The sequence below is a fragment of the Micrococcoides hystricis genome, assembly GCF_042434215.1.
GTDB lineage: Bacteria > Actinomycetota > Actinomycetes > Actinomycetales > Micrococcaceae > Micrococcoides > Micrococcoides hystricis.
Genome location: NZ_JBHLUB010000030.1, coordinates 1 through 113,843 on the forward strand (window position 1 = coordinate 1; position 113,843 = coordinate 113,843).

The 113,843-nt window shown below is 62.1% G+C and carries 108 protein-coding genes, 1 tRNA gene and 2 pseudogenes (1 of these 111 running past the window's edge); 52 read left to right on the forward strand and 59 right to left on the reverse strand.

Translation table 11 applies throughout. From position 1 onward, the window contains the following. Window positions 1–227 precede the first annotated feature (227 nt). The gene (gene merA / locus ACFFFR_RS07980) at window positions 228–1,652 is read right to left on the reverse strand and encodes a mercury(II) reductase (RefSeq protein ID WP_377459392.1); all 1,425 of its coding nucleotides are present in this window, start codon (window positions 1,650–1,652) and stop codon (window positions 228–230) included. A gap of 104 nt (window positions 1,653–1,756) precedes the next feature. Here merA and ACFFFR_RS07985 point away from each other — a divergent pair, with 104 nt between their 5' ends. Further along, on the forward strand, window positions 1,757–2,146 hold the full coding sequence (locus tag ACFFFR_RS07985) for a heavy metal-responsive transcriptional regulator (protein WP_377459393.1): 390 nt from the start codon (window positions 1,757–1,759) through the stop codon (window positions 2,144–2,146). A 156-nt stretch (window positions 2,147–2,302) separates the two neighbouring features. Continuing rightward, a complete protein-coding gene (locus tag ACFFFR_RS07990) occupies window positions 2,303–2,569 on the forward strand; it encodes a DUF6112 family protein (protein ID WP_377459395.1) in 267 nt (88 codons plus the stop codon). A 10-nt stretch (window positions 2,570–2,579) separates the two neighbouring features. Here ACFFFR_RS07990 and ACFFFR_RS07995 read toward each other — a convergent pair whose 3' ends face one another. Then, entirely contained in the window at window positions 2,580–2,990 is a 411-nt protein-coding gene (locus ACFFFR_RS07995) for an NUDIX hydrolase (protein WP_377459397.1), read from the reverse strand. 149 nt (window positions 2,991–3,139) lie between these two features. Between ACFFFR_RS07995 and ACFFFR_RS08000 the strand changes: the two genes are divergently transcribed. Genes ACFFFR_RS08000 through ACFFFR_RS08010 form a run of 3 tightly spaced genes read left to right on the forward strand, consistent with a single transcriptional unit; the run spans window position 3,140 to window position 6,358 of the window. After that, complete coding sequence (locus ACFFFR_RS08000; protein WP_049862703.1) at window positions 3,140–3,412, forward strand: DUF6112 family protein; 273 nt, start codon at window positions 3,140–3,142, stop codon at window positions 3,410–3,412. Window positions 3,413–3,454: 42 nt separating this feature from the next. Then, a complete protein-coding gene (locus tag ACFFFR_RS08005; RefSeq protein ID WP_377459399.1) occupies window positions 3,455–4,876 on the forward strand; it encodes a TrbL/VirB6 family protein in 1,422 nt (473 codons plus the stop codon). A 6-nt stretch (window positions 4,877–4,882) separates the two neighbouring features. Continuing rightward, entirely contained in the window at window positions 4,883–6,358 is a 1,476-nt protein-coding gene (locus tag ACFFFR_RS08010; protein WP_377459401.1) for an SCO6880 family protein, read from the forward strand. Between the two features lie 10 nt (window positions 6,359–6,368). Here the strand turns inward: ACFFFR_RS08010 and ACFFFR_RS08015 are convergent, their stop codons facing one another. Beyond that, window positions 6,369–7,430, reverse strand: coding sequence for a CHAT domain-containing protein (locus ACFFFR_RS08015; protein ID WP_377459403.1), 1,062 nt, complete (start codon window positions 7,428–7,430; stop codon window positions 6,369–6,371). A gap of 117 nt (window positions 7,431–7,547) precedes the next feature. Between ACFFFR_RS08015 and ACFFFR_RS08020 the strand changes: the two genes are divergently transcribed. The 7 genes and pseudogenes from ACFFFR_RS08020 to ACFFFR_RS08050 all read left to right on the forward strand — a co-directional run. Next, window positions 7,548–8,363 carry a hypothetical protein gene (locus ACFFFR_RS08020; RefSeq protein ID WP_377459404.1) on the forward strand — a complete coding sequence of 272 codons (816 nt, stop codon included), beginning with the start codon at window positions 7,548–7,550 and terminating at the stop codon, window positions 8,361–8,363. Beyond that, entirely contained in the window at window positions 8,360–9,916 is a 1,557-nt protein-coding gene (locus ACFFFR_RS08025; protein WP_377459406.1) for a putative type IV secretion/conjugal transfer ATPase, read from the forward strand. The genes ACFFFR_RS08020 and ACFFFR_RS08025 overlap by 4 nt, the downstream gene beginning before the upstream one ends. Then, a complete protein-coding gene (locus ACFFFR_RS08030; protein WP_377459408.1) occupies window positions 9,913–10,452 on the forward strand; it encodes a hypothetical protein in 540 nt (179 codons plus the stop codon). Before ACFFFR_RS08025 ends, ACFFFR_RS08030 begins: the two co-directional genes overlap by 4 nt. Window positions 10,453–10,469: 17 nt before the next feature. Continuing rightward, on the forward strand, window positions 10,470–12,215 hold the full coding sequence (locus ACFFFR_RS08035; RefSeq protein WP_377459410.1) for a type IV secretory system conjugative DNA transfer family protein: 1,746 nt from the start codon (window positions 10,470–10,472) through the stop codon (window positions 12,213–12,215). A 95-nt stretch (window positions 12,216–12,310) separates the two neighbouring features. After that, a complete protein-coding gene (locus ACFFFR_RS08040; protein ID WP_377459412.1) occupies window positions 12,311–12,772 on the forward strand; it encodes a single-stranded DNA-binding protein in 462 nt (153 codons plus the stop codon). A gap of 10 nt (window positions 12,773–12,782) precedes the next feature. Beyond that, window positions 12,783–13,346, forward strand: a complete 564-nt coding sequence (locus tag ACFFFR_RS08045) for a hypothetical protein (protein WP_377459413.1) — start codon at window positions 12,783–12,785, stop codon at window positions 13,344–13,346. Between the two features lie 384 nt (window positions 13,347–13,730). Then, a pseudogene (locus tag ACFFFR_RS08050) lies at window positions 13,731–14,777 on the forward strand (recombinase family protein); the annotation flags it as partial. A gap of 598 nt (window positions 14,778–15,375) precedes the next feature. Here the strand turns inward: ACFFFR_RS08050 and ACFFFR_RS08055 are convergent. Next, window positions 15,376–15,451: transfer RNA gene (locus ACFFFR_RS08055), tRNA-Lys, on the reverse strand. 144 nt (window positions 15,452–15,595) lie between these two features. Between ACFFFR_RS08055 and ACFFFR_RS08060 the strand changes: the two genes are divergently transcribed. The 4 genes from ACFFFR_RS08060 to ACFFFR_RS08075 all read left to right on the forward strand — a co-directional run bounded on the left by ACFFFR_RS08060 (window position 15,596) and on the right by ACFFFR_RS08075 (window position 19,170). Beyond that, the gene (locus tag ACFFFR_RS08060; RefSeq protein ID WP_377459415.1) at window positions 15,596–16,255 is read left to right on the forward strand and encodes a hypothetical protein; all 660 of its coding nucleotides are present in this window, start codon (window positions 15,596–15,598) and stop codon (window positions 16,253–16,255) included. A gap of 72 nt (window positions 16,256–16,327) precedes the next feature. After that, complete coding sequence (locus ACFFFR_RS08065; RefSeq protein WP_377459416.1) at window positions 16,328–17,368, forward strand: YeiH family protein; 1,041 nt, start codon at window positions 16,328–16,330, stop codon at window positions 17,366–17,368. A 140-nt stretch (window positions 17,369–17,508) separates the two neighbouring features. Then, a complete protein-coding gene (locus ACFFFR_RS08070; protein WP_377459418.1) occupies window positions 17,509–18,126 on the forward strand; it encodes a DUF47 domain-containing protein in 618 nt (205 codons plus the stop codon). An 18-nt stretch (window positions 18,127–18,144) separates the two neighbouring features. After that, entirely contained in the window at window positions 18,145–19,170 is a 1,026-nt protein-coding gene (locus ACFFFR_RS08075) for an inorganic phosphate transporter (RefSeq protein ID WP_377459420.1), read from the forward strand. Between the two features lie 77 nt (window positions 19,171–19,247). On the opposite strand, the gene pstB is transcribed toward ACFFFR_RS08075, so the two are convergent. From pstB to ACFFFR_RS08095, 4 genes are all read right to left on the reverse strand, one after another. Continuing rightward, entirely contained in the window at window positions 19,248–20,027 is a 780-nt protein-coding gene (gene pstB, locus ACFFFR_RS08080) for a phosphate ABC transporter ATP-binding protein PstB (protein ID WP_377459422.1), read from the reverse strand. A 44-nt stretch (window positions 20,028–20,071) separates the two neighbouring features. Further along, window positions 20,072–21,175, reverse strand: a complete 1,104-nt coding sequence (gene pstA / locus ACFFFR_RS08085; RefSeq protein WP_377459423.1) for a phosphate ABC transporter permease PstA — start codon at window positions 21,173–21,175, stop codon at window positions 20,072–20,074. After that, complete coding sequence (gene pstC, locus ACFFFR_RS08090; RefSeq protein ID WP_377459425.1) at window positions 21,175–22,134, reverse strand: phosphate ABC transporter permease subunit PstC; 960 nt, start codon at window positions 22,132–22,134, stop codon at window positions 21,175–21,177. The genes pstA and pstC overlap by 1 nt, the downstream gene beginning before the upstream one ends. Window positions 22,135–22,262: 128 nt before the next feature. Then, window positions 22,263–23,390, reverse strand: a complete 1,128-nt coding sequence (locus ACFFFR_RS08095) for a phosphate ABC transporter substrate-binding protein PstS (RefSeq protein WP_377459426.1) — start codon at window positions 23,388–23,390, stop codon at window positions 22,263–22,265. A gap of 159 nt (window positions 23,391–23,549) precedes the next feature. Between ACFFFR_RS08095 and ACFFFR_RS08100 the strand changes: the two genes are divergently transcribed. From ACFFFR_RS08100 to radA, 3 genes are read left to right on the forward strand one after another with little or no spacing between them, the layout of a single operon-like run. Next, on the forward strand, window positions 23,550–24,659 hold the full coding sequence (locus tag ACFFFR_RS08100) for an FUSC family protein (RefSeq protein WP_377459428.1): 1,110 nt from the start codon (window positions 23,550–23,552) through the stop codon (window positions 24,657–24,659). A 23-nt stretch (window positions 24,660–24,682) separates the two neighbouring features. Next, on the forward strand, window positions 24,683–25,276 hold the full coding sequence (locus ACFFFR_RS08105) for a GNAT family N-acetyltransferase (RefSeq protein WP_377459430.1): 594 nt from the start codon (window positions 24,683–24,685) through the stop codon (window positions 25,274–25,276). Between the two features lie 56 nt (window positions 25,277–25,332). Further along, window positions 25,333–26,739 carry a DNA repair protein RadA gene (gene radA / locus ACFFFR_RS08110; RefSeq protein WP_377459432.1) on the forward strand — a complete coding sequence of 469 codons (1,407 nt, stop codon included), beginning with the start codon at window positions 25,333–25,335 and terminating at the stop codon, window positions 26,737–26,739. Here radA and ACFFFR_RS08115 read toward each other — a convergent pair. Then, window positions 26,705–27,304: a hypothetical protein gene (locus ACFFFR_RS08115; protein WP_377459433.1), complete on the reverse strand. Its 600-nt coding sequence runs from the start codon at window positions 27,302–27,304 to the stop codon at window positions 26,705–26,707. The genes radA and ACFFFR_RS08115 overlap by 35 nt on opposite strands. 151 nt (window positions 27,305–27,455) lie before the next feature. Between ACFFFR_RS08115 and ACFFFR_RS08120 the strand changes: the two genes are divergently transcribed. From ACFFFR_RS08120 to ACFFFR_RS08155, 8 genes and pseudogenes are all read left to right on the forward strand, one after another. Further along, the gene (locus ACFFFR_RS08120; protein WP_377459435.1) at window positions 27,456–27,764 is read left to right on the forward strand and encodes a hypothetical protein; all 309 of its coding nucleotides are present in this window, start codon (window positions 27,456–27,458) and stop codon (window positions 27,762–27,764) included. Window positions 27,765–28,631: 867 nt separating this feature from the next. After that, a complete protein-coding gene (locus ACFFFR_RS08125) occupies window positions 28,632–29,540 on the forward strand; it encodes an iron-sulfur binding domain-containing protein (protein ID WP_377459437.1) in 909 nt (302 codons plus the stop codon). A gap of 186 nt (window positions 29,541–29,726) precedes the next feature. Further along, on the forward strand, window positions 29,727–30,842 hold the full coding sequence (locus ACFFFR_RS08130; RefSeq protein ID WP_377459438.1) for an ABC transporter ATP-binding protein: 1,116 nt from the start codon (window positions 29,727–29,729) through the stop codon (window positions 30,840–30,842). Further along, window positions 30,835–31,482 (forward strand): ABC transporter permease, encoded by a 648-nt coding sequence (locus ACFFFR_RS08135; protein ID WP_377459439.1) that lies wholly within the window; start codon window positions 30,835–30,837, stop codon window positions 31,480–31,482. The genes ACFFFR_RS08130 and ACFFFR_RS08135 overlap by 8 nt, the downstream gene beginning before the upstream one ends. Then, complete coding sequence (locus tag ACFFFR_RS08140; RefSeq protein WP_377459441.1) at window positions 31,479–32,198, forward strand: ABC transporter permease; 720 nt, start codon at window positions 31,479–31,481, stop codon at window positions 32,196–32,198. The genes ACFFFR_RS08135 and ACFFFR_RS08140 overlap by 4 nt, the downstream gene beginning before the upstream one ends. Then, a complete protein-coding gene (locus tag ACFFFR_RS08145) occupies window positions 32,195–32,746 on the forward strand; it encodes a glycine betaine ABC transporter substrate-binding protein (protein ID WP_377459443.1) in 552 nt (183 codons plus the stop codon). Before ACFFFR_RS08140 ends, ACFFFR_RS08145 begins: the two co-directional genes overlap by 4 nt. A gap of 17 nt (window positions 32,747–32,763) precedes the next feature. Beyond that, window positions 32,764–33,111 (forward strand): annotated as a pseudogene (locus ACFFFR_RS08150) (glycine betaine ABC transporter substrate-binding protein); the annotation flags it as partial. Further along, window positions 33,108–34,223, forward strand: a complete 1,116-nt coding sequence (locus ACFFFR_RS08155; RefSeq protein ID WP_377459445.1) for a flavin reductase — start codon at window positions 33,108–33,110, stop codon at window positions 34,221–34,223. The pseudogene ACFFFR_RS08150 and the gene ACFFFR_RS08155, both read left to right, overlap by 4 nt. Window positions 34,224–34,314: 91 nt before the next feature. Here ACFFFR_RS08155 and ACFFFR_RS08160 read toward each other — a convergent pair whose 3' ends face one another. Next, complete coding sequence (locus ACFFFR_RS08160) at window positions 34,315–34,506, reverse strand: CsbD family protein (protein WP_377459446.1); 192 nt, start codon at window positions 34,504–34,506, stop codon at window positions 34,315–34,317. Window positions 34,507–34,639: 133 nt separating this feature from the next. Here ACFFFR_RS08160 and ACFFFR_RS08165 point away from each other — a divergent pair, with 133 nt between their 5' ends. Continuing rightward, window positions 34,640–36,088, forward strand: a complete 1,449-nt coding sequence (locus ACFFFR_RS08165; protein ID WP_377459447.1) for an L-lactate permease — start codon at window positions 34,640–34,642, stop codon at window positions 36,086–36,088. 4 nt (window positions 36,089–36,092) lie between these two features. On the opposite strand, the gene ACFFFR_RS08170 is transcribed toward ACFFFR_RS08165, so the two are convergent. The 6 genes from ACFFFR_RS08170 to lysS form a co-directional block, all read right to left on the reverse strand. Further along, entirely contained in the window at window positions 36,093–36,614 is a 522-nt protein-coding gene (locus ACFFFR_RS08170) for an amino-acid N-acetyltransferase (protein ID WP_377459449.1), read from the reverse strand. Between the two features lie 85 nt (window positions 36,615–36,699). Beyond that, window positions 36,700–38,871, reverse strand: a complete 2,172-nt coding sequence (locus ACFFFR_RS08175) for a S9 family peptidase (RefSeq protein WP_377459450.1) — start codon at window positions 38,869–38,871, stop codon at window positions 36,700–36,702. Between the two features lie 95 nt (window positions 38,872–38,966). Continuing rightward, window positions 38,967–41,498, reverse strand: a complete 2,532-nt coding sequence (locus ACFFFR_RS08180; protein ID WP_377459452.1) for an ATP-dependent Clp protease ATP-binding subunit — start codon at window positions 41,496–41,498, stop codon at window positions 38,967–38,969. A 113-nt stretch (window positions 41,499–41,611) separates the two neighbouring features. Beyond that, on the reverse strand, window positions 41,612–41,914 hold the full coding sequence (locus tag ACFFFR_RS08185) for a histone-like nucleoid-structuring protein Lsr2 (RefSeq protein ID WP_377459454.1): 303 nt from the start codon (window positions 41,912–41,914) through the stop codon (window positions 41,612–41,614). A 145-nt stretch (window positions 41,915–42,059) separates the two neighbouring features. Beyond that, window positions 42,060–42,290 (reverse strand): hypothetical protein, encoded by a 231-nt coding sequence (locus tag ACFFFR_RS08190; protein ID WP_377459456.1) that lies wholly within the window; start codon window positions 42,288–42,290, stop codon window positions 42,060–42,062. 12 nt (window positions 42,291–42,302) lie between these two features. Then, window positions 42,303–43,823: a lysine--tRNA ligase gene (lysS, locus tag ACFFFR_RS08195; protein WP_377459777.1), complete on the reverse strand. Its 1,521-nt coding sequence runs from the start codon at window positions 43,821–43,823 to the stop codon at window positions 42,303–42,305. A 101-nt stretch (window positions 43,824–43,924) separates the two neighbouring features. Here lysS and ACFFFR_RS08200 point away from each other — a divergent pair, with 101 nt between their 5' ends. Both ACFFFR_RS08200 and ACFFFR_RS08205 read left to right on the forward strand, forming a co-directional pair. Further along, complete coding sequence (locus ACFFFR_RS08200) at window positions 43,925–44,833, forward strand: alpha/beta fold hydrolase (RefSeq protein WP_377459458.1); 909 nt, start codon at window positions 43,925–43,927, stop codon at window positions 44,831–44,833. Between the two features lie 51 nt (window positions 44,834–44,884). Continuing rightward, window positions 44,885–45,832 carry an alpha/beta hydrolase gene (locus tag ACFFFR_RS08205; RefSeq protein WP_377459460.1) on the forward strand — a complete coding sequence of 316 codons (948 nt, stop codon included), beginning with the start codon at window positions 44,885–44,887 and terminating at the stop codon, window positions 45,830–45,832. Between the two features lie 3 nt (window positions 45,833–45,835). Here the strand turns inward: ACFFFR_RS08205 and ACFFFR_RS08210 are convergent, their stop codons facing one another. From ACFFFR_RS08210 to ACFFFR_RS08275, 14 genes are all read right to left on the reverse strand, one after another. Beyond that, window positions 45,836–47,791: a M13 family metallopeptidase gene (locus ACFFFR_RS08210; RefSeq protein WP_377459461.1), complete on the reverse strand. Its 1,956-nt coding sequence runs from the start codon at window positions 47,789–47,791 to the stop codon at window positions 45,836–45,838. A gap of 4 nt (window positions 47,792–47,795) precedes the next feature. Then, the gene (gene panC / locus ACFFFR_RS08215; protein ID WP_377459463.1) at window positions 47,796–48,722 is read right to left on the reverse strand and encodes a pantoate--beta-alanine ligase; all 927 of its coding nucleotides are present in this window, start codon (window positions 48,720–48,722) and stop codon (window positions 47,796–47,798) included. After that, window positions 48,719–49,633, reverse strand: a complete 915-nt coding sequence (locus tag ACFFFR_RS08220) for a Rossmann-like and DUF2520 domain-containing protein (protein WP_377459464.1) — start codon at window positions 49,631–49,633, stop codon at window positions 48,719–48,721. The genes panC and ACFFFR_RS08220 overlap by 4 nt, the downstream gene beginning before the upstream one ends. Beyond that, the gene (locus ACFFFR_RS08225; protein ID WP_377459466.1) at window positions 49,630–51,207 is read right to left on the reverse strand and encodes a PH domain-containing protein; all 1,578 of its coding nucleotides are present in this window, start codon (window positions 51,205–51,207) and stop codon (window positions 49,630–49,632) included. Before ACFFFR_RS08225 ends, ACFFFR_RS08220 begins: the two co-directional genes overlap by 4 nt. Before the next feature lie 2 nt (window positions 51,208–51,209). Continuing rightward, window positions 51,210–51,773, reverse strand: coding sequence for a PH domain-containing protein (locus ACFFFR_RS08230; protein ID WP_377459468.1), 564 nt, complete (start codon window positions 51,771–51,773; stop codon window positions 51,210–51,212). Next, window positions 51,748–52,284, reverse strand: a complete 537-nt coding sequence (locus ACFFFR_RS08235; protein WP_377459470.1) for a DUF3180 domain-containing protein — start codon at window positions 52,282–52,284, stop codon at window positions 51,748–51,750. The genes ACFFFR_RS08230 and ACFFFR_RS08235 overlap by 26 nt, the downstream gene beginning before the upstream one ends. Next, window positions 52,277–53,146, reverse strand: a complete 870-nt coding sequence (gene folK / locus ACFFFR_RS08240; protein ID WP_377459472.1) for a 2-amino-4-hydroxy-6-hydroxymethyldihydropteridine diphosphokinase — start codon at window positions 53,144–53,146, stop codon at window positions 52,277–52,279. The genes ACFFFR_RS08235 and folK overlap by 8 nt, the downstream gene beginning before the upstream one ends. Continuing rightward, entirely contained in the window at window positions 53,128–54,036 is a 909-nt protein-coding gene (gene folP / locus ACFFFR_RS08245) for a dihydropteroate synthase (RefSeq protein WP_377459473.1), read from the reverse strand. The genes folK and folP overlap by 19 nt, the downstream gene beginning before the upstream one ends. 38 nt (window positions 54,037–54,074) lie before the next feature. Further along, a complete protein-coding gene (gene folE / locus ACFFFR_RS08250; RefSeq protein ID WP_377459475.1) occupies window positions 54,075–54,701 on the reverse strand; it encodes a GTP cyclohydrolase I FolE in 627 nt (208 codons plus the stop codon). Window positions 54,702–54,724: 23 nt separating this feature from the next. Beyond that, complete coding sequence (gene ftsH / locus ACFFFR_RS08255) at window positions 54,725–56,785, reverse strand: ATP-dependent zinc metalloprotease FtsH (protein WP_377459477.1); 2,061 nt, start codon at window positions 56,783–56,785, stop codon at window positions 54,725–54,727. A 167-nt stretch (window positions 56,786–56,952) separates the two neighbouring features. Next, window positions 56,953–57,504, reverse strand: coding sequence for a hypoxanthine phosphoribosyltransferase (gene hpt / locus ACFFFR_RS08260; protein ID WP_377459479.1), 552 nt, complete (start codon window positions 57,502–57,504; stop codon window positions 56,953–56,955). Between the two features lie 11 nt (window positions 57,505–57,515). Then, window positions 57,516–58,568, reverse strand: a complete 1,053-nt coding sequence (tilS, locus tag ACFFFR_RS08265) for a tRNA lysidine(34) synthetase TilS (protein WP_377459481.1) — start codon at window positions 58,566–58,568, stop codon at window positions 57,516–57,518. A 7-nt stretch (window positions 58,569–58,575) separates the two neighbouring features. Next, window positions 58,576–59,682 carry an Rv3626c family coenzyme F420 biosynthesis-associated protein gene (locus ACFFFR_RS08270; RefSeq protein WP_377459483.1) on the reverse strand — a complete coding sequence of 369 codons (1,107 nt, stop codon included), beginning with the start codon at window positions 59,680–59,682 and terminating at the stop codon, window positions 58,576–58,578. Window positions 59,683–59,743: 61 nt separating this feature from the next. Next, a complete protein-coding gene (locus ACFFFR_RS08275; protein WP_377459485.1) occupies window positions 59,744–61,309 on the reverse strand; it encodes a D-alanyl-D-alanine carboxypeptidase in 1,566 nt (521 codons plus the stop codon). A gap of 110 nt (window positions 61,310–61,419) precedes the next feature. Here ACFFFR_RS08275 and ACFFFR_RS08280 point away from each other — a divergent pair, with 110 nt between their 5' ends. Together ACFFFR_RS08280 and ACFFFR_RS08285 are read left to right on the forward strand one after the other, a co-directional pair. After that, complete coding sequence (locus ACFFFR_RS08280) at window positions 61,420–61,905, forward strand: inorganic diphosphatase (protein ID WP_377459487.1); 486 nt, start codon at window positions 61,420–61,422, stop codon at window positions 61,903–61,905. A gap of 20 nt (window positions 61,906–61,925) precedes the next feature. Continuing rightward, on the forward strand, window positions 61,926–62,540 hold the full coding sequence (locus tag ACFFFR_RS08285; protein ID WP_377459489.1) for a hypothetical protein: 615 nt from the start codon (window positions 61,926–61,928) through the stop codon (window positions 62,538–62,540). On the opposite strand, the gene ACFFFR_RS08290 is transcribed toward ACFFFR_RS08285, so the two are convergent. Continuing rightward, the gene (locus ACFFFR_RS08290; RefSeq protein WP_377459778.1) at window positions 62,496–63,356 is read right to left on the reverse strand and encodes an HAD family hydrolase; all 861 of its coding nucleotides are present in this window, start codon (window positions 63,354–63,356) and stop codon (window positions 62,496–62,498) included. The genes ACFFFR_RS08285 and ACFFFR_RS08290 overlap by 45 nt on opposite strands. A gap of 140 nt (window positions 63,357–63,496) precedes the next feature. Further along, on the reverse strand, window positions 63,497–64,780 hold the full coding sequence (gene serS, locus ACFFFR_RS08295) for a serine--tRNA ligase (protein WP_377459490.1): 1,284 nt from the start codon (window positions 64,778–64,780) through the stop codon (window positions 63,497–63,499). 75 nt (window positions 64,781–64,855) lie between these two features. On the opposite strand from serS, the gene ACFFFR_RS08300 reads away from it, so the two are divergent. Next, window positions 64,856–65,977: a diacylglycerol/lipid kinase family protein gene (locus ACFFFR_RS08300; RefSeq protein ID WP_377459492.1), complete on the forward strand. Its 1,122-nt coding sequence runs from the start codon at window positions 64,856–64,858 to the stop codon at window positions 65,975–65,977. A gap of 1 nt (window position 65,978) precedes the next feature. Here ACFFFR_RS08300 and pheA read toward each other — a convergent pair whose 3' ends face one another. Genes pheA through ACFFFR_RS08320 form a run of 4 tightly spaced genes read right to left on the reverse strand, consistent with a single transcriptional unit; the run spans window position 65,979 to window position 69,567 of the window. After that, window positions 65,979–66,941 carry a prephenate dehydratase gene (gene pheA / locus ACFFFR_RS08305; protein WP_377459494.1) on the reverse strand — a complete coding sequence of 321 codons (963 nt, stop codon included), beginning with the start codon at window positions 66,939–66,941 and terminating at the stop codon, window positions 65,979–65,981. A gap of 52 nt (window positions 66,942–66,993) precedes the next feature. Further along, window positions 66,994–67,320, reverse strand: coding sequence for a rhodanese-like domain-containing protein (locus tag ACFFFR_RS08310; RefSeq protein ID WP_377459496.1), 327 nt, complete (start codon window positions 67,318–67,320; stop codon window positions 66,994–66,996). A 52-nt stretch (window positions 67,321–67,372) separates the two neighbouring features. After that, a complete protein-coding gene (locus tag ACFFFR_RS08315) occupies window positions 67,373–68,128 on the reverse strand; it encodes a hypothetical protein (protein ID WP_377459498.1) in 756 nt (251 codons plus the stop codon). A gap of 2 nt (window positions 68,129–68,130) precedes the next feature. Next, a complete protein-coding gene (locus tag ACFFFR_RS08320; protein WP_377459499.1) occupies window positions 68,131–69,567 on the reverse strand; it encodes a hypothetical protein in 1,437 nt (478 codons plus the stop codon). 82 nt (window positions 69,568–69,649) lie between these two features. Here ACFFFR_RS08320 and ACFFFR_RS08325 point away from each other — a divergent pair, with 82 nt between their 5' ends. Then, window positions 69,650–71,038 (forward strand): amidase, encoded by a 1,389-nt coding sequence (locus ACFFFR_RS08325; protein WP_377459501.1) that lies wholly within the window; start codon window positions 69,650–69,652, stop codon window positions 71,036–71,038. A 101-nt stretch (window positions 71,039–71,139) separates the two neighbouring features. Here the strand turns inward: ACFFFR_RS08325 and ACFFFR_RS08330 are convergent, their stop codons facing one another. The 3 genes from ACFFFR_RS08330 to ACFFFR_RS08340 form a co-directional block, all read right to left on the reverse strand. Next, window positions 71,140–71,349: a hypothetical protein gene (locus ACFFFR_RS08330; RefSeq protein ID WP_377459503.1), complete on the reverse strand. Its 210-nt coding sequence runs from the start codon at window positions 71,347–71,349 to the stop codon at window positions 71,140–71,142. Then, on the reverse strand, window positions 71,346–71,687 hold the full coding sequence (locus ACFFFR_RS08335) for an ATP-binding cassette domain-containing protein (protein ID WP_377459505.1): 342 nt from the start codon (window positions 71,685–71,687) through the stop codon (window positions 71,346–71,348). The genes ACFFFR_RS08330 and ACFFFR_RS08335 overlap by 4 nt, the downstream gene beginning before the upstream one ends. Before the next feature lie 149 nt (window positions 71,688–71,836). Beyond that, window positions 71,837–72,262: a hypothetical protein gene (locus tag ACFFFR_RS08340; RefSeq protein ID WP_377459507.1), complete on the reverse strand. Its 426-nt coding sequence runs from the start codon at window positions 72,260–72,262 to the stop codon at window positions 71,837–71,839. A 175-nt stretch (window positions 72,263–72,437) separates the two neighbouring features. Between ACFFFR_RS08340 and pgm the strand changes: the two genes are divergently transcribed. Continuing rightward, window positions 72,438–74,123, forward strand: a complete 1,686-nt coding sequence (gene pgm, locus ACFFFR_RS08345; RefSeq protein WP_377459508.1) for a phosphoglucomutase (alpha-D-glucose-1,6-bisphosphate-dependent) — start codon at window positions 72,438–72,440, stop codon at window positions 74,121–74,123. Between the two features lie 5 nt (window positions 74,124–74,128). Next, a complete protein-coding gene (locus ACFFFR_RS08350) occupies window positions 74,129–74,401 on the forward strand; it encodes a YdeI/OmpD-associated family protein (protein WP_377459509.1) in 273 nt (90 codons plus the stop codon). A gap of 11 nt (window positions 74,402–74,412) precedes the next feature. Here the strand turns inward: ACFFFR_RS08350 and ACFFFR_RS08355 are convergent, their stop codons facing one another. Next, window positions 74,413–75,858 (reverse strand): aldehyde dehydrogenase family protein, encoded by a 1,446-nt coding sequence (locus tag ACFFFR_RS08355; RefSeq protein ID WP_377459511.1) that lies wholly within the window; start codon window positions 75,856–75,858, stop codon window positions 74,413–74,415. A 100-nt stretch (window positions 75,859–75,958) separates the two neighbouring features. On the opposite strand from ACFFFR_RS08355, the gene ACFFFR_RS08360 reads away from it, so the two are divergent. The 3 genes from ACFFFR_RS08360 to ACFFFR_RS08370 are packed head-to-tail and all read left to right on the forward strand — an operon-like array spanning window position 75,959 to window position 79,116. Further along, window positions 75,959–76,975, forward strand: coding sequence for a hypothetical protein (locus ACFFFR_RS08360; RefSeq protein ID WP_377459512.1), 1,017 nt, complete (start codon window positions 75,959–75,961; stop codon window positions 76,973–76,975). Between the two features lie 21 nt (window positions 76,976–76,996). After that, entirely contained in the window at window positions 76,997–77,908 is a 912-nt protein-coding gene (gene thiD, locus ACFFFR_RS08365) for a bifunctional hydroxymethylpyrimidine kinase/phosphomethylpyrimidine kinase (RefSeq protein WP_377459514.1), read from the forward strand. 2 nt (window positions 77,909–77,910) lie between these two features. Beyond that, window positions 77,911–79,116, forward strand: coding sequence for a hypothetical protein (locus ACFFFR_RS08370; protein WP_377459516.1), 1,206 nt, complete (start codon window positions 77,911–77,913; stop codon window positions 79,114–79,116). 10 nt (window positions 79,117–79,126) lie between these two features. On the opposite strand, the gene ACFFFR_RS08375 is transcribed toward ACFFFR_RS08370, so the two are convergent. Then, window positions 79,127–79,978, reverse strand: a complete 852-nt coding sequence (locus ACFFFR_RS08375) for an HAD family hydrolase (protein ID WP_377459518.1) — start codon at window positions 79,976–79,978, stop codon at window positions 79,127–79,129. Window positions 79,979–80,108: 130 nt separating this feature from the next. On the opposite strand from ACFFFR_RS08375, the gene ACFFFR_RS08380 reads away from it, so the two are divergent. Then, a complete protein-coding gene (locus ACFFFR_RS08380; protein ID WP_377459520.1) occupies window positions 80,109–80,975 on the forward strand; it encodes an IclR family transcriptional regulator in 867 nt (288 codons plus the stop codon). A gap of 170 nt (window positions 80,976–81,145) precedes the next feature. Further along, the gene (locus tag ACFFFR_RS08385) at window positions 81,146–81,781 is read left to right on the forward strand and encodes a polymer-forming cytoskeletal protein (protein ID WP_377459522.1); all 636 of its coding nucleotides are present in this window, start codon (window positions 81,146–81,148) and stop codon (window positions 81,779–81,781) included. Window positions 81,782–81,893: 112 nt separating this feature from the next. Here ACFFFR_RS08385 and ACFFFR_RS08390 read toward each other — a convergent pair whose 3' ends face one another. The 8 genes from ACFFFR_RS08390 to ACFFFR_RS08425 form a co-directional block, all read right to left on the reverse strand. Continuing rightward, window positions 81,894–82,265: a hypothetical protein gene (locus tag ACFFFR_RS08390; RefSeq protein WP_377459524.1), complete on the reverse strand. Its 372-nt coding sequence runs from the start codon at window positions 82,263–82,265 to the stop codon at window positions 81,894–81,896. A 265-nt stretch (window positions 82,266–82,530) separates the two neighbouring features. Next, window positions 82,531–83,025 carry a hypothetical protein gene (locus ACFFFR_RS08395; RefSeq protein WP_377459525.1) on the reverse strand — a complete coding sequence of 165 codons (495 nt, stop codon included), beginning with the start codon at window positions 83,023–83,025 and terminating at the stop codon, window positions 82,531–82,533. A gap of 14 nt (window positions 83,026–83,039) precedes the next feature. Continuing rightward, window positions 83,040–84,668, reverse strand: a complete 1,629-nt coding sequence (locus ACFFFR_RS08400; RefSeq protein ID WP_377459527.1) for an AMP-binding protein — start codon at window positions 84,666–84,668, stop codon at window positions 83,040–83,042. Then, entirely contained in the window at window positions 84,665–85,546 is an 882-nt protein-coding gene (locus ACFFFR_RS08405; protein ID WP_377459528.1) for an SDR family NAD(P)-dependent oxidoreductase, read from the reverse strand. The genes ACFFFR_RS08400 and ACFFFR_RS08405 overlap by 4 nt, the downstream gene beginning before the upstream one ends. Window positions 85,547–85,672: 126 nt before the next feature. Continuing rightward, complete coding sequence (locus tag ACFFFR_RS08410; RefSeq protein WP_377459530.1) at window positions 85,673–86,221, reverse strand: aromatic-ring-hydroxylating dioxygenase subunit beta; 549 nt, start codon at window positions 86,219–86,221, stop codon at window positions 85,673–85,675. A 96-nt stretch (window positions 86,222–86,317) separates the two neighbouring features. Next, a complete protein-coding gene (locus ACFFFR_RS08415; RefSeq protein WP_377459532.1) occupies window positions 86,318–87,556 on the reverse strand; it encodes an NAD(P)/FAD-dependent oxidoreductase in 1,239 nt (412 codons plus the stop codon). Window positions 87,557–87,597: 41 nt separating this feature from the next. Then, window positions 87,598–87,942: a bifunctional 3-phenylpropionate/cinnamic acid dioxygenase ferredoxin subunit gene (locus ACFFFR_RS08420; protein ID WP_377459534.1), complete on the reverse strand. Its 345-nt coding sequence runs from the start codon at window positions 87,940–87,942 to the stop codon at window positions 87,598–87,600. 3 nt (window positions 87,943–87,945) lie between these two features. Further along, on the reverse strand, window positions 87,946–89,331 hold the full coding sequence (locus ACFFFR_RS08425; RefSeq protein ID WP_377459536.1) for an aromatic ring-hydroxylating oxygenase subunit alpha: 1,386 nt from the start codon (window positions 89,329–89,331) through the stop codon (window positions 87,946–87,948). Between the two features lie 352 nt (window positions 89,332–89,683). Between ACFFFR_RS08425 and ACFFFR_RS08430 the strand changes: the two genes are divergently transcribed. Beyond that, entirely contained in the window at window positions 89,684–91,042 is a 1,359-nt protein-coding gene (locus ACFFFR_RS08430) for an MFS transporter (RefSeq protein ID WP_377459538.1), read from the forward strand. A gap of 202 nt (window positions 91,043–91,244) precedes the next feature. Continuing rightward, window positions 91,245–91,697: a PaaI family thioesterase gene (locus ACFFFR_RS08435; RefSeq protein WP_377459540.1), complete on the forward strand. Its 453-nt coding sequence runs from the start codon at window positions 91,245–91,247 to the stop codon at window positions 91,695–91,697. A gap of 118 nt (window positions 91,698–91,815) precedes the next feature. Here the strand turns inward: ACFFFR_RS08435 and ACFFFR_RS08440 are convergent, their stop codons facing one another. Then, window positions 91,816–92,844, reverse strand: coding sequence for a zinc-binding dehydrogenase (locus ACFFFR_RS08440; protein ID WP_446686100.1), 1,029 nt, complete (start codon window positions 92,842–92,844; stop codon window positions 91,816–91,818). A gap of 163 nt (window positions 92,845–93,007) precedes the next feature. Here ACFFFR_RS08440 and ACFFFR_RS08445 point away from each other — a divergent pair, with 163 nt between their 5' ends. The 5 genes from ACFFFR_RS08445 (at window position 93,008) to dmpG (ending at window position 97,816) form a co-directional block, all read left to right on the forward strand. Beyond that, complete coding sequence (locus ACFFFR_RS08445) at window positions 93,008–93,862, forward strand: alpha/beta fold hydrolase (protein ID WP_377459541.1); 855 nt, start codon at window positions 93,008–93,010, stop codon at window positions 93,860–93,862. A gap of 150 nt (window positions 93,863–94,012) precedes the next feature. After that, window positions 94,013–94,954: a 3-carboxyethylcatechol 2,3-dioxygenase gene (locus ACFFFR_RS08450; protein ID WP_377459543.1), complete on the forward strand. Its 942-nt coding sequence runs from the start codon at window positions 94,013–94,015 to the stop codon at window positions 94,952–94,954. A gap of 23 nt (window positions 94,955–94,977) precedes the next feature. Continuing rightward, entirely contained in the window at window positions 94,978–95,820 is an 843-nt protein-coding gene (locus ACFFFR_RS08455) for a 2-keto-4-pentenoate hydratase (RefSeq protein ID WP_377459544.1), read from the forward strand. 29 nt (window positions 95,821–95,849) lie between these two features. Further along, window positions 95,850–96,791: an acetaldehyde dehydrogenase (acetylating) gene (locus tag ACFFFR_RS08460; RefSeq protein WP_377459546.1), complete on the forward strand. Its 942-nt coding sequence runs from the start codon at window positions 95,850–95,852 to the stop codon at window positions 96,789–96,791. After that, window positions 96,788–97,816 (forward strand): 4-hydroxy-2-oxovalerate aldolase, encoded by a 1,029-nt coding sequence (gene dmpG, locus ACFFFR_RS08465; RefSeq protein WP_377459547.1) that lies wholly within the window; start codon window positions 96,788–96,790, stop codon window positions 97,814–97,816. Before ACFFFR_RS08460 ends, dmpG begins: the two co-directional genes overlap by 4 nt. A gap of 110 nt (window positions 97,817–97,926) precedes the next feature. On the opposite strand, the gene ACFFFR_RS08470 is transcribed toward dmpG, so the two are convergent. Further along, window positions 97,927–98,235 (reverse strand): hypothetical protein, encoded by a 309-nt coding sequence (locus ACFFFR_RS08470; protein ID WP_377459549.1) that lies wholly within the window; start codon window positions 98,233–98,235, stop codon window positions 97,927–97,929. Window positions 98,236–98,432: 197 nt separating this feature from the next. Continuing rightward, window positions 98,433–98,837 carry a bifunctional 3-phenylpropionate/cinnamic acid dioxygenase ferredoxin subunit gene (locus ACFFFR_RS08475; protein ID WP_377459551.1) on the reverse strand — a complete coding sequence of 135 codons (405 nt, stop codon included), beginning with the start codon at window positions 98,835–98,837 and terminating at the stop codon, window positions 98,433–98,435. Window positions 98,838–99,019: 182 nt separating this feature from the next. Between ACFFFR_RS08475 and ACFFFR_RS08480 the strand changes: the two genes are divergently transcribed. Next, window positions 99,020–99,745: an aspartate/glutamate racemase family protein gene (locus ACFFFR_RS08480; protein WP_377459553.1), complete on the forward strand. Its 726-nt coding sequence runs from the start codon at window positions 99,020–99,022 to the stop codon at window positions 99,743–99,745. Here ACFFFR_RS08480 and ACFFFR_RS08485 read toward each other — a convergent pair. After that, complete coding sequence (locus tag ACFFFR_RS08485) at window positions 99,690–101,657, reverse strand: ABC transporter ATP-binding protein (protein ID WP_377459555.1); 1,968 nt, start codon at window positions 101,655–101,657, stop codon at window positions 99,690–99,692. The two genes, ACFFFR_RS08480 and ACFFFR_RS08485, sit on opposite strands and share 56 nt — an antisense overlap. Then, window positions 101,654–103,594 (reverse strand): ABC transporter ATP-binding protein, encoded by a 1,941-nt coding sequence (locus tag ACFFFR_RS08490; protein ID WP_377459557.1) that lies wholly within the window; start codon window positions 103,592–103,594, stop codon window positions 101,654–101,656. Before ACFFFR_RS08490 ends, ACFFFR_RS08485 begins: the two co-directional genes overlap by 4 nt. A gap of 29 nt (window positions 103,595–103,623) precedes the next feature. Here ACFFFR_RS08490 and ACFFFR_RS08495 point away from each other — a divergent pair, with 29 nt between their 5' ends. The 3 genes from ACFFFR_RS08495 (at window position 103,624) to ACFFFR_RS08505 (ending at window position 108,492) form a co-directional block, all read left to right on the forward strand. Next, window positions 103,624–106,851, forward strand: a complete 3,228-nt coding sequence (locus ACFFFR_RS08495; protein ID WP_377459559.1) for a beta-phosphoglucomutase family hydrolase — start codon at window positions 103,624–103,626, stop codon at window positions 106,849–106,851. A 36-nt stretch (window positions 106,852–106,887) separates the two neighbouring features. Further along, window positions 106,888–107,862, forward strand: a complete 975-nt coding sequence (locus ACFFFR_RS08500; RefSeq protein ID WP_377459561.1) for an acyl-CoA thioesterase — start codon at window positions 106,888–106,890, stop codon at window positions 107,860–107,862. A gap of 81 nt (window positions 107,863–107,943) precedes the next feature. Beyond that, entirely contained in the window at window positions 107,944–108,492 is a 549-nt protein-coding gene (locus ACFFFR_RS08505) for a methylated-DNA--[protein]-cysteine S-methyltransferase (RefSeq protein ID WP_377459562.1), read from the forward strand. A 39-nt stretch (window positions 108,493–108,531) separates the two neighbouring features. On the opposite strand, the gene ACFFFR_RS08510 is transcribed toward ACFFFR_RS08505, so the two are convergent. From ACFFFR_RS08510 to ACFFFR_RS08530, 5 genes are all read right to left on the reverse strand, one after another. After that, window positions 108,532–110,520, reverse strand: coding sequence for an HNH endonuclease signature motif containing protein (locus ACFFFR_RS08510; protein ID WP_377459564.1), 1,989 nt, complete (start codon window positions 110,518–110,520; stop codon window positions 108,532–108,534). Window positions 110,521–110,688: 168 nt separating this feature from the next. Beyond that, window positions 110,689–111,018 carry a branched-chain amino acid transport AzlD family protein gene (locus tag ACFFFR_RS08515; protein WP_377459566.1) on the reverse strand — a complete coding sequence of 110 codons (330 nt, stop codon included), beginning with the start codon at window positions 111,016–111,018 and terminating at the stop codon, window positions 110,689–110,691. Further along, complete coding sequence (locus tag ACFFFR_RS08520) at window positions 111,015–111,755, reverse strand: AzlC family ABC transporter permease (RefSeq protein ID WP_377459568.1); 741 nt, start codon at window positions 111,753–111,755, stop codon at window positions 111,015–111,017. Before ACFFFR_RS08520 ends, ACFFFR_RS08515 begins: the two co-directional genes overlap by 4 nt. Before the next feature lie 3 nt (window positions 111,756–111,758). Next, window positions 111,759–113,147, reverse strand: coding sequence for a replicative DNA helicase (dnaB, locus tag ACFFFR_RS08525; RefSeq protein ID WP_377459569.1), 1,389 nt, complete (start codon window positions 113,145–113,147; stop codon window positions 111,759–111,761). A 515-nt stretch (window positions 113,148–113,662) separates the two neighbouring features. Beyond that, window positions 113,663–113,843, reverse strand: partial view of an MBL fold metallo-hydrolase gene (locus tag ACFFFR_RS08530; protein ID WP_377459570.1) — the end only. Its footprint extends 836 nt past the window's final position; 181 of the gene's 1,017 nt are visible here — the last part of the coding sequence; the start codon falls outside the window, past its right edge; the stop codon is at window positions 113,663–113,665.

The following is a 113,843-nucleotide window of genomic DNA, read 5'->3' on the forward strand; positions in this document are numbered from 1 at the left end:
ATGTGTTGTTTCAGCACTTCCATCTTCGAAAGACCTCGACACTTTTTATGCCTTCAACACACCCCGATCACAAAACCGATCTACACCCAAAATTCCGAAGAGCCGCGAAAGGTCCAGATCCGCCGCGACGGATGGCCCGACTACTCCCACCTCCTTGCGGTGCTGGTTCGAGCTCCTTGTCTGCCCCCGCCCTCCGACGGAGATATCCGCACTGCCCGCGGCACTGTTCACGCGCAGCACGACAGGAGCGACGGGTCGGTGGTGAAGGCCTTGGCGGCGATCCGGATGCCCTCGGCCATGGTCAGGTAGGGGGCCCAGGCGTCAGCGACCTCGGCGACCGTCTTGCCGAGCACGTGGACTCCGGCGGCGGCGAGCTCGCCGGCCTCCTTGGCAACGGCGGTGATGCCGAGGATCTTCCCGGTGTCGGCGTCCACGACGATCTTGATGAAGCCGCGGGTGTCGCGGTTGACCAGTGCGCGGGGCACGTGGTGCAGCGGCAGGACGCGACAGTCGCAGCGGATCCCGGCGGCGACGACGTCCTTCTCGGTCATCCCGACCGCGCCAATCGCCGGGCCGGTGAATGTGACCCTCGGCAGTCGGGCGTAGTCCACGGCCCGGTCGGCGTCGGCGAACGCGTTCTCGGCGACGAGGGTGCCGTGGTGGGCGGCGACGTAGACGAACTCGGGGTGGCCGGTCACGTCGCCCGCCGCCCAGATCCGCGGGTGGGAGGACTGCATCCGGTCGGAGACGACCACCTCGCCGAGGTCCCCGGTCTCGACCCCGACCCTGTCGAGGCCGAGCCCGTCGGTGACTGGTCGTCGTCCGAGGGCGACGAGCACCTGGTCGGCGCGGAACTCCTCCCGCCCCCCGGCCACATCCGCGGTGACGACGGCCTGCCCGGTCGCGGCGTCGCGGGACACCCGCGTCGGCAGCGCGCGGCGGACCACCCGGATGCCCTCGTCGGCGAACACCTCCTGCAGCGTCCTGGACACCTCCGGCTCCTCCTTCGACGCGAGCCGGGACCGGACCAGCACGGTGACCTGGGAGCCGAGCCGGGCGAACAGCTGCGCCTGCTCCAGGGCGACGTAGCCGCCGCCGAGCACGAGCAGGGACTCAGGGAGTTCGGTCAGCTCCATCGCCGTGGTCGAGGTCAGGTACCCGGTCTCGTCCAGGCCGTCGATCGGCGGGGCCCACGGCCGAGAGCCGGTCGCGACCATGTAGTGCCCGGCCTCGATCGTCTCGGTGCTCCCGTCGTCCCCGGCGACCTGGAGGACCGGAGCGTCAGGGGTGCCGGCGAACGCGGCGTCGCCGCGGCGGACGGCCCACCCGTAGGAGTCGGCGACGTCGGCGTACTTCTCGCCCCGCAGCGACTCGACCAGCGCCTGCTTCCCGGCGATCAGGGCGGGCATGTCCACTGGCCCCGCCGTCGTCGCGATCCCCGGGAACCGGTCGGCGGCGTCGGCCGCGGAGTGCCGTGCGTCGGCCGCGGCGATCAGGGCCTTCGACGGCACGCAGCCGGTGTTCACGCAGGTGCCGCCGAGCGTCCCGCGCTCGATCATCACCACCGACTTGCCGAGCGTGGTCGCGCGGATCGCGGCGGCGAACGCACCACCGCCCGATCCGATGATGGCGAGGTCGTACTTCGTGGGCATCGCAGCTCCCGTCACTTGGGTTTCTCTTCTTTCTCGGCCATACTGGACCTTCCAGTGCAGGGGAAGGTCAAGAGGGATTCTGCCGAAAGAAAAGGGGGCCTGCGATGCGCATCGGGGAACTCGCCGAGCGGGCGGGAACGACGGCGAAGACGCTGCGGTTCTACGAGGAGCAGGGCCTGCTGCCCCCGGCCGAGCGCACGCCGTCCGGATACCGCGACTACGCGCCCGAGACGGCCGCCCGGATCGAATTCGTCCACCGCGGCCAGGCCGCGGGCCTCACCCTCGCCCAGATCCGCCAGATCCTCGACATCCGCGACGACGGCGCTGCTCCCTGCGAGCACGTGCGCGACCTCCTCGACGCGCGCCTCGCCGAGATCGAGCAGCAGATCGCCCAGCTCGCCGCGCTGCGCGACACCATCACCGAGCTCAGACGCGACGCCGCGCACCCGGAACCGGCGACGTGTAGCCCGGACCAGGTCTGCCGCTACCTATAGCTCTCCGGAACTAGGAGACAGTTCGCGGCAGGTCACTCGGTCGCTATACCAGCACGCCCCCCATGTGATGCGTACACACCTGAGTCGTATGAGCATGCAATCAAGGGCACTACTCCGTCATTTTGATCATCTGACCCTGCCGGTCGGAGCCTGACCATGGACGTGTTTCCCGATTTCGGTGGCGTCGGAGGTGCAGGCGACCTCAAAGCAGTGATCGGTGCGCTGCTGACGTTCGTGCTCATCATCGCCGTGCTCATGCTCATCATCTGCGCCATCACCTGGGCGATCGCCACGGCGAACGGCCACCATGGCGCAGCATCGAAAGCCCGTATCGGTGCCTGGACCTCGCTGGGTGCTGCGATCCTCGCCGGTGGCGCAGTCACCTGGGTGAATTGGCTCATCAACCTCGGCTCCACCTTGTAGCCAAGTTCGGTCATGCGGATGATCCGAGAAGACCTGAATTTCGCAGGTAGTCTGCCAGATTCTCGGTTAGAGGTAACGAGTCTAATTCGTCCACGCTGACCCACCTGGCGTCATCCGCATCGTCACCAGCACAGAGGGAACCACTGATCACGGTGGCGGCAAAGTCGTGATTCTCATAGACCCGACCATCATCTGTCGGAACTCGTACGTGCCACAATTCACGACCGATGTGAACATGGAGACCTGTTTCCTCGTGGGCTTCGCGAGCAGCCGCATCGGCGAATGATTCCCCACTCTCGACGCAACCCCCAGGAACGGACCAGAGGCCACGATCGGGTTCGGTTCCTCGTTTGATCAGCGCCACACGGCCCGCCGAGTCGATGATCACTGCGCTGGCAGCAAAGACCACTGTCTCGTCCATAGCTCATCAATCTATCAGCGGCCTGCAGGTGACCGGGGCGTACCTGTTCTGGGAGAAGCACTGTGCTTCCCCTGATTGAAGGAGCCTGAATCGTGAACACCCTCACCGTCCTGGCAGAAGCCACCCCCGTCCTCTCGGCGTTGTTGCCGATGCAGATCGATATCGACCCCAACAGTTCCGGACTACCGGGCATTAACCAGTTGCGCACCATTGTCGGTGCGGTCATGACCGTCGGCCTCATCCTCAGCGTGTTGGCGCTCATTGTGTCGGCGATCGTATGGGGATTCGGCGCAAACAGCAGCAACCCGCACCTGGCGGGCCGCGGGAAGATCGGCGTCCTCGTCTCCTGCGGGGCGGCGATCATCTGCGGCGCATCGGTGACGCTGATCAATTTCTTCTGGAACGTCGGCCAGTCCGTCTAACCCCAACACGAGCAACTGTTTTTAGGAAGGGTGTGATGTGCGGTGGCGATCTGCGACATCCCCGTCATCTCCAACGTGTGCGACGTGGCCGGTGAAGCTGCCGCCACCCTCGTCTCTGCCCCATTTTACTGGCTCGCCCAAGCCATGGGCCAAGCCGCCGGATGGCTCTTCGAGGCCGTCTGGAGCGTGTTTGACACCACCACCCTGGTGGACTTGTCTGACCCTGGCTATATCGGGGTGTACAACGTGCTCTTCGGTGTGGCGGTGTTCATTATGCTCATTTTCTTCTGTCTGCAACTGATCACCGGACTCATCCGCCGCGACCCCACCGCACTCAGCCGCGCCGCCCTCGGACTCGCGAAAGCCGTCCTCGGATCGTTTGTCGCGATCAGCATCACCGGGCTGCTTTTGGAGGTCACCGACCAGCTCACGATCGGGATCGTGCAGGCCACCGGCAACACGATGGAAGGTATGGGCGACCGTATCGCTCTGCTTGCCGCGGGGCTTGTCGGTATCAATATCGCTGCCCCAGGGGTGGGGGCGATCATCACGATCTTCCTCGCAGGGCTTGCGATCAGTGCCGCGGCGATCGTCTGGTTCAGCCTTCTCATTCGCAAGGCGCTCCTATTGGTGGCGATCGTATTCGCCCCCATTGCCCTGTCCGGAGCATCCTGGGATGCCACCAAGGGGTGGTTTACCAAATGGGCAGCGTTTGTCATCGCTCTGATTGCTTCGAAGCTTGTGCTGGTGGTGATCTTCCTTGTCGCTGTCACCCAAGTCTCAGCCCCTATCGACCTCGACTTGGCGTCGATTGCGGACCCGATAGCGGGGATCGTGCTCATGCTGATTGCCGCGTTCGCACCCTATATGGCGTACAAGTTCATCTCGTTCGTCGGGTTCGACATGTACCACGCGATGTCGAGTGAGCAGGAAGCAAAATCGGCGATGAACCGTCCCGTCCCAACCGTCGCGAAACCCGCCGGTGACGGGCCGAAGAAAGTCCTCGACGACGTCGGAACCTCCGGTGGGAAAACCGGGGGCGGATCATCGGCACCCGCAAGGACCGGTGGTGGTGGCTCGTCTTCGGGTACGGCCGCTGGTGCGGGGAAGGGCGCTGCCGCCGCCGGTGGCGCATCAGCCGGGAGCGCGGGTGCAGGGGCGGGAGGCGCGGGAGCCAGTGCGGGTGCAGGGGCGGCTGCGGCTGGCCCTGCCGCAGCCGCAGTGATCGGCGCGCAAGTAGTCAAGGGAGCCGCCACCGCTGGTCCCAAAGCAGGGTCCGCGGTCGGTGGACAAGCAGAGGCCCACGCAGGTGCAGCACGAGACGCCACACCCCCTCCCACACCGAACACCCCGGCACAGCCAACACCAGGCAGTGCACGTTCAGCATCACCTGCACCGCCCGCACCCCCTGCAAAGACGACACCACCACCGGCACCGCCGTCGTCCCCGAAGCCGAAGGAGTAACCCGTTATGGCACGCAAACACGAACACGACCGTCGCCGGAACGACTATGAGCTGTCGCCGGTGAAATTCTCCCGACTCACCCGCCGCGGCATCCTCCTAGGACTCTCGCTGCCGCAACTAATCACCCTCGCCATCGGTATCCTCTCGATCGTCGCCGCCCTGTACGCCGGTGGTGGCATCCTCATCGCCTACGCCGCACCGATCTGGCTGCTTGCAGCCGTGCTCACGTGGGTGCCCGCTGGGGGCCGGAAACTCATCGAGTGGGTGCCGGTCGGATTCAGATGGATATGGCGGATCAGCATCGGGCAATTGTTGTATCGCCGCCGTATCGTCAAACCGCGCCCAGCGGGCACCCTCGCCCTCCCCGGTGACGCCGCCGCACTGCGGGAGTATGTGGACCCAGAGACGGGCGCAGCGATGATTCACGACCCGCACCAACACACCCTCACCGCGATCATCGACCTCTCGCATCCCGCGTTCGTGCTCCTCGACCCCGGTGAACAAGAACGCCGCGTCACCGCCTGGGGCCGCGTCCTCGCCACCACCTGCCGTTCCGGGCGGATCGCGCGTTTGCAGGTGCTCGAACGCACCCTCCCAGATTCCGGGTCAGGGCTTGCCGAATGGTGGGCCTCCCACGGCCACCACGACGACTCGTGGACGGCGACCACGTATGCCGAACTCATCGAACGGGCAGGCCCCGCCGGGGAACGCCATGCCACCACGTTGTCGCTCGCGCTCGATATGCGAACCGCGGCCCGGCAAATCCGCACCGCAGGCGGCGGACTGCGTGGGGCTGCCGCGGTGCTTCGGCAGGAAATGACCACCCTCGTCGCCGCGCTGCGCGCAGCAGACCTCACCCCCTCGGAATGGCTCACCCCTGGTGAGGTCGCCGTCATCTTGCGCAGCGCCTATGACCCGGCTATCGCCGCCACGCTGGAACGTCACGGTGACCTGGGGCGTGATCTTGCCACCGCAGGCCCGGTCGCCGTCACCGAAACCTGGGACCAGCTGCGGTCGGATTCTGCGCATCATACGGTGTTGTGGATCAGCGAATGGCCACGCTCACTCGTCTATCCGGGGTTCCTCGCCCCGATACTGCTCTCGACGGGGATTCAGCGCTCGTTCTCGCTGGTGTGTACACCGATCAGGTCGGATCAGGCGGCTCGGGATATTCGGAAGAAGAAAACCGAATACATCAGTGACGCGGCGCAGCGGCAGAAGATCGGGCAGATCGAAGACGCCGGACAAACTGCTGAATACCAGGACGTGCTCCAACAAGAAGCCGACCTCACCTCCGGGCACGGCATCCTGCGCTACACCGGCCTCATCAATATCTCCGCCCCCACACAAGATGATCTCGAAGCGGCGGTCTCCGCAGTCGAGCAGGCCGCAATCCAAGCATCCTGCGAAACCCGTCGCCTTGTCGGGCAACAAGCCCAAGCCTTCACCGTTGCTGCCCTACCACTAGCACGAATGGTGTAGACAGTTGTCGCTATTCTGCGGCCTCCACGAGAATTACCTGCGCAGGATCGACGTCTGGTGCCCATGCCAGCGTGGGAAGATCGGCACTGTCTAGTCCTGCGAGTTCGAGCGCTGCTTGTCCAGCAAAGTGTGCAGATTGAATGGACTGTCCGTTTGCGATGTTTGCATAGAATCGCGCCGCGTAAGAAATTGCATCACCATCGCCGATGCTCTCAGCCATGCCGATCGCAAATGGGACTACTTCAGCAACGAGAGCATCAATCTGGCTGGCCGAATTACACGAATTTAGTACCACGAGCAGCGGAGGCGTGTCTGAAGCTTGGACTGCGCGGGAAAATGCCCGCGCAGTCACAATTACTCCTTGGTGAGGTTCGTCTTTTTCGTCTTCAAAAACTATCAATTCATCGTTACTGTGTCCGGAAAAGTGGATGATATGGGGCTGGAAGCGAGAGATGCCGTCTAAGAGATCTTCGGTAGTCGCGGCAGGACGTGGGTCAATTTCGATGTGATCGCGGTGCAAGGCAGATTCAACAGCAGCTCGGATTCTCTTTTGTTCTCGACCGACACGTAAGTCTCCCGCTGCAGAAGCGCCCAACATCAGCACACGAAGCTTCTCCGGCTTCGCATCAGGCATTCGACGCAGCACGCGGCTCACGGCCTGTTCAGTTCCGACTAGGCGGGCCTCAATCGCAGTCCGTTCGGCTCTAGTTCTTATTTCTGCCTGCTGTTGCGCACGTCTTTGTGCCCTTTCAGCTGCATCAGATTCCCTGCGCTCAGCACGCGCCAGTTTCGACTGAATTGCAACCTCTTCCTTTGCATAGCCCGAGGCTCGCGTTTGCCATCGAGTTGCTTCTTTACCAGCAGACTCAGCAGCCTTCTCACACCGGTCAGCTTCTCTAGCTTTACTATTTGCAGTCGTATGGCTCTTAGCTTTCGCACTAGCAGTACGCGCCTTAGCTCCTTCAGCCCTCTTCTTTGACTCTTTCGCGCGGAACTCTCCCGCCTTCTTCTCTGCATCAACTCGCTGTTTGCGTTTACGTTCCAACTGGCTTCGATATTGACTAGCGCTCATTTTGTTCCTTTTAGATAAGATCTCGACCCCGTACTTCTATACGGTAGTTCGAGCCTCCGACATCACCGGAATTATTGGAGTACCTGTCCGATGACACCTGCCATCGGGAGGACGACCATGCCCACTTTTGATAACCCTCTCAGTGATGCTGCCGAAGCATCCGAGGCGTTGCGCGGCCTCGCCCACGCGACCCGCACGTTTGACAACCCGGCCGACACGTATGCGGTGATCGGTGACCTCCTCTCCGGGGTCCGCTCCCTGCGGCAAGTATTCGACCAGCTCGCCATCACCCACCTCACGCACCAGGATCGTGCTTTCAACGACGCGGGCGACCACGAGATCGGTGCCGGGGACGCGTTGGCGGCTTCCGATGAACTTCATCAAGCCGGGTCTCTGCTGGATGCGGCGATTGACCGTCTCGATGCGGCGTCGCAAGCCTCTGGGCGGATCGCCTGGCACCCCGTTACAACGGTGGCCGAGCCGGTACAGAGGTATGTGAGTGTGGTGTTCCTGCAAGGCGACGAAGCCGACCGGGTGCTTGACCAGATCGATGCCGACGGGATCACCGCAGGTATCCGACACCTCCAGAGGTGGGACTACGGGAACGAAACCACCGACACGGCGCTCGCACACGGGCACGTCTACGACACCGTGCCAACCGGTGCACTGGATTGGACTGCTGAACACGGCGACTATGTGCTCGTCGCAAACCGTCACCTCGGTCAGGTCAGCCTGCTCCGCAAAACCATCCTCGACACCGACACCAGCAATGAAATCGATGGTGTGGACGCCGACATCGCCCCGGCACGGCCTGACGATCCTCCAGCCCGTCACGCTCCGAGTACGCCGTCTGCGCGGGAGGATGCGTTCGCCCACCCCTTCCGCCCCGCTCATATCAGTGCGGTGGTGCGTGATCGGGGGCTGGGGCTGTGAACCGTCACACGGATGAACGTCTGCACACGTCCGTGCTCGTCGGCCCGGAAGGGGAACGCCGCAAGCACCGCAAAGCCCGCCGCGATGCCGCCGCGGCTCTCCACGCCGAAGAACGCAGGGCACGAGCTACCGAAGCCAAAACGCGCGCAGATGCTCAACGTGCGGAACGGCGCAACACCCGCTACCTCCCGGCCGCGGGTGAACCCGGCCCCGCGGCACTTTCCACACCGGGCAGGTTCCGACTCCCACGCCACCAAGACACCTCCGCTGCGTTGGCGGGTGCGTACCCGTTCCTTGCCGAAGGTGGGCTCGGCTCTGACGGCGTGTTTGTGGGTCAGGATCTCTACTCGGGCGGCAGCTTCGTGTATGACCCATGGGTGCTCTACCAGCGGGGCCTGATCACCGCACCGAACGTCGTGCTCGCAGGCATCGTCGGCTCCGGTAAATCCTCCCTCGCGAAAAGCCTCTACACCCGCTCGATCCCGTTCGGTCGCCGCGTCTACGTACCCGGAGACCCGAAAGGTGAGCATACGCCGGTCGCAGAAATGGTCGGCGGGCAAGCCATCGTCCTCGGCCACGGGCTCCGCAACCGGCTGAACCCTCTCGATGAAGGCCACCCCCCCTCAGGATTGTCAGACCACGAATGGGCCACCCAGGTCGCTTCTCGCCGCCGTGATCTCATCGGTGCTCTCGCCGCCACCGTGCTGGAACGCTCGCTGACCCCGTTGGAGCACACCGCGATCGATGTCGCCTTGACCGCGGTCGTCGCGGGTAACGATGTGCCGATCCTGCCAATGGTGGTTGACCTGATTCTCACGCCCGACCCAGCAGATAACGACGACGGGCGACTCGCCGAAGATGGCCGCATGGTCGGTCACGCCCTACGCCGCCTCGTCGCAGGCGACCTCCAGGGCCTGTTCGATGGGCCGTCGACGGTGGCGTTTGATCCGTCGCTACCGATGATTAGCCTGGACCTCTCTCGGGTGGCTGAAAACTCGACCCTGATCTCGGTGCTGATGACCTGCTCCAGTGCGTGGATGGAGTCTGCGCTCATGGACCCGAACGGTGGGCAGCGGTGGGTGATCTACGACGAAGCCTGGCGACTCATGTCCCACCCCGCACTGTTGAAACGCATGGGTGCTCAATGGCGGCTCGCCCGTCATTACGGGATCGCGAACATGCTGATCTTCCACAAACTCACCGACCTCGACAACGTCGGCGACTCAGGTTCTGCCATGCGCGCCCTCGCCAGCAGCCTGCTTGCGAACGCGGAGACGCGGATCATCTACCGGCAAGAATCCGACCAACTCGGCATCACCGCCCAAACCCTGGGCCTCACCGGCACAGAACAGAAGCTTCTCCCGGGGCTTGGCACCGGGCAGGGGTTGTGGCGAATCAAGGACCGCTCGTTCGTGATCCAGCATCAGCTCCACCCGGCAGAACTCGACGCCTTCGACACCACCACCCGCATGATCACCAAAAGTGACAAGGTCATCGACGCTGACGAACCCACGGCCTCGCTGAGCCTGAACAGGGGTGGTGAGGGAGTATGAGCCGTCGAGAAATTCGTGCCCAACAGCAGCAGGGCCGACCGCCGGTGACACTTCCGCTCGTAGTCGTGACCGTGGAAACAGGAGGCACGTTAATCGTCACGGTTGACGGTGCACCTTTCGCACCTGAGGCGTTTGCGCCTGCGTGGCGGCGCAGCGACTTCGGACGCCTCATGGACTGCATCACCGATCTACGCCGCACCCCGGTGCGAGTGGAGGTGCACGAATCTGACGGGACCTCATTCACCGACATCATCACTCCCAGCCCAAGCCGCCGCAGCCGCCCTGAACCAGAAACTGCGAACACAGAGACAGTGCTTGAGACTCCGGCCGCCCCACAGCTTGTGGAAGTCGCCGCGGAAGGGTTCATCCCGGGTGAAGACATCGGCGTCGCGATCATCGTCGCCCACACCGATGCCTCCCACACTGGGCGTGCCCGTGCGCTCCTTGAGGCCGCCCAATTCGATGCGTCACCCATTGGGGAGGTCGTACTGATCGGTCGCGTCTCCGGGAACTACGAGATCGTGAGATACCCATGAACCGGCAAGCAGCGTCGATGAGTGACGGGCTCGCGAACCTCGGCATCGGACTCCTCATCGCCGCGGCAGGCCTCGCCGCGATCCTCCGTGTCGCGGGCACGGTCGCCGCGGTCCTCACCGGCACCCCGCAACCACAAGCAGGCATCACCGCAGGCCTCACAGTGCTCCTAAATCCAGCCGATCCAGCAGCCGCATTGGAGGCTGACGGGCTCAACTCCATCGCGTACTGGATCACCACCACACTCCTGATCGTCGTGCTCGGTGCTGGGGTGTGGTGGGTGTGGACGAAGGTGCGTCACCACTCGCAGAGTGTGCAGACTGACCCGAGACGTTTGCAAGGCATCGCCACCAGTGGCGAAGTCTCCCGCGTCGCATCCGACACGGCACTCATCAAACGGGCAGGCACCCTGCGCCCCTCCCTGGACGCACCCAAGCCATCCGATGTCGGATACCTGCTTGGCCTCTCACGCGGGAAACGGGTGTGGGCGAGTGTGGAAGACTCGATCCTGCTCGTCGGCCCACCCCGCTCCGGTAAGGGCCTGCACGTGGTAATCAACGCGATCTTGGATGCTCCCGGCGCGGTTGTGACCACGTCGACCCGTCCGGATAACCTCACCGCGACACTCAGGGCACGTCAACGCATCGGTCCGGTGGCGGTGTTCGATCCGCAACATCTCGCTGAAGGCCTCCCAGCAGGGCTGCGCTGGTCACCGGTACGCGGGTGCGAGGACCCATTGACGGCGATGATCCGCGCTACCGGCCTTGCATCCGGCACTGGACTGTCGGCAGGTGGAGTTGAAGGGGGCGGGTTCTGGGAGGGGAAAACCCGCACCGCTCTCCAAGCCCTCCTGCACGCCGCAGCCCTCGATAACCGGCCACCGGCCGAATTGTTCCGGTGGACGCTCGATCCCACCGCTGCGGCCGAAGCCGTCGCAATCCTCACCGGTTCCACCGGGGCCGCCGCCGGATGGGCCGAATCCCTCGAAGCGATGATCGACGCCGACCCGCGCACCCGCGACTCCATCTGGCAAGGCGTCTCCCTCGCACTCTCAGCACTCGCTGACCCACGCGTGCTCGACGCCGTCACACCGCGACCGGGTGAGCACTTCGACCCCGAAACGTTCCTCACTGAATCCGGCACCCTGTATTTGCTGGCAACCGGTGCCGGAGCAGGCGCGTCCTCAGCACTAGTGGCAGCGCTCGTCGAAGACCTCATCGAGACCGCACGCCGCCTCGCCGCGCGGTCAGCCGGTGCACGTCTCGACCCGCCGGTATTGCTCGCATTGGATGAGATCGGAAACCTCGCACCACTCCCGTCGCTCCCGACCCTCATGGCCGAAGGTGGCGGCACCGGCATCACCACGATGCCGGTACTCCAGTCGTTGGCGCAGGCACGCGATAAGTGGGGTGAGAACGCAGCAAACGCGATCTGGGATGCCGCGATGGTGAAAATCATCCTCGGCGGCGCATCCAACTCCCGCGATCTTCAAGACCTCTCCACGTTGATCGGTGAGCGCGACGAATACACCGACTCCACCACCATCGGCGATCACGGCACCCGATCGAACCAGCGCTCCATCCGCCGCGTCCCGATCCTGCCACCCGACCGGCTCCGCACCCTACCGTTCGGTACCGGAATCACCATGCTCCAAAGCGCCCCACCCATCGTCACCAACCTCCGATCATGGGTCACTCGTGACGACGCGAAAACACTACGCGCCGACCGCACCGAGATCGAAACCTTCCTCCAACAACGCCCATAACCCTGACCGGGCTGGGGAGGGTCGTGCACCTGTCTGACACGGGGCGATCTTCAAACCGAGAAGGCCGCCGCTGAGTTGTCAGGAGGACGGGACCGATGGCTATTCACACGCAGCAGTCCTTTTCAGGCTTTATCGCATCGCAACCGCAGCTGACCTACACCGAGAACGGGGATGCTCGTTTGTTCGTGAAGGTCGGCAAAGAACATTTCCGCCAGGAACAAGATGGGTCGTTCACTGAGCTGGAGCCGACCTTTCACAACCTTGTCGCGTTCAAGGCCGCTGCTGAGCAGGGGCATGCCCGACTGTCGAAGGGCGACCGGTTTATTGCGGAGGGTTTCGTTCGCGAATACACCTACGAACGTGATGGGCAAACTATCAAGGGCGAAGAGTTCACTGCTCGCAGAATCGGCCATGACATGGCCCGCACCCGGTACGAGGTGGACCGCACACCGAGAGGGAAGACAGCCGAACGCGAAGCGGTTTCTCGCGATGCATCCGCATTCGATCTTCCAACCCAGTCACGCTCCGGCGCTGCTTCACCCGGTATGGGGATCTGAGGCGGCGATCATGAGCGACTACAGCATTGGACCTGATGAGATCGACGTTGATGCTCTCGGGAATGAGAGTTTTGATGTTTCCTCAGAGCCCCCACACCCGGTGAACTGGAACCTCCTGAGTGCTGATGATTTGGAGGCCGAGTGGCTTGAACTTAACCGATGGGTTGACTGGGTCCGTAAAACATATGGGCTCCCGGCAAGCGTGATCCCACCGTTCTGGCATCACCACCCTGAACTTGTGTGGGAGCTGTCTGCACTACACCTGCACTGGCTCTGTGCCTACGACCCAGAGCAAAACGGATCAGCACCTCTGGGATGGCACCGTGATTTCGTGGATGCCCGACAGCGTCTTCGCGACTGGGTCGCAGCCTCCGGCACACGCCTCGACCGAGACCGCCCGACGCGGCAGACCACCTGGCCCGGCGAAGAACCGGCACCGCACGTCGAAGACATTGTCATCGAGGACCGCGATGACGAGTTCACTGATTTCGTGCTGGCTGAAGTGAACGTTCGGCGTGCACAAGAAGATGAGTTCTACCGAACACTCGATCCTGAAACCGGGGAAGTGTCATGAGTGCCCCCGATCCGCGTCTCCCGGCCCGAATGCGAGACTATGAAGTGCATGCCGAGCTTCGGGAATCCCCCGACCTGCAACGTCTTGCCCAAGTCTTTATCGGAATGGCTCTCACTCGCAGCGAGCAGACCCGCATCGGCCGCGAGGGCTCGGGCAGCGCATCTGGGAGCTGTCAGCCCGGTGAGATAGAATCTAGAGACGTAAGAAGCTAGCGGTCAGGCCTTCGGCTTGTCCGTGGTGCGCAGTCCTGTTTGGCCTATCGTGGCTTACCTGGCTGGCTCCGCTGAGAGTCGTCCAGGTCTTGTTTCCTTTTACGAGTCGCACCGCACGAGCGGTACAGGCTGCTCGTGTTGGCCCCACCTATGGGGAGAGGAAACACAACCCGTGAGCACCACACAGCAACCTGCCGCCAATGACTTCACGCACCTCGGTGCAACCACCGCCGTCGCGGTCTCATACCTACGCGTCTCCACGAAAGAGCAAGCTGAACGCGGAGGTCGTGACGAAGGCTTCTCTATTCCCGCTCAACGCGAAGCGAATCTACGCAAAGCCCGCGACCTCGGCGCGATCGTGGTCGAAGAGTTCGTCGACGCCGGTGAATCAGCCCGGAAGGCCGACCGCCCGGAACTGATGCGGATGATCGAGTACGTCAAAACCAACCACGTGGCCTATTGCATCGTGCACAAGGTTGACCGCCTGGCACGTAACCGAGCCGATGATGTCGCGATCCATGTCGCGCTCAAAGACGCCGGGGTCATGCTGGTCTCGGCAACAGAGAACATTGACGAGACTCCCTCGGGCATGCTGCTCCACGGCATCATGTCCACCATCGCCGAGTTCTACTCCCGCAACCTCGCCAACGAAGTCTCTAAGGGCATGAGCCAAAAAGCGATGACCGGTGGCACCAACGGAAAAGCACCCATTGGGTATCTCAACGTGACCACGCGCGATGAACTCGGCCGCGAGCTGCGCATCGTTGAACCTGACCCCACACGTGCAGAGATCGTGAAGTGGGCATTCGAGGCATACGCGACGGGCAACTACTCAACTGCAATGCTCCGCGAAGCCCTCATCGACCGGGGCCTCACCACACCGCCCACACCGAAACGACCAGCACGGCCACCCGCGCTATCGACGGTGCAGAAAATGCTCTCCAACCCGTACTACAAGGGCAGCGTGTCGTTTCGGGGAGCCACTTACGACGGCATCCACGAACCACTCGTCGGCCCCGAAGTCTGGTACCGAGTCCAATCAGTGCTCGGCGCAAAACAAGTATCAGGCGAGAAAACCCAAACCCACGATCACTATCTCAAAGGCACCGTGTTCTGCGGTGAGTGCGGCTCCCGACTCATGGTCACCAACGCCAAGAGCCGCCGTGGCGTCATCTACCCGTACTTCATCTGTGCCGGTCGTCACGCCAAACGCACCAACTGTGAACGCAAAGCAATGTATGTGCCTGATGTTGAAGCCGCGGTCGAAGACTACTACCGGCGCATCCAAATCCCTGAGCACACCATCCAGGGATTGCGTAGCCTCATCACCGCGCAATTCTCTCAACTCCACGCCACCGTCAAGCAAGAACGCAACGCACACGTGCTCGAACACGACGACCTCCAGGCAGAGCGTTCCAAACTTCTGCAAGCCCACTACGCGGGGGCGGTGCCGCTTGATCTCCTCAAGTCAGAGCAGGATCGCATCGGCAGACGGCTCGCGTTCCTCGAAGCACAGATCGAAGCCGGTGACATGGAGTACGAACTGGCAAGTGCCCACCTGGACGACTGCCTCGCACTGGGCAGAGACTGCTACAAGCTATACATGAGCATCGATGACTCGCTGCGGCGCATCGCCAACCAGGCGTTCTTCGACAAGCTCTACCTCAGTGAGGAGGGCACCGTTATCGGTGAACCGGGGGAACCGTTCAACGCGTTCTTCGACCCTGGTGTGCAGACGATAGCGGCCCGCCACGAGGGGCGGGCCGCTGAATCGAGGTCTCAAACCGGTAATGTCGCCGGTTTGAACAACGACCTTCTGGTGGGCCCTGTGGGGATCGAACCCACGACCTGCGGATTAAAAGTCCGATGCTCTACCAACTGAGCTAAAGGCCCGTAGCCCTACAACACTTGATCTAAGTGGAGTAGATAACCGTCGTTAAGCATAGCCTACGGCCGAACCAATCATTAAATTCGGGATACGGTGCGGTTACTCACAATTCAGCATGCTGATGGTTTCCGAAGCGTACAATGGTGGGCATGACTTTTTCCTCTCGCGCCGTAGCCCAACAGGTTCCGTTCCGGCATCACAAGCCGAAGCCAATGGAACCTGTTGACTTTGCTGCCGTCATTGGCGGGGAGGATCCGGCCGAGATCACCGAGGCCGCGCATGTTAGCGCCCAGCTGCTTGTGGAATCGTCGCAGTCTGCCGAAGAGCAAGAGGTCAAGGATCGGATCCTGGCCCTGGCTCAAGAGCACGGTATCGAGTTACTTGCCCAAATGTGGGCCTCTGCCCCACCGGTTTCACTTCCGGGAGCACTCTGGCGGCTCTATGTTCTACACACCGCGCTGACTCGGCAACCAGCCGAATTAGCCCGCTATTTCCGTGAGGGCAAACCCTACGCGGATGTCTCTGCGGTTGTTGCCGGGGTGATCGAGCCTCCCGGCGCCAAAGAGATCACGACCGTCTCTCACGAGATCCTCTCCGGACTGTTCCAGCAAGACTTGGATGTGGCACTGGACCGTGCGGCCGCGTTCTGTGTCGTGGTTTCTGCCGGCCAGCAGGCCGTGGCTGATCGTCAAGAGCATGATGACCCGTCGGCCGCGACCAGCCTGTACGAGCAATCGCACCGGTTGCGCAAGACCGCTCAAGAACTGGCCAGTGCGGCCCGGGCATGGCGTCAAGGCGCGCTCGACTAACTCCTCAAGCCCACCTACACCTGATTCGGCTCCCATTTACCCTTTAGGGCCGAATGGTGTGAATCTAGGATCATGACAGTTTCCTCAACAACGCATCAGAGTGCGACCGGGGCGGTTTCACCGAAAGCGCCTAAATGGCGCCAGGCCGCGCCAGGATTGCTGGTCGCAGCCGTCGCAGCGGCCATTGGCCTGAGCATCAACGCGTTTCTGCCAACCGTGAGCGCCTTACTCATCACCATCCTCTTGGGCGTCATCGTTCGTAACACGGTAGGGGTCCGAGAAAGCTGGGAACGCGGCATTCAGATCGCCGCTAAACCCGTGCTGAGGATCGGCATTGTGTTGTTGGGTTTGCAGTTGGCGCTGAACGATGTGTTGAATCTGGGCTTTGGCATTATCGCGCTGGTCGTCGCGATCGTGGCAATCGGGGTGTTGTTGAGCTACTACGTGGGACGGCTGCTGAAGCTTTCCCGCACGCAGTCACTGCTTATCGCCTCAGGCTTCAGCATTTGCGGTGCCGCCGCCGTGGCCGCAGCGGACGGTGTGATCGATGCCGAGGAAGAAGAAGTCGTCACCGCTGTCGCTCTGGTCGTCATTTTCGGCACGCTGATGATTCCTCTGGTTCCGGCTCTGGCTGGATTGCTGGATTTGGATGATCAGCAAGCCGGCATCCTAGCCGGAGGTTCCATCCATGAAGTAGCCCAGGTGGTTGCCGTTGGTGGCATGATCGGTTCCGGAGCGCTTGCCACTGCGGTGATCGTCAAGCTAGCCCGGGTCGTGTTGTTGGCCCCCATGATGGCCGTCATTTCCATCCTGCAGCGCCGCGCACACCAAGACACCGGTGACGGCTCAGTCAAACGGCCACCGCTGATCCCGCTCTTCGTTCTGGGTTTCATTGCCATGATGTTGCTGCGCACCACCGGCATCGTGCCCGAACCGGTGCTGGATGTGACCAAGATTGTACAAACATTCTTGCTGGCTGCAGCCATGTTCGGTCTGGGCTGTGGTGTGAAGGTGGAGCTGCTGAAAAAGGTCGGTGCAGCACCATTTGTACAAGGGATTTTTGCCACAGTTTTGGTTCTCGGTATTGCAATGTTTGGCGTGCTGATAAGCTAGTGATGTGCCGGGCCGCGGTAGCCCCGGGCTCCAAATAATTGCCGCTTCGAGCGGCCTTCCGCCGAGAGGCGCTCCCGGTCCGGCACACCAAAACTTCTCCATTTTCTTCAACCCCGGGATCATCGAATACGAGTACCGCCGTGCGCAAATTCTACTTCTCCACCGATACCCGAGGGCCACAGCTCCTGACAGAGATGGCCGAACAGCTGAAAGTCGCTGTCAACCATCTCGTTCAGATGCTGGGGGTAGAGAGCAAAGATCGTGAAGAGCTCAGCGCCTCCATCTCTCGGGCAGAATCCGAATCCTCAGACCTGTTCTACGCGCTGATGACGCACATGCGTTCCGCGTTCGTCACCACTCTGCCCCGTGAAGACCTCTACCGTATCGCCCGCTCAATCTACGAGTGCACCGAAAACGTGGTCGCGACCGCGGACATGGTGCGCATCACCAACTCCAAGCACCTGCCACGGCAGGCGATCGAACAACTCGAAATTCTGACCCGCCAAGTCGACCTGACGGTCGGTGCCATGAACCGCCTCGACGATTTCAACTACCTCGAGGACTACTGGGTGCAGACCCTACGCATGTGTAAACGAGCCGACCGGGCTCACCGTGCGTGGATCGCGGACTTGAGCGCCGACTACAAGCCGAACACGTACATTCGCCAATGGGACATCGCCAACTACCTTGATGCTGCGGTGTCTGACATGCGCGCCTTAGCCACCCATATCGGCGTGGTTTTGGTCAAGGAATCCTAGCGGCGGAATTCACCAGCTGTGGAACTGTTTCTCTGCACCCTCGTTATCGCGGCCTCAACGGCGTTCGCGGTCATCAATGGTGGTCACGACGCCCCGAACAACATCGCGTTGGCGGTTCGCACCCGGGCCCTCACCCCAAAAGCTGCCCTGTTGCTGGCGGCCGCCTTCAACTTTCTGGGGGCCTTACTGGGCACCGCGCTGGCTGCGGTCTTCATTCGTCAGTTCAATCTCTATCTGCCCCATAGCGACCACTCCCTGATCGTGTTGCTGGTCGCCACCTTGGTCGCCGTGAGTTGGGGATTATTCACCTGGCGCAAAGGCATGCCTTCGTCTTCGACGCACGCGCTGGTGGCCGCTTTGCTGGCCGGCGCATTCGTCACCCTGCTAGTGGATGCCCCGCCCGGGAACCCGGACGGAGAAGGCGCTGTCTGGCAGGTCATAGTGGCCCCGCTGTTGCTCTCCCCCGTCTTAGCTTTCGTTGTTGCCTATCTGGGCGTTGAACTGATGAAGATCTTCACACGCAAGGCATCCCAGAATTCCGTGCGTGAGAGCTCCCGCATGGGTCAGGCCATCGCTTCAGCCGCCGGCGCGTTCGGCCACGGTGTGCAGGACGCCCAGCGTTCAACCGCGATCATGGTCTTGGCTCTGACCTCGATTGACGCAATTGCCCCGGGCGAAGTTCCGCTCTGGACCATGTTGCTCTCCGCGACCGCGATCTCATTGGGCACCTTGCTGGGTGGTTGGCGCATTGCCCACACCCTGGCCAACCGGATCGTCACGGTGGACACCATGCGTGCCTTTGTGGCCACGACCGCCTCTGCTGGCATCGTGATCTTCGGCGCGATCGCGTTCCACCTGCCGGCCTCATCCACGCACACCTCCGTCGCCGCGATCGTGGGGGCTGGCACCAACCAAGCGTTCGGTTCTGTGCGGTGGCAAGAAGTCGCCCGGATCGCCTCATATTGGCTCTTCACGCCTCTTGTCTGCGCAATAATCTCCGCCATCCTCGTGTTGGCCATCAGCCCACTGGAGACGCTGTACTAGTTCGGTAACTAGGCCAGACGTAAAGAACCCCCGTGCCGCACATTCACGTGCAGCACGGGGGTTCTTTTCCGCTGGGTTTATCCGAAGCGACCGGAGACGTAGTCCTCGGTGGACTTCTCCTGCGGGTTGTTGAAGATGTTGGTCGTCAGATCATACTCGATCAGCTTGCCTGGCTTACCGACACCGGCGATGTTGAAGAACGCGGTCTTGTCAGAAACACGAGCGGCCTGCTGCATATTGTGGGTCACGATCACGACAGTGTACTGCTCCTTGAGCTCAAGGATCAGGTCTTCCACCGCCAAGGTGGAGATCGGGTCAAGTGCCGAACATGGCTCATCCATCAAGATGACGTCCGGGGAGACGGCAATCGTGCGTGCGATACACAGACGCTGCTGCTGGCCACCGGAGAGGCCGGAGCCTGGGCGATCCAGACGGTCCTTGACCTCGTTCCACAGGTTGGCCCCGCGCAGGGACTTCTCGACCAGGTCGTCGGCGTCGGAACGGGACATGCGCTTGTTGTTCAGGCGCATGCCGGCCAGCACGTTCTCCCGGATGGACATGGTTGGGAACGGGTTCGGGCGCTGGAAGACCATCCCGATCTGGGTGCGGACGGTCACCGGGTCCACGCCGGCGGCGTAGATGTCGTCGCCATCCACCAGCAGTTTGCCGGTCACGCGGGCGCCGGGGAGGACCTCGTGCATCCGGTTGATGGTGCGCAAGAACGTGGTCTTACCGCAACCGGAGGGGCCGATGAACGCGGTCACCGAGCGTGGCTCAATGTTGATGTTGACGCCCTCGACCGCCAGGAAATCGCCGTAGTAGACGTTCAGATCTACCGCATCAATTCTCTTGGACATGGTGTGTGTTGTTTCCTTCGTAGCTCTAAAACGTTAGCTGCCGGTTAGCGGCCGGACTTCTTGGGGGCAAAGGCTTTGGCGATCACGCGGGCCAGCAGGTTCAGCAGCATCACCACGATGATCAAGACCAGCGCCGCGCCCCATGCACGTTGGGTCGATGGGTCGGTGGCCGCCGGGGCGGTCGGGTTCATCAGCTGCCGGTAAATGAACACCGGCAGGGACATCATCCAATCATGGAACATGTTCCAGTTGGTCTGGGTTGCCACACCTGCGGTGACCAAGATCGGTGCGGTTTCACCGATCACGCGGGCGATCGCCAGCGTCACACCGGAGGCGATACCGGAGATCGCGGTCGGGATCACGACTTTCAGGATCGTGCGCCACTTGCGCACACCCAGCGCGTAGGATGCCTCACGCAACTCGTTCGGCACCACGCGCAGCATCTCTTCGGTGGAGCGGACCACGACCGGGATCATCAGCACGGACAACGCGACCGAGGCGGTGAAGCCCATCCGGAAGTTGCCGGGACCGACAATCAGGGTCAGCAGACCCGCAGCGAACAGACCGGCCACAATCGAAGGGATACCGGTCATGACGTCCACGAAGAAGGTGATGGCGCGGGAGAACCAGTTGTCCCGGGAGTACTCCACCAAGTAGATGGAGGTCAGCAGGCCGATCGGGACCGAGATGATGGTGGCGACCAGCGTGATCATCAGCGAGCCGATCAGCGCGTGCTTGATACCACCGAAAACATCGAGGTTTTCGTTCTGGCTGGCTTGGTCCACCACACCGGTGATGCCGTTCATGTCCGAGCCGAGGAAGCCGGGGGCCATCAGCCCCTTGGCACCGATAGACAGCACGGTCCAGATCACCGAGATCAGTGGGACCAGTGCCAGCAGGAAGGCCAGGACGACCAGCGCGGACCAGAAGGTGTTGGTGGCCTTGCGCCCGCCTTCTACGAAGTAGGTGACGGCGGTAATGGCGACCACGAAGACCAGCGCGGAGATGACCAGCCAGCCGGCAATGTTGAATCCGACAACGGCCATCAGCGCGGCCGAGAGCACTAGGGCTCCGGCGAGCACGGCGATCCAGGTCCACCGAGGCAGTTGGCCCTGCGTCAGCTTGTTGGGTTTTTCCACGGTAGACATCAGTTAGCTCCAGAGAATTCTTTGTGCCGGCTTACGATCCAGCGGGCAATCATGTTGACCACCAAGGTGATGATGAACAGGATCAAACCTGCCGCAATCAACTCGTTGGCGCGCATGCCGAACGCTTCCGGGAAATTCAAGGCGATTTCCGATGGGATGGTCTGGTTTCCGGCCCCGATGATGTTCCAGGTGAACAGACCCGGGGACAGCACTAGGGTCACGGCCATGGTTTCACCCAGTGCGCGGCCAAGCCCGAGCATGATCGCGGAGACGATGCCGGAGCGGGCGAACGGCAGCACGGCCATCCGGATCATTTCCCAGCGGGTAGCACCCAGGGCCAGCGCCGCTTCTTCGTGCAGCTTCGGGGTCTGGACGAAGATTTCTCGACACATCGAGGTGATGATCGGCAGGATCATCACGGCCAGCACCACGGAGGCGGTCAGCAAGGTGCGGCCCGTTGCGGAGGCGTCTTTGAAGAATGGTAGGAAACCTGCGTTGTTCTCCAACCACTGGTAGATCGGCACCACGGCTGGGCCAAGCACGGCCATACCCCAGGCACCGTACACAACGGAGGGGATGGCGGCCAGCAGGTCAATCACGTAGCCGATCGGCGCCGCGAAGCGGGCCGGGGCGAAGTGGGAGATAAACAGGGCCACGCCCACAGCGACCGGGGTGGCCAAGAGGAGTGCGATGGTGGACGCGATGAGCGTACCGCCCATCAGCGGCCAAACGTACTCGAAGAAGTTCGATTTGCCGCCGGTCAGTTCGCCCTCGCCGGCGAACAGGGCCGGCAGGGATTCAACCACTAGGTAGGCGGCCACAAAGGCCAGAACGGCCAGAATGATCACGCCGGCGATGAGGGCCGAAGCAGAGAAGACCTTGTCCCCTGCGGGGTTGCCGACGGTCTTGTTCGCGAAAGCGCTCTTGGCGGCGGTCCGCTCAGAGTGGGTTTGTGTCACGGTCAATCCCTTGGTGATAGGACGGTTAGGGTTTGGACCCATGAAGATGCCAGCAACGCACGCGCTGCTGGCATCTTCATTACCGACTAATGGTATTCACGGGTCTAGTAAGTCAGCTTTCGCTGGACTTACTCGGCGACGGTGATGGCGTCAATGGTGGCCTGCGCCCGCTCGCGAGTCTCATTGGAGATCGGAGCGTTGTGGGCAGACTCTGCGGCGGTGTTCTGGCCGTCTTCAGAGATCACGTATTCACCGAAGGCCTTCACCAGGTCAACGGTTTCCTGATCCTTGTAGGTGGAGCAGAACACGTGGTAGGAGACCAGCACGATTGGGTAGGTGCCCTCTTCGGTGGAGGTGCGGTCCAGCTCGATAGCCAAGTCCTTCTCGGAGGCGCCTTCGGCAGCCTGGGACTTGTCTACGATGGCGGCGGCGGCTTCAGGGGAGTATTCCTGGTAGTTCTCGCCAACCTTCACGGCCACGGTGCCCAGCTCGCCAACTGCGGAAGCGTCAGCGTAGGTGATCGCGCCCGGGGTGGACTTGACCTGGGAGACAACACCGGTGGTCTGCTGGGCAGACTCTGCGGTGATCTCAGATGGCCACGCGTCTTCAGCTTCCCACTTCCAGTCAGCTTCAGCAGCCTTGTTCAGGTAGTCGGTGAAGTTCTTGGTGGTACCGGACTCATCGGAGCGGTGCACAACGGTGATCTTCTCGGATGGCAGTTCCGCATCTGGGTTCTGCTCCTTGATGGCCTCGTCATCCCAGCTGGTGATTTCACCGGAGAAGACCTTGGCGATGGTGGCAGCATCCATGTTCACGGTGTCCACGCCTTCGAGGTTGAAAGCAACCGCGATTGGGGAGATGTAAACCGGGATGTTGTAGGCGCCTTCGTCGCCACAAACCTGCTTGGCTTCTTCCTGCTCATCGTCAGCCAGAGCGGAGTCGGTACCAGCGAACTGGTATTCGCCAGCCAGGAAGCCTTTACGGCCGGAACCGGAGCCAACTGGGGCGTAGTTGACCTGCGGGCCACGTGCGGACTGGAAGCCTGAGCCCCAAGCGGTCATAGCGGATTCCTGGGAGGAAGCGCCGCCACCGGTGATGGTGCCGGAGAGCTGTTCGCCGTTTTCAGCACCGGCGTTGTTGTTGGTGCCGCCACCGGCAGCCTCATTGGCGGCTTCGTTGTTGCTGCCGCAGGCGGTCAGCGCGAGCGCGGCGATGGACAGAACGGCTGCGGTGCGGCCGAAACGGGTAACCTTCACGAGCATTTCTCTTTCAGAGGTGGGTGATAATCCTCTTCGAGGTTAAGCGCGCCACGTAACGAGTTAGGCCCCGTCAAGTGAACACAAGGTTAACTCTGCAGAGAAGTTCCTGTGATGTGAGCGACACCCTGCTTCCCTTCCGGCGGGTAAGCTGGGGCCATGGGTAAACTGCGCGCCTTTGCGGTCCAGCGTGTCAAGACAGGAGCGAGCCGGGCTCAGTCTTCGGTCTTGGCCGCAGCGCAAATGGCCATCACCGCAACCGTAGCCTACTCCATCGCCCACACCGTCCTAGGACACCAAGAACCGCTCTTTGCCGCGACCGCCGCCCTCATTGCATTGGGCTTCAACCGCGACCCCAAGATTCGTAAAGTCCTAGAAGTTTCGATCGGCTGCACCTTAGGCATCCTCATTGGTGACCTGCTCATGCACTGGCTGGGCCGGGACATCTGGGTGGCCACCCTAGTGTTATTTGTGTCCATCCTGTTGGCACGGTTCTTGGACTCGGGCGCCGCCTTCACCATGCAGATGGGCCTGCAATCCGTGCTGGTGGTGCTCTTACCAGAGGCCCAAGGTGGCCCGTTCACCCGCTCGCTGGATGCGATTGTCGGTTGCGTCTGCGCGCTGCTAGTCGTCTTCTTGATGCCCAAGGACCCACGCACAGAACCTTTCGCCGCGCTGAACGCCGTCTCCGGGGACATGGTGCGGGCCTGCCAAGACGCCGCGGAGGCATTCCGCAGCGAACGTGCTGCCGCCGCATGGCACGCACTGATTCTGTTGCGTCGCAATCAACACAAGATCACCGCGTTGGAAACGACGTTGCCGACCTCCACCGAGCAGGCCACTTTCAACCCGTCCGGGCGCAAACACCGTTCGCAGATCGACCAGCTCTCCGCCGCCATCCCGCAGTTGGATCTAGCGGTGCGTTCGTTGCGGATTATTCTGCGTCGGACGGCCTCAGCCTTGGATGCGGGCGTCTTTGATGCCAAAGCCCGGACCGAGCTGGTCGCTTACTTCTCCGCACTCGCCGACGCGGTAGCCCTGTTTAGCTCCACGTTGGCGGCCTCTCGGACGTTGAAGTACCACTCCATGGGCCTGCCCCGGGAAGAGTTCGCGGCCCTCGCCATGAAGCTCTCACCGGAACAGTTCGGCGTGCACAGCATTGAAGGCCAGTCCCTGATACTTCTGCTTCGGCCGCTGCTGGTTGATCTACTCGTGGCCACGGGCATTGAACGCTCGGCAGCGGTTGCCTATCTACCCGATATCGAATAGCCACCTTTAGCTAAGAGGACACCATGTCAGAACCCACCCAAACAGACTTTGCAGCCACCCCGACGCTGGCGTGGGGACCGGTGACCTTGCGCGCGTACCACTCCGGTGACGAGCAGGCACTCGCAACAGCGGCGGAGGGGCTAGACCAAACCTGGTACACCTCGGTTCCCAGCCCGGCGGAAATTCCTGCCGAAATCAAGTGGCGCAATGAGTTGCAGCGGCAGTCAGCGATGGCCCCGTTTGTGGTTTGCCTGCACGATGAACCCGTGGGCATGAGCGCTTTCATGAATCTGGACGCAGCGAATCGTCGGCTCCAGATCGGGCACACTTGGTATGCCACCGCCGTCCAAGGCACTGTGGTGAACCCGGCGGCGAAGCTGCTGTTATTGGCCCGCGCGTTCGAAGACTTGGATTGCGTGGCGGTCGAGTTCCGCACCCATTTTCATAACCGACGTTCTCGGGCCGCTATTGAAAAACTTGGCGCAAAACAAGACGGTATCTTGCGCTCACACATGTTCGTGTCCGGGGTCTTGCGGGACACCGTGGTGTATTCGATCATCGCGGTCGAGTGGCCGACTGTGAAACTGGGTTTGACCGAGCGGCTGCGCCACTTCTAGGCCGGCGCACCATTCCCTCCCCTATCCGGTCTGCGCCCGCGACTAAGCTGGTAGGCATGAGCAAGACACGCACCCGCACCACCAATCAGTACCGTTGCACCGAATGTGGTTGGACAACGGCCAAGTGGGTGGGCCGCTGCGGTGAATGTCAGGCTTGGGGCACCGTCGAAGAGCGTGTTGGCGGCGGTAGCGCCGCCGTGAAAACTTCTGCCGCGACCGCGATTGAAACCCCAGCAGCGCCCATCGCCTCAGTCGATGTCACGGAGGCGACTTCCTTTGCCTCCGGGAACTCTGAAGTCGATCGGGTTCTCGGCGGCGGACTTGTCCCCGGTTCGGTGACCTTATTGGCCGGCGAACCCGGCATTGGTAAGTCCACACTGCTGATCGATCTGGCCGCATCCGTGGCTCGCGAAAACAATATGGTCCTCTACATCTCTGGCGAGGAGTCAGCCGCGCAGGTGAAGTCACGTGCCGCTCGAATTGGCGCACTGGCAGACAACCTGTTCTTGGCCTCCGAACACGACTTGTCCGTTGTGTTGGCCCATCTGAACCAGCACAAACCCCGTTTCCTGATCGTGGACTCGGTGCAAACCATTTCCTCGGCGGAAGTTGAAGGCGTGGCCGGTGGCACCTCACAGATCCGGGAAGTCGCCGCCGCCATTATCGCCGCCGCCAAGGCGGCCAACATCGCCACCGTTTTAGTTGGGCACGTCACCAAGGACGGCTCGATCGCCGGCCCGCGTCTGTTAGAGCACTTGGTGGATGTCGTCTGCCAATTCGAAGGCGAACGTCACGGACGTTTGCGTCTGCTGCGTGCAGTGAAGAACCGATTTGGGCCGACCGATGAGCTGGGCTGTTTTGAGATGACCGAATCAGGCATCACCGCCATGCCTGACCCGTCGGCACTGTTCCGTTCCACCGGTAATCAACATGTTTCCGGAACCTGCCTGACGGTTGCGCTCGAAGGTCAACGGCCACTGGTGGCAGAAGTTCAGGCTCTGCTCGCTGAATCCGCGACTCCGCAACCGCGCCGTGCCGTCTCCGGTCTCGACAACTCCCGTGTCTCCATGCTGCTGGCTGTCCTGCAACGGCGGGCCAACCTACCGCTGTACAAGGATGACGTTTACGTCTCGACTGTTGGTGGCGTACGCCTGAGTGAACCCGCCACCGATCTGGCCGTCGCGCTGGCTATTGCTTCCTCCAAAACCGGTCACACATTGCCCGGTGGATTGATCGCCTTTGGTGAAGTGGGTCTGGCCGGCGAGGTCCGTCCTGTTCCAGGTGCTAGCCGTCGTATCCAGGAAGCAGCCCGACTCGGTTTTACCCATGCCCTCGTCCCGGCCGGTCAAGAGATTTCCTTGCCGGCGGGCAGCAACATCCGTTTGGCCTACGTCAGCACGCTGGCGGAAGGGTTAGAGCTGGTGTTTGCTAGCGCAGGAAAAAAGTCGTCGAATCAGAACTGATTTTGCCCAGCTTGACCGTCAGCTTGTAGGTTCCCGGCTGCGGCGTAGCTGAGACGTCTTTGCACTTTGCTTCAGAACGGTTCATCTGCCAAGAAAAGCGTGCGAGTTCTTTCTTGCCCGGTTTCAGTTCCATCTCGTGGTCTTCGCCATCAACCTGACAGTCTTTGGAGGAGAAGATCCGATCAGAACCGCTGACGACCAAGAATTCCTGCTGACTAGTGCCCACGTTGTAGGTGCAGGCGACTTTAGAGGTGTTCTCGATACCCAGCTCCAAGATCGCTTCCTTGGCTGAAAGTGAAAACGATTCCGCCGCCGTCCCGGCTGTGAGTTCAAGATCTTTCGGGTTGCAGGCCAACGGCTCCGGTTCGGCTGTCTGCTGGTCAGACACCGTCGGACTGGATTGTGGCTGCGGTTCTTCGTCTCCCCCGAAGAGGGACCCGACCGCGGTGACCGCCCAAGAAATCAACCAGACAACCAACGCAAGCACCAGCAGCGCCAGCACGCCGACGACAATACGTCGGCGACGGTACACCTCAGGACTGCGCCGGCCAGAAGATCCAAACATGCCACCAGCTTATGGCCAAACTCTCCGGCAACCCGGATATTACAGGCCAACACACCGAACTCACGTTCCCCAGAGGCCGAAGAAACAACCTCAAATTGTCAGACTTGTTCTCTATACTCAAACCAAGGAGAGCAGAAAGGAAAGTGACACCATGTCAACGGTGATGCATATCGAAGCTGAAATTCTGCTTGCGAACACCCACTCCATCGAATCCCTGTTGAACGCCCTACCCACGACAGATTTGACTCACCCTACCGTTCGAAAACTGGATTACAGTTTCAAGCCGGGACGCCATGCACTCGTGGTGTGTATGGAAATAAGCTCGGACAACTTTGTAAAAGCCGAAGAGATCGGAATGAAGGTACTCAAGGGCATAGAGCAGTTCATCCGTACTTGGGCGGAAAAAGAAGATCAGGAGCTGACCGTCGAAAAGCACGGGTCCTTCCTATTGTCCGCCTGATACAAGATGGTCGATATTAATCCAGCGTCGCTGACACCGAGCGAAGAGCGCTTTCGTCCTGTCGCTCGGTGGCTAGCTAGGGCTTGGGAGTTCCTGCCAGAGGTCCTCTCGGTAGCAGCCACCCTCGGGCTGGCTGTACTTTCTTTCCCCACCGTTCTCTCGGGAAATCCCCACCAGCAGTCAATACGATGGATAGCCTTCTTTCTCATAGCTTTCATGCTGGTAATGAGCATTTTCTTGGTTACGCGTCGATCAAAAAGTCGTCTACATCTTGAACGGGACAACCAGCGTTTTGAAGACCAGTTGAAATTGGTAACCCCTAGGGTCCAAGCGTTCTTGACTCACCAACTTCGAATCCTTCTGCAAGACCTGAATATATGCAGGAGAGACGTCCGAGCTACCCTGTACGTTCTTGATCGTGATACCAACGAATTTGTGCGCATTGTCCGCTACTCAGAAAACCCGCACCTAGAGTCATCCGGGCGCCCTCGCTACCCAGCGACTCAAGGGATGATTAGTCGAGTTTGGCAAGATGAAGAAGGGGCCCACATACGGGATCTACCTACTGACAAACAAGAGTGGATTCAACGAAATATCGATGATTTCGGTTTCACCCAAGAAGAAGCGTCGAACCTGTCAATGCACGCGTGCAGTATCGCTGGCAGACGTATTACTTATCGAGATAGAAGGATCGCGCTAATGATCCTCGAAAGTGAACAACCACGCGGCATTACCGGCACTCACTTGCAGCACCTCAAAGAACATAATTGGGGCCACTCAATGGGTCCAATTCTCGAGTTTCCTCCGGACATGCTCCTGAGCGAATCCTAAGCGGCACAAAATCGGTTATCAAGAAACAATAGACTCATGCCCCTGAATCTTCCCGTCGAACTCTCCGAGTATCACGAGCGGTTAGCCGAATGGTTCGACCACAACGCGCGATCGCTACCGTGGCGCGAAGCAGATTGTTCTCCGTGGGGCGTCATGGTTTCCGAATTCATGTTGCAGCAGACTCCCGTGGTGCGGGTGCTGCCACGGTGGTACGAGTGGCTCGAACGCTGGCCTACCCCCGCAGATTTGGCGGCCGAACCAGCAGGTGAGGCGATTCGGGCTTGGGGCAGACTCGGCTACCCCCGCCGAGCACTACGACTGCATGCAGCGGCAACAACCATCGCAACCGAATACGCTAACGAGGTGCCGCGCACCGAGGAAGAGCTTCTAGCGTTACCCGGGGTTGGAGCCTACACCGCGGCCGCGATCGCGAGCTTCGCCTACGATGTCCCGACCACCGTCATAGACACCAACATCCGACGCGTACATGCCCGCGCCTTCGCGGGAATGGCGCTACCAGAACCCTCGTTGACCAAGGCTGAACGCGAGCGCGCCGAACTGGTCAAACCTACTGACCCGGAGCTGGCCAACCAGTGGAACGCGGCCACCATGGAACTTGGTGCGTTGGTCTGCACGGCACGCAAACCTGCCTGCGACGCCTGCCCGCTGCTGGATATTTGTGCATGGCAGCTGACCGGTTGTCCCGAGCCGCACTACACACCCAAGGGTCACCCCTGGCACGGGACTGACCGCCAGTTACGGGGCGCGCTAGTGCAAACCCTGCGAGAAGAACATGGCTGCCTACCCGTCACCGAGCTCTTGGGCGCGGTGGATTTCGCCTGGGCTGACCACGACCGGAAGGTGCAGTGCCTGAATGGGTTAGTCGCCGATGGTCTAGTCGAACTCACCGGCGAGAACTTGGAACGGGCGCAACTACCCAGCTAAGTAGTGCCCCGACTGTCAATCCATCACCCAGCGTTACTACTTTCACGTAAATAAGGATTATTTACCCTTTTCGATGAAACATATTCAAAAATCATTAGGCTTAATCACTGACGAGGGCTCATTCCCCGACTAGGCTCGAGGTATCGACTTGTTAGATAGCTAAGCGGTCCACCGCGAAGGAACCTCATGCCAAAAGTTCAGTCCCACGAAAACGCGACGGGGGCCGAACCTGTCGTTTTCGACAATGTTTCCAAAACCTACCCGGACGGAAGCATCGGGGTTCAAGACATCAACCTCACCTGTGAAGCTGGCCAAATCACCGTTTTCGTCGGTCCCTCCGGCTGCGGTAAAACAACCACGTTGCGCATGATCAACAGGATGATCGAACCCAGCGACGGTCAGGTCTTCATCGGTGACACGGACACCAGCACACTGGATCAAACCACGCTACGGCGCGGCATCGGCTACGTCATTCAAAGTGCCGGACTGTTCCCCCACCGCACCATCATCGACAACATCGCCACCGTTCCCCTCTTGCTCGGCGCCAACCGGCGTCAGGCACGCGCAGATGCGCTGGAACTGATGACCAAGGTCGGTCTTGACCAAGATATGGCCAAGAAATACCCGCACCAGCTCTCCGGTGGCCAGCAGCAGCGTGTTGGTGTGGCCCGGCCACTTGCTTCAAATCCCCCGGTTTTGCTCATGGATGAGCCCTTCTCGGCGGTAGACCCAATCGTCCGCAGCGATCTGCAGGCCGAACTGCTGCGGCTGCAATCCGAGCTGGCCAAGACCGTCGTGCTTGTCACCCATGACTTAGATGAAGCCATCATGCTGGCAGACAAGCTTGTCCTGTTCGAGCAGGGTGGGCGCATCGCCCACGAAGGCACCCCGGAAGACCTACTGCTGCGGCCTGCGAGCGCGTTCGTGCGCGACTTCACTGGCGATTCAGGCATCCGCTGGCTGTCCACGCTCTCCACTTCGGAACTTGAGCCCGGCAAGGCACGGCCTGTCGAACCCGACCTCGTACAAGTCGAAGACACCGATTGGTTCCTCACCCTTGACGAGCATGAAGCCCCGCTGCTGTGGCAGCAACGGGAAGGGGCAACCGTAACCGTCCAGGTCCCCTGCCGGAGCACCTATACGCACGGGCAAGATCCCGTACGCGTCGCCTTTGACTCTGCTGTGTTGTCCCCCGTGTCGCTAGCGGTAGCAACAGACGCGTCGAACCGATTCCTTGGCTTTTCCGGGATGGATGACTTCAGCGCAGTCATCGCGGCAGAACGGAGGAAACCCCGTGTTTGACCTCGACATTCCGTGGCTGCTGCGCAACATCCCCTATATCTGGGAGCTGACGCAGAACCATCTGGTCCTATCGTTTGTACCGTTGGGCATCGGGCTGTTGCTGGCTCTGCCCATTGGCATCTTGGGTGCTTACTGGAATCCCCTGAAGCCTTTAATCCAGGTGTTAAGTTCGACGTTCTTCGCGATCCCATCGCTGGCTTTCTTCATCTTTCTGCTACCCTTCACGGGCTTGAATCCACTCACCGCCATCCTGCCACTGGGTATCTATGCAGGTTCACTCTTAGTGCGCAACGTGGTCGAAGGGATTCAAGGCACCAGCGACGCTGTGCGCCAAGCAGCCACCGCCATGGGGTACCGCAAGTTCCGGCGGCTTCTCACCATTGAGCTGCCCAACGCCTTACCGATCATCTTGGGTGGTCTTCGGGTCACTTCGGTCTCCACCATCAGCATGGCCTCGGTCGCTTCAGTACTGGGGATCTCCTCGCTCGGCGACCTGTTTATTGACGGAGCGCAACGCTTCTTCGCGACTCCGATCTTGGTCGGCATTGTCCTGACCCTGCTCTTAGCGGCCATCAGTGACCTGTTGCTGGTTGTCCTGCAACGAACCCTCACGCCATGGGCGGCAGGAGCGAAACGATGACACTTGCAGAATTCCTCGCCGAATGGCTCTCCCGCCCGGAAACGTGGTCCGGGCCAGACTCCATCGCAGCACGACTCTCCGAGCATCTGCTCTACAGCGTGATTGCCATCCTCATTGCCGCCGTGCTGGCCATCCCGCTGGGCCTGTACTTAGGTAACCGTGGCCGCGGGGAGATTCTCGTGCTCACTTTGGCCAACACGATCCGAGCGCTGCCGACGCTTGGTCTGCTGACGTTGATCGTGTTGATCACCGGCATCGGACTCGTACCGCCGCTGGTAGCACTGGTGGTCTTGGCGTTCCCGCCGCTGTTGATCAACACCTTTGAAGGAGTGCGTTCCCTGGATGCGACCGTGATCGACGCGGCGCGCGGCATGGGCTTCGACAGGGGCCGAACTATCGGCCTTGTCCAACTTCCCATGTCCATCCCCTATATCCTGCCAGGTCTTCGCTTGGCCGCAATCCAGGTCATTTCAGCCGCGACCATCGCAGCCTATGTGGGCTTGGGTGGTCTGGGCCGGTACATCTTTGACGGGCTGGGCCGACGCGACTTCGGCGCCGTGCTGGGCGGCTCCATCCTTGTTGCCTTGCTCTCCATCCTGGTGGAAGTCGTCCTGCTGTTGATCGGCAAATACGCCATATCTCCCGGCTTGCGCCCGGGCAAGGCTCCGGTCAGCCCTGGCCGCGGACTATTCAAGCTCAGGAAGGCGACCTCATGAAGTCTCTCAAAGCCCGACTGGGCGTCATGGCTACCGCCCTGGCGTTAGCCCTGACTGCGTGTGCTGACTCCGACCCGCTGAATGCTGGCTTGGATTCTGGCGGTCCCGGCGAAAACACCGTGGTGGTTGGTTCAGCCAACTTCCCAGAGAACGTAATTCTGGCTGAGATCTACTCGCAGGCTCTGGAAGCAGAAGGTTTCACGGTTGAACGCCGGTTCAACATTGGCGCGCGCGAGGTGATGTACACCCAGATTGAAAGCTGCCGGATCACCGTCGTGCCCGAGTACAACCAGGCGCTCCTAGCATTCCTCGATCCGGACGCCTCAGCCAAAGGTGCAGAGGAGGTGGCCGAAGCACTCGAATCGTCCCTACCCGAGCAGCTCACCGTGTTGGATCCCTCTGACGCTCAAGACAACAACGCGATCGTGGTTCCCCAAGAACTGGCCGATGAGCACAACCTGAAACAGATCCCAGATCTGGCACCGATCGCTGGAGAACTGGTCTTTGTGGTCCACCGGAATGGAAATCGAGGGCCGAAGGTTATGTAGGTGTACAAAAGGACTACGGCATTGAGTTCAAGGAGTTCAAGTCATTGGATTTCTCCGGGCCTATCACCATCTCTGCCTTGCAGAAGAATGACATTCAGGCCGCGCTCTTGTTCTCCACGACACCCCAAATCACCACCGACAACTTGGTGGTGCTCGAAGATCCCAAGGAAACCCTCGGGGTCAACAACATCACCCCGTTGATCTGCGAGCAGTATGTTCCCCAAGAGGCTCAGGACGTGCTGGACACCATCAGCAAGACGCTCACGACCGAGCAGCTGACTAAGATGAATGCCGAGTACTCCATCGACCACGATGACTTAGATCAAGTGGCAGAGAAATGGATCAAGGAGCAGCTTCAGCAATGACTGGAACCCCCGTTACGGCTCAACACTTCCGCACTGTGTTAGGTCAGTACCCGACCGGGGTCTGTCTGATCACCAGTGTCGATGCGGACGCAGGGCCGATCGGGATGATCGTCGGAACCTTCAGTTCTGTCTCTTTGGAGCCGCCGCTGGTTTCCTTCATGCCCGCGCATACCTCCAGCACTTGGCCCTTGCTTCGTGAATCCGGGCGCTTCGCCGTCAACATCCTCAGCTCAACGCAAGAGCATGTGGTGCGGGCCTTTTCCGGCCGCGAGCGCACCCGTTTTGAAAACCTGGATTGGGAAAGCTCGCCAACCGGATTGCCCATGGTCAACGGTGCAGTCGCCTACATTGAATGCGACATCGAGCAAGTTATCCCGGCTGGCGATCACGACATCGTGCTCGGCGCGGTGACGACCATGGAGCTGTTGAGCAACGACCTACCAGTGATCTTCTATCGTGGTGGGTTTGGTGAATTCACGCCGCGCTCATTAGTCGCCGGTGAAGAAATGATGCAAAGCTTCATTTCACCGGTTGATCGCTGTCGCCCCGCGATGGAGGCTTTGGCGCAGGAGCTCGGCTGCGGCGCGGTTATGGGCGGTTTGCACGGCGAAGATTTCATCATCTTCGCCTCAGCCGGGGTTCATTCGGTCCCATGGATTCCGCAAACGATCGGCCAACGGTACCCTGCCAAGGCCCCACTGGGTCGCTCCTTGTTCGCATTCACCCCGGAAGAAGAAACGCAGCGTTGGGCACAGGATGTGGCACCTGAAGACCGGGACTATCTGGCAGAGAGTCTGGCTGCTATTCGTGAGCGCGGGTATGCCATCTCGGCAGAGTCTTCCCAATTCAACCCGAGCCTTCGATCCGGTCCGAGCGTTGCACCATTGGATCCAGGCTTTGAAATTCCGCAACAGGACACCGACGGCCTAGTTCATTCTTTGTCAGCCCCAATCTTTGATGCGAACGGGTACCCGTTTCTGATCATCTCCCTGTACGGGTTGCAGGTGCCGGCCAATGGAGCCGAACAGGAACGCATTGGGTCGCGTCTGCTCGAAGTCACCAACGAGCTGACCGCGCAGTTTTCCGATCTGACCTGCCCTGAGTCTAAGTAGGTTTTGCTGATCAAGACAGAGAAAACCACCAGCTGCCACGGTGGATGTGGAGCTAGTGGTTTCTCGTGTGAACGACTCGTGAGCCTAGGACTTACTTGTCCTTATTGAAAAGCTTGCCGGCGGCGTCTTTGACGTCTTCGACTGCATCCTTCACGCTGGCCTTGGCCTGATCGCCACGGCCTTCGTTCTTCAGACGGTCGTTGTCGGTCGCCTTGCCAACGCCTTCTTTAACTTTGCCTTTGAAGTCTTCTCCGCGGTTTTCCGCGCGATCTCCTGCGCCCATGAACGCCTCCTAATATCAGCGTGCTTACGATCTGTATTTCTACCTTATCGTCACCATTGCCGCCGCGAAAGAGCAGACAACAAAAAAACAGACAGACTTCACTCATGCCGAGCGGCTATGCTGAGTTCTACCAATGTTGACCATCCTCGCCGCCGCACCCTTGATCCTGACGATCGTTCTTTTGTTGACCGCAAAATCCGGATGGGTCGCACCCCTGGTGGGGTTGGTGTCCTCAGCTGCTGTGTCCATGCTGGTGTTTCACAAGTCTTTCGGTGATCTCGGTGTGGCACTCGGTGGCGGAAGTCGGATGATTATCGAGGTGCTCTCCATCATCGGTGGTGGAGTGTTGCTTTCCCGAGTACTCGATGCATCCGGCGCGCAGCGTACTTTGGCACAGTGGCTGGCCTACAGCGCAGGCGGCATGGTCGCCACCACGTTCTTGATGACCCACGGGGTCATCCCGTTCATCGAATCGGTGACAGGCTTTGGGGTTTCCGTCTTGATCGGCCTGCCGCTGCTGATCCAGCTCGGGTTCAGCCCAATCCGGGCTGCCATGCTAACGGTGCTGGGCCTGACAATCTCCGCCTGGGGGTCCATGGCTCCGGGTACGTTGCTGGCATCTCGCTTGGCTGATGTTCCGTTGCAGGACCTCGGAATGGCCACCGCTCAGGTGAACTGGATTGCCCCGTTGATCTCTGGGTTGGTCATCCCCTTTGTGGCCTTAGACCGGACCACGAGGAAAGCTCGCGCCCGCCAGATGCTCATTGGCGGGACGATGGGCCTGACCCTGTCTGCGTTTGTTTTAATGGCCAACGCTATTTTTGGGACCCCCGTTGCCGGCGCTCTAGGTGCTTTGCTGAACACCATGTTGCTGTTGGCCGTGATGGCCCTGCGGCGCAAGAATCGGCGTCGGCGTACTGGCGAAGCTCGCGCGAAGAACCCTGTCACGAGCGCAGGAAAAGCATTCGCCCCCTACATGGTGTTGATTGGCGGGCTGATTGCCGCCCAGTTCCTCTTCCCCGCCTTGGCGTCTCCCGCGATTTGGCTGTGTATTGCGGCGATTGCCGCGGTCTTTATTCAGCGGGATTGGATGGTCGCGGCTGATCTAAACTCGCCCTCCCGCGTGGGACGCTTCTTGCTGGCCGCTGTGAAGCTGTGGGTTTCGGTTGCCATCCCTACAGGCTTGTATATGGCGCTGGGGACGATCTTTGCCTCCGGCGGCTTGGCCGAACAATTGGCAGCCGCATTCGCGGCGCTGGGTACCGGGTACTTGGTACTGAGCCCTTTCTTGGGCGCAATCGGTGGTTACATCACGGCCTCAACCACGGGCGCGAACGCCATGTTCATCACGACTCAGGCGGCCGGTGCCCAAGCACTAGGGATTCCGCAACTTGGCTTACTGGGCACTCACAATGCCGCCGCGTCGTTGTGGTGTTTGGCCTCGCCGGTCCGTGTGGAGTTGGCCTACCAGTTGGCGGCAGCGCATCAGCCGGTCAGCAGGAAACGGATTGCGCTGGTCGCGGTGGCCTACGTGAGCACCGTGACGGTGTTCTGGGCCCTATACAACGTGCTCTTCCTGTAACCGCTTAGAGGTAGCGGATCATCCGGGTGTTACCCAAAGTATTGGGTTTCACGCGGGCGAGATCGAGAAACTCAGCAACGCCCTCATCGGTGGAGCGCAAGAGTTCCTGATAGACCTCCGGGTCGATAGGTTCTTGCTGGTCCATGACCGCGAACCCTTGATGCTTGAAGAAATCGACCTCGAAGGTGAGGCAAAAAACCCGGTCAACGCCCAGTTCTTTGGCCCGTTGAAGCAACTCGGTGACGATTGTGCGGCCAATTCCGCAACCGCGCCACGCATCGTCGGAGGCAAGAGTGCGTACTTCAGCCAGGTCCTCCCAAATGACGTGGAGGGCGCCGCAGCCGACGATTTTGCCGTCATCGTCTTCAGCCACCAAGAACTCTTGGATGGCCTCGTAGTAGGCGACGGCTTCTTTCTCCAGCAGCACGCGCTGGTCTGCCCACGGGCGCACCAACGCTCGGATGCCGGGCACGTCTTGGGTGACTGCCGGGCGGATCCGGTAAGCATTCTTAGCTGGAGAACTCATTTATCCAGCGTACTCTTGCCCCCGGGTCCGCCCGCAAACTCACGACCCCAAATACTGCGGTGACGTGAGGAATCACACGCATAGCTTAGCTTGTGACCGTACCGCCTAGGACCGGTGGCAGCGGCTGTACTTCACCCAAGACATGTTCGGAGAGGAAGGCCGTGACGACCTGGTACCAGATCTTGGAGTGCTGCGGGGAGAGAATCCAGTGGTTCTCCTGCGGGAAGTAGAGGAAACGGTGGATTGTCTCTAGCCCCTCGGCCGGCAGTTTGGACTTGGTGTTTAACTCCCACCATAGCCGCAGACCCTCGCCGATCGGCACGCGGTAGTCCTTGTCACCGTGGATGACCAGCATCGGCGTGTTGATGTTCTCCACGTTGTTGTGTGGGGAGTTCTTGGCCAGCCCTTCGGGGGAGAATTCGCGGTCCCAGTAGAACGCTGCATCGGTCGTGGGACCGAATTGATCCAGTGCCCACAGGGAGGCGTGGGTGACGATCGCCTTGAAGCGGTCGGTCTGACCAGCAATCCAGTTCGCCATGTAGCCACCGAAGGATCCACCCAAAGCCGCGGTCTTCGTCTCGTCGATGTCATCGCGTTTGATGGTCTCATCCACGATCGACATCAGGTCGGTGTATGGCTTTTCACCCCAGCTGTTCCAGCCACGGGCCACAAAGTCTGGGCCGTAACCGGTAGACAGGGCTGGGTCCGGCAACAGAACAGCGTAGCCGTGGGCCGCCAGCAGGTACGGGTTCCATCGCCAAGACCACATGTTCCAGCTCATGACCGGGCCACCGTGGATGAAGGTCAGCAGTGGCGCGGGTGCTTCCGCACTCGCCCCTTCCGGCAGCACCAGCCAAGCACGTACCGGGACGCCATCATCTGCGGTGGTGGTGACTTCCGTGACGGTGCCGGGCAGGTTTTCCGGGTTGGCGCCGACCAAGCTCTGCAGCTGAGTCACGGAACCAGTAGCGGGATCGATCCGCACCGGAGTAGGGACAGCGTCAATGGCGGCTCGCAAAGCGTAGATGGCATCCGGGCCGACGTTGACCTCGATGAAGGACGCGTCCGGGTCATCGGCCAGCACCTTGTAGTCGCCGGTGGCTGCATCAATGGCAAAGAGACGGTAGCGCCCGCCGTCATCAGCTCCCGCGTATAGGGTGGCCGCGTCAGCGGACCAACCGTGCACTGCGAACCAGTGGTCGGGCCGGTCGGTAAGCATCCGCAATTCATCGGTGTGCAGATCATAGATGCCGACGTCGCCCCAGATGGCGTTCTCGGCGGAGGTGTCGTTGACTCGGTGGATCGCGAGGTAGCGGCCACAATCCGAGAAGGGACCCGGGCCATATTCTCCGTCGACCGGCTCCAGAATACGGCGGACCTCCCCGCTGGCGACATCGAGCAGTTCTACTGCGAAGCGTTGATCGAATTTTCCGCCGCCGACGCCTATGCCGTAGGCAATGGTTGTTCCGTCCGGGCTCAGCTGGGAATCATCGGCTTCGATAACCGGGGCCCGGCGGGCGGCTTCGGTCTGATCGCCGAGCAGGCGCAGACTCAGGTTCTCCGACGCGTATGGGCGGTGCCCTGCGAAGGCGTGCTTCAGTGCATCCGGCTCTTCGCCATCCTTCTTCTTGTCCTCGGCATCTGCTGCCGGTTCCAAGACACCGAAGCGAGGGCCATCCGGGCCGAGGTCATGATCCCAAAAGCGGATCGGGTAAGACGCGTGGTAAATCGCATCGACCTTGGCGTCTTTGCGCAGCGCGCGGTACTTGTTATCTTCCTCGTCGCTGGCCGCGCCGGGCATGACGGCAGCAACAGCCACGAGGGTCTCGGCGTCCTTGGCGGCCAGCAGATTCACCAGTGCACCGCTACGTGTGTAGAGTTCCTCAGCTTCACCGGCCAACAGACCGTCTTGGCCTGCGCTCAAGCGATAGAGCCTGGACTGTTTTTCAGCAGCTGAGTTCTTCTCCCCCTTATCTTGACCGGTACGGGCAGAGGTGAAGATCAAATCTCCGGTGCTGGTGAAGACCGGGTTTGCGGCGCCTTCTGCGCCGTGGGTGAGCTGGCGCGCAGGTTGTTCACCTGCCGGGTCGATTGCGAACAGCTGGGTGGTGTATTCGGTGCCGGTGGCATTCAACAGGGCGACTGTGGTGACCAGTTGCTTGCCGTTCGGGCTCAAGACGAGATTATTCAGCCGGGGCAGAGCTAGGTAGTGATCAAGGTCTTTCCAATAATCTGAAATACTTGCTTCAAGACTCATTTCTCTAGTTTGTCCTACTTTTGGGCATAAGAAAAGCTTTCTTCACCACCAGTTCGTTTCGGTGGCGAAGAAAGCTTTTCGTTGTGAGTTTTTATTTACTGCTCGATGGCTTCTGGCTGCTCGCCAAGCTCGAGTGCTGGCCGGCCTTCGGTCCAGTGGAAAGTGAACTTCCCGTCCCGGCCTTCGCCTTCGAAGTCCACGGTGATTTCGGCACCGGGGTTGATTTCTCCAAACAGCAACCGCTCGGAGAGCTGGTCTTCGATTTCGGCCTGGATGGTTCGACGCAGCGGGCGGGCACCCATTGCTGGGTCGTAGCCGCGCTCGGCGAGTTCTTCCTTAGCTGGCTGGGTGACGGTGATCGTCATGTCCTGATCGGCAAGCTTGGCGCCGACGCGGGAGATGAACAGATCCACAATCTCCAGGATTTCTTCCTTGGACAGCTGTGGGAAGACGATAACGTCATCCACGCGGTTCAGGAACTCTGGGCGGAAGTGCTGACGCAGTTCTTCCTGCACCTTGGCCCGCATCCGGTCGTAGTTCGACTGGGTGTCAGTCGAGGACTGGAAGCCGGTCATGACGCCCTTGGAGATGTCCCGGGTACCCAGGTTCGTGGTCATGATGATCACGGTGTTCTTGAAGTCCACCACGCGGCCTTGGGAGTCGGTCAAACGGCCGTCTTCCAAGATCTGCAGCAGCGAGTTGAACAGGTCGGCGTGCGCCTTTTCGACTTCGTCAAAGAGCACTACCGAGAACGGCCGGCGGCGAACCTTTTCGGTCAGCTGGCCGCCCTCTTCGTAACCGACGTAGCCCGGAGGGGCACCGAAGAGACGGGAGACGGTGTGCTTCTCGGAGAACTCGGACATATCCAAGGTGATCAGCGCGTCTTCGTCACCGAAGAGGAACTCTGCCAAGGTCTTGGCCAACTCGGTCTTACCGACACCGGTCGGACCGGCGAAGATGAACGAACCACCTGGGCGGTTCGGGTCCTTCAGCCCGGCACGGGTACGGCGGATGGCTTGCGATAGCGACTTGATCGCTTCGTTCTGACCGATGACCCGCTTGTGCAGCTCGGCTTCCATGTTCTTCAGGCGGTCGGCTTCAGCCTCGGTGAGCTTGAAGACCGGGATGCCGGTGGAGGCGGATAGGACTTCAGCGATGAGATCTTCGTCGACTTCAGCGACGGTGGTCAGCTCACCAGACTTCCACGCCTCTTCTTTTTGGGCGCGTTCGTCTTCGAGGTTCTTTTCCTTATCCCGGAGTGCGGCGGCACCTTCGAAGTCTTGGGCGTCAATAGCCCCTTCCTTCTCAGCCTTGATGGCGGCGATCTGCTCGTCCATCTCCTTCAGCTCAGGCGGCGCAGTCATCCGCTTGATACGCAGACGGGCACCGGCCTCGTCGATCAAGTCGATGGCCTTATCCGGCAAGAACCGGTCGGAGATGTACCGGTCAGCCAAGGTGGCGGCTGCCTGCAGGGCATCATCGGTGATCGAGACGCGGTGGTGTGCCTCGTAGCGATCGCGTAGGCCACGCAGAATCTCTACCGTGTGTTCCACGGTCGGCTCGTTGACCTGAATTGGCTGGAAGCGGCGCTCCAGCGCGGCATCCTTCTCGATGTGCTTGCGGTACTCATCCAGCGTGGTGGCGCCAATGGTCTGGAGTTCACCACGGGCCAGCATCGGCTTCAGGATGGACGCGGCATCAATGGCGCCTTCGGCAGCACCGGCACCGACGAGGGTGTGGATCTCGTCAATGAACAGGACGATGTCACCGCGGGTGCGGATTTCTTTCAGGACTTTCTTCAGGCGCTCTTCGAAGTCACCGCGGTAGCGGGAACCTGCCACGAGCGAACCCAAGTCCAGGGTGTAAAGCTGTTTGTCTTTCAGTGTTTCTGGTACGTCGCCACGCACAATGGCCTGAGCGAGTCCTTCCACAACGGCAGTCTTACCAACACCCGGCTCACCAATCAGCACAGGGTTGTTCTTGGTGCGGCGGGAGAGGACCTGCATGACGCGTTCCATCTCGTGGTCACGACCGACCACAGGGTCCAGCTTGCCTTCGCGGGCAGCAGCTGTCAGGTTTCGACCGAACTGGTCAAGGACAACCGAGCCGGATGGGGTGCCTTCTCCCTGGGTGGACTGGCCAACGCCAGCACCGGCGGCCTCTTTCCCGGATCCGCTGCCGGAGCCGGACTGGTAGCCAGAGACCAGCTGGATGACCTGCTGGCGGACACGGTTCAGGTCAGCGCCGAGCTTGACCAGCACCTGGGCGGCCACGCCCTCGCCTTCGCGGATGAGTCCGAGCAGGATGTGCTCGGTGCCGATGTAGCTGTGCCCCAGCTGCAGGGCTTCACGCAGCGAGTACTCGAGTACTTTTTTGGCGCGCGGGGTAAAAGGGATGTGACCTGAGGGGGTCTGCTGTCCCTTACCAATGATTTCGGTGACCTGCTCACGGACTGCGCCAAGGGAAATGTTTAGTGCTTCCAATGCCTTCGCGGCAATGCCTTCGCCCTCATGAATCAGGCCGAGCAGGATGTGTTCCGTGCCAATGTAGTTGTGGTTGAGCCCTCGAGCCTCTTCTTGGGCCAGGACCACCACCCGTCGGGCACGATCTGTGAATCTCTCAAACATTCAGCACACTCCTCGCTTCTTGTTAGCTAAATGCTACGCAGCAATGAGTGGTGCTGTGGCACCTGTTCGCCACCGGGTGAACGAATCACACCCGGCTTAGCGTTGAGCGGAATTTAGGCCTGTTGTGCCTCACGGTAGGCGTCGATAATCTCCTTGCGCAGCCGGCCTCGTTCGTTGACCTCGTAGCCGTTCTCGGTGGCCCATTTACGGATCTCTGCGGCTTCATTCTTCTGCTGGGTGGCGCGCATTGGCCGGCCCTTGCGGATGTACCGGCGGAATGCGGCCCGGAATTCTTTAGCATTAGCGGAGGTCAGGTCGATCTCATAGTGATTACCATCAATGCTGAACTGAATCGTTTCGTCCGCTTCGGAGCCATCCAAATCGTCGACCAGAATGACTTCAATTCGTTGCGCCACTATTAGGCCTCATTTCGCTTTCAGTGTGCTGAATAGGAATCGACTGATGGATCACATCACCATCTACTTATCGATTCTAAACTCTTTTGATTGCTTTCTACACCCAAAAATGAGGCTAATTTATATTAATGCGCTATTCCGCAGATTAACTTGGCCGATTTTCTTCAATGTCTGGTGAATCGGTTTCTGCGGATTCTTCAGCATCTTCGGAAACGGCAGTCGGAGTATCCGTCATACCCGCTTGGGCGCGGATTTCGGCTTCCGTTTCTCTTTCGAGCGCGTCGGCGCGGGTAATGGCTTTATAAACAAACCAAAAGATGATGAATACCCCGACGGAAGGGGCAAGAACGGCAAAGTACTCCCAGAACTGTTCCATCGGAGCCTCCTTCTAAGCTTCCGGCTTCAGAAGCGGGAAGAGAATCGTTTCGCGGATACCCACATCGGTAAAGAGCATGACCAACCGGTCGATACCCAGACCGATACCACCCATCGGAGGAGCACCGTATTCCAGCGCCCGCAGGAAGTCTTCATCGAGCTGCATAGCTTCTTCGTCACCGGCAGCAGCGAGCTTGGACTGCTCGGTCAGGCGTTCACGCTGAATCACCGGGTCAATCAGCTCGGTGAAAGCGGTACCGCGTTCCATGCCACCAATGATCAGATCCCAGGCTTCGATGACCTGCGGGTTATCCCGATGCGGTCGGGCCAACGGCTGAGCCGCCGGCGGGTAGTTGTACACAAAGGTGGGGTTGAGCAGGGTCGGTTCCACGATTTCACCGAAGAGCTCCAGCACAATGTTCTCCGGGCCCCATTCTGGGCGCAGTGCCACGTTGTGTTTCTCCGCGATTTCTCGCAGGCGCTGCTCGTCGGTTTCCGGGGTGATCTCCTCCCCGACAGCCTCGGACAGACCCGGGTAGACCTCAAGCCATGCCCATTCACCATCGAGGTTGATGGTGCCCTTGTGGGTTTCAATCTGGCGGCCGGCCCCGATCGCGTCGGCAGCGTTCAGAATGATCTGCTGCATACGCTCGGCCATACCGTACATGTCAGTCCAAGCCTCGTAGCACTCCAGCGTGGTGAATTCCGGGGAGTGCGTCGAGTCGACACCTTCATTGCGGAAGATGCGGCCGAGTTCGTAGACCCGGTCGATGCCGCCGACCATGGCCCGCTTCAGGAACAACTCGGTTGCGATGCGCAACGTCATATCCTGATCGAAAGCATTCAGGTGAGTTTCAAAGGGGCGTGCTGCCGCACCACCGTGGATGAGCTGAAGCATCGGGGTTTCCACCTCGATGTAACCGGCCTCGTCGAGGGTCCGGCGCACCGACTGCACAATCTTGTGCCGCTTGTAGACCATCTGGCGAGCTTCATCGCGCACAATCAGGTCAGCGTAGCGCTGGCGCACGCGGGTCTCTTCGTTCAGGTCCGCGTGCAGCACCGGCAGTGGACGCAGTGCTTTGGACGCCATCTGCCATGAGTCGGCCATGATGGACAGCTCACCGCGGCGGGAGGCGATGACTTCGCCTTCAACAAAGATGAAGTCACCCAAATCCACAAGGTGCTTGTAGTTGGCCAGTGACTCTTCGCCGACATTGGCTTGGGAGAGCATGACCTGGAGTCGGACCGCGTCCCCGTTGGTCGCGGATTCCTGCAGAGTCGCGAAGCAGAGCTTGCCGGTATTACGGGAGAACACGACGCGCCCTGCGATGCCAACACGCTCACCGGTGGAGGCACCGGGTTCTAGCTGACCGTCGTACTTGTCCCGAATCTGCCCCAGCGTGTGGGTACGGGCCACCTCAGCGGGGTACGGCTGGTGACCGGCGGAGAGCAGTTCGCCACGCTTGGCGATGCGGCCCTCACGAATTTTTTCGCCGGCGGACAGGCCGGACTCTGACGTGTCTGCAGACTGCACAGGATTATTGGAACTCACAGCTCTCTATTCTAGATGGTTCTGACGGCCAACCGAATTCGGGTTGCCCAGCTCACCTTCTTCAAGGCCTTATTGTGGGAAGAGTGAATACCGTGAAGATTCGTGGCACCGTTCCCAGCGGTGCAAAAGCAAGGATCGGTGCGACTCTGCACCTGCCTGCATCCCTGAGCCGGTACGTCTCCTCCCCCGGCGCAGCGCTAGCTGATGTGCTCGGCCGGTTGCCCGCCGAGTATCGGGAACAGACCGTCATTATCGCCCACGGCACCTTGGTCACCCAGCTGGCCTACTATCGGGCCGCCGGACAGCTGGTTCCGCTGCTGGATGCACCCGTACTCACATACGATCGACGCGGACGCATGGACTCATCGGCCCAGCCTGCCGACTACTCCGCCCAAACAGAGATCGAAGATTTGCAGGCATTGTTGGCGGCTACCGGCGCCAGCCGTCTGCTCGGTCATTCTTTCGGTGGCATGGTGGCGCTGCTGACAGCGGCCGAAGACGATCGGGTGAAGAACGTCGTCACCTACGACGCCCCGATCAACCTGAATGGGCGGTTGAATCACATGTGGTCCCCGGACGCGGATGATGCGTTCGCCGCCGGCCAGACCGGACGAGCGTGGGCGTTGCTGGTGAACCGGCTCGCTACCGCGGGGCCGCTGTCGTGGCTTCCGGTACCACTGCTGACCCAGGTTTCACGGATCCTGCCGCTATCGGGGTCGGGCCGCGAACATCTGCGTCTGATGGGGACCTGCCTGAACGAAATGCGGGCCGTCGTGCAGAGCAAACCAACCGTGAAGACCTTCGCGAACTTGCCCGAAACGACTCTGATCACTGGCGGCTTCTCACCGAAATACTTTGTGCAAGCCGCTCAGGCACTGGCCACCGCCATGCCGAGTGTGCATCTGCTACGTGCCGCCGGGTACTTCCATGAGGGACCGATGCGCGGGGACCGCAAGCTGGCGCGTGCCTTAGCCGAGGCGCTAAACCGTTAACCTAGAGTGATGCCATTTTCGTTCCGGCTGCCCCGACATAAAGGAGTTCCTGTGGCCAGTTCCACCACCACGTTGCGCACCGAAGACGGTGGCGTGCTGGGAATCCACAGTTATGCCACCTCGGAAGCTGACTTGCAGGCGCCGGGAGACAAACGTGTGGTGGTCGTCGGTGGGGCCTTCCTCACCGCCTCAATCTACCGTCCCTTCTGCTCACTGTTCGCAAAACAACTGGGTGATGGTTGGGCTGTGGACATCTACGACCGCAGAGGCCGCGGAGACTCCTCACCGCAGCCCGCGGACTACTCCATGTCCACGGAAATCTCCGACCTGGCTCTCGTGCTGCGGCACACCGGGGCAAAGAACATCATGGGTCATTCACTCGGCGGCTCGGTGGCCCTGAACGCGGTGCAAGCCTACGTTGGTGCGGATCCGCGGCGCCGCCATGAGGCAGCCCTTGAACTGGTTCCCCACAAACTCTGTGTTTACGACCCGGCGATCAACATCGATGGTTCGATCAACACCAGTTGGCTGCCCGAGTTCGAGCGTGCTGTCGATGAGCGCCGGTACAACACTGCCCTGAAGTACGTGCAACGCCAGATCAACCCGCGCGGCAGCTTCCAAGATGTTCCCGCTTGGATGATGACCGGGTTGATCGCGATGACCCGTCCCACCAAGTTCGGTCAGCGGATCCGTGCGCTGCTGCCAACCGCAGTGGGTGAGTTGAAAGCAGCCTTGCAGGAACAGGAGACAGCGGAGTCGTTCTCCGCTTTGCCGGCCAGCACCCACTTCATGGCTGGCGCCTTGTCCGCCGACTACTTCCAAGACACCGCGGTGAAGCTGCATCAAGCGATCGACGGTTCCACCTTCGAGCTGTCCCCGAAGTCGCTACATGGGGCTATCCCGTTTATGCACCCGGAGGTGCTGGCAGATATGGCCGACTACTTTGAGGGCCAGCCGAAACAGACTGACCCCCAAGAAGTCGCTAAAGCCAGGGACTGACCACTACCAAATGGTGACGCGCTCGGCCGGGTCCATCCAGAGCCCGTCGCCGGGTTGGGTCTGGAAGGCCTCGTGGAAAGCGTCGAGGTTTTTCACGATCTGGTTGCAGCGGAACTCGTTCGGTGAGTGTGGGTCGGTCGCCAACCGGACCTTCATGGTTTCCGGACGGGTTAGTTGACGCCAGCATTCGGCCCACGCGGCAAAGAACTTCTTGTCGTTCTCGGCGCTCGGTTCCTCGCCGACCTCGGCCAAGTGCAACTGGTACGCCTGGTAAGCGATTCCCAGTCCGCCCAAGTCCCCAATGTTCTCCCCAAGGGTGAGTTCACCATTGACGTAGCTGCCCGGGGTTTCAGCTGGCTCCAGCGCGGCATATTGATCGATCAACACCTTGGTGCGCTCGGTGAAAGCTTCCCGGTCCGCGTCTGTCCACCAGTCACGCAGGACACCGTCGCCACCGTACTTGGAGCCCTGATCGTCGAACCCGTGACCGATTTCGTGCCCGATCACGGCGCCGATGGCCCCGTAGTTGTAGGCGGCATCCCGGTCCGGGTGGAAGAACGGTTGCTGCAGAATCGCGGCCGGGAACACGATCGCGTTCTCTAGCGGCGCGTAGTAGGCGTTGACCGTCTGCGGCGTCATGTGCCATTCTTCCGGGTCCGGTCCATCCTCGATCTTGGCCACGTCACGTTCAAACTCGAACGCGTTCACGGCCATCACGTTAGCGACCAGATCGTCGCTGAGTTCAACCGAGGAGTAGTCGATCCACTTCACCGGGTAGCCGACCATGGGACGGAAGGTGCCCAGCTTCTCTAGGGCACGTTCCCGGGTTTCCGGGCTCATCCATTCCAGCGAGGAAATCGAGTTGTGGTACGCCTTGATCAGCATGTCGACCAGCTCGTCCATGGCGGCTTTGTGGCCGGCTGGGAAGTGCTTGGCCACGTACAGTTGGGCAACATCCTCGCCGAGTCCGCCGTTGATCAGGTCCACGCCCCGCTTGTAGCGTTCGCGCAGCTGCTCGGTTCCGGCCAGTTGTTTGCCGTAGAAGTCGAAGTTTGCATCCACGAACGCACCCGACAGGTAGGGGGCGAAGCTGCGCAGGGCCGCGGCCTTGGCCCACGCTTTGAAGTCGTCGAGGTTTTCGTCGGTGAACAACTCGTTCAGAGCAACCAAGTAGTCCGGTTGCCAGACCACCATTTCGGCGGTCAGCTTTTCGTCCAATCCGGCCCCGGCCAACCAGTCAGCCAAGACGGGGAAGGACTCGATGACTTGCTCGCGGGTCATCAGGTTGTAGCGGGCGTGTGCGTCACGCAGTTTGACCCGGTCCCAGTGGTGGGCGGCCATCTTCTCTTCCAGCGCGTACACCGACTCGGCAGTTGCGCTTGGGTTCTCCACGCCGCCGAGCTGGAAAAGTGTGGTGAGTAGCTGGCGGTACCCGCTCTGCGCTTGGGCGTATTGTTCGTCCCGATAGTAGGACTCATCCGGCAGGCCAAGCCCACCTTGAATCAGGTGCCATAGGATGCGGGAAGTGTCTCCGGCATCCTGCATCGAACCGGCCGCGAACGGGCTGGGCACCCCGGCCTTGGCCAGTTCACCCAGAATTCGGGCCAGCTGCCCGGCCGTGGTCGCGGTGTCGATGCGTTGCAGGACCGGTTGAATCGGGTTGGCGCCGGCGGCCTCGACGGCGTCCTCGTTCATGAAGGAGCCGTAGAGCTTCGCGATGCGGGCCTGCACATCGGTCGCGTTCCCGTCGGCGACTGCGGTGATGGCTTCTTCGGCGAGCTCTTTGACGGCTTCAATCGACGCGTCCCGCAGTTCGATGAAGGAACCGTAGCTGCCTTGGTCCGCCGGGATCTGGTGGTTGGCCAGCCAGGACCCGTTGATGTGCCGGTAGAGGTCATCTTGGGGTCGGACGGAGTTGTCCGCGTGGGCGGTCAACGGGTCCACGATGGTGTCAGTCATGTGGCTAACCTTTCAGGATTTTGTTGTCGATGAGTCGGACCGGGCCCACGAAGGCTGCCAGCAGGGCCAGCAGGCGTGGCGGCCAGCTTGTGGGGTCCGCGCGTTGTTCTTCGGTCAGGGGCGTGAACGTGTCCGCGTCCACGATGACCAGTTCGTCCACCACATCGTCTCCGGGGGCGGAGACCACGGACGCGGTGATGTGGTCGATGGCCGCTGCTACATCCAGTGGGCGCCCCGCGGCCGCTTCGGCGGCCAAGAGTTCGAGTCCTTCGTTCAGGGCGCGGGCTTGGATGAGTTGGTCTTCATTCAGGCGCTGGTTGCGGGACGACAGGGCCAGCCCGCCTTCGTCTCGAACGATCGGGACGGGGTGGATCTGCACCGGCAGGTTGAAGTCTTCCACCATGGCGCTCAGGATCGCCAGCTGTTGGGCGTCCTTCTGACCGAAGTAGGCGGTGAAGGGCAGCACGCCGCGCACTTCGGCTGCGCCGGCGGCCACGATGTTGAAGAGCTTGTTCACCACGGTGCCGACCCCGTCAAAGTGGCCGGGCCGTAGGGCTCCTTCAAGGACCTCACCCATGTGCCCGGTGCGCACGGATATCCGGGGTGTCTCATCCGGGTACATTTCCTGCAGTTCCGGCGCGAAGATCACGTCGACCCCTACTTCGGCCGCGATCGCCACATCGGCATCGAGGTTGCGCGGGTAGTTTTCGAAGTCTTCGGCCCGGTCGAACTGCAGCGGGTTCACGAACACGGAGATCGCGACGACAGCGTTGTTCGCTCTGGCGGTTTTGAACAGTTCTTGGTGTCCGGCGTGCAAGGCTCCCATGGTGGGGATGAAACCTAGAGTCGGCTCGGCGGCGTTGCTGAGCTTTTCGGCCAGCACGTCTTGGAATTCGGTGACCGTGGTGCATACGATCGGGGAAGAAGTCATGACTGCTCCTTGGAGTCATTTTCACTCAGCAGGGCCAGGATGGGCGCTGCAAGGTGGGCGGAGAGTTTGCCGGTTTCTACGGCGCGCAGCGCTGTGGCCTCGGCCAGCGCCCGATAGGCGGCACGTAAATCGTCCGGGATGCCCGGGTCTGCCAGCACGTCAAGGTGTGCGGCCAAGGTTCCGACGTCCCCGCGCGAAATAGGGCCGGTCAACGCGTTCTGCCCCGAGGCGAGCGCGTTCTCCAGTGATGCCCGCAGCAGGGGGCCGATGGCTGCTGCCGGCTCTTCAATCCCGCAGGCGGCCAATTGTTCGGTCGCTTGGGCCACGACCGTGACCAGGTGGTTCGATCCGTGGGCCAGCGCCAGGTGGTAGCGGGGCCGGTCCGCTTCGGCGATTGTGACCGGTTCACCACCCATTTCCACGACGAGCGCTTGGGCAATCGGCAGCACGGTGGCGGGGGCGGTCACCCCGAACGGGCAGTCAATCAACCGTGTCAGGTCAAGGCTCATCCCGGTGAAGGTCATGATGGGGTGGATGGCCAGCCCGATGCAGCCTTTCGCTGCGGCAGGGGAGAAGACCTCGGTACCGTACTTGCCGGAGGTGTGGATCAGCAACTGTCCCATCTGCAGGTGTCCGTTCTCCGCTAGTCCGGACACCAGGGGTGCAAGGGCGTCATCCGGGACGGCGAAGAGGACCAGTTCGGAGCGACGGCAAATCTCTTCCGGTTCCAGCACCGGCACGTCCGGTAGGAGCGTTTCGGCGCGGGTCCGGGACTCATCGGAGACAGCGTGCACTCCGGTGATGGCGTGGCCGGCTGCACGCAGGGCGGCGCCGAGCACGGCACCGACGCGTCCGGCGGAGATGATCCCGATGCCGAGGCGTGGCTGTGATTGGGTCGGCGGGAGTGTCATTCTTCAACCAGCTCCTCGGTGCGACGATGAAATTCGGCCAACTCCCGCTGCTCCATCCACGTCTCTTTCTCGGCGTAGCGGCGAGCCCGGCTGGCGACCCTCAGCATGGCGGCTAAGAGTGGCTCGGCCGCCGCGACCGGGATGTTTCGGCCCAAGGGCTGGACCCCACCGACCGGGACGTCGGCTTTCACGTGCATGATTCCGGCCAATCGTTGCAGTGGGCCCTGCCGCAGAAAGACTCCTTGGAGTCGGTTCAAGCTCACCAATTGAGCGTGCCGGGCAATGAACCCGGACCGGGCCAAGAACAGCGTCCCGTCCACGCCGGCGGCCAAGCGTGGCTGGGCGAACGGCGCCAAGAATCGGGCCTTGGCTGGCGCTTTGTACAGCTGCGCTTCACGGTGGCGTTCCTGCTCTCCCACCGGGTTGGCTGGATTGACGTGGGCCAGATGGTATGCCCAGTACATGATCTGTTCATCGGCAACATCGGGCAGCAGCAGCGGAATGACCCGCTCCACGTCCTGCCACGTGCCGGCCGGCAGGACGGTTTCCCGCTGCACCGTGCCGGTGGCGCTGGTCTGATCCCCTGCGGAGAAGCCGGCAACGTTGACCTTGATTTCGTACCGGTCAAAGATCCGATGCACCCAAGACTGGTTGAGCTCGACCGCTTGGATTCGTCCCGGTGGCAAAGTCTGGTCGGTGGTTGAGCTGAGACCCGAGCGCAGACGCAACCCGTCTTGGGAGTGCAGCAGCCGAAAGTTTGCGTACCGGTTGGCCCGGGGCAACAGGACACCGAAGACACCAAAAATCAGTGGCAGCAGGACAGCGAAAGACAGGGTCTCTTCCCCACTGAGGAACAGCGCGGTACCCACACCTGCGCCGGTACCCAGGAGCACGAACAACACCCAGAGGACCTCCGGGGCGGAGAGCACCATGACGGTGGTGAGCCAGCGTGGAATCCGTGCAAGCTCGACCTCCCCGTAGTTCTCCACGTATTCGTGTTGGGTCTGACTCTGGGTGGGCACGCCCTCATCGGTGCCCGCGGCACTCGCATAGCCCCCTTCCGGCTCGGTGGCTGGCTGCGGGGGTCCGATGCGACCGCCTCGGCGCAAGATCTCGTAGCGTAGCGCCTCCGCTTCGGCGACGGGGACATAGCGCAACTGCAGGGTTTCGTCGGCGGAGTCAGCGACATCAAAATTCAGTCCGGCTTGCCCCAGCGCGCGGGCCGCAAACGGTCGGGCGACGTCGATGGACTGGATTCGGTTGATCCGGGCCTGATTCTCTTTCTTGTTCAGCAGACCGGTGCGGACCCGCACGTATTCTTCATCGATCTGGAACCAGGTGACGAACCAGCGCACGGCCGGGGAGGTGAGCATGAAGACCAGCACGAGGGCAAAGAATGGGTAGCGGGACAACAGCGCTAGTGGGTCGAAATCTGCTTCGCGGGGCAGCTGAAACAGCAGGACTGCGGCGATACCGACGATCGCGATCCAGCCATCGATGATGATCGATTTAGGGTCGGCGCGGTGCCACTGTCCGTCGCTGAGTTTGCTGGTGGTGACCGGTTGCTGGCTCATGCTTAGAGTCCTGCCAGTTTGGCTTGGCCGCGGGCCACCAGTTCTTCACGCAGTTGTTCGGCTTTTTCACGTGGCAGCCCAGCCAACGCGATGTTGGAGTTGACGCCCGCGGTGCGTAACTGCAGGTTCGCCAGACCGAAGGCTCGCTCGAGTGGGCCTGAACTGACTTCGGCGGATTGGATGCGTCCGTACGGCACGGCCCACACCCGGTGGAACATGACTCCGCGGCGGAAGAGTAGTTCTTCGTCCCGTTCGGCGTATCCCATGGCCTTGTAGCGTTTGTAAATCAGGACCAGACGGGTGATGAGGCCGATGATGACCAGCAGGGCGTAACCGGCCAGAGCGTAAAAGCTAGCCCACTCGTATGCCTGGTTGTTCTGCAGAGCCGGAATCATGTTGGGCACCATGGTGGTCACGGCGTACCAGAGGCCGGCGAAGATGACCGCATTGATCAGCAGGGAAACGAGGATCCCGACGAGTTGGTAGCTCGGGTAGCGTGGATCGACCCGTTGCCAGTTGATCGGTTGCTGATCCAGAGCGTTAACGCTGAGTGGTTGTGCGGGCATACCCACCTTCCCTTTCGGTCGGGTCTAGCCCGCCCAAAAGTTTGTTTGACGAGGTTTCCGATTCTTCCTCATCTTCCTCGTCATCATCAATCTTGCAGAAGAACTCCACCAGATAGCCGATACCCACTAGCACCGCACCGGCGACGAGGTAACCCCACCCCCAACCGATGGATTGGGAGCCGGTGGCTCCTGCCGGAATCAGGTGTAGCAGGATGCCGGCGTGCCAGCCGGCGACCAGGGCGCCACCGTAGGCCGCGGCTTGGGCCAGGATGACAACCCGGGCGGCGGTCATGGGTGCGATGCGGGCTTGGATTTTGCGGGTCTTGGACAGAAACACCCACAGCCCCAACCCGATGTTGGCCAGCCCGATGGCGGCCAGCGTGATGAGTGAGGCGGTCGGTAGCACCGGGGTGGGCAGACCTTGTTGGCTGGCCCACCAGGACACGGCCCAGCCGATGAGCCCGAAGATCAAAAAAACCAGCGCCAGCCAGTGCAGCTTGAGTTTAGCCATGGCGTCCCTTCGCCCTGTTCAGCCCCTCCCGGTCAGGGCACTGGCGCAGCAATTCGGTGATGGGGGTGCCGTTGAGCGTGGCGTGCGGTTCCATCCACGACCACGGTTCCAGCACGAAGGCCCGCTGGTGGGCCAACGGGTGGGGCAACCGCAGGATCGGTGAGTCCTGTTTCACGTCCGCGTATGTGATCATGTCAATGTCGAGGGTGCGTGGGCCCCAGCGGATGGTCCGTACCCGGTCGTGGTCGGACTCGATTTGCTGGCACGCGCCTAAGAGTTCAAACGGTTTCAGGGTAGTGGCTACCCGGACCACCATGTTGACGAAGTCGGGTTGGCCTTCCGGCCCGCCAACCGCCTTGGTGATGGCGCGCGGGCTGACGTTCAGCACCCGAATGTTGGGGTGGTCCTGCAACGCTTCAATGGCGGTGTCTAGGGTGGTGTCCTTCTCCCCTAGGTTGGATCCGAGGGCAAGGATGGCCTGCTGCCAGCTCGGGGTAGCTTTGTCCCGGCGGGCCACATGGGTGACCGCCACGGATTCGAACGGCACCTGGATGGGGGCATCCGGCTTGTGCACCCTGACTTCCAACCGGTCGATGGTCGGGAAGTTCTGCAGGATGTCGGTGGCAATGTTGGCGGCCAACCGTTCGATCAGGTTGACCGGTTCACCCACAATGTGGGCGTGCACCAAAGCGGCGACCTCGCCGTAGTGGACGGTGTCGGTCACCTCGTCGCTGCTGGCGGCGGCGGAGAAGTCGGTACCAATGTTCAGGTCAACGGAGAAGTGCTGGCCCTGGTAGCGTTCTTGGGCGAAGACGCCGTGGTAGCCGTACCCGTTGACCCCGGTTAGTTGGATCCAGTCCATTTGCGTGCCACCTGAACTGCTGCCACGGATGCTTCGACTTCATGGACCCGCACCGCCCACGCCCCGTGGGCAGCGGCCAGTGCGGAGACGGCCGCGGTGGCCGTATCGCGTTCGCGCGGTTCGGCCGGCAGCCCGGCCTTCTTCAGCATGCGTCCTAAGAAACGTTTGCGGCTGGCGGCCACCAGGACCGGGTGGCCCAGCTCGGCGAGCTGGTCGAGGTGGGCCAGCAGCGTCCAGTTGTGTTTGGCCTTCTTGGCAAAACCCAGCCCCGGATCAATGATCAGCTGCTCGGGTTTGACCCCGGCGTCGAGGAAGCGTTGGCGGGTGTGCCGCAGCTCGGCCACCACATCGGCGGCCACATCCTCGTAGTTGGCCATGGCGTCCATGGTCTGCGCGGTGCCGCGGTTGTGCATCAGGATGTAGTGGGCGCCGGAGCGGGCCACCAGTTCGATCATCTTGTCCGTGACGTGGATGCCGGAGACATCGTTGATGATGACCGGGCCCGAGGCGAGGGCTTCTTCGGCGATCTCGGCGTGCATGGTGTCCACGGAGACCACCACCCCGTATTTGACGAGGGCCTCGATGACCGGGATGACCCGGTCCCGTTCAACTTGCAAGGAGACGGGTTCGGCACCGGGGGCGGTGGATTCGCCACCGACGTCGATGATGTCCGCGCCCTGTTTCACTAAGGTGAGGGCGTGTTTGATGGCCGCGTCCGCGTCCGGAAATTGGCCGCCGTCGGAGAATGAGTTGTGGGTGATGTTGACGATGCCCATCACCAAGGTGCGGTCGGTGGGCAGGTCGTTGAAACCACGGCGCTGGGATTTACGGAGAACCGGGATGGGGGAGGTTGCGGGACCGGTTCCGGGAATGGCGGCCAGTGAACTCATCGTGTTCCTTTTCGTGGTTGCGAATGACGGTACGGTCGTTAGTGCTGGTGGATCAGGCTCATGGCCTCAAGGCGGGTTGAGGTTTCACGCAGTTGCCCGCGTACGGCCGAGGTGATGGTTTTGGAACCTGGTTTGCGGATGCCACGCATGGACATGCACATGTGTTCTGCTTCTAGTACTACGATAGCGCCCTGCGGATTCAGGTGCTCCATGAGGTCCTCGACAATCTGAGCGTTCAGCCGCTCTTGGACCTGTGGTCGCCGCGCGTACACTTCCACCAACCGGGCCAGTTTGGACAGGCCGGTGATCTTGCCTTCTTTGGATGGGATATAGCCGACGTGGGCGACACCGTAGAAGGGCAGCAGGTGGTGCTCGCACATGGAGTAGAACGGGATGTCTTTGACTAGGACGAGTTCTTCGTGCTCGATGTCGAAGGTCGTGCCCAGCACGTCCGCCCCGTCCCGGTGCAGGCCGGCGAAGAACTCGGCGTAGGCTTTCGCCACCCGTTTGGGTGTGTCCATTAGGCCGTCCCGGTCCGGGTCCTCACCGATGGCCTCGAGGATGTCTCGGACCGCGGCCTCGATCTTGGGCAGGTCCACCTCGCGCGGCTTCTCTTCCGCGGTCGGGTCCACAATTTTGCCGGTAATAGGGTCTTTCAACACCATGAACAAACTCCCCTTTTTCTGGGTTAGCCCAACGGTGGGTTCTGTGAAGGGTTCTGGGGTGGTTCCGGGGTCTGTGGCGGCTGTGGGTTAGCCGGCGGGTCGATCATGACTTCCGCGTGGCCTTCCTCTTCCGCCAGTTCTTCCTCGGTGGAGCCGTGCGTCATGGCGGTGTCCGACGGGGAGGCCACCGGTGGCTTCTGGGATACCGGGCGGGCCTCGTTGAACAACCACACTTCGCGCTCGGGGCGCTTGATGACTGGTTTGAAGATCTCCTCGATCTCCTTCTGGTTCAGGGTTTCCCTCTCCAGCAAGGCGTAGGACAGATCGTCCAGGACCTGACGGTTTTCCATCAGGATCTCGTAGGCTTCCCGGTGCGCCTGGTCCAGAAGTTTGCGCACTTCTTCGTCCACGATGGCCGCGGTGCCTTCGGAGAAGTCACGGTCTTGGCCGGCGTCACGACCCAGGAAGGGTTCGCCGCCGCCGGAGCCGAGCTTGACGGTACCGACCCGGTTGCTCATGCCCCACTGGGTGACCATCTTCCGGGCGGTTGCTGTGGCCTTCTCAATGTCGTTGGAGGAGCCGGTGGAAGGATCGTGGAAGACGATCTCTTCGGCCACCCGACCACCCATGGCGTACGCCATCTGGTCGAGCAGCTCGTTGCGGGTCACCGAGTACTTGTCGTCTTCGGGCACCACCATGGTGTAGCCCAAGGCGCGGCCGCGCGGCAGGATGGTGATCTTGGTGACCGGGGCGGAGTTACGCAGGGCCGCGGCGACGAGGGCGTGGCCGCCTTCGTGGTAGGCGGTGACCTTGCGCTCGTGTTCCTTCATGATGCGCGAACGCTTCTGCGGTCCGGCCATCACACGGTCGATCGCCTCGTCTAGGGCGCGGTCGTCAATCAGCTGCGCGTCGGAACGAGCGGTCAGCAGGGCTGCCTCGTTCAGCACGTTCGCCAAGTCGGCGCCGGTGAAGCCCGGGGTGTTCTTGGCGACCTGGCGCAGGTCAACATTGTTGGCCAGTGGTTTGCCGGCGGCGTGGACGTTCAGAATTCGTTCGCGACCGACGAGGTCCGGGGCTTCGACCGGGATTTGGCGGTCGAAGCGGCCCGGGCGCAGCAGCGCCGGGTCGAGTACGTCGGGGCGGTTGGTGGCCGCGATCAGGATGACGTTGGTGGTGGCGTCGAAGCCGTCCATTTCCACCAGCAGCTGGTTCAGGGTCTGTTCGCGTTCGTCGTTACCGCCGCCGATGCCGGCGCCACGGTGACGGCCGACCGCGTCGATCTCGTCCACGAAGATGATGGCCGGGGAGTTGTTCTTGGCCTGTTCGAACAGGTCACGGACGCGGGAGGCACCCACGCCGACGAACATTTCCACGAAGTCGGAACCGGAGATGGAGTAGAACGGGACCCCGGCCTCGCCCGCAACGGCGCGGGCCAACAGGGTCTTACCGGTACCCGGAGGGCCGTAGAGCAGCACGCCGCGGGGGATCTTGGCGCCCACGGCCTGGAATTTCTCCGGCTGCTGCAGGAATTCTTTGATCTCGTAGAGCTCTTCGACGGCCTCGTCAGCGCCGGCCACATCGGAGAAGGTGACCTGCGGGGTGTCCTTGGAGATGAGTTTGGCCTTGGATTTGCCGAACTGCATGACCTTGGAGCCGCCGCCCTGCATGCGGGAGAGCAGGAACCAGAACAGGCCTAGGATGATGATGAACGGCAGGATGAAGCCCAGCGTGGACAGGAACCAGTTGTTGACCACCGGCTGGTCGGTGTAGCCGTCCTTCAGGTCCGCGTTGGTCATGGCCGCGACGACGTCGTCGGCGCGCGCGGTGGAGTAGAAGAAGTGGACGGACTTGCCCATGTCCCGGTCGTCGAGTTTGAAGTTCTCGGCCAGTTCTAGGTCGACGCGCTGATCGCCGTCAAAGATTTTGGCTTCGACCGCTTTGTTCTCTTGCAGCAACTCCATACCGATGTGGGTGTCCACCCGGTTGGTGTTGCCGGAGGTGAGCATCGGCAGCAGAAAGAGCAAGAACCCTAGGGCAAGGAGGATCCAGATCAAGGGCCCTTTGAAGATTTTCTTGGCGTTCAAACTCTTCTCCTGCTTACGAATACCGCTCTCACAGCGTCAACTACACGTGCGCTGAGTGTTCGCGCACGCCACAGGTACGCGCACTTCAACGCATGTATACGGTATCTGTTTCCCGGCGTTCAATGCACGTTAGTGCCGAGCTTTCACCTCTAGGCGTAGCTGGGCAATTACTGGTAAACGTGTGGTGCGAGGGTGCCGATGCAGTCGAGGTTGCGGTATTTTTCGGCGAAGTCCAGACCGAAGCCGACCACGAATTCGTTCGGGATGTCGAAGCCGACGTATTTGACGTCCAGATCAGACTTGGCCGCATCCGGTTTGCGCAGCAGGGTGCAGATCTCCACGGAGGCGGGGCCGCGGGATTCGAAGTTGGCCTTCATCCAAGACAGCGTCAGGCCGGAGTCGATGATGTCCTCGACGATGAGCACGTCCCGGCCCATCAAGTCGGTGTCCAAGTCTTTCAGGATGCGGACCACACCGGAGGACTGGGTTCCGGAGCCGTAGGAGGAGACCGCCATCCAGTCCATGGTGATGTGGGATTCCATGGCCCGCAGCAGGTCTGCCATGACCATGACGGCGCCCTTGAGCACGCCCACCACCAGCAGGTCTTTGCCCTTGTAGTCGGCGTCAATCTGCGCGGCTAGTTCCTTGATCTTGTCCTGGATTTCTTCCTTGGTCAGAAGAACTTTTTCCAGATCATTCTTAATGACGGACGCGTCCACACCGGCTCCTTTTAGGATCGAACAGTTATGAAGACAAGTTTTCCATATTTGGCCGGGTTCTGCCGCCGCACCCCGGGGGTTCGTTGGCCACGCCACACTTCCACCCCGCCGGGGAGCTGAACGGGCCCGGCTGATTTGCTTCCGGCCAGTAACTGCTCGATCGCCCCGGTGCGCTCATGCGTCAAGGCTTCGGCCCCGAGCTGGTGGGCGGCCATCGCGAAGAGCCGGGCCCGTAGCCCGGCCGGTTCGGCTTTCAGATCTGTCATATCCAACTCAACCTTCTGTGGCTGCACGTTGGCGAGCGTGGCAAAGCGTTCTTGGGCCAGCGAATCAATGATGTCGGCGTCTTGGCGGCAAATCTCCGCCGTCCGCGCCAAGTTCTCCCCCAGTTGGTCCCCCAACAGGTCAACGAGTTCGGGCAGGACGTGGGTGCGGATCCGCGAGCGCAGGTACGCCGGGTCGGCGTTGGTTGGGTCCTCCCACCAGGTGAGTGATTCTTTGGTGCAGATCTGCTCGGTCTCGGCCCGGCTGACCTTCAGGAAGGGACGATAGTAGTGGCCCCGCTGCGGCGGCATCCCGGCCAGGGAGCGGGTGCCGGAGCCGCGCACCAACCCGAGCAGTACCTGTTCGGCCTGATCATCTTTGGTGTGTCCCAGCAGAACGCCTGTCGCTCCGGTTTGTTCTACTGCCTTCTCGAACGCCGCGTAGCGGGCTGCTCGAGCTGCGGCTTCCACGCCCGCACCGGCCTGAGTGATTTCCACTTGCTGCTGCAGCACGGGTGCCAGCCCGAGTGCACGCAAGGTGGCTGCCGTCCGATCGGCGACCGCCGCGGTGGCTTCTTGGAGTTGGTGGTCGATCACGATCGCCCCGGCCCGGAAGCCAAGCTTTTTCTGCAGGAACGCGGCTGTGCTGGCCAAGGCCAAAGAGTCGGCGCCACCGGAGCAGGCCACCAAAAACAACGGGGGCTCTGCAGCGTCAGGGTGCCGGTCAGCCAGAATCGGTTCCAGCAGCGCGGTCAGCGCGGCCCGGGCGTTAGCTTGGGCCGGTGTGAGTCCTCCACCCATGGCGAGGCTAAGGGTTCACCACGCGTGCGATCCACTGGGACGGGTTGTGGATCTCCGTTTCGGTCGGCATGTTCTGCGGGCTGCCCCAAACCATGTTGAACTTGTCCATCCCGACTTCGTCCACCACGGCCTGCACGAATTTCTGGCCGTCCTGGTACTGGCGCATCTTGGTGTCCATGCCGATGAGTTTGCGCAAGAACTTCTCCACCGCGTTCAGGTTCTCCGAACGTTTGGTGAACCGGCGGCGGATCGTCTTCACGCTGGAAACAATGGAGGAGTCCACCGCATCCATGACCACGTTCGCGTGCCCCTCCATCAGGGACATGATCGCGGTCAGCTCGGAGAACATCCGGGCCTCGTCCTCATTCAGGACCTTGCGAATCCCCTTCCCGGGCAGGTCCTCAACCTCGGTTGAGCTGGTCCCAGATTCAAGCTCTTGTTTGGTGCCCAACAGGGCGTCCTTGAGCCGGGTTCCCATGTCCCCGGCGGAGGCGAACAACGAAGAGGACAGGCCACGGATCAGGGTGGCCATGTGGCCGCGCAGCCACGGGGCGGCGGCGAACTGCACCCGGTGGGTTTGTTCATGCAGGCACACCCACATGGCGAAATCGTGGGCATCCACGTTCAGTTCTTCGCGCACCTTCACGATGTTTGGTGCCACCAAGACCAAGCGTCCCCCGGTTGGGCCTTCGCCCAGCGCGCAGAACGGTTCGAACTGGCCGAGGACTTTGTCTCCGAGGAAGGCCAGAATCATGCCCATTTCGACGCCGCTGCCCGCACCGCCAATGGCGAGGTTGGTTTCGGTGAAGGAGTCTGGTTTGCGCGCCACCACCTCGGTCAGCACCGGCGTAAGCAGGTTCTTGAAGCCCTCGATGTTGGCTTTGATCCAAGTGGCGCGGTCCGAGACCAGCGTTGGGGAATCCTCTAGCCGATCGTGCACATCCAGTCCCGTGATGTTTTGGACGTGCCCCACGGAGTCTTCGGCGGCTTGCCGAATGAGCGCGACTTCATCGGCGATCGCGGCCCGGTCCAGCTTGGGGCCGGCTCCGACCATGGTGACGGCGGTTTTCTCCGCCACTGACCAGTTGATGAGGGAGGGCTGTGCACTGTTCATGACTTCATCAGATCACATTGAACCCGCATGATGACACCGGTTTATCTGTCAGCTTGATGGCTCAGTGGAACAGGGCCCGGATGATCCGATCGACCTTCGCTTTGGCTTCAGGCTGCTGCCCCAGCGCGTTGTCCACCGTGATGGAGAAAGCGTAGGTGCCCGACTCGCCCTCCACGATGCCGGACAGGGCCACGGCGTGCAGCAGAGAGCCGGTCTTACCCGCCAATTTCCCGGTGGTGCCGGAGCCAACGAACCGGTCCTTCAAGGTTCCGCTCTTACCGGAAACCGCAAGCGCGTCCACGTAGGGTTTGGCGATGTCATGACGTGGGTTCTGCGGGTCCGCCGCTGCCCGGTGGGTGGCTGCGGTCGCCCGGGCTAGGACCGTAGGTGGGATGGTGTTGTGCACGGCCAGGCCAGAGGCGTCCACCAGCTCGACCTGCTCTGCGGTGTCCTTGGTCGCGAATCCGCGGGTGTAGCGTTGCAGCTCCGCGGCGGCCGTCTTCTCGTCGGCCTTCAGGCCCTGTTCTAGCAGGGAGCCGCGCAGCATGGTTTCGGCGATCTGGTTATCGGAATGCTGCAGCACCGGTTTCAGGTCTTCGGCGATCGTGTGCGAGTGCACCTCGGCCACCTGCTCGGCCTGCTGCGGTGTCTGCTGGCTGATCTGCTCCGCCGCCGGCAGCGCCTGAACTGACGTATCGGCCTCAGTCTTGGCCAGCGCCTTGGTCAGTTCGCGGTGGAACCGATTCCCGATCACCGTGGTCGGGTCAGCGCCACTGCGGTTGGCTTGGGTACTTGGGCTCTCGCGCCCACCGTAGAGGGCGGCCGGGCGCAGCGGTGCGATGTTCCCGTTGGTGGCCAGCACCGGGTTCCAGTGCGAGTTCAGCGGGCCGCCGGTAAAAGCGGTATCATCAACACGAACATTGACCCGTACCGGACCTTCAACCTCGCCGCTGCTCAGTTCTTCGGCGATCTTCTCGGCCGTTTGCTTCGCGAGCCGCGTGATCTTCTCATCGGTCAGGTTGGCGTCCCCCGTCCCGACGACGGTGGCAGTCAAAGCCGGTTCCAACGTTTGCAGGCTGGATTTTCCGGACAGCGCGACGGTGGTGCTGAAGCGGTGGTCCGGTCCGAGCGCCTCCAGCACGTACAGGCTGGTCATGGTCTTCAGCAGCGACGCCGGGGAGACGGGACCGTCCTGATAGGTGTACAGACTCTTACCCGTGCGGGCATCAACCACGGAAATGTGGGTCATCCCCACCCCGCCGTCGATGTGCTGGCGCACATTCTGCAGCGTTTTCTTCTGCTCTTCGTTGACTTGGCCCTTGGCGCCGAGCTGTGCGGCCTGCTCCGCCAGTGATCCGTCCGCCGCCAGCAGCGTCGCGGCCCCGGGCTTGGTTGTCGGCTTCTGCGAATTAGACGGCTTCGGGGTTGGGCTGGCTGCACCGGGGTTGTCGGCCCCACCGGTGGGTTCACGCTGGGTGCCGGAGATGTTGTCCGGGCCCAACTGCGGCAGCTTCAAGACCTCGTCGCGGAACCACAGCGCCGGCAGGGCTACGACGACCGCCAACGCCAAGACAAACACGAACCAGAATCGGCGGTTCAGCCACCGTCGCCGCTGTTGCACGCCCACACCTCTTTCATCACTGACATGCTACCGGCACAATGCACGTAAACCCGGTTCTGCTCGCTAAGCTGGTGGGAGGAAAACTGCACCGACCACACACTCATAAAGGAGTCCACATGCAGCACGACGTCACGATCGAGATCCCATCCGGTTCCCGCGTGAAGTATGAAATCGACGAGGAGACCGGCCGCCTGCGCCTGGACCGCGTCCTGTTCACCTCCATGCAGTACCCCACCCACTACGGGTACTTCGAGGACACCCTCGGCGAAGACGGTGACCCGCTGGATGCGCTGGTCTGGATCCCGGGCGTTGACCTGCTGCCCACCACCATCGTGGAAGCCCGCCCCATCGGCGTGTTCAACATGACCGACGACGGCGGCGGCGACGCCAAGGTGCTGTGCGTCTCCGCTGACCCGCGTTTCGACCACATCAAGGAACTCTCCGATGTGGACGAATTCCTGATCAAGGAAATCGAGCACTTCTTCACCCGCTACAAGGACTTGGAGCCGGGCAAGTGGGTCAAGGCTGAAGGCTGGGCCGACCGCGCCGAAGCCGAAGCCGAACTCTCCCGCTCCATCGAGCGCTTCAAGAACCAAGGCTAAGCCCAGAAACGCCCAAGCCAGTGTTCGTCCTGACTATCAATCAGCGGGATACCGCTGAAGCCACCGACCGCGTTGACGAACTGATCGCCGCGACGGCGCACCTACCTGCGCTGCGCGGCTTTCAGCGGTCGTGGGCCGATGAGGCGATCGGGGTGTTCGAAGACGCCCCCACCGCCATTGACGCCGCCCTGATCGCGGTGCGTCAGCGCCGCTGGTCTATCGGCATCGGGGCCGGCCCGGTCCTGCGTCCCTTCCCGGATGACATCCGCGAGGCCGAAGGCTACGGGCTGATCTACGCCCGGGAGGCGGTGGAACGGGCCCAAGCATCCAACGAACGGGTGCCGTTGGCTGTTGTCGGGCTCAATGAGGAGCTTGCCGGCGAGGCCCAAGCCGTGCTGAAACTGCTCGGCCAGCTGGTTTACACGCGCACCGACGCCGAATGGCGGGTGCTAGATCTACTGACTCCGGGCGTGCGGGGCCAATACAAGGCGGTCGCCGCAGCACTGGGCATCTCGGTCCAAGCGGTGTCCCAATCGGTGCGCCGCTCCTACTGGATCCAAGAGTGGGAGTCCCGTCCGGCCGCCGCCCGTTTACTGGGCTGGGCGGGAAGCGGCGAGCACTCGTTCGAGTACTAGCGCGGCACCGTCATCGTCCACGTGGGCGGTGACCTCGTCAGCCACGGCCTTCACCTCGGGTGGTGCCTGGCCCATGGCCACACCGTGGCCAACCCATTCCAGCATCTCAATGTCATTGCGGCCATCGCCGATCGCTAGCGTCCGCTCCAGCGGAACATCCAGCGTCTGGCGCAGCGCCTCACAGCCGGAGGCCTTGGAGATCCCGGCGGCGGCAATATCCAACCAGGCGGTCCAGCCCACTGAATAGGTCACACCGGACAGGCCGAGTTTCTCCACGGTCTGGCCGAATTCCTCGGCCGTGGAGTCGGTGGAGAAGACCACTAGGCGGACCGCTTCCACATCCAGCATGTCTTCAAAGCGCACACCGATGGCGCGCACCCCGAAGGACGGATCTTGGAAGCGTTCGGTGGAATAGAAGTTCCCGTCGGAGCCCTCCACCGCGTATTTGGCGGTCGGGAGCTCTTCGCGCAGCTTCAGCAGCGCATCCTTAGGGTCAAAGGTTTTCTTGTCGATGACCTCGTAGCCGTCCTCCAGGGAGGAGTCGAGGCGGATGGTCACCGCGCCGTTGCAGACCACGGAGTAGCCATCGGTCAAACCGATCTGCTGGATGATCGGCAGCGTGGCGTGCAGGGAACGACCGGTCGCAATCTGGACGTGGTGTCCCTGTTCCACGAGGGCGCGGCAGACTTCGCGCACCCGGTCATTCATGTGACCGTAGTGGTCCACGAGGGTGCCGTCGACGTCGAGGCAGATTTGGTGTTTCTGCTCGTCGGGAAGCTGTGTTAGTGCCGGGGTTCCGGCATCGGGGAAGCTCATGTTTTCTGTCATTTGCTGATCTTCGATGTCAGCGCTGAGATATGTTGTCATGTCCTCTACTGTTTCAGCGTTCGGCCAAATTGGCTAGACCTGTACGCTGACAGCAGGTGGATTTGACGTGAACTCTCGCGCTAAACGGCTTACCGCTTCTTGATGACCGGCAACACCGTCATCCCGTTCATGTACGGCTGCATGGCCTCGGGCACGTTGACCGAACCGTCGGCGTTCTGGTGGTGCTCTAAGAACGCGACCATCCACCGGGTGGTGGTCAGGGTGCCGTTCAGCGTGGCCGCGGTCTGCGTGCCCTTGCCGTCCGCCTTGCGCTCACGCACGTTCAACCGGCGGGCTTGGAAGGTGGTGCAGTTGGAGGTGGAGGTCAGCTCGCGGTAGGCGTTCTGGGTGGGTACCCACGCCTCGCAGTCGAACTTGCGGGCTGCGGAGGTGCCCAAGTCGCCGGCGGCGATGTCGATCACCCGGTAGGGCACACCCACCTTGGCGAGCATCTCTTCTTCCCACGCCAGCAGCTTGGCGTGCTCGGCTTCGGCCTGCTCCAGGGGGGCGTAGATGAACATTTCTAGTTTGTTGAACTGGTGCACGCGGATGATGCCGCGGGTGTCCTTGCCGTGCGAGCCGGCCTCACGGCGGTAGCAGGAGGACCAGCCGGCGTAGCGGATCGGCCCGTCCGAGAAGTCTAGGATCTCGTCCTTGTGGTAGCCGGCCAGCGCCACCTCGGAGGTGCCGACCAGGTACAGGTCGTCGCGCTCCAGCCGGTAGATCTCGTCGTCGTGTTCCACATCGAACCCGGTGCCGTTCATGATCTCCGGACGAACCAGGTTCGGGGTGATCATCGGCGTGAAGCCGGCGGCCAACGCCTGATCCAGCGCCATGCGCATCAGGGCCAGCTCCAGCAGCGCGCCCACGCCGGTGAGGAAGTAGAAGCGGGAACCGGAGACCTTGGCGCCGCGTTCCATGTCGATGGCGCCGATCAGCTCGGCGATCTCTAGGTGGTCGCGCGGTTCGAAGCCCTCGGCTGCGAAGTCGCGCGGGGTGCCCACGGTCTTGAGCACGTTGAAGTTCTCTTCGCCGCCGGCCGGGATGCCGTCGTGGATCAGGTTCGGGAACTGGCGCTGCAGTGCGGTCAGTTCCTCTTCGGCTGCGGTCACGGCAGCCTCACCGGACTTCACCTGTGCTGCCAAATCTTTCAGCTGGGCCAACAGGGTGGTCTTCTCCTCCCCCTGGGCCTGTGCCACGTTCTTGCCAAGGGCCTTCTGTTCGGCTCGGGCCGACTCGAAGGCGGCGATCGCTTCACGACGGCCGTTCGCGGCTTCCAGCAGCCGATCAACTAGGCTCTCATCCTCTTCGCGGGCACGCTGGGAGGCACGGTACACATCGGGACGGTCAGCAAGATCTCTCAGGTCAATCACGCCAACTAGCCTACCGCGAAAGAGGAGTAGAGTAGGTAAAAATAACATCCAGCGATAATTTTCAAGGATCCATACATGGACATAGCAGCATTCGTGATTGCGCTGGCCGCCCTCGTTGTGGCCGTGGCAACCGCATACATGGCGCGGAACAACCGCAAGCACCTAGAGCGCTACATCCAACGCACCTCCCCGCTGGAGCGCAAGGTCGGCAAACTGGTTTCCGAACGTGAAGGCAGCCGAGTCTCCGACGGCGCGGAGGTCTCGGAGGCGGCGGAGGACAGCGAACGCATCGTCGCTTTGATCCTCAACCCGGTCAAAGAAGGCGCCAAGAAGGTCGAACAGCTGCTACGCACCAAGGCAGCCAAGCACGGCTACGACGACGTGCTTGTCTTGGAGACCACCGAAGACGATCCCGGCAAGCAGATGGCGCTAGACGCGCTGGCCGACCACGCGGAAATCGTGTTTGCCGCCGGCGGTGATGGCACCGTGCGCATGGTGGCCGAAGAGCTGGCAGGCACCGGCGTGCCGATGGGCGTGGTGCCGCTGGGCACCGGCAACCTGCTGGCCCGCAACCTGGACTTCAACGTTGATGACGTGCTGGGCCACACCGAGAAGCTGTTCACCGGCTGGCACCGCAAGGTGGACACCATGATGCTGACCATCAAGATGGCCGACGGTTCCGAACAGACCCGCCGTTCCCTGGTGATCGCCGGGGTGGGTGCGGACGCCATGATGATCCGGGACACCAAGGACGAGCTGAAGGCCATCGCCGGTTGGCTGGCCTACGGTGAAGCCGGGTTGAAACAGCTGGTCGGTAAACGCCAGCGCGTGCGCATCGGGGTGGACGGTCAGCCGGCTCAGGTTCGGAAGATCCGGTCGGTCATGTTCGCCAACGTCGGTCAGCTGCAGGCCGGGGTGCACTTCGTCCCGGACGCCATCATCGATGACGGCCTGCTGGACGTCGTTGTCCTTTCCCCTTCCGGCGGGTTGGGTTGGTTGTCCGTGGCACGACAGACCGTGACCGGACGCTCCCGGTCCAACGAGGCCATTGAGTTCTTGCAGGGCAAGCGCGTGAAGTTCTCCGTGCTCGATGGCGGCGACATTGCCTGCCAGCTGGACGGGGACGTCATCGGTGACATCACCGAGATCACCGCCCAGGTGGACCCGGGCTCACTGCTGGTCGTCGTCCCGCACTAAGCTAGCGCCCGCCGGAGAGCAGGGACTGCACCCAGGTTCGGGCGGCGGCGTAGGCGTTGTCGGAGACAATCTCATCCACGACCAAGCGCTGCTTGTCCGCCCGCGGGTAGGAACCCAAGAACTTGGTGGTCGGGCTGAGCCGGTACACCCCGGTGACGGCGTCTTGGACCCGGGCCTCGGCCAGGTGTCCGTCCACGTCGATGGAGAAGAAATAGGAACCCAGTCCGGAGCCGGTCGGCCGGGACTCAATCCGGGACAGGTTCACGTGGGACACCGCGAAGTAGTCCAGAATCTCCAGCAGGGCACCGGGCCGGTCATTCTCCGGTAGCGGGATCACCAGCGAGGTCTTGTCTGAACCGGTCACCGGCGGCAGCGCCGTTGGCCGGGTGACCAGCACGAAGCGGGTCACGGCCCCCACCCGGTCTTCGATGGCGTTAGCCAGCACGTTCAGCTTCAACTGGTGCACCACATGCGGGGAGCACACCGCTGCTTGGGTGAGCAGCTCCGGGTTGGCGGTAAAGTCCGCGTTAGCCAGCGCCGTGGCCGCCGCAGCGGTGGAGGAAGACGGCAGATACTCGGCTTGGCTGATGTTGGCGTCGGCCCAATGCCGCACTTGCGCCCACGCGTGGGTGTGGGTGGCGACGGTCTTTACCTCGCTCAGGGAGGTTGCCGCGTCCGGGTGGTTGGCCGCTGCCAGCACAAAGGAGATCGGCACCAGCACTTCCCGGATGATCCGCAGCTGGTCCCCTTCGGCGATGGCGTCGAGCGTTGCGCTGACCCCGCCTTCCACCGAGTTCTCGATGGGCACCATCGCCGCGTCCGCTTCCCCGGAGCGTACCTGCGCCAGCGCCGTCTCCACATTGGAAACGGGGATGGCGGTGTGCTCTGGATCAGCCAAGTCGATGACTTGGGACAGGGCGGCTTCGGTGAAGGTCCCGACCGGACCGAGGAAGGTGTAGCGCATGAAGGGGTGTGTTACCTGTCTATAAAAGGGGCCGATCGTCGGCCGAAGGTGCTTAGCGGATGGTGGGTTCTTCGCCGTTTTCGCTCACCAGCGGCAGTTGAGCGTCCATCCACGCGCCGGAGCCTCCGGCCACGTCAATGACGGTGTAGCCCTGGGAGTTCAGCCACTCGCAGGCGCGGCGGGAGCGGCCGCCGGAACGGCAGATGATGTAGTTGTCCTCATCCGGGTCGATCTCGTCGATGCGGTCGGCCAGTTCGCTCAGCGGCAGGTGCACGGCACCTTCGGCATGGCCGAGGTCCCACTCGTCCTGTTCGCGGATGTCGATGATCTTGGCACCGGCCGGAATCTGTTCTGGGGTCACAGTTTCGAAGTCACTCATGGTGACCAGATTACTACCTGAGCCCTGCCGGTGAGCAGTCTGTCCGCGACGATTACGCTGCTGGCGGCGGGAAGTGCCGGTACCCGTTCAGCTCCAGGGTGGCGCGCAGCCCGCGGCCCAGTTCTGCTTCCGGGACGTCGACCGGGTTGGTCAGGAGCACTCCGGCACCCATCGGTTGGATGTAGACGCCGTCACTGGTCTGTTGGATCGGCACGATCGCGCTCGGCAACCACAGCTGTAGCCCGCACGGGATATCCCAACCGCCCTCAGGCGGGCGGAGCTCGGTGCCCCGGGACAGGGTGTGCACCATGATCGGTTCCCAGGTCTGCACCAAAGTGTCGATGAGGGTGTGGGACAGTGCCAGCAGGGTTTGCGGCAGGCTCATCGAGTTCAGCTGCTGGTGGCGCGGATGGATCTTGATCCGGACCCGCTGCAACGGATGTGCTTGGCCCAAGGTGGGTCCTCCGGCGAGCACCCCGATGTGGATGCCGTACTCGTCAGCGATCGGGCCGGTCGGACCTTGGCTGATCAGTTGGAAGTCGGCGTGCAGGGACACGCTCTGGCCGAATGGGGCACCTGGTTGCTGTTGATCCGCCATCGCCGGGTACTGGTTCAAGGTGTGGTGCAGCTGTGCTTCGCTGCCGTCCCAGACACCGACTGCGGGGCAAATCCATTGCCGGATGTTGAGCTTGCCTGCCACCTGATAGAGCGTGCCGGTCAGTCGGGAGACGATCTCCTGCGGGCTGAGTTTGGTGCGGCCCAGTACCGCGGTGGTGGTGAAGGAGGGACCGAAGTAAGTGGGTGCCATGGTTAGCCTTCCTGCCCGGTGCGCGAAGTAATGGTGATGCCGGCGATGCCGTTTTGGGCTAGCAGTTGCTGCAGGAACTCTTGTTCTTCAGCGCTGCGGACCTTCCACTGGACGGGCGCACCGTGCGCCTGTTCGGTTTGCAGCAGGGCGGTGGCGACGAACTGCTGTTCGACCCACATGAGGGTGGCCGGGTTGTTTCGGTCGTTGAACCAATCCTGCGGCAGCTCAACGTTCATGCCCTTGCTGGCAGGCAATTTCGGGGCGGCCATCGGTTGGGCCGGTGGCTGCTGAGGGTATGGCTGCGCAGCTGGCTGCGGCTGACCGTACTGCTGCGGCGGCACTGGGGGCACTGGGGGCACTGGAGCCATAGGTTGCTGGGGTGCCACCTGTGGGGCAGGCTGCTGGTGTGGCTCAAAGGGTTTGTGTGTCTCAAAGGACTGCGGGGCAGGAGCCTCATTGACAGGAGCCTCGTTGACAGCAGGTTCGGTGACAGCGGTCTCGGTTCGCGCTTCAGGTTGGGCCGCTTCGGTTGGTTGCTGTTCTTCGACTTGGGCGGCGGCGACGGCCGATTCCAGCCATGCCGGTGTCGTGTCCGCGTCTCGTCGGAAGAGATCCACTTCCTGCATGAAGCTGCCGCGTCGTGGGGGTTGGAACCAGACCGGTTCATCGTCGTAGTTGTAGTCGACGTCCATTTGGGCGTCCTGGTCCACGGTGAACCCTGCTTGGAACCAGGCGCCTTTGCCCGGTTGGTACATCGCCTGACGCAAGTCGCGTAAAGGCTGATCGAGTCCTTGCGGCAGTGGCGGGGTCGGTCCTTTCGGGTCTACTTCGAGCCGGTGCATCCATTCCTCGCCGATTGTCTGCACAGTCAGGCGCATACTGGTCGCGTTATCTGGCAGGGCCGCGTACAGGATTTCGCCCACGTGTTGGGTAGCAGCGTTGAGGCGATCGAAATACTCTTGCTGTTCGGGGGTTCCCTCGGCCTCTACGTCCACGACCTGTTCCGGTTGGCCGAACAATTCGGAACCCAGATCCTGGTCTTCGGCTTCAGCTGGCTCCTCGTGCTGCTGGTGATCTAGCTGGTGTCCTGGGGTGATTTCTTCCCCGGTTGCGGCATTGAACATGCGCCAGTTCTGCTCGCCACCGACATCGACCAGCAGCTGCATCAGTTCTGGGGTCGGCTGGCTGACCATCAGCCAGCGGAACTGCCCACCGTGGACGGTGCCGTCAAAGGACTCCACCCCGTAGGGGATCATCAAACCAAAGCGGTCATCGAACCATTGGGTTCCCATCCCCCGGTCCAAGATCTCGTCATTGATCCGCTGGACGACGTGGCCCACGGAACCCAGCGGCGGATAATGTTCCGCCGGCCAGTTCATCATCTCGTTGGGGTGACCCAACGCGTCGGGCACACGGTGCACAATCATCAGCAATCCCATGCCACCTAGCCTAAACGACCAAACTGAGTGAACGTGACACGGCCATGCAAAGAGAACATGAACACGCCTATAGTGGATGACCATGACTGCCCAAAACGGTACTGACGATCTCACGTCCCTGTCCGCAACAACCCTCGTGGACCGGCTCCGCGCCCAAAAAGTCACCCCGCAAAATGTTCGGGACGCCTTCGTGGCCCGCATTCAAAAACTGAACCCGGAACTCGGTGCGTTCACCTTTGTGGACGCCGACGCCGCCGCCGACGCAGACCTAACCACCATCTTGGCCGGGTTGCCCCAAGCCGCGAAGGACGTCTGGGATGTCACCGGACAACCCACCACCTTCGGCACCGCCGCCCTACCGGACTACATCGCCAACGCCGACTCCCCACCCATGGCCGCGCTCCGGCAGGCCGGGGCCACCTTCGTGGGCAAAACCCAAGTGCCCGAGTTCGCGCTGAACGCCTACTCCGAAAACCTGATCGCTCCGCCGGCCCGTAACCCACTCGACCCCGAGCGCACCGCCGGCGGCTCCTCGGGCGGCACCGCCGCAGCCGTCGCGGCACGTATGCTGCCGGCAGCCTTGGGCAACGACGGTGGCGGTTCCATCCGCATCCCTGCCGCCGCCTGCGGAATCATTGGTCTGAAACCCGGCCGCGGCACCGTCCCCGCCGACCAAGCCGGGGTCCAATCCGAGATCGCCGGCACCGTCGCGCAGCTGACCTGCACCGGCCCGCTGGCCCGGTCCGCCGAAGACGCCGGCCTAATGATGGACGCGCTGATGGGCCGCACCGACGGTTACTACCGCGGCGCCGGCCGCGCCGGAACCGAACACGGTTTCAGCTCCGGCACCCTGAACATCGGTGTCTCCACCGCCACCCCGTTCACCCCGGACATCGATATTTCGGTCAACTGGCGCGCCTTGACCGCCCTCAGCCGTGCTGCCGTCCAGCTAGCCCAAGACGGGCACCGGATCCAAGAGGCGGAGATCCGCTACCAGGGCGGCTACGCCAACTACTTCACCACCGTGTGGACCTCCGCCCTGCAACGCAACCCGATGCCCGGACTCGAGCTGGACAAGCTCACCCACCTGACCCGATCCTTCGTGGATCAGTCCGCCGGCTACAGCCAGGCGCACATGGATCACGCCATGGCTGAACTCAGCGCGCTGGCCGAGAACGCGATCGAACAACTAGGTCAATACGATGTGGTCCTGACCCCGATGTTGGCCATGGTGCCGCCGAAGATCGGTGAGTTCACTGCCCTGGCCGGTCCGGAAGACTACAAGCTGCAGTGCCAGTTCACCCCGTACACCTCCATGGTGAATGTGTTCGGGTTGCCTGCCATCTCCGTGCCGGTCTTCCAAGACCCTCGCTCAGAGTTGAGCTGGTCGGTCCAGCTCATTGGCCGCAGCGGTTCCGAGGCCCAACTGCTGATGCTGGCCGGGCACCTACACAACCAGCTGATGGGTTAAGCCCAGCCCCGCACCAAGGCAAAACAACGGTGGGGAGTGGTTCCTAATCTGTGTGGAACCACTCCCCGCCTGCTGTCTGCGGCGCTACCGCAAACCGTTTTTTACTTCTCTACCTGCTCGGCAAAGCTGCTATCGACGTACGCGGACTCGTCTTGGGCCTCCTTGTACTCGAGAGCACCCACGCCCATCCAGATCTGCTCCATCTTCTTCAGCTGATCCGGTTTCGGAGCCAGGTCAGGCTCCCACGTGTACAGCGGCACCGACTTCACCTGTTCGGGGGTCTGCTCGGTCGCTTCGGCGATGATCTTCACGTTTTCATCGGAGTAGCGGTCCTCACCCTGCAGGTCTTGGACCGCACGGGCGCCCGCTGGAACACGAACGCGGCTTCGGGCGCCTTCTCGGCGCGCAGCGATGACTTGATCGTCCCGGTCGTCTTTGTCTCCAAGCCGCCCAAGATCCGCAACAGGGTGGATTTGCCGCAGCCGGAGGGCCCGACGATGCAGGTGAAAGAACCTTCCTCCAGCTGCAGGTCAATGTCGGCCAGGGCTTGCACCCGGGTCGCTCCGGGGAAGATCTTGTTCAACCCGAGCACATCGTAGGCCAGCGCCGTTGCCGGACCTTCCTCGCGCACTTGCGTGTCGATGCTCATCGCTCGCAGTTTCCTAGGTCAATGTCGGATCTGCACTTGTTCTTGCTCTTGCGAGCATAGTGCCGCTGTTGTACTCCACCGATAAGGCTCAGAAATATGAAGCGGTGGTGAATTTTCACCACCGCTTCAGCGCCATGACAAAGTTGTGGCTACTGGGTGAGGAAGAAGATGGCGACCATGGCAATGATCGCGATCGGCACCACCCAGCGGATCATGCGCGCCCCACCCGAGGGGTAGGACTGCTGGTTTCCCTGAGCCCACTCGTACTGTGGGTTGTGGAACCGGTCCGCGGAAGGATCATGCGGGGTGCTGTAGCCGGCGGAGGGATCTTGCGGTTTCGGCTGGCTGTACCCGGCCGGCGAGTCGTTTTTATATTGCGGCAAATCCGAGGGGAACATCGGTTTGGAAGGGGTCTGGCCTTCCTTGAACTCCGGCAAATCGGAGGGGAACCGGGGTTTGCCATCGGCTGGGCGATCATTGAACGGTTCGGCAAGCGGCTGATCTCGGTACGGATTGGACGCGTTCGGGTCGTTCGGATCGGACGGATACGGCTGCTGCGGATTGTTCTGTGCCATGCCCCAACTCTACTAAGGAGCAGGGTCCGGTCGCAGTCCCAGGACCCACCGGATTGCGGAATATGTGCGCCAAACCGACCACCTTGACCTGATTTCTGCTTAATTTCACCCAGAGCTTGCCGATTCTTTACGCGGTCATTCCCAATACTGGACAGAATCTGTAAAGCTTATAAGTATGGCTGACACTAACTACCCGAGAGCCGGTAAACCGGCCGAAGCTTCCGATCTGTGTGACATCGCTGCGCTGGAAAATGCGTACTACGAATTGCACCCAGATCCAGAGTTAGAAGCGCAAAAGGTCACCTTCGGCACCTCCGGGCACCGTGGCAGCTCCCTTAATACCTCTTTCAACGAGGACCACATCGCCGCCATCACCCAGGCGATCGTCGAATACCGATCCGCCCAGGGCATCAACGGCCCCGTGCTCGTCGGCCGTGACACGCACGCCCTCTCCGGCCCCGCCCAGCAGACCGTGCTGGAAGTGCTGACGGCCAACGAAGTGACCGCGCTGGTTGATTCCCGCGACGGCTACACCCCGACTCCGGCCCTATCCCACGCGATCATCCAGCTGAACAAGGCCCACACCACCGGCGGCACCCGCGAGCGCCTGCCGGAGAACGCCCTGGTTGATGGCATCATCCTGACGCCGAGCCACAACCCACCCACCGATGGCGGCATCAAGTACAACCCGCCCCACGGTGGGCCGGCCGACACGGACGCGACCAACTGGATCGCCCGCCGCGCCAACGAGCTGCTGGGGCAGGGGGCCAAGAACATCAACCGGTTGTCCCTGCACCGGACCGCAGCCAAATCGCTGATTCGTCCCTACGACTTCATGGGCAACTACGTCCGGGACCTGACGAAGGTCCTCAACCTTGAGGCCATCCGTGAAGAGGGCATCAAGATCGCGGCCGACCCGATGGGTGGGGCCAGCGTGAAGTACTGGGAAGAAATCGCCGCCGTCCACGGGCTGGACATCACCGTCGTGAACAACGCCGTCGACCCACAATTCGGATTCATGACCCTGGACTGGGACGAACAGATCCGCATGGACTGCTCCTCCCCCTACGCCATGGCGTCGCTGCTGGAGAGCATGAAATCCGACAAATACGATCTAGCCGTCGGCAATGACGCGGACGCTGATCGGCACGGCATCGTCACCCGCGATGCCGGCCTGATGAACCCCAACCACTACTTGGCCGCCGCCATCAACTTCCTCTACCGCGTGCGCGGTCAATGGCCGGTCACCGCAGGCATCGGCAAAACCCTCGTGTCCTCTTCCATGATTGACCGCGTCGCGGCAGGTCTTGGTCGGGAACTCTACGAAGTACCGGTTGGCTTCAAGTGGTTCGTGCCTGATTTGGACTCCGGTTCCATCATGTTCGGTGGCGAAGAATCCGCAGGCGCATCCTTCAACACCTTCCGCGGCAACCCGTTCTCCACTGACAAAGATGGCATCCTGCTCGCGCTATTGGCCGGCGAAATGATGGCCGTGTCCAAGCGCAGCCCCTCCGAGTCTTACGCACGGCTGGAGAACCGGTACGGTGTCAGCCACTACGCCCGCGTCGACGCCGTCGCCACCCCGGAACAAAAGAAGATCTTGGGTGCTCTCAACGCCGAGAACGTCCCGGGTGACACCCTCGCGGGTGAGCCCATCACGGCGAAGATGACCCACGCCGCCGGTAACAACGCCCCTATCGGCGGCCTGAAGGTCACCACCGAGAACGCCTGGTTCGCGGCCCGCCCATCGGGCACCGAGGACGTGTACAAGATCTACGCCGAGTCGTTCGTCTCCAGCGAGCACCTCAAGCAGGTCCAGGCCGAGGCGCAGACCTTGGTCGACGGCCTCCTCAAGAAGTAGCCACCATGACCGGCGAGCAACAGCTAGCCGGTGGGGTTGTCCACCTGCTGCCGGAGGATCTGCAACAGGCCCTACTGGCCGAGCCGGCGATCACGGCGGCGTGGCAGGACATTACGCCGCTGGCCAGAAATGAGTGGATCTGCTGGGTCGAGGACGCCAAGCAGGCCGCCACCCGAGCAAAGCGGATCGGTCGTGCTCAAGAGGAGTTGGCTGCCGGCAAACGGCGCCCTTGCCGCTGGCCGGGCTGTGCCCACCGGGAGAAAACCGGGAAAGCTTAGAGCTTCTTGGGTTACTGACCCAGCCAGTTCTGCACGATGCGCCGCTTCGCGCCCGTGAACGGCGGGTAGGCCAACCGCAAAGTGTCCATGCCCAACGGTTTGGAGAACACCGGGCGGTCCTGGCTGAACGTGTCGAAGCCGTACTTCATGTGGTAGTTCCCGAACCCGGAGGCGCCCACACCGCCGAACGGCAGGTCTTGGACACCCATCTGGGCCAACGTCACGTTGTGGACGATGGCCCCGGCCCGCACCTGTTCCTCGAACGCCCGTTGCTGTCGGTGCGAATCCGAGAAGAGGTAGGCGGCCAACGGTTCGGGCCGTTGCCGGATGAACTCAATGGCAGCCGCCAACGACTCGACCTGCAGCACCGGCAGCACCGGCCCAAAAATCTCTTCCCGCAGCACCGCGTCGCTAGGATGCACATCCACCAGCACCGTCGGCTCAATGTATTTGCGGGTCACATCGGTTCGGCCACCGCACAGGATCTTCCCCTGCCCCAAGTAACTACTCACCCGGGTGAAGTTCGCCCGGTTAATCATCCGCCCCAAATCGGTCGAGCGAGACGGGTCCTTACCGTAAAACTCCTTGATCGCCTCCGGCAACTCCCGCACCAGCGCCTCGTAGGCCTCCGAACTGGTGGCCAACACATAGTCTGGGGCAACACAGGTCTGGCCCGCATTGGTGAACTTGCCGTACACAATCCGACGGGCGATGGTGACAGCGTTCCCGGAAGTCACGACCACCGGGCATTTGCCGCCGAGCTCCAGCGTCACCGGGGTGAGCTGTTCCGCGGCCGCCCGGTACACGGCTTTGCCGACACGTTGGGAACCGGTAAAGAAGATGTGATCGAACTTGTGGCCAAGCAAATGTTGCGCCGTGTCCGCATCTCCCGGCACCACGGTCAACGCTTTGGCGTCGAGGTACTTCGGGAGCAGCTCGACGAGCAGCGCAGTCGTGGCCTTGGAGATTTCGCTGGGTTTGAGGACCACCGAGTTGCCGGCGGCCATCGCGCTGACGGCCGGCATCAGACTCAGCGCCAGCGGGTAGTTCCACGGTGAAATCACCAGCACCAACCCCAGCGGCTGGGCCACCACACGGGCGGAAGCCGGCTGCAACTTGAACGGAATCCTGACGGTCTCCGGCTCCATCCAGTCCGCCAAGTGCAGCAACACTTGGTCGATCTCGGCGGAGAGCCGCTCAATCTCGGTGAGCCCGGACTCAACCGGGTGCTTGCCAAGATCCTGATACAGGGCGCGATAGATGGCGTTGCGGTTTTCCTGCAAGAAGGTCCGCAACCCGCGCAGCGCCTCGATCCGGTGCTTGCGTTGGACCATGAACCGCTCATCCACGGCCCGGCGCATGAAGGCCACCGCGGTGTCCACCTCACCGGAGTTACTCACGATCGGCTGCTCACCGGTGATCGGCACGGGGGTGTTTGCTGCTCGGCCTCGTCGCATACGGCTCAATTCCAACGTCAAGAGTGGGTGTGATGGTATTCCTTCGACTCTAACCGCAAATCCGCCCTGAGGCGGCAAATGTTTTAGGATTGAGAATGTGGTGGCTTATTGGCATGAGGAATGGTCCTCACAGGAATGGTTAGAAACGGTAACGACGTGGGTCGATCACGTGCTGCAAGTGTACGAGCTCGAACGCACCGGTGATCTACAACGTCGACGCGACCGTGACTTCTCTGCCCTGCTTGCCGTGCCCACCAACCTGGGCCGGCTCTGGTTCAAGGCCTCCAACCCGAACCAGCTGCACGAGGCCACGCTGACCGCGCAACTGTCCGAACTGGCCCCGCACCGCGTCGCCAAACCGCTGTCGATCGAACCCAATCTGGGCTGGTCACTGACCCCCGACTACGGCGAAACCTTCATGGCACTACCCGCAGCCGATCCCGCCGTCTGGCAGCTGCTGCTGGCCGACTACGCCGGCTTCCAACAGGAACTGGCCGGCGATGGCTTCCGCGAACAAATCTTCAACGCCGGCGTCATGGTACTGGACCCGGCCTGGCTGCCCCAATACGTGGAGTCCCAATTGGAGATCCACGCCATGTCCGATCCGGACCACCCGTTCCACCTCGACGGGGCCGCCGCCGACCGCCTCTTCGTGAACATGGACCAAATCCAGCAATGGTGCACCATGCTCGAGCAAGGGCCCGTGCCGTTGATGTTGGATCACCAAGACTTGCACCGGCACAACGTGCTGGTCCCGGCAACCATGGGCTCCCCGCTGCGCTACCTCGACTTCTCAGACACCTTCTGGGCGCACCCCTTCTCCTCGCTGGCCAAACCGCTGCGCACCATCGCCGCCGAGTTCGAAACCAAACTGAATCCCGACGATCCCCGCATCGTCGCGATCTTGGGCGCCTACCTGGAAAAATTCAGCGACTACGGCTGCCCTGACGAGATGTATGAACTGGTGGAGCCCGCCCTGCGGCTGGCCCGCCTCCAAGAACACCAAATCTGGATGACCTTGATGGCCGGGGTCGACGAAGCCACGCAACGCAAATACGCCGCCGACGTGCTGCGGCCACTGCGTCAACTGCTCGACCCGGTCTTGATCACCGCCTAAGAAAGGGCACGAACTCTCGTCGTGACTGAAAACAACACCCTGCTCGGGGATATCCCCACCATCCCCAATGTGCTCTCCATCGCCGGTTCCGACCCCTCCGGCGGCGCCGGGATCCAAGCGGACATCAAGTCCATCAGCGCCAACGGCGGCTACGCCATGGCGGCACTGACCGCACTGACCGCCCAAAACACCCAAGGGGTCACCGGCGCCCTGAACATCGCCCCGGAATTCGTGCGCGCCCAACTCGATGCCGTCGCCGAGGACGTCCACATTGACGCCATCAAGATCGGCATGCTCTCCTCCGCGGACATCATCACCGCGGTCCGGGCCTTCCTGCAAGACGTGAAGAAGAACCAGTCGCCGGCCCCCACCATCGTGCTAGACCCGGTGATGGTCGCCACCAGCGGGGACCGGTTGCTCGATGAAGAAGCCGAGGCCGCGATCAAAGAGCTCCTCGCCGAGGCGGACCTGATCACCCCGAACATCCCAGAACTCGCCGTCCTCTCCGACTCCGGGGTCGCCGAAACCCTCGACGCGGCCCGCACCCAAGCCACCGCCCTGGCCCAACAGCACGATGTGCTGGTGCTACTGAAGGGCGGACACCTGCCCGCCAACGCGGACGGCCAGCTCACCGACGAACTCGTCGGTGCCGAAGGCGTCATCGAATCGTTCAACGTCCCCCACATCGCCTCCCCCAACACGCACGGGACCGGCTGCTCCCTATCCTCCGCGCTAGCCACCCAGTACGCCCGCACCGGCGACTGGGTCCCAGCCGTCACCGCCGCCCAAGCCTGGCTCAACCAGGCCATCGCAGACTCCGGGCTACTGACCGTCGGCGGCGGAACCGAGGAACACGGCCCGCAGGCGGATCCCACCGCGGTCGAACGCACCGGCCACGGACCCATCAACCACTTCGGACAACTCTGGGGCTAAGCATGAGTCACGGGCACAGCACCATTATGGTCGCGGTCGACTTCGAACAACTGCGCGACGCCGGCCACAACTGTACCCGCGGCCAGCAAGTCCGCTGGCGCCTCGGCACCGAACTGGAGGTCACTGACCCAACACTGCGCATCGCCCACGGCGACGGGTACGTGTACGACGAGTACGGTTTCCTCGACAGCTCCATCCGGGTGCCCGCCACCGTTGTGAGCATCACCGAGGTCTCCTACCCGCTGGTGGCGACCATCGGCACCCCGTACCTGAGCGATATCGACCGCAGCCGCAGCGACGAACGTGCCATCGACGCCGTTGACCCCGAACGCATGTATCAAGAACTGGTACATGCCATGGAAACCGGGATCCCGCCCAGCCAGCCGCTGCCACCACCCAACCGGCACGTCGAATACCGGGTGGAACTGCAGATCAATCAGGCCAGTGCCGACAAGCTGGCCACCGCCCGCGCTGAAATCACCGAAGCCGCCGCACGCCAAGAAGCAGAAACCGCCGCCCGGCAAACCCAGATCGATGCGGAAAATCTGACCCGCATGACCGACCCGGTCGGCGCCGCCCTAGCCGCCTTAGCCACCGAGGCCGAGTCCCGGTACTCCGAGGTCGTCACCGTCAGCCGGGCCGAAGACCACTGCGCCGTCTCCATCGTGCCGCTGCCGACGAACGTAGGCGGGCTGAGCATCGATATGGATGACTTGGACGGATTCCACCAATTCCTCACCGATGACGCAGTCGTACCTGCAGACACCGAAATCCCGACCCAGGCCGCCGTGCACTGGTCACGTCCGGTGACCTGGGATCCAGAGGATGCCGACGAGATCGAAGTCTGCGTCGGGACCGGCCGCTGGCTGCTGCCGGCCACCACGGAGTCGGTCCAGCTGATCCGCACCTTGCTGGAAGCGGCATCCGCCGGCCGCGCCAAAGCGGTGGTGCAAACCCCGGAGGAGAACCCGTTCGTGGATGACCCGCTGAAAGAAGACTTCGAGTTAGAGGGCAGCGGGGAACAACTTGTCACCGTGCTCTGGGACGAGGACGGCCAGCAGTATCAGGCGGCGGACCCGCACACGCAGCTGTGGCCGGATCCCGAAGACGACGGCTTTACCTTCACCACCCCCGGCGCAGCCGTCACCGGGTTCGTCGGCAAAGACGGGTTCGACTACGAACCGTGGCTGCCAGCCGAGCGCGAGTAGCGTCTAGCACCTAAAGTTCCAGCTGGGTAGAGGTCGGCAGGACACCCCAGCGCAAGAAATACTCCACCACTTGGGCCACCCCGTCGTCCCCGCAGGCCGGAGCCACATGGCTGGCGGCCTGAATCGCGAGCTTGTGCCCGGACGCCATGGCGTACGAGGTCCCAGCCCAGGACAGCATCTCGATGTCGTTCGGCATGTCCCCGAAAGCCACCACATCCTCGGCCGCGATCCCGTGTTCGGCCGCGAACCGGGCTAGCGTGTTCGCCTTGTGCACGTCCTTGGCAGAAATCTCCACCAGCGTCATCTCCGGCGCAGACCGGGTTACTGCCACGTGCGCGCCCACCTTGGCGTGTACTGCCTGCCAGAAATCATCGGCCCCGTGGTGGCGGGTCTTGGCCAACAGTTTGACGATCTCGTCATCGGCGAGCAGGGAGTCCTCGAACGGCTGCGGCAGGATGTCCGGCACCGGGAACGCGGTCTCTTCCAGATCCAGCCCATGCGTGTCCACGTACAGGTCGGTCAGCGTTTCCGCGGCAAAGTGCACCCGCGGTTCCAATTGGATGATGCTGCGGCGCACCTCGAACATGGTCTCCAGCGCCATTGCGGAGGAGTGCACCACCCGTTCGGCGCCCAAGTCATAGACAACCGCCCCGTTGAAGGCGATGATCAATCCGTTGTGGCCCAACGCCTCACGGATGGGGTCCAGCCAGCGGATTGGCCGGCCGGTCACCAGCACCACGAGGATGCCCGCATCGGCGGCGGCCCCGAATGCGGCAATAGTGCGTTCGCTGATCTGCCCGGGGCGCCCATCCGGGCCGGGACACAGGATGGTCCCATCAATATCGCTAGCCAACAAACGCATGACCACCAGCATACCGCGCGGCCTACAAACACTATGTCCAGCAGCTGGTGGGCCATTGCCGATAGGATTGTGGCAAGTACCCGTGCCGACGTGTGGGTTTTTGATTCGTCCACTCCTGAAGGAGGAAAGTATGGCTTCAGCAGAGCGACGACCGCCTGCCCGTGACACTCGCTCAGCCGTGGATAAAGCCATGGCTCTGCTGGCGGCATTCGGGGATGAATCGATCTTGGGTGTGGGTGTCTCCGAGCTGGCCCGCCGGGCGGACCTCTCCAAGTCCACCGCTTTTCGCCTGCTGGGGATGCTCCAACGCTCCGGCGCTGTTGAGCGCGCCGGTAACGCCTACCGCCTCGGCCCGCTGATCCAGCAGCTGTCTTCTTCTCAAGAATTCACGCAGCAAAACGTTCTGCGCGACACCCTGACCCCGTTCCTAGCAGATCTGTACGAGCTCACCGGCCAGACGGTGCATCTGGGTGCCCTGCACGGCACCGATGTGGTCTACCTGAACAAACTCTACGGGCACCTGCAGGTGCGCAGCCCTTCCCGCATTGGCGGCCGTGCGCCCGCCTACTGCACCGGGGTGGGCAAGATGCTGCTCGCCTACGACGCCGATGCCGCGGAAAAAGTGATGAGCTCGGAGCTGCCCGCCTGGACCCCGCACACCATCACCTCCCCCGACGCGCTCGCCGTGGAGCTGGCACAGATCCGCTCCACCTCGCTGGCCTACGACCGAGAGGAAATCCTGCTCGGGCTAACCTGCATCGCCGGCCCCGTGCTGGGCCCGGACGGCCGCCCGGTGGCCGCGTTCTCCATCTCCGGGCCGACCGGCAAGTTTGTCCCGGACGAGCAGGCGACTATTCTGCGCAAGGTCTGTTACGCCGCCTCCCGCGCGGTGGCTGCCGCCCATTCGCAGCAGCAAAAACTGCGCCGCATGCGCCAGGCCCAAGCCGCCGAACTGGCCGGCAAGAAGACCGACCTCGAAGAGCCAGAAGAGGCCTGACCGCAGAGGCTCAGCACCCTGCCGATAACCGCGCGTTTGCGCGGAATTCATCTTCTTATCGTTCTCTCATCCATGGCTCATTCTGCTCTTACGCACGCCCACTATCGTAAGAAATGAGCAACGAGGAGATCCCCCTTTTCCTCACCGCACTAACACGAGAAGAGGAACTGATGAAGTTCAAACGCACCCTCGCCGCAACCGCCGCCGTTGGTCTGCTGCTGGCTGGCACCGCCACCGCCGCGACCGCCGATGACGTCTCCCGTACCGGCAACTACACCGTCTCCAAGTCCCGCACCATCGACGGGAACCTGAAGGTCCGTTCCGGAACCGTGAACATCTACGGCAAGGTCAAAGGCAATGTGTACCAGAGTGGCTCCGGCTCCGTCATCGTGCACAAGGGTGCCGTCGTCGACGGCAACATCGTCGAGTCCGGCACCGGTTCGGTCACCGTTTCAGGCACGGTGAAGGGCAACGTCACCGAGAAGAACTCCGGTTACGTCAAGGTCAACCGCTACAACGGCTATGTTGATGGCAACGTGTACGAGTCCAGCGCCGGTAACGTCGTCATCAGCGGCACCGTGAAGGGCAACGCCCATGAGTCCGGCACCGGCAACCTGCAGATCAACCGCCTGGTAGACGGCAACGTGGTGGAGTCCGGTTCCGGCCACCTGTACCTGATGCGGACCGCCCGCGTTGACGGTAACGCCTACGAGAAGGACGCCGGCAACCTGTACGTCTACCGTGGCGCCAAGGTCGACGGCACCATCAAGGAGTACGGCTCCGGCTCCAAGATTTCCCGCCGCTAACACCTCACAACGCTAGAAATGCGGGGTGGGTCGAAGGTGTTTCCTTCACCCACCCCGCTTTCGCGTTCGCCACTCTGTGACTGTTTTTGATTTTGATTGCGGCGAACGTGATTTAGGCGGTCTCAACGCTGGCGGCCTGTTTGCCGTTGGCTCCGACGGCGACGGCGCCGGCGAAGAGGCCCCAGGCCATCAGCAGTGAGACCACGTGCAACAGGAACGGGCTTGGGGTGCCAGCGGCGGCTCCCCACATCATCGCCAACGTGATGAGGGTGAGGACGAAAGCCGTGCAATCCAGCATCCGCGAGCGCTGTTCGCGCACGATGCTGGCCACCAAGGTGGCCACGGACGCGGTCGCGGCCACAATGTAGATGACCCGGTACATCTGGGTGACGTCCCCGCTGAGGGACACCACACCGAGGCCGGTGATGGCTAGCGCCAAGAATGCCGCCCCGTAGCGGCGAACTTTTCCGTAGAACTCTTCCATGACCGTCATCTCCCTGAAGCTGGCTGCTGTTAGCTACCAGCCTAGAAAGCGAGCCGATGGGAGCGGATCGGCCCACGGGTCGAAAGGTACCGCCCCCGGTCTCATCCCACGGGGTGAGAGTCACCCCTTACGTAGATAACAAAGACCGCCACTGCAGGACACCGGCATTGGTGTGCCACAGCGGCGGTCTCCCCCTACTTCTCAAGCATGCGAGTAGGCCTGTGTGAAGTTTTCGCGAACCCCGTCTCGGGGTTGGGCGGCGCCCCTAGTGGGTTGGGACGTCGTCGAGGTGCTTGGACTCTTCGATGACCCAGGCCGGTTCGGCGGCCAGCAGCGAGAGTTCGTCCACTTGGCCGGGGCCGCCCTTGACGTCCACGTCGACGACGTAGCGGAAACCGGCGGCCTCCCCGCGGGCGATCTGCGGGACGTCATCCACCGGGGTGGCCAACACGATGCGGCGCAGCTCCGGGTCTTGGGCAAAAAGTTTCTCCGCCGTCAGCTGCAAAGCTTCCGGGCCGACGGCTTCGTCCTCGGCGTCCACCACCTTGACCAAGCGGTCGCGCACACCAGCCGGGTAGCTGGCATCCAGCGGGGTGCGGGTGATGAACTGCACCAGCACGGTGCCGATCTGCTCACCCTTGCAGGTGGCGGTGAAGGCTTGCGCCCAGTCCTCGGGGGCGTCGACCTCGGTCAGCTGGTAGTCATCCCCCAGCGGGTCCGGCCAGCGCAGAAATTCATTGAGTTCTTCGATCTGAGACATATCTTCTCCTGAAGCTAGTCGTCCTGGATATCGCTAACCATCTTCCTGATGGACAGTTTATCCAGTTTCCCGGAGCTGTTGCGGGGAACTTGTGCGGTGAGCACCAGTTCCTTGGGCAGCTTGTACCGGGCCAAATATTTGGCGGTGAATTCGCGAACCGATTCGGCGGTCGGCAGGTCTTCGCCGGCGAAGGAGACGACGGCGACCACGGCCTCGCCCCACTTCGGGTCCGGGCGGCCGACCACGGCCGCGTCGGTGACACCCGGGTATTCCATCAGGACACGCTCGACCTCGGCCGGGTAGACGTTTTCCCCACCGGTGACGATCATGTCTTTGAGCCGGTCCACGATGTAGTAGTAGCCCTCTTCGTCCCGGTAGCCCATGTCCCCGGAACGGAACCAGCCGTCTTCGGTGAACGCGGACGCCACGGCGGTGGGGTTGCGCCAGTAGCCGCGGGTCACGTTCGCGCCTCGGACCAGCATTTCACCGGTCTGGTTCGGCTCGGTGATGTCTTCCATGGTGGCCGGGTCGATCAGTTTGATCTCCGTGAACGGCATCGGGATGCCGCAGGAACCGGTCTTGGTGTAGGTGTGTTCGGTGGGCAGGTAGGTGGCGAACGGTGCGGTCTCGGTCAGCCCCCACGCCTGCTGCACGGGCACGCCCTTGGTCTCGTACTGTTTGATGACGATGGGCGGCACCGGCGCCCCGGCGCAGATCAGTGCGCGCAGCGAGTCCAATTTGGCGTGTTCAAACTCCGGCTGGGCCTGCATGGCCGAGAGCATGGCCGGGACTAGGAACGCCTGGTTGACCTGGTATTCCTCGATGTCTTTGAGGGTCTGGACCGGGTCGAAGTTGCGGCGGATGACCGAGCGGCCACCGCGCACCAGCAGGCGCAAGAACAGTGCATTGAGCCCGCCGATGTGGAACAGCGGGGCGACCGCCAGGTTGGTGTCCCCGCGGCGGGTATCCACGAGGGTGTCCACGTTGACGGCGTTCCAGAACAGGTTGCCGTAGGTCAGCTCCACACCCTTGGGTTTGCCGGTGGTGCCGGAGGTGAACATCAGGATCGCCAGGTCGTCCTCGCCGACCACCGGGGTTTCCGGCAGTTCGACATCCCTAGCGGCATGGATCGCGTCGGTGGAGGTGACCCAGAAGTCCGCCGGGTTAGGTTTGACCTTCGAGTACGGGTCATCATCGACCAGTACGTAGCGCACATCCGGCAGCGCGGTCTCGTAGCCGGCCATGATCTCCACTTCACCCTGGTGGGAGGGCTCGGCGATGAGCATGACGGGTTCGGCTTGGGCCATCAGCCCGTCCATTTCCCGTGGCGCCAACCGGAAGTTGAACGGCACGAACACGGCACCCAGCTGCCAGCAGGCCAGCATGGTGGTCACGTAGTTCATGGAGTTCTGGCCCAGGTAGACCACCCGGTCCCCGGCGTTCACACCGTTGGCGGCGAGCATCCGGGCCACGGCACGGTACTCGCGGTACAGCTCGGCGTAGGAGTAGCGGTCATTTTCGTAAATGATCGCCTCGGTGCCGGGCATGTACTTCACTTGGTGTTCGATGCCGGCCAGCGGGTTGATGTTCACGGTCTTGAGGGTGGGAGTGTTAGCGCTCATGGTCTGGGTTTCTTGGCTCATAGGTCGTCACCTCCGGCTGCAGTGCGGAAACCGCGGACGGCAATGCCGCCGTCGGCGGGAATGATGGCCCCGGTGATCACGCTGGCGTTGGCGTCCGAGGCCAGCATCACGAAAGGACCGGTGTAGTCGTCGGGTTCTACCGAGGCGTCATGCAGCGGCAGGTAAGGGTTGTCCCCGACGGTGGTTTGGCGGGCGAAGGAGTCCTCGATGGAGCGATCCTTCAAACCGATGGACTCCGGGCCGCGCAGATCCGTCTTCATCCCGCCGACGGCAACCCCGTTGACCCGCACCTTGGGAGCAAGCTCGTAGGCCAACTGGGCGACAAGACCGCGGCAGGCGAACTTCGCGGCCGTGTAGACCGGACCGCCGCCGGCGGTGTGGAAGGAGGCGTTGGACAGGGTCATGACCACGTTGCCGCGGTTCTTGACCAGCTCCGGCCAGGCCGCGTTCACGGCCAGCAGGTAGCCCTTGACGTTGATGTCGAACAACTCGTCAAAGGAATCGGAGAGTTCTTGGCCGCTCAACCGGGTCACCGAACGGTTGTAGTCCCAAATCCCGGCGTTCGGCACCAGAATGTCGAGTTTGCCGAACGTTTCAACAGTTTTGGCCACGGCCGCGGCCATGTCTTCCGGGCTGCGGACATCCCCAGTCAGCCCGAGGGCCACTGCCTGATCCCCGATGCTGGCCGCTGCTGCGGCGATCCGGTCGGCGCCGCGGCCGACGATGGCCACCTTGGCGCCTTCGGCCACGTAGCGGCGGGCCACCGCGAAGCCGATGCCGGAGCCGCCACCGGTGATGAGGGCGACCTTTCCGGCCAGCCAGCCGCCTGCCGGGGCTGAACCGGTCGCAGCCGGTGTGGACGGTGGGTTCGCTGTCACGGTGTGGGCCTTTCGGGGTGCTGTGGAACTGTTATTGCAGGTGTTTTTGCGCGCGCTCCCCCCCCCCCCGCGCTGAGACCCGAGTCAGGGCAGTCTCAGCACTGTGGTGGGAGGAGGCGTGTGAAGTTAGAAGAAGGTGGAGAGGTTCTTTGCCAGCAGCACGTTCGCATCGAAGTGGATGACGCGCTTGAAGACTTTGAACTCGCCGGCCTCGTTGCGGCGGACCGAGTCGATGCGGTGGCCGGAGTACAGGTCCACCTCGTGCATCAACCGGTTGCGGTAGACCAAGAAGTTGGTCCGGACGGTGTACTCGTTCTCCCCGGTCTTCCGGGCCAGCACGTTGGAGATCAGGTGGTTGGTGCGCGATGGCGGGTCCTCGGCCCAGGCCATGCCGGAGTCGTAGCGGCGGATGCGCCAAGCCAGCGATTCCTTGGTCTCGTCAAAGTAGGCGGCTTCGCCCGGGGAGCCGACGGCCAATGCGGCCTGGCGGCGCAACCGGTTGGTGTGCAGCGGCGCCCAGTAGGTCAGGTCCTCGTCAAAGACTTCCAGCCAGTCGGCAAAGCGCTGCTCATCCAGCAACTCGGCCTCGCGGAAGTAGAACTGTTGGATTTGGTAGCCGAGCTCAGCATCCACCAGTGTGCCTTCGTGCACATTAGCGTCGTTCTGAATAGTCATGGTTCTAGTTCACTCGTTTCCAGGGTGTCCGCTCAACAGTGCGTTCCGTGGGCTGGAACACAGTCGAATCGGTTCAGATCTTTGGGTGGCTGTAAGTTAGCGGGCCAGCTTGCGCAGGTCCACGGACGGGTCGGCAAGTTGGGCCGGGTCAACCTGTTTGCCTTTGTCGATCAGGCGCCGGGCGGCACGCACGGCGATGCCGCCGTCGACCGCTGTCGCGCCAATCAACACGTTGTCTTCGTTCAGTCGGAACGCGATGGTCGCGTCGTCGCTCTCGCGCAGCACGGTGGTGCCCTCGGCGGTCATGGAACCGACGCCTTCCACGTGCACGCCGTGCCGGTCGGACCAGAACCATGGCGCCGAATGCTTCGGCAGGTCTTGGCCCAGCAGGGTGGCGGCCACATTGGCGCCGTCGTTCATGGCGGCTTCCCAGTGTTCGGTCCGGTTGGCCAGCTCGCCGACGGCGTTGCGTTTGCGGCACACGTCCCCGATGGCGAACGCTTGGGCGTGGCTGGTGCGCTGGTGTTCGTCCACGATGATGCCGTTTTCGACCTCCAGCCCGGCTTCCTCGGCCAACGCGGTGTTCGGAATGATCCCGATACCGGCCAGCACGATATCCGCCGGCAACTGCGTGCCATCGGCCAGGTGCACCACTAGGCCGTCTTCGGCCTCGGTGATCTCGTGGGTCAGCCCGGCGTACACGTCGATGCCTTTGGTGGCGTGCATGGCGTGCAGCTTTTCGGCCAGCTCCTGACCGACGGCCGGCACCAGCGGTGGGTCCAGCGGGTCGACCAGGGCCACGGTGGCGCCCAGGCTCAGGGCCGAGGAGGCGGTTTCTGCCCCGATCAGCCCGGCACCGATGATGACCAGCCGCGAGTTCTCTGCCTCTTGGATGAGGGTGCGCAGCTCGTCGGCGTCGGCCTTAGTCCGTAGGACCTTGGCGTGTTCCCCACCGGGGATCGGCAGCGGGCGTGCCCGGCCGCCGGCGGAGAACACCACGGCCTCGGCCTGCTGGGTGCTCCCATCGGTCAGGGTCACGGTAACCGGGTCCGCTTCATCGTGGCCAAAGTCCACGTGTTCGGCGGTCCCGGTGATGACGTCCACGTCGTGTTCGGCGTGCCAGCCCTCGGCCGCGAGCGCCAATTCCTCGGCGCTCTTGGTCCCCAACAGGTAGTCCTTGCTCAGCGGTGGCCGATCGTACGGGGTGCCCTCCGGGTCGATCACGGCCAGCGCGCCGGTGTAGCCACCATCGCGCAATGCTTTCAGCGCAGTTTGGGCGGAAAGCCCACCGCCAATGAACAGGATGGAGGCCGGGTTCACGTGTGGTTGCGTCATAACTTCTCTTCAGTCCCTGATGGTGGGTGCGTGGGATCCGCTTAGGCCTGGGTGGCCGGCACGGATGGGTACAGGTGAACTTCACCGTCGACGACCTCAACCTTGTGGGTCTTGGCGTCGATGGTGGCTGGCATGCACAGGGCAGTGCCGGCCTTGAGGCAGAACTTGGCCGAGTGCACGGGGCATTCGACCTCGGTGCCTTCAATCCACCCGTCCGCCAGGGAGGCGGTCTCGTGGGTGCAGGTGTCGTTCAGCGCGTAGAAGTTGCCGTCCTCGGCGTGGAAGATCGCAATGTCGTCCTCGGCGCCGGTCTGCTCTTTGTCCACGACGATGGCGTCGCCTTCATCGATCTCGTCGACGGAGCCTACGTTGATGTACTCAGCCATGGCTTAGTTCTCTTCCTTGTCTGCAGCTGGTCGGGTTTTGGTTTCGTGCCAAGCCGGGGTGTTCATCAGTTTGGTCCACTGACGGTAGAAGCCGCGGCCGGCGGCGTCGGAGTAAAGCTCGGAGGTGGTGCCCGGGTAGGTGCCGTCCTCGTGCTCGTTGCCGATGCCCATCTGGAAGTTCAGCGAGGTGTTGTTGGTGATGAAGCCCTCGGAAATCGCCTGGATCTCCGACCAGTTCTCACCGTCGTCGGCCTCGAAAATGCCGGAGGGGCCGAAGGTGCGCAGGTTGTACAGACGCTGGGCGTTCTTGACGTCTTCTGGCATGGACTTGTCCACCAGGACCCAGGCCCAGACTTCCATCTTGTTCGGGCCCTTCGGGTGCCAGATGCGGATGGAACCGTTCACCGGCAGGTAGGAGAAGGACGGGAAGATGGTGGCGTGACCGGTGGTCATCGGCCCTTCCACGCGGTCATCGCCGAGGCGTTCACGCAGGAAGTCGTAGTCGTAGTACTCGTGCACCGTCTGGGCGTCGAAGCGGGACTTCGGATGGGTTGGGAAGCCCGCGCCGTGGCCGTGTTCGGAGGTGAACTGGCGGCCCGGGGTGGAGGCGATCTCCGGCTTCGGGCCCTTACCGGTTGGGGAGAGCACCATGAGGGCGGAGGCGTGGGACATGTTCACGTGGTACCAGTCGGTGGCGAACTGTTCGGCAGCCAGCTTCCAGTTACCGTCCAGGGTCCACTTCATGACGCCGCCGAGGACCTCGGTGCCCTCTGGGTCGCGGTCGATGAAGGCGTCCAAGTAGTACTTCATGTCGTCGCCGAGCGAGTCGGACAGGCTCATGGCGTCGGCGTCCCAGTTACCGAAGATCAGGCCCTTGTATTCCTGCACGTTCGGGACCTCGACCAGACCCCAGTCTTTCGGGTTCCAATCGTCCGGGTAGGCCTGCTGGTTCGGGATGGTCTGCAACTCGCCGTCGAGGTTGTAGGCCCAGCCGTGGTAGGTGCAGGTAAACATCTTGGTGGAGCCGGCGTCGGCGCGGCACACGCGCACACCGCGGTGGCGGCAAGAGTTCAGGTAGGCGCGAATGTTCTTCTTCTTGTCCATCGTGACGATGATGGGGTCTTCACCCATGTAGGTGGTGAAGAAGTCGCCAGGCTTCTTGAACTGGCTGCGGTGCGCCAAGAAGAGCCAGGAGCGGGCGAAGATGCGGGCCATCTCCTGCTTGTAGATCCGCTCGTCGTTGTAGATCGAACGTTCGATCAGACCGCCGTCGGCGTCAACCAGAGAGCTGACGTCCAACATCTGGGTCATCTCTTTGGGTCGAGGCAACTGACCCACCGGTGGGGTGGGAGCGCAGGTACTGGCTTCTGGAACTTGTGAAGTAGTCATGAGCGTTCTTTCCTTCAGGCTGGACAGAAAACATCCTTAGCTCTACAAGACCGTATCCAGCGTGATCTAGCCAACGCTCGTTCCGAACTATGGCACAGCCCCTCTCGTCAAGTTTCAGTCTAGGGAACTTAGGTCGGGTTGGCGAGGGAAACTTTCTCGCCATCGTTTCACTAGGCGGCACGGGCCATTGGTGACGGACATCACGATGCCCAATGATCGGAGTCATCGCTTTTGAGAAATTCAACTATCCATTAGGTAAAGCAATCCCCCCTCCACCACTTGGATTGACTTTGCGTTGTCAAAATCAACGTGCTCGTCCCTTTTCGATGATCACCGCCCTATGAGGAGAACCATGTCCGTGACCACTGATCACACGCCGCAAAATCCTGCGGCATCGGCCGATCCCGATGCGCCACAGACGCCGGAGCAGAAGAAACTCCAGCGCCGCGCGCTCGTCTCGTCCTTCCTCGGCTCCACCGTCGAGTACTACGACTTCCTGCTCTACGGCGCAGCAGCCGGCCTCGTCTTCCCCATCCTGTTCTTCCCGGAGACCATGGATCCGACCCTGGCCAGCGTCCTGTCCTTCGTGATCCTGCTGGCCGGCTACATCTCCCGCCCCATCGGCGGTATTCTCTTCGGCCACTTCGGTGACAAGTTCGGCCGCAAGAACATGCTGTTCATCACCCTGATGATGATGGGTATCGTCTCCGTCATGATCGGTCTGATGCCGACCTACGACGCGATCGGCGTCTCCGCACCGATCACCTTGGTCACCCTGCGCGTGATCCAGGGTCTGGCGGTCGGTGGTGAATGGGCCGGCGCCACCTTGATGGCTGCCGAGCACGTAAAAGAAAAGAACCGTGGCTTCGCCGCCTCCATCGCAGTCACCGGCGGTCCAACCGGTTCAGTGTTGGCAACCTTGGTCTTGGGTCTGTTTGCCGGTCTGCCGGATGATCAGTTCCTGTCCTGGGGTTGGCGTATTCCATTCCTGCTCTCTGCCGCTCTGGTCGTCATCGGCCTGTACCTGCGCTACCGCGTGACCGAGTCCCCAGACTTTGTGAAGGCCCAGGCCGCCGGTGAAGTCAAGACCGGTGTCCCAATCCTGCGCGTATTGACCAAGTACCCGAAGGACACCCTGTTCGGTATCCTCGCCGGCGCCGGCCCACTGTTCATGCAGGCCCTGCTGGCCGTCTGGGCGGTACCGTACGTGGCCGCATCCGGTGCCGTCACCCGTCAAGAAGCCCTGATGATGCTGACCGCATCCTCCGTGGTCCACATCTTCGCCATCCCGTTCTTCGCCGCCCTGTCCGACCGCTTCGGCCGTCGCCCAGTGATGCTGGCCGGTGCGGTCATCTCCATCGCGCTGATCTTCCCAATGTTCATGCTGCTGAACTCCGGGTCGTTCTGGCTGATCGCCGCCGCGTTCATGGTCGGTAACCCGATCATCCAGGCCTCCATGTACGGCCCGATCGGCGCGTTCTTGGCAGAGAAGTTCGAAGTTGAAGACCGCTACACCGGTGTCTCCCTCACCTTCCAGATGGGTTCGGTCCTCGGCGCCGGTACCGCCCCGCTGATGGCCACCTACCTGATGGGTATGGAAAACGGTCTGGGTACCACCAACATCGCCTGGTACTTCATCTTCCTGATCATCGTCGCCGCCGCGGCCGTCTTCTTCTCCAAGGAGACCCGCAAGATGCACCACACCGTCTAAAGTCTGGTCTCTAGACCCCCACTACTCGACACATCTTGTTTGGGGCGTCCATCCGCACAGCGCGGTGGGCGCCCCACTTGTGTGTCGGTGTCTGTGTGCCGAGCGGCGGAACACAAAGATCGTTCTTCTCAGCCCAAGCGATAGCGTGAAGACAGCGAACCCTGTTCACCTAAGCCAGTACGATCGAGAAGAAGGATGACTTGTGGCCATTCCCGCAAACCTTGAAGAATTCCAGAACACGTGGCGCAAGTTCGAGGAGCGCCGCGGTTTTGATGACATCGCCGCCACCTTGGGCATGACCCCGGCCGCCGCCGATGGCGAATCCCTGACCATGACGATGGCGCTGACCGACCCGATCGCCCAGGCCAACGGCATGTACTCCGCCGCCGCACTCTTTGGTGCCGCGGACATCGTCGGCACCTTCACCGCCATGACCGCCTACGCCGAAGCCGGACAGTTCCCACTGGCTGTGCAGTCCAACATCAACCTGATCTCCAACTCCAAGACCGAGACCGTTTCCGCCACCGCCAAGATCTTGCGCGCCGGACGCTCCCTGGTCGTCACCGAGGTCCAGGTGCATGACGAGGCCGGCAAGCTGCTGACCAACACCACCTTCACCTATATGCTCTCTGAGAAGAAACTGGGCAACAAGTAAGCCCCACGCTCTCCGAAGGAGCCCTTAAACCAAGACTGGCCGCCACAATGACGTGGCGGCCAGTCTTTTTTGCGCACATTTGCTCACATGGTGCCGAGCGAGCTCGAAACCGGACAGGTTAGAACGTCACGACGATCTTGCCGATCAGATCCCCGTCCAGCATCTGCTGGAAGCCTTCGTGGATCTTCTCCAGCGGGATCTCCCGGTGCACGCGCGGCACCAGCTTGTTGTCTTCGACGAACCGGGCCATTGCCTGCGACTCAGCCAGCGTGGAGCCGGTGGAACCGATCACCTGCAGCTGCTGGTAGAACACGCGGTTCAACTCGGCTGAAACATCCCCGCCGGTGGTGGCGCCGGCAATAATGACCGCGCCGCCCGGGCGGAGGCAACGCAGCGAGTGCGCCCATGTCGCCGAACCCACCGTTTCCAGTACGGCGTCGACCCGCTCCGGGAGTCGGGCGCCGGAATCGAAGACGTGGTGCGCGCCCAGTTCCTTGGCGTAGGCAATCTTGGTCTCGGCATCTTCGGCACCGAATCTGGTGGTGGTGTACACCCGCAGACCGGCCGCCGCGGCCAACGCGATCAGCGCTGAAGCCACTCCGCCGGATGCACCCTGTACGAGGATCCGGTCCCCGGCTTTGAGCTGGCCGCGGCCAAAGAGCATCCGGAACGCGGTCCCCCACGCCACCGGCAGGCAGGCCGCCTCGGCGAAGGACAGGTGCTTGGGCTTGTCGATCAGGTTCCGAGCCGGCATCACCATGTACTCGGCGAAGCCACCGTCGTGGGCCTCCGAAAACAGTCGGCGGGCCGGGTCCAAGGTCTCATCGCCGGCACCGGCGTCAGGATCCGCGATGATCGGGTGGCCGATCACCTCCCGGCCGTCTTCAGTCACCCCGGCCACATCACAGCCCAAAGTGATGGGGATGTTCTTCGGGTCATGGCCGACTCCGCGCAGGGTCCATAAATCGTGTTGGTTCAGGCTGGCGGCCTTGACCTGCACGCGCACCCAGCCCTCGGCCGGCTCCGGCACCGGAACCTCGGTCACTTCTAAGCAGGACAGCGGGTCATCGTAGTTCTGGGTGACCGCCCGGGCAGCCTTCATCACCGCGGCGGTGGCGGCATCCTTCTCTGAGGTTTTTTCTGTCACGTACATCAACTCCTAGGAGTAACTCTCTCACGAGGGGCAGGCCCGTTTAAGTCTGCCCACCGGTTTTGTTCCGGCCCATGGCACACGAAGGGCACAATACGCGCGGGCCTCCCTAGGCTAAGCATTGAAGAAGTTTGCCCCCAACCCTTCATGAAGGAGTTCCATGAGCACCGTACAGATTCCCGAGTACAAGACCGATGACTTTTTTGGTTTGGAAGACAAGTGGTTGGAGACCGCCGAGGGCGAACTGACCCACTACCACGAACTCGGCGAAGGCATCCCAATCCTGTTTCTGCACGGCTCGGGCACCGGCGTGACCGCCGCCGCCAACTGGTGGTTGAACCTGCCCGAGCTGGCCAAGGTTGGCCGCTGCATCGCCATTGACTCCATTGGCTACGGCCAGACCGTGGTCGCCGATGGCACCGAGTACGGCATCAAGGAATGGGTCCGCCACGCGGTCCGCGTCCTGGACGCCCTCGGCATCGAAAAAACCTGGATCGTCGGTAACTCCCTCGGTGGCTGGCTGGCCTTCCAGTTCGCACTCGACTTCCCGGAGCGGCTGGCCGGCATCGTTTCCATGGGCACCGGCGGCGCCAAGATGACCGGCGCGCTGGCCGGGCACTCCAAGCCGGACCTGTCCCCGGCCGGGATCCGCAAGACGCTGGAACTGTTCGTGGTGGACAAGTCGCTGGTCACCGACGAGCTGGTCGAGCTGCGTTACCAGTCCGCGCTGAATGACACCGCCTCGGACCGCCTCAAAGAAGTTGTGGCCGCCCGCGACCGCGACCGTCACGAACTGCCGCTGGACTTTGACCGCCTCGCCAAACTGGACATCCCCGTGCTGCTGATCCACGGTGTCCAAGACGTGGTCATCCCGGTCTCCCGCACCTGGGATCTACTCAACGTCATCCCGAACGCGGACGCGCACATCTTCTCCCAGTGCGGCCACTGGTCCCAGGTGGAACGCGCCGAAGAGTTCAACCAGGTCATCACCGACTACCTGCGCTTCCACGCCTAAACCAACCGATGCCCCAAGTTGCGCGGCTGCGGTGTTTCATTGCTTGGCACACCCAGCTGCGCACCCGGGCCAACCCGGCGTCTAATGGTTCTAACGCCGCAACACCCCTCCCACTTTTGAACTGCTCAACACTTTGAAGGAGCGACTCCCATGATTCAGGCACTGGTCTGCATGTCCCACTCGCCACTGTTGGAATACACCAACCCGCCGGCCGAGGTAAAAGCCGCCGTTGAGGAATCCTTTGAACAGGTCCGCAAATTCGTGCACGACTTCAACCCGGATCTAGTCATCAACTTTGGCCCGGACCACTACAACGGCTTCTTCCAAGACCTCATGCCACCCTTCTGCGTGGCCTACAACGCGCACGGCACCGGCGACTACGACTCCTTTGACGGTGTGTTGAACGTGCCGACCGAGATCGCCGAAAACCTCGCCGCCTTCCTGGTGGAGCAGGACCTAGATGTGGCCATCAGCCGCAAAATGGAAGTCGACCACGGCGCCGTGCAGCCGATGGAGATCATCTACGACGGGGCTCCGGACGCCAAGCCGATGATCCCGATCTTCATCAACTCCGTCTCCCGCCCATTCACCAAGATGGCCCGCGTGCGCAAACTCGGTGCCGCCGTCGGCGAATACTTCCGCAACTCGGACAAGAAAGTCCTGTTCATCGGTTCCGGCGGCCTGTCCCACGACCCACCGGTGCCACGCTTCCACGAGGCCACCGAGGAACAGAAGCAGTTCCTCGTCGAGGGCCGCAACCCGACCCCGGAGGCCCGCGCCGCCCGCCAGGAACGCACCATCAACACCGCCATCGCCTTCGCCAAAGGTGAAGCGGACATCATGGAGCTGAACCCGAAATGGGACCAGGAATTCATGCGCGTGTGCCGCGAGGGCAACGTTGAGGAGTTCGACAAGTACCACGCCGATGACATGGACGCCGCCGCCGGGCACTCCTCACACGAGGTCCGCACCTGGGTTGCCGCCTACTCCGCCCTGCGCGCCTGCGGCGAGTACACCGTCACCTACGAGTTCTACAAGCCGATCAAGGAATACATTGCCGGCTTCGGTGTCACCACCGCGGTGCTGGACTAACCCGGAAGCTAAGGAGCACACCAATGACACTGGGACCTAACGACGCCGCCGCAGACTGGGCTTCCGACAACGTCGCCGAAGCCGTCAAGCACGAAGAGCTGGCAGCTTTGGCCGAGGAAATCCTCACCGCCTACCGCACCGGCGAACCTATCGAACCGCTGCGGGACCGGGTGGCCGACTTCGGTTTGGCCGAGGCGTACTACGTCCAGACCGAGCAGCTCAAGCACTTCTTGGCCGCCGGGGAAACCCTGGCCGGACACAAGGTGGGCCTGACCTCGCTGGCCATGCAGCAGCAACTGGGGGTGGACGAACCGGACTTCGGGTTCTTCCTGAAAACCATGGTCCACTACGACGGCGCCACTTTGCCGGCCGATGATTTCATCTCCCCGAAGGTGGAACCAGAGTTCGGTTTCGTGCTCACCGAGGACCTCGAAGGCCCGGGCGTGACCGTGGAGCAGGCTAAGGCCGCCATCGGCAAGATCTACCCGGCCATTGAGATCATCGACTCCCGTATCCGGGACTGGGACATCAAGCTGGTGGACACCGTGGCGGATAACGCCTCCTGCGGCGCCATCGCCGTCTCCAAGACCCCGCTGAACGTCACGGTGGATGAGCTCTCCGAGGTCCAATGCACCCTGCGGATCAACGGCGAGGCCAAGGTCTCCGGCACCGGTGCCGCGGTCATGGGGGACCCGATCGCTCCGCTGGCCTGGCTCGCCAACACCCTCGGCGCCCAAGGTGTGTCCTTGAAGGCCGGCCAGCTGATCCTGCCGGGCTCCTTCACCAAGGCCCTGCCCGTGGTATCCGGTGAAGAAGCCACCGCCGACTTCGGCGAGCTCGGCAGCCTCACCATCGCCTTCAGCTAAAGATTTATATTCAAGGAAAGAAACGACCAATGGCTAAAAAACTCACTGCCGCCATCGTGGGCCCGGGAAACATCGGCACCGACCTGATGTTCAAGCTCATGCGGCGCGCCAAGAACGTTGAACTGAAATACATGGTGGGCGTGGACCCGTCCTCGGACGGGCTGGCCCGGGCCGAGAAGCTCGGCTTCACCGCCTCCGCCGAGGGCGTGGACTGGCTGGTGGCCCAGGACGAGCTGCCGGACATCGTGTTCGAATGCACCTCCGCCAAGGCCCACTTGGCGAACGCCCCGAAGTACGAGGCCGCCGGCATCCACGCCATCGACCTGACCCCGGCCGCCGTCGGACCCTACATGTCCCCGGCCGTGAACCTGGATGAGCTGTGCAACGTCATGAACGTCAACATGATCACCTGCGCCGGCCAGGCCACCGTCCCGCTGGTCGCCGCCGTCTCCTCCGTCGTCCCGGTGGAATACGCCGAGATCGTCGCCTCCATCGCCTCCAAGTCCGCCGGCCCGGGCACCCGCGCCAACGTGGACGAGTTCACCGAGACCACCGCGCACGCGCTGGAGAAACTCGGTGGCGCCAAGAAGGGCAAGGCGATCATCATCATCAACCCGGTGGAACCACCGATGATCATGCGCAACACCGTGTACGCGATGATCCCGGCCGAGGCCGCCGCCGAGGGCGAGCTGCAGGACAAGATCCGTCAGGCCCTGATGGACACCGTGGCCGAGCTGCAGGAATACGTGCCCGGCTACGAGCTGCGCGTGGAACCACAGTTCGAAGAGGCCCGCGAGGACTGGGGCGGCTTTGGCCGCGTCGGCATCTGGGTGCAGGTCAAGGGCGCGGCAGACTACCTGCCCGAATACGCCGGCAACCTAGACATCATCACCGCGGCCGCCACCCGCACCGCGGACGCCCTCGCAGAACTCATGGACGAAAAAGTCGCACAGAAAGTAGGTCAGGCATGAGCCCGGTCATGGATCCAGCCTTCGACATCCGCATCACCGACACCACCCTGCGCGACGGCTCCCACGCCATGAGCCACAAGTTCACGGTGCAGAACGTCCGGGACATCGTCCGGGCGCTGGATGACGCCCGCATGGAGGTCATCGAGGTCACCCACGGGGACGGCCTCGGCGGTTCCTCCTTCAACTACGGCTTCTCCCTGGTGCCGGAACTGGAGCTGATCAAGGCCGCCGTCGACGAGGCCACCCAGGCCAAGATCGCCGTGCTGCTGCTGCCCGGTCTGGGCACCATCCGGGACCTGGACCAGGCGTTCGACGCCGGCGCCAAGGTGGCTCGCATCGCCACCCACTCCACGGAAGCGGACATCTCCATCCAGCACTTCCAGCACGCCCGCAAGCTGGGCATGGAAACCGTCGGCTTCCTGATGCTCTCGCACCGCACCAGCCCGGAAGAGCTGGCCAAGCAGGCCCGTATTATGGCCGATGCCGGCTGCGAATGCGTCTACGTGGTGGACTCGGCCGGCGCGCTGATCCTCGATGACGTCTCTGACCGCGTCTCCGCGCTGGTCGCCGAGCTGGGCGACGACGCCCAGGTGGGCTTTCACGGCCACCAGAACCTGGCCTTCGGCGTCGCGAACTCGGTGTACGCCGTGCGCGCCGGTGCCAAGCAGATCGACGGCACCCTGCTCGCCCTCGGCGCCGGGGCCGGCAACGCCCCGACCGAGGTGTTGGCCGCCGCCTTCGACAAGCTGGGCATCAAGACCGGTGTGGACATCCAGGCGCTGATGTCCGCCGCCGAGGATGCCGTGAAACCGATCATCACCCGCATGCCGATCATGGACCGCGCGTCCATCATGCAAGGCTACGCCGGGGTCTACTCCTCCTTCCTGATCCATGCCGAGCGTGCCGCCGCCCGCTACGGGGTGCCCGCCTGGAAGATCCTCGAGGAGGTCGGCAAGGCCGGCTACGTGGGCGGTCAGGAAGACATGATCGTCGACGTCGCCGTCCAACTGGCCGGCCAGAAGTAGGCCGCCAACCCAGATTTGCGGTGGGTCCAACGGTGCCGGACGGGCCCACCCAAACACCAAGGGGAGCGCTACCGAACAGATTCGGTGGCGCTCCCCTTGCTGTTTTCTGGTTAAAGTCTGGCGCGGAATCGTTCGTGGATGCGCTGCGCTTCCGCATGGCGTTCTGGCGGCGCTGAGTAGAGTTTCATGCTGCTCTGGAGCCATTGATCCAACATGTTTTCGCGCTGGCTCGGACTCATCGCCGCATACTTTTCGGGTAATGCTGGGTCGAAGCTGACGGGGATGAGATCACCGGGAGTGAAATTGCGTTTCCAGGGTACTTGGTAGATGCCCTCGAACTCACGAAGCTGCTCGTCAATGACACGAAGCCGAGCTTCAACAGAGTGCAGTTTGGTGTGCGCGACATACGTGTACTGCACGATCCCGATGCCGACAACGGTAGTACTGGGGCTGGAAGCGTCTTAGTCAGTGGGGGTCAGCACCAATGCGATGATGCCAGCTCCAAACAGCATGAGCAGGAAGCCTATTAACTTCAAAGACTTCTTCATACTCTCATCCTAGGGCTTGTCCAGTTTTTGTGTAGGTCAACCGTTGTTACGGTTGGGTGGCCTGAAGCTTAGGCGTCGGTGGCCGGTTGGTTCGGGTACAGGCGGACCTCGTCGTCGACGACCTCCACCTTGTGGGTCTTCGCGTCGATGGTGGCCGGCATGCACAGCGCGGTGCCGTTCTTCAGGCAGAACTTGGCGGAGTGGACCGGGCATTCCACCTCGGTGCCTTCAATCCAGCCGTCGGCCAGCGAGGCGTCCTCGTGGGTGCAGGTGTCATTCAGGGCGTAGAAATTACCGTCCTCGGCGTGGAAAACCGCGATGTCGTCTTCGGTACCGGCGTCGTCCGAGTCCACGACGATGGCATCGCCCTCGTCAATCTCGTCCACGGAACCTACGGTGATGTATTCGGCCATGTCATCCTCCTTGAAGCGGCGTTTCTGGGCGCGCTGCCGCCAGCGGCCAGTCCGTTCCATTCTACGGTTTTAACCGACACAAACTACCCGCGGGGAGCAAAGATAGGGGAAAATGAAAGTAGCGGGTTGTACGGTACCGGAGGGGGATCCCGTTCAACCCGCCCTAAATTTATGACAGCGAATCGCGCCCGACGGCGCCGCCACCGCCTGACGGAAGACCCGTGTGGGAGGTTAGAGACATCATGGTCAACTCGATAAAGCCGGTGCTGCTCATTAACCCGAACACCAACACGGCCACCACGGACCTGATGGTGCAGACCTTCGCCGCAGCATTGGGCCAGGCCGATCCGGCGCTGGCCGGTTTCCCTGTTGTCGGCATCACCGCCTCCAGTGGCCCGGCGATGATCACGAATGAGGACGAACTGGCTGCCGCCGCGGCAGCAACCGTGTCCGCCTACCGCAGCTGGCATGAAGACCATGGGCTGCCGGCCGCCATCGTGGTGGCCGCGTTCGGAGACCCGGGCTTAGATGTGCTCTCCCGCCAACCAGTTCCGGTGCTGGGCATCGGCTCCCACACCGTGTTAGAGGTGGCCCGGCGGGTGCGTGCGGGCGGACACCGCTTCGGCATCGCCACCACCACGCCCGGGCTGCGGCAGAGCTTGGAATACCTGTGTTCTCGAGAGCTGGATGTGCTGGCCGGGATCGAATTCACCGGCACCGCACCCACCGTTTTGGCCGCCAGCCCGCAGGATCAGGACGATGAGCTGGCCGAGGCCGTGTCCCGGCTGGTCGCCGCCGGCGCCACCGAGGTCATCATCGGCGGCGGCCCGCTCACCGGCAGCGCCGCCCGGTTAGTCGATGTGGTGCCGACGCAGGAGCGATTCGTCACCCGCGCCGGCACCAGGGTGGACATCATTGTTCCGTTACAGGAAGTTGCCCGGTCGCTAGCGCCACTGCTGACTCCCTGATTTCTTGGTCCTCGGACACCGAAGGCATGGTGAACTGGCTGCGCTGCAGCTGGTAGTAGGCACCGCGTGCCGCCATCAGCTCCGAGTGGGAACCCTGCTCCACAATCTGGCCCTTCTCCAGCACCAAGATCACGTCCGCGTCCTGAATGGTGGACAGCCGGTGGGCGATCACAAAGCTGGTACGACCCGAACGTAGCGCCGCCATCGCCTGCTGCACCAGCATCTCAGTGCGGGTGTCCACCGCGGAGGTAGCCTCGTCCAAGATCAGCACGGTGGGCCGGGAGAGGAAGGCCCGGGCGATGGTGATCAGCTGGCGTTCACCGGCGGAAATCGCGCCGGAGTCCACGTCCACCTCGGTGTCATAGCCCTCCGGCAGCGTCTGAACAAAGCGGTCCACGTAGCAAGCCCGCGCCGCCTCGTAGACCTCCTCATCGGTGGCATCCAGCCGGCCATAGCGGATGTTCTCCATGATGGTGCCCTTGAACAACACCGCGTCCTGGAGCACCATGCCGAAGTTGCGACGCAGCTGCTCCCGGCTGACCGAGGTGATGTCTACCCCGTCCAGCAGGATCCGCCCGGCATCCAACTCGTAGAACCGCATCAGCAGGTTCACCAGGGTGGTCTTGCCGGCGCCGGTCGGACCCACGATGGCGACCGTCTGGCCCGGATGTGCCACCAGATTCAAATCCTGAATCAGCGGGGTATCGGCGCTGTAGGAGAAGGAAACATCCTCAAACACCACTTCGCCCCCGGCATCGTGCTCACTTGCCTCTTGCTCAGCTGCAGCCTGCTCTGCGCGTTCCGGCTGCGTTGGCTCGGCGGCCGCGTCCTCTTCCTCCTCGGCGTCGAGGAAGCTGAACACGCGTTCGGCGGAGGCGACACCGGACTGGACCATGTTGGCCATGCCGGCCAGCTGACCGAGCGGCTGATTGAACTCGCGCGAGTACTGGATGAAGGCGGTGACTTGGCCGAGGCTGAGCGTGCCGGCGGTGACCTGCAGGGCGCCCACCACGGCGATGGCCACGTAAGAGATCAGGTTCACGGCCTGCATGAGCGGCATGATCATCCCGGAGAGGAACTGGGCCCGGAAGGACGCGTCATATAGCTCCGTGTTGCGGTTGGCGAAACGCTGCTCCATGCTCGCGGCCTGCCCGAACAGCCGGACCAGGCTGTGGCCGGTGAACGCTTCCTCAATGTGCCCGTTCAGGGAGCCGGTGGCCGCCCACTGTTGGGTGAAGCGGCGCTGCGAGCGCGGCCCAATGATCCCGACAACGAAGCCGGACAGCGGCACCGCGACCAGCGCGATCAATGCCAATTGCCAGGACAGGGCGAACATGATGATGGCGATGCCCAGCACCTGCAGCACCGAGTTCACCAGCGAGGCGAAGCCCTGCTGCAGGGCCTGCTGCACATTGTCCACATCGTTGGTGGTGCGGGAGAGCAGGTCGCCGCGCTGGTTCTTGTCGAAGTAGGCCAGCGGTATGCGGTGCACCTTGTCTTCGATCCGGCCGCGCAGCTTGTAGATGATGCGCATGACCCCGTCGTTGAGCAGGAAGCCGGACCACCACTGGGAGATCTGGGCGACCAAGTACATCAGCAGCACGGTAAGGATCAGCCGGGTGAGTTCCGCATAGTCCATGGCTCCGGTGCGTTGACCGTCAAAGATCACGTCGATGGAGGCGCCCAACAGCAGCGGCGCCCACACGTTGAGCACCACCGTGACGATGCCGAGGGCAATGGCCACGATGAGGATCCGTTTCTCGGTCCCCAGCAGCGCCGCGAGGCGTTTGAGCGACCCCCAGAAGTCTTTGGCCTTGGCAGTCTTAACTTTCTGCTGGCGGCCTTTCTTCTCGTCCTTCTCGCTCTGCTGCGGTGGGTTCGTGTTCTGCTCGCTCAGTTCTTGTTCGCTCACTGGGCACCCCCTTCTGGGGTCTGGTCGTTGCTGGTGGTTTCACAGAGCGCGAGCGCTTCTTGACCACCTTGAGATTCGACAATCTCCCGGTAGGTGGGGCTGCCGTCTAAGAGCTCATCGTGGGTGCCGCGGGCCACGATCTTGCCGGCCTCCAACACCAGGATCTGATCGGCGTCCCGGATGCTGGCCACGCGTTGAGCCACCAGCAGCACCGTCGCGCCGTCCAGCTCGTCCGTCAGCGCGGCGCGGAGCCGGGCCTCGGTCGCGACATCGAGGGCGGAAAACGCGTCATCGAAAAAGTAGATCGGTTTACGTTTGACCAACGCCCGGGCGATACACAGGCGCTGACGCTGTCCGCCGGAAACATCCGTGCCGCCTTGGGCGATGGTCGATTCCAGTCCGTGGACCTGCGGCAGCTGGTTGGCTTCCGCGGCGGAGAGCTCCGCAGCGAAGGCCTCCCCGCCGCCGTGACCGGCCGCTCCGGTGACCTGAACCTCAATGGCATCCGGGTCCGCAGTGGACCGGTTACGCGCAAACTCTTCGGCCTGGGCGATGCGCAGCACATCCCACAGCCGGTCCTCGTCGGCATCGGGATCCGCGAAGCGCAGGTTGGAGGCGATTGTGCCGGAGAACAGGTACGGCTTCTGGGGTACCACGTTGATCCGCTCCACCAGCTCGGTCCCGAGCGGGTTGACCCCGGCCCGGTCCAGCGCACCGTAGCGGATGCTGCCTGCAGAAGGCTCAGCTAATCCGGCGAGCACGTCTAACAGGGTGGTCTTGCCGGATCCGGTGCCGCCGATGATCGCGGTCGTCTTACCGGCCGGGGCGGTGAAAGTGAGGTTTTCCAGCACCGGCACGTCTGCGCCGGGATAGTTGAAGCTCAGGTTCTCACAGACCAGATCCAGCCCCTTGGCCTGCGCCTCCTGCGCCACGTCGTCGGCCGAGGACTTCTGGGTTGCCAGGGCGGCCACTGCCTCGGGTGCCACCTGAGTCGGTGCGTTCAGCAGCTCACCGATGCGGTCCGCCGAGACGAGCGCGCGCGGGAGCATCATCATCATGAACGTGCCCATCATGACGGCCGTCAGGATCTGCAGCAGGTACTGCAGGAAGGCCGTCAGGGAGCCGACCTCGATGATGCCGGCGTCCACGCGGAAGGCGCCAAAGTAGAGGACGGCGGCGGTCGCCACGTGCAAGATCAGCGTGATAACCGGGCCCAGCAGGATGAAGATCCGGCCGATGGAGACCGAGATGTCCGTGATCTTGTGGTTGGCTTCGGCGAAGCGCTCCTCTTCGTGCGCCTCCCGGGCGAAAGCCCGAACCACGCGGATGCCCACGAGCTGTTCGCGCAGCACCTGGTTGATCCCGTCCAAGTTCTTCTGCATGACGGTGAACTTGGGGATCAGGCGGGTCATCATGATGGACACCAAGATCAGCAGCACCGGCACCGAGACCCAGACCAGCCAGGACAGGCCGATGTCTTGCTGGATGGCCATGACAATCCCGCCGATGGCCATCAGCGGGACCATGACCATGAAGTTCAGGAACATCAGGACGGTCATCTGGATTTGCTGCACGTCATTGGTGCCGCGCGTGATTAGGGTGGGTGCGCCGAAGTTCTTGATCTGCTGGTTCGAGAACGCGCTCACCGTGGTGTAGACCCGGCTGCGCAGATCCCGGCCGACCCCCATCGCCGTCTTCGCCCCAAAATAGATGGCCACAATCGCGGCGTCGGCTTGGACTAGGGCCATCAGCAGCATGCCGCCGCCTAGACGCCAGATCAGCTCAATGTCACCTTTGGCGATGCCGTCATCGATGATGCGGGCATTCAGTGCGGGTAACAGCAGCTGCAAAAAGATAGACGCCAGCTGCAGTAAGACCAACAGAAGAATGAACTTTCCGTAGGGCTTGAGCTGCGTTTTGAGGATCTTCAAAAGCATAGCTACCAGTGTATGCCTAGGATAGAACCGTGCACCCATTGGACTTTCCTTTCAGATCAGCCCAAAACAAGAACCGAACGCTGCGCCACTTCCGCGCCGTCCTCTTCGATATGGACGGTGTGGTGACGGACACCGCAACCGTGCATGCGGCCGCCTGGAAACAACTTTTCGACCACGCGTTGGCCGAATTGGCGCCGGAACAACCCGAATTTGATGCCAAGCAGGACTACCTGCTGTACGTGGACGGTCGCCCGCGCGAGGCCGGCGTGCGCAACTTCTTCGCCGCCCGCGGCCTCGTGCTGCCCGAAGGCTCGGACGCCGACCCCATCGGCGCGATGACCGTGCACGGGCTGGCCGCCCAGAAACAGATGTACTTTGAGCAGGCGCTCTCCCAGCAGGGCGTGGACCTGATCGACTCGACCATCGATTTGGTCCGGCAGCTGCGCGCCGAATACGTGCCGTTGGCGCTGGTGACCTCCTCCCGGAACGGGCAGCAAGTGCTCACCGCCGGTGGGATTGCCGATCTGTTCGACGTGGTGGTGGACGGCACCACCGCGCTGCACCTGCACCTGGCCGGCAAACCTGACCCGGCCATGTTCCTGGAGGCCTCCCGGCAGTTGGGTATCGACCCGGCCGACTCCGTCGTCATTGAGGACGCGGCGTCCGGTGTGCAGGCCGGCCACGACGGTGGCTACGGTTGGGTGGTCGGGCTGGACCGCGAAGGCGACTCTGCTCAGCTGCTGAAAGATTCCGGCGCGGACGTCATCGTCAACGACATCGCCGAGCTGAACCTCATCAACCGCACCACCCGCCCCTTCGACCCGGAATGGGTGCTGCGCTACGACGACTACGACCCGAAGACCGAGGGCACCCGGGAAGCCCTGTGCACCCTCGCAAACGGCTACTGGGGCACCCGCGGCTCCATCCCGGGCACCACCGCGAACCTGGTGAACTACCCGGGCACCTATGTGGGCGGGCTGTTCAACCGACTGACCTCCGCGGTGGAAGGCCGCGACGTCGAAGTCGAGCACATGGTCAACCTCCCGGACTGGACGTATCTGACCTTCACCCCCACCGGCGGGCTGCCCCTGCTACCGGACAATGTGCCGCTGACCAGCTACCGCCAAGAGCTGGATATGCGCCGGGGCCTGCTGCACCGAGCGATGGAGTTTGAGGACTCTCTCGGGCGCAAGACACGGGTTGAGACCCGGCAGATCCAGTGCTTAGCCGGGCAGCATTTAGCCAGCATCGAGTATTCGGTGACTGCGCTGAACTGGTCCGGAACCGCGAACGTGGTCAGCAAGATCAACGGGCACGTCTCCAACCGGAATGTGGCGGCGGACCGGTCGTTAGCCGGGGAACACCTTGACCCGGTGCAGACCCAAGAGCTGGATGGGGAGACCGTCCTGCTAGAAACCATCACCAAGACCTCCAAGGTCCGGGTTGCCGTGGCAGCCCGAACCCGCTTCATGGAGCCGGGCAACGCACCGGAACCGGTGCGCACTCCCCTGCCCGGTGACCCGATGGTGGCCGGCCACAGCTTTGAGATCACCCTGGATGAAGGCAAACCGGTGGTGCTGGAGAAAACCGTTGCCGTGGCCACCAGCATGGACCAGGCCATCCACAACCCGGCCGACGACGCCGGCAACCGGGTGCTGCGGGCCAACAACTTCCGCAACCTGCTGACCTACCACGAGGAAATGTGGACGGTCCTGTGGAGCCGCTTCGCCGTGGTGATGGCCCGGGACCCGAAAATCCACAGCCGCGAACAACTGGCTCTGAACCTGCACACCTTCCACGTGCTGCAGACCGTCTACGCCGCAGAAAAGGGCCTAGACATTGGTGTGCCGGCCCGGGGGCTGCACGGTGAGGGCTACCGTGGGCACCTGTTCTGGGATGAGATGTACATCTACCCGATGCTGACCCTGCGTCGGCCCGAGTACACTCGTGACCTGCTCAAGTACCGGTACCGTCGGTTGGCCGCGGCCCGCAACGCGGCGCTGCAGGCCGGTTACCGCGGGGCGATGTTCCCGTGGCAGTCCGGTTCCTCCGGCCGGGAAGAAACACCCACCGAGCTGTTCAACCCGATCAACCAGCAGTGGATGCCGGATAACTCGCACCGTCAGCGCCACGTGTCCTTGGCGGTTGCGTACTCGGTGCTGCGCTACTTCGAGGCCACCGATGACGTCACCTTCATGACCGACTACGGCGCGGAGATGCTGGTGGAAGTCTGCCGCTTCTTCGTCTCGCTGTGCCAGTGGCATCCGGAATCGGGACGCTACGAGATCCACGGAGTGATGGGCCCGGATGAATACCACGACGGCTACCCTGACACCCCCGGCTCCGGGCTTCGGAACAACGCCTACACCAACGTGCTGTGCTCCTGGGTCTTGCAGAAGACTCTAGAAGTCTTGGAACGGCTGGACGGGTTGGATGACCCCATCGCCCAGTGGCTAGACATCTTCGAGGAAGAAACCGCGCTCTGGCGGAACATCTCCACCCGCTTGAAGGTACCGTTCATGAACGTGTGCCCGGAGGAAGAAAGCTCCGAGCACTGCAAGATCATCGCCCAGTTTGACGGGTACGAGGACCTGCTGGAACTGGATTGGGACCACTACCGCCGGGTCTACGGCAACATCGGCCGGCTGGACCTGATCCTGCAGTCTGAAGGGGATGCCACCAACCGGTACAAGCTCTCCAAACAGGCTGACGTGCTGATGCTGTTCTACCTGTTCTCCCGTGAGGAACTCCTGCAGATCTTGGGTCGACTCGAATACACGCTGACCAGAGAGCAGTTCCTGACCACCGTGGACTACTATCTGGCGCGGACCTCCCACGGGTCCACGCTGTCCCGGCTGGTACACGGCTGGGTGGCCGCACGCGTCGATCGTGAAGCGTCCTGGGAGCTGTTCAAGGAGGCGTTGGAGGCGGACCTGTCCGACACCCAAGGCGGGACCACCCGTGAGGGAGTCCACTTGGGCGCGATGGCGGGCACCGTCGACATGATGATCCGCTGTTTCGCCGGCGTGGAAACCCGCTCCGATGCGCTCTGGCTGCACCCGCAGCTGCCCAACGAGCTACCCGGAGTGTTCTTCCAGTTGCGGTACCGCGACCAGCCCATCACCGTCCGGATTGACCACGAACAAGTCAGTTTGACCCTGCTGCCCGGCTCCGCGCGTCCCATCACGGTTAAGATGGAAGGCATCACCAAGGAGCTTGCTCCCGGTGAGAGTTGGTCGGTGCCGCTGCCCGGCTAACGGCACTCGCGCACATCTGATGAGGAAAGTCCGGCTATGAACACCCCGAACAACACCGAAGTCACGCTCCGTTTCCTAGCCGCTCCGACCGACGCCGGTTTTAGCGGTTCGGTTGACGCCGGCACCGTCTTGGAGTGGGTGGACAAGGCCGCCTACGCTGCCGCCGTCGGTTGGGCCAAAACCTACTGCGTGACCGCGTACGTGGGCAACATTCACTTCGAGGATCCCGTCGACGTCGGGGACATGGTGGAGGTCCGCGCCCAGTTGGTCTACACCGGCCGGACCAGCATGCACATCAAGACCGTGGTGTCCTCCGGTGACCCGCGCTCCGGTGAAGTCCACATGCGTTCCTCCTGCCTCGTGGTGTTCGTGTCCGTGGATGAGCACGGTAAGCCTTCTCCGGTGCGGCAGCTGGAACCCGCCGATGAGGAAGCTAAACGCGAGCTGGAGTACGCGCTTTCCCGCATTGAGGTGCGCAACCAGATTCAGGCTTCTGGCGAGAAGGTCAGTTTCACCGACGCTGGCACTGCGGAGCGCGTGAAGTTGCGCTTCTTGGCAGCGCCTACGGATGTGAACTGGGGTGGGAAGGTTCACGGCGGTATTGTCATGCGCTGGATCGATGAGGCCGCCTATGTATGCTCTTCCCGCTGGTGTGGTAAACCTACCGTCTCCGTCTTTTCCGGCGGCGTTCAGTTCTTCCGTCCCCTGCACATTGGGGATCTGGTGGAGGTCGAAGCCCGGCTCGTGTACACCGGTAACAAGGGTATGCATGTGGCGGTGCATGTGCGTTCCGGGGATCCCAAGGCAGACGATTTGGAGCTGACCACGTACTGCTTGACCGTGATGGTGGCTCGCGACGAGACCGGTACCGCAGTGCCCATCAGGCCGTGGACTCCGGTTTCTGAGGAAGACAAAGTCTTGGCCGCTCACGCGCGTGAGCTTCTGGAGATTCGCGCTGCCGCCCCGGGTGGGCGTTTGCCAGATCATCTGCTGCAGCAGGCAGGTTCGTAAAGGTCACAAGGCACGGATCTTCTTCGATTCACCTGTAGTTGTTAAGCTCATAGGTATCAGCACATGTGAGATGAGGCGATCATGCAACGAGTCCGGCGACTGTATTACTTCTCGTTCCCAACGAAGATTGGTCAGTTGTTTGCCGCAGTGAGTAACCAGGGCGTTTTGCAGCTGTGCTTCGAACGTCAGGATGCTCTGGCTCGGTTCAAAGAATTGGCTATCGAGTTTGAGGCGCCCATCGCCCGTGTTGAGGTGGACCAAGTCAACGCCGTGGGACGCCAGCTGATCGACGAAGTTCATGAATACCTCGCCGGCGAACGCCGTGAGTTCTCGGTTCAGGTGGAAGCTTCCCCTTCCCTGACGGAGTTTCAAGAGAAGGTGTACAAGCATCTTCAGGAGATCGAGTACGGCCAGACGGAGAGTTATCTTGAAGTGGCCCGACTGGTGGAGGCTCCGGGCAGTGCTCGCGCTGTGGGTTCCGCGTGCGCTAATAACCGTATTCCGTTGATTTTTCCTTGCCACCGGGTCGTGCGCACCGATGGATCCATTGGAGAATTTGGCGGCGGCACGGACGTCAAGCGCTTCTTGTTGGATCTTGAAGCGGGTGTGACCTCGAAAGCTCAGACTTAAAGCCTGTCCGGCGAAGTTGTTCGGCGTTGTTCGGCTTCGTTACGGAACGTCGAAGCGTTTTCCTGCCTCGAATTCGGGAGTCGGCGATGTCAGGACTCGACCATCGGGTAAGACAATCTCGATGTCACCACTCTGACCGTGCATTGCTTGCCGGAACTTCCACACACCTGCTGTTTTCAGCCCGTGGTGTTCGTGGCAGAGATGCCACAGGTTGGTTAAGTCGGTTCCACCGTCTTTGGCCCAACCTTGGAAATGGTCGATCTCGCAGGCGATAGCCGGTTTGTGGCATCCGGGCACCCGACAATACTGGTCTCTGAGCTGTAAGAGTATCCGCATGAGTTGGGTTGGCCGGTAATTCTTCTTGCCAACTCCGATCGGAACCCCGGTCACCGGGTTGGTGATGATGGTGGTCCACTGCGAAGCTTGCGCGGCTAGTTCAAGTGCAGCCTGTGGTGCAATTGGCCCGTATCCGTGGGCGTGTGGACTCGGCACGCCGTACGGCAACTGACCGAGGTAGGGTTGCTCGCCCTGCTCGATCTTGTTCCGGTTGAGCTGAGCAAGCTTCATCAGTTCCGGGTGTAGGTGTCTGGCCGCGTTGAGCATTTCGCCGGTCAGGTAGCCACCGGCGCTGATGAGTAACTCTACTGGGATCGTCACGATGATCTTGCTCCGAGAGCCCAAGCCGGTTCCAGGGACCAAGGCCCGATCAGCTGCATGTGCGCTGACGTCGACAGCGTACTCTTCAAGACCATCCAGAACAGGTTGGCCGTGTTCTTCAGCCGGAACGATGGTTGCTGTTTTTCCTGCGGTATCTTCGCCGGAGAGAGATACTTGGCCGGCACCAAAGAGGATGATTTCTGCGAATTCATCTGCGCGGATCTGCTTGTAGCTTCGACCGCGCCGCGTTTCGCTACGCCGCAGAATAGATCGGGCGCGACCATCAAGTTCTGCGTCGAGCATCGCCAATCGGTCCAGTGGCATGAAGGCGGTGAGCCGCCCCATGCCATCGCCGGCATCGGAGATGTTTATCTGGCGTTGTTTGACCGCGATCCTGGCTCGATTGGCTTTCGATTCTGGGGCCTTTTGCTCGCGTAGGGTTCGTGCATGGTTTTTGAAACGCCGTCCGCCCAGATGCTTGGCAGCGCCGAGAAGTTCCGTCTCAAGTTCCTTGCTCTTGGTCTCAATTGGGGCCGGCAAATGGGTTGCCGGCGGCTCATGCTCCGCTGTTGGAGTTTCCGGCACGGGTGGAAGCGTTGTGTCAGTTGCGCTGTCGGCATTCGGAGCGTCTGTCTGCGCTTCAGGTTCCGGTTGGGGCACAGCGGTTGGCGTCAGGGGCAATTCGCCTTGTTCGGAAGATGGCGCGGGGTCGGCAGGTTGGTTCGTCGAGGGCATTGGCGCGGCGCGCATGGCGTCGAACTGGAAAACGATCTCCCGAGCTTGCGCGATTGTGATCTGGCCGTCCCTCAGGGAGTCAAGGGTTTCGGTGAGGTCATTGACAAGGTGAAATCCATCGCGGAGGATGCGCCGAGCTTGGGCAAACTCGAGACCGAGTCGGGTGGCGAGCGTCGAGATAAAGTTCTTGATCGCCCAGTCATCTTTGCTGTCTTGCAGGTAGTCAGCACCAATGTCGGTCGGGTTTAAACGCGGATTCTTTTGCAGAAAGGCGTGCTCGGCTGTTGCTGTCACGGCGACAAACTCCACCGCTTGGATCCACCGTTTCAGATTCTGAATCTTGTCGATGACGGCGAAGCCTTCGGCAGCGCTAGAGATGGTTGGCGGCTGGCCTGTCTTGCGATCAATGAATCCAACGTGCGAGGCCACCTCGGTGCAGAACCCGCAACCGGCTAAAGTTTTTGGGCCGGAACGTCCTGTTTCGCGGGCCATGGCGTCGGCCGGGGTGGAGCCGGTATCCCGCGTCGTTGACAAGGTCCCGGCAGGAGCCTCGTCGTCGGGAGCCTTGCTACCAAAAATCCCCCGCGAGGGCCGCCGATGAGGGTGCGACTGGTGGTGGGTGGGTGTTTGACTCATACATTCATAATAGAAGATGTGTTCGTATAAATATAGAGTTTTTCGAAACTTGTTCGAAGTTTCCCTCGCCCACCTTTAGCCCTTTCTGCTTGATCAGAATGGTATTTCAGTTCATCCAAAAGGGTGATTTTGGCTCTGATTATCCACATGTATGTTCCATTTATGTGGTTACGGCAGGCCGAGGAGGCGCAGGATCGCGGTGGTGGCGCTGGCTGCGACAACGATCCAGAGGAAGCCGGCCTTGCGCCAGGCAAGGATGCCGCCGGTCAGGACGCCGCAAAGCCGGGCGACGCTGAACGTTTCCAGGGACGAGCCGAGGGTTGCGGTGATGCTGACGCCAATCAGCAGCAGGTAGGTGGCAGCTTGTACGGCGCGTTTGAGGAGCGGGCGCTTTTCGAGTCTGCCGCCAACGGTTGGGCCGAGGGCCCGGAGAACGAACGTGCCGATGGCTAGGAGCGCGACGGCGGCGATCACGGTGGGGTTGATGAGTTCGGTCATGCGCCCTCCCCTTCGGCTGCAGCTGCTTTGTTGTCTGCGTTGCGGGCGGCTTGGCCGGGCAGGAAGATCAGCGGCAGGGCCAGCAGTGCGACGAGCGGGCCGATGCTGGCGGGGACGATGAAGGTGCCGACGGCGGTGAGTGCGATGCCGATGATGGCGATGAGACGGAATTCAGGGCGTTTCAGGGCTGGGAGCACCAGGGCGAGGATGGCGGCGGGGAAGAGCGCGTCGAGGCCGAGGGTTTCGGGTGGGACGAAGCGGCCAAGGAGACCACCGGCGAGGGCCCCGAGGGGCCAGGCGGTGAGCATCATGTAGCCTTCGGTCAGGTAGGCGCGGCGGCCCCAACCGCTGGTTTGATGGGCGAGGGCGAAGGCGACGGCCTCGTCGTTCATCACGTGGATTTCTGCGGCACGCTGCGGCCATTTGTGGGTCAGGAAGCGGCGGACGGAGACTCCGTACGGCAGGTGGCGGATGTTCACGGTCAGTCCGGCGAGTGCGGCAAAGAAGGGGTTGGTGCCGGCGGCTACGAGGCCCACGAAGAGCATTTCTGCTGAGCCGGCGAGCACGATGGTGCCCAACAGTGGGGCGAACCAGAGTGGGAAGCCGCCCTCGACCGCTTGCACACCGTAGGCGATGCCGACCAGCCCGAGGGCAGCGGCCAGCGACGCGGCAGAGGTGTAGAGGCTACGTGGCGGGGTGGCGGCGGGGCCGGGCTGTGTGGTGCTGGCGTTGGTCAACGATTAGAAACCGCCGGTGGAGTCCGATGGCATTTCTGAGGCCATGTTGGAGAAGCGCGAGTAGTGACCTTGGAAGGCGACGACGATGTTGGCGGTGGGGCCGGAGCGGTTTTTGCCGATGATGATGTCCGCCTCGCCGGCGCGTTCGGTTTCTTTGTTGTAGACCTCTTCGCGGTGCAGCAGGATGACCATGTCCGCGTCCTGCTCGATGGAGCCGGATTCGCGCAGATCGGAGACCTGGGGGCGCTTGTCTGGGCGCTGCTCGGAGCCACGGTTCAGCTGCGAGAGGGCGACGACGGGGACATCGAGTTCTTTGGCCAGCAGTTTCAGTGCGCGGGAGAACTCGGAGACTTCCTGCTGGCGGGATTCCACGCGTTTGCCCGAGGACATCAGCTGCAGGTAGTCGAGCACGACGAGTTTGAGGTTGTGTTTCTGCTTCAGGCGGCGGCATTTGGCGCGGATTTCCATGAGCGACATGTTCGGCGAATCGTCGATGAACAGTGGCGCGTCGTTGAGTTTGCCGACGGTGGCGGCGATTTTGCCCCACTGCTCGTCTTTGATGGAGCCTTTGCGCAGGTCTTGCAGGTACATGGTGCCCTCGGCGGAGAGCAGGCGCATGGCGATCTCCGACTTACCCATTTCCAGGGAGAAGATGACGGTGGCCATGTTGTTCTTGATAGCGGCGGAGCGGGCGACGTCGAGCGCAAACGTGGATTTACCCATGGCTGGGCGGGCGGCGACGACGATCATTTGGCCGCCGTGGAAGCCTTGGGTCAGTTCGTCGAGTTCGTAGAAGCCGGTGGGCACACCGGTGACGCCGGCGCCGCGGCTGCCGGCTGCCTCGATCTCATCGACGGTGGCTTCCATGATCTCGGAGAGAGCGACGTAGTCCTCGGCCTGGTTGCGTTCGGCGATCGCGAAGATCTCTGATTGCGCGCGGTTGACGAGGTCCTCGACCTCGCCGTCCTGGGCGTAGCCGAGTTGGACGATCTTGGTGCCGGCGCTGACCATGCGGCGCAGTACGGCGCGCTCGGCCACGATTTCGGCGTAGAACTGGGCGTTGGCGGCGGTGGGGACGGACTCGATGAGCTCGTGCAGGTAGGCGGCGCCGCCGACCCGTTGGAGCTCTCCGCGCTTGGTGAGGGCGTCGGAGACGGTGATGGCGTCGGCCGGCTCGCCACGGCCATAGAGGTCCACGATGGCCTCGTAGATCATCTCGTGTGCCGGCTTGTAGAAGTCATCCCCGCGGATGACCTCGACCACGGCCGAAATGGCGTCCGGGGACAGCAACATACCGCCGAGGACGGATTGTTCTGCCACCATGTCCTGAGGCGGTTTGCGGCTCTGGTTTTCAGCGGAAGCTACGCCCGTTTCATAGTGGGAGATCGTCAACGTTCACGTCCTGGCTGGTCGGCACCGATTAGTTTCCCCAAGACCTTTAATGCTGCCGGTAAGCACCGACAGGATAAGGGTGTGAGGGGGTCTCAAGAGGGACTTCTGCCACTACCCTAAACCCGAGTTATCCCCATAATCCAGCTGACTATCCACAGGGGTTGTGGGTTGCCTGTTGATAGCTTGTGGAACGCGCTGTGGATGATGTGGACAAGACTGTGGATAGTTTTCCACCTTGCGCACAGATACTGGCTACTTCCCTGTGTTTACAAGGATCCGGCGATTGTGGACGTGTGGACAGAAAATATTTTTGCTCACATTTTTCACCTGAATCTCAGTTCGCGTTCACTCAAGTTCTCTGCTATGCGAGGCAAAACTTGTCTGTCTGAGGGGGAATTATCCACATTTCATACACAGGTGTGTCAAGCCCGGGAAAGAAAGTTTTTCACGCCCCCATGACAAGGCCCGACACCACGGGTTCTGTGGTGTCGGGCCGTCTCACCTACTAAGAAAAGTTAGTCGCGCGCGAAGGAGATGGCGTCGAGGTCTTCGGGGACGAAGAATTCGCCGTCGAAGTGGTTCCGGCCGCGTTCCCAGACTTTGGTCTGATCCAGTCCCGGCACCAGGTGGTGCAGAGCCAGGCGGCGGGCGCCGGCTTCTTGGGCGACCCGGACGGCGTCCTCGACCGAGGTGTGG

Excerpts from the sequence above, each read along its gene's own strand:
- merA (WP_377459392.1), bottom strand. The coding sequence starts at position 1,652 with ATGCCCACGAAGTACGACCTCGCCATCATCGGATCGGGCGGTGGTGCG.
- ACFFFR_RS07985 (WP_377459393.1), top strand. The coding sequence starts at position 1,757 with ATGCGCATCGGGGAACTCGCCGAGCGGGCGGGAACGACGGCGAAGACG.
- ACFFFR_RS07990 (WP_377459395.1), top strand. The coding sequence starts at position 2,303 with ATGGACGTGTTTCCCGATTTCGGTGGCGTCGGAGGTGCAGGCGACCTC.
- ACFFFR_RS07995 (WP_377459397.1), bottom strand. The coding sequence starts at position 2,990 with ATGGACGAGACAGTGGTCTTTGCTGCCAGCGCAGTGATCATCGACTCG.
- ACFFFR_RS08000 (WP_049862703.1), top strand. The coding sequence starts at position 3,140 with ATGCAGATCGATATCGACCCCAACAGTTCCGGACTACCGGGCATTAAC.
- ACFFFR_RS08010 (WP_377459401.1), top strand. The coding sequence starts at position 4,883 with ATGGCACGCAAACACGAACACGACCGTCGCCGGAACGACTATGAGCTG.
- ACFFFR_RS08015 (WP_377459403.1), bottom strand. The coding sequence starts at position 7,430 with ATGAGCGCTAGTCAATATCGAAGCCAGTTGGAACGTAAACGCAAACAG.
- ACFFFR_RS08020 (WP_377459404.1), top strand. The coding sequence starts at position 7,548 with ATGCCCACTTTTGATAACCCTCTCAGTGATGCTGCCGAAGCATCCGAG.
- ACFFFR_RS08030 (WP_377459408.1), top strand. The coding sequence starts at position 9,913 with ATGAGCCGTCGAGAAATTCGTGCCCAACAGCAGCAGGGCCGACCGCCG.
- ACFFFR_RS08035 (WP_377459410.1), top strand. The coding sequence starts at position 10,470 with ATGAGTGACGGGCTCGCGAACCTCGGCATCGGACTCCTCATCGCCGCG.
- ACFFFR_RS08040 (WP_377459412.1), top strand. The coding sequence starts at position 12,311 with ATGGCTATTCACACGCAGCAGTCCTTTTCAGGCTTTATCGCATCGCAA.
- ACFFFR_RS08045 (WP_377459413.1), top strand. The coding sequence starts at position 12,783 with ATGAGCGACTACAGCATTGGACCTGATGAGATCGACGTTGATGCTCTC.
- ACFFFR_RS08060 (WP_377459415.1), top strand. The coding sequence starts at position 15,596 with ATGACTTTTTCCTCTCGCGCCGTAGCCCAACAGGTTCCGTTCCGGCAT.
- ACFFFR_RS08065 (WP_377459416.1), top strand. The coding sequence starts at position 16,328 with ATGACAGTTTCCTCAACAACGCATCAGAGTGCGACCGGGGCGGTTTCA.
- pstB (WP_377459422.1), bottom strand. The coding sequence starts at position 20,027 with ATGTCCAAGAGAATTGATGCGGTAGATCTGAACGTCTACTACGGCGAT.
- pstA (WP_377459423.1), bottom strand. The coding sequence starts at position 21,175 with ATGTCTACCGTGGAAAAACCCAACAAGCTGACGCAGGGCCAACTGCCT.
- ACFFFR_RS08100 (WP_377459428.1), top strand. The coding sequence starts at position 23,550 with ATGGGTAAACTGCGCGCCTTTGCGGTCCAGCGTGTCAAGACAGGAGCG.
- ACFFFR_RS08105 (WP_377459430.1), top strand. The coding sequence starts at position 24,683 with ATGTCAGAACCCACCCAAACAGACTTTGCAGCCACCCCGACGCTGGCG.
- radA (WP_377459432.1), top strand. The coding sequence starts at position 25,333 with ATGAGCAAGACACGCACCCGCACCACCAATCAGTACCGTTGCACCGAA.
- ACFFFR_RS08115 (WP_377459433.1), bottom strand. The coding sequence starts at position 27,304 with ATGTTTGGATCTTCTGGCCGGCGCAGTCCTGAGGTGTACCGTCGCCGA.
- ACFFFR_RS08120 (WP_377459435.1), top strand. The coding sequence starts at position 27,456 with ATGTCAACGGTGATGCATATCGAAGCTGAAATTCTGCTTGCGAACACC.
- ACFFFR_RS08125 (WP_377459437.1), top strand. The coding sequence starts at position 28,632 with ATGCCCCTGAATCTTCCCGTCGAACTCTCCGAGTATCACGAGCGGTTA.
- ACFFFR_RS08130 (WP_377459438.1), top strand. The coding sequence starts at position 29,727 with ATGCCAAAAGTTCAGTCCCACGAAAACGCGACGGGGGCCGAACCTGTC.
- ACFFFR_RS08140 (WP_377459441.1), top strand. The coding sequence starts at position 31,479 with ATGACACTTGCAGAATTCCTCGCCGAATGGCTCTCCCGCCCGGAAACG.
- ACFFFR_RS08145 (WP_377459443.1), top strand. The coding sequence starts at position 32,195 with ATGAAGTCTCTCAAAGCCCGACTGGGCGTCATGGCTACCGCCCTGGCG.
- ACFFFR_RS08155 (WP_377459445.1), top strand. The coding sequence starts at position 33,108 with ATGACTGGAACCCCCGTTACGGCTCAACACTTCCGCACTGTGTTAGGT.
- ACFFFR_RS08160 (WP_377459446.1), bottom strand. The coding sequence starts at position 34,506 with ATGGGCGCAGGAGATCGCGCGGAAAACCGCGGAGAAGACTTCAAAGGC.
- ACFFFR_RS08165 (WP_377459447.1), top strand. The coding sequence starts at position 34,640 with ATGTTGACCATCCTCGCCGCCGCACCCTTGATCCTGACGATCGTTCTT.
- ACFFFR_RS08170 (WP_377459449.1), bottom strand. The coding sequence starts at position 36,614 with ATGAGTTCTCCAGCTAAGAATGCTTACCGGATCCGCCCGGCAGTCACC.
- ACFFFR_RS08175 (WP_377459450.1), bottom strand. The coding sequence starts at position 38,871 with ATGAGTCTTGAAGCAAGTATTTCAGATTATTGGAAAGACCTTGATCAC.
- ACFFFR_RS08180 (WP_377459452.1), bottom strand. The coding sequence starts at position 41,498 with ATGTTTGAGAGATTCACAGATCGTGCCCGACGGGTGGTGGTCCTGGCC.
- ACFFFR_RS08190 (WP_377459456.1), bottom strand. The coding sequence starts at position 42,290 with ATGGAACAGTTCTGGGAGTACTTTGCCGTTCTTGCCCCTTCCGTCGGG.
- ACFFFR_RS08210 (WP_377459461.1), bottom strand. The coding sequence starts at position 47,791 with ATGACTGACACCATCGTGGACCCGTTGACCGCCCACGCGGACAACTCC.
- panC (WP_377459463.1), bottom strand. The coding sequence starts at position 48,722 with ATGACTTCTTCCCCGATCGTATGCACCACGGTCACCGAATTCCAAGAC.
- ACFFFR_RS08220 (WP_377459464.1), bottom strand. The coding sequence starts at position 49,633 with ATGACACTCCCGCCGACCCAATCACAGCCACGCCTCGGCATCGGGATC.
- ACFFFR_RS08225 (WP_377459466.1), bottom strand. The coding sequence starts at position 51,207 with ATGAGCCAGCAACCGGTCACCACCAGCAAACTCAGCGACGGACAGTGG.
- ACFFFR_RS08230 (WP_377459468.1), bottom strand. The coding sequence starts at position 51,773 with ATGCCCGCACAACCACTCAGCGTTAACGCTCTGGATCAGCAACCGATC.
- ACFFFR_RS08235 (WP_377459470.1), bottom strand. The coding sequence starts at position 52,284 with ATGGCTAAACTCAAGCTGCACTGGCTGGCGCTGGTTTTTTTGATCTTC.
- folK (WP_377459472.1), bottom strand. The coding sequence starts at position 53,146 with ATGGACTGGATCCAACTAACCGGGGTCAACGGGTACGGCTACCACGGC.
- folP (WP_377459473.1), bottom strand. The coding sequence starts at position 54,036 with ATGAGTTCACTGGCCGCCATTCCCGGAACCGGTCCCGCAACCTCCCCC.
- folE (WP_377459475.1), bottom strand. The coding sequence starts at position 54,701 with ATGGTGTTGAAAGACCCTATTACCGGCAAAATTGTGGACCCGACCGCG.
- tilS (WP_377459481.1), bottom strand. The coding sequence starts at position 58,568 with ATGGGTGGAGGACTCACACCGGCCCAAGCTAACGCCCGGGCCGCGCTG.
- ACFFFR_RS08270 (WP_377459483.1), bottom strand. The coding sequence starts at position 59,682 with ATGAACAGTGCACAGCCCTCCCTCATCAACTGGTCAGTGGCGGAGAAA.
- ACFFFR_RS08280 (WP_377459487.1), top strand. The coding sequence starts at position 61,420 with ATGCAGCACGACGTCACGATCGAGATCCCATCCGGTTCCCGCGTGAAG.
- ACFFFR_RS08290 (WP_377459778.1), bottom strand. The coding sequence starts at position 63,356 with ATGAGCTTCCCCGATGCCGGAACCCCGGCACTAACACAGCTTCCCGAC.
- ACFFFR_RS08300 (WP_377459492.1), top strand. The coding sequence starts at position 64,856 with ATGGACATAGCAGCATTCGTGATTGCGCTGGCCGCCCTCGTTGTGGCC.
- pheA (WP_377459494.1), bottom strand. The coding sequence starts at position 66,941 with ATGCGCTACACCTTCCTCGGTCCGGTCGGGACCTTCACCGAAGCCGCC.
- ACFFFR_RS08310 (WP_377459496.1), bottom strand. The coding sequence starts at position 67,320 with ATGAGTGACTTCGAAACTGTGACCCCAGAACAGATTCCGGCCGGTGCC.
- ACFFFR_RS08315 (WP_377459498.1), bottom strand. The coding sequence starts at position 68,128 with ATGGCACCCACTTACTTCGGTCCCTCCTTCACCACCACCGCGGTACTG.
- ACFFFR_RS08320 (WP_377459499.1), bottom strand. The coding sequence starts at position 69,567 with ATGGGATTGCTGATGATTGTGCACCGTGTGCCCGACGCGTTGGGTCAC.
- ACFFFR_RS08325 (WP_377459501.1), top strand. The coding sequence starts at position 69,650 with ATGACTGCCCAAAACGGTACTGACGATCTCACGTCCCTGTCCGCAACA.
- ACFFFR_RS08335 (WP_377459505.1), bottom strand. The coding sequence starts at position 71,687 with ATGAGCATCGACACGCAAGTGCGCGAGGAAGGTCCGGCAACGGCGCTG.
- ACFFFR_RS08340 (WP_377459507.1), bottom strand. The coding sequence starts at position 72,262 with ATGGCACAGAACAATCCGCAGCAGCCGTATCCGTCCGATCCGAACGAC.
- pgm (WP_377459508.1), top strand. The coding sequence starts at position 72,438 with ATGGCTGACACTAACTACCCGAGAGCCGGTAAACCGGCCGAAGCTTCC.
- ACFFFR_RS08350 (WP_377459509.1), top strand. The coding sequence starts at position 74,129 with ATGACCGGCGAGCAACAGCTAGCCGGTGGGGTTGTCCACCTGCTGCCG.
- ACFFFR_RS08355 (WP_377459511.1), bottom strand. The coding sequence starts at position 75,858 with ATGCGACGAGGCCGAGCAGCAAACACCCCCGTGCCGATCACCGGTGAG.
- ACFFFR_RS08370 (WP_377459516.1), top strand. The coding sequence starts at position 77,911 with ATGAGTCACGGGCACAGCACCATTATGGTCGCGGTCGACTTCGAACAA.
- ACFFFR_RS08375 (WP_377459518.1), bottom strand. The coding sequence starts at position 79,978 with ATGCGTTTGTTGGCTAGCGATATTGATGGGACCATCCTGTGTCCCGGC.
- ACFFFR_RS08380 (WP_377459520.1), top strand. The coding sequence starts at position 80,109 with ATGGCTTCAGCAGAGCGACGACCGCCTGCCCGTGACACTCGCTCAGCC.
- ACFFFR_RS08385 (WP_377459522.1), top strand. The coding sequence starts at position 81,146 with ATGAAGTTCAAACGCACCCTCGCCGCAACCGCCGCCGTTGGTCTGCTG.
- ACFFFR_RS08390 (WP_377459524.1), bottom strand. The coding sequence starts at position 82,265 with ATGGAAGAGTTCTACGGAAAAGTTCGCCGCTACGGGGCGGCATTCTTG.
- ACFFFR_RS08395 (WP_377459525.1), bottom strand. The coding sequence starts at position 83,025 with ATGTCTCAGATCGAAGAACTCAATGAATTTCTGCGCTGGCCGGACCCG.
- ACFFFR_RS08400 (WP_377459527.1), bottom strand. The coding sequence starts at position 84,668 with ATGAGCCAAGAAACCCAGACCATGAGCGCTAACACTCCCACCCTCAAG.
- ACFFFR_RS08410 (WP_377459530.1), bottom strand. The coding sequence starts at position 86,221 with ATGACTATTCAGAACGACGCTAATGTGCACGAAGGCACACTGGTGGAT.
- ACFFFR_RS08415 (WP_377459532.1), bottom strand. The coding sequence starts at position 87,556 with ATGACGCAACCACACGTGAACCCGGCCTCCATCCTGTTCATTGGCGGT.
- ACFFFR_RS08420 (WP_377459534.1), bottom strand. The coding sequence starts at position 87,942 with ATGGCTGAGTACATCAACGTAGGCTCCGTCGACGAGATCGATGAAGGC.
- ACFFFR_RS08425 (WP_377459536.1), bottom strand. The coding sequence starts at position 89,331 with ATGACTACTTCACAAGTTCCAGAAGCCAGTACCTGCGCTCCCACCCCA.
- ACFFFR_RS08430 (WP_377459538.1), top strand. The coding sequence starts at position 89,684 with ATGTCCGTGACCACTGATCACACGCCGCAAAATCCTGCGGCATCGGCC.
- ACFFFR_RS08445 (WP_377459541.1), top strand. The coding sequence starts at position 93,008 with ATGAGCACCGTACAGATTCCCGAGTACAAGACCGATGACTTTTTTGGT.
- ACFFFR_RS08450 (WP_377459543.1), top strand. The coding sequence starts at position 94,013 with ATGATTCAGGCACTGGTCTGCATGTCCCACTCGCCACTGTTGGAATAC.
- ACFFFR_RS08455 (WP_377459544.1), top strand. The coding sequence starts at position 94,978 with ATGACACTGGGACCTAACGACGCCGCCGCAGACTGGGCTTCCGACAAC.
- ACFFFR_RS08460 (WP_377459546.1), top strand. The coding sequence starts at position 95,850 with ATGGCTAAAAAACTCACTGCCGCCATCGTGGGCCCGGGAAACATCGGC.
- dmpG (WP_377459547.1), top strand. The coding sequence starts at position 96,788 with ATGAGCCCGGTCATGGATCCAGCCTTCGACATCCGCATCACCGACACC.
- ACFFFR_RS08475 (WP_377459551.1), bottom strand. The coding sequence starts at position 98,837 with ATGGAACGGACTGGCCGCTGGCGGCAGCGCGCCCAGAAACGCCGCTTC.
- ACFFFR_RS08480 (WP_377459553.1), top strand. The coding sequence starts at position 99,020 with ATGGTCAACTCGATAAAGCCGGTGCTGCTCATTAACCCGAACACCAAC.
- ACFFFR_RS08490 (WP_377459557.1), bottom strand. The coding sequence starts at position 103,594 with ATGCTTTTGAAGATCCTCAAAACGCAGCTCAAGCCCTACGGAAAGTTC.
- ACFFFR_RS08500 (WP_377459561.1), top strand. The coding sequence starts at position 106,888 with ATGAACACCCCGAACAACACCGAAGTCACGCTCCGTTTCCTAGCCGCT.
- ACFFFR_RS08505 (WP_377459562.1), top strand. The coding sequence starts at position 107,944 with ATGCAACGAGTCCGGCGACTGTATTACTTCTCGTTCCCAACGAAGATT.
- ACFFFR_RS08510 (WP_377459564.1), bottom strand. The coding sequence starts at position 110,520 with ATGAGTCAAACACCCACCCACCACCAGTCGCACCCTCATCGGCGGCCC.
- ACFFFR_RS08515 (WP_377459566.1), bottom strand. The coding sequence starts at position 111,018 with ATGACCGAACTCATCAACCCCACCGTGATCGCCGCCGTCGCGCTCCTA.